Raw genomic sequence first — 112,176 nt, forward strand, 5'->3', positions numbered from 1 at the left:
GAACCCGGGGTCTTCCCGGAGGGGACGGCCCGCGAGTGACATCGCTCACTTCCCCGGACGCCGACTCCGCGGCCAGGTGCGCGGGCCCGGTCCGGCGGTCCCGGGAGGCGCCCCCCGGGGTGTCCGGCCGCGTCCGCGTCCGCACGTCAAGTGGGTTTCCCGGCACGGAGGTTGGGACCCGCCCCTGTTACCGCCGGTTCCCCGGCGTCCCCCTCAGCACTGACAATCGATCCCGGTGCGAGGGCGCGGCCTATGAGCGCGTACGGGCGCCACTACGTAAGCTGTGCCACGTCGAACGGACGAGGGGACGGACATGGCGATGATGCGGCTCCGGCGCGAGGATCCGCGGATCGTCGGGTCGTTCCGGCTCCACCGCAGGCTGGGGGCCGGCGGGATGGGCGTCGTGTACCTGGGATCCGACCGGCGCGGCCAGCGGGTGGCGCTGAAGGTGATCCGGCCCGACCTGGCCGAGGACCAGGAGTTCCGCTCGCGGTTCGCCCGCGAGGTGTCGGCGGCCCGGCGGATCCGCGGCGGCTGCACGGCCCGGCTCGTCGCCGCCGATCTGGAGGCCGACCGTCCCTGGTTCGCCACCCAGTACGTGCCCGGTCCCTCGCTGCACGACCGGGTCGCCGAGGAGGGTCCGCTGCGGGCCGCCGACGTGGCCTCGATCGGGGCGGCGCTCTCGGAGGGCCTCGTCGCCGTCCACGAGGCCGGGGTCGTCCACCGTGACCTGAAGCCCTCGAACATCCTGCTCTCCCCCAAGGGCCCCCGCATCATCGACTTCGGCATCGCCTGGGCCACCGGGGCCAGCACCCTGACCCACGTGGGCACGGCCGTCGGCTCCCCCGGGTTCCTCGCCCCCGAGCAGGTGCGCGGCGCGGCCGTCACCCCGGCCACCGACGTCTTCTCGCTCGGCGCCACCCTGGCGTACGCGGCGATGGCCGACTCCCCCTTCGGGCACGGCAGTTCCGAGGTCATGCTCTACCGCGTCGTGCACGAGGAGCCCCAGCTGCAAGGGGTGCCGGACGCGCTGGCGCCGCTCATCAGGGCCTGTCTGGCGAAGGACCCGGAGGACCGGCCCAGCACCCTGCAGCTGTCGATGCGGCTCAAGGAGATCGCGGCGCGCGAGGCCCAGGGGCTGCCCGTCCCCCGGCCGCCGGCGCAGCGGGAGCGCACCGAGGAGCGGAGCCCCGTCCGGCCCACCGAGCGGTACACGGACCGGGACGTGCCCGGCCGTGGCCCCGAGCGTGAGCGGGGTGCCGAGCGGGGGCGTGGAGCCGGTCCCTCCTCCCGTCCCTCGGCGGGGCCCCGGACCGGTGGCTCGCGGGGGCCGCAGTCCCGTCCCGGGACCCGGCCCGGCGCGCGCTCCACGTCGACGGGGCGCCGGCCCGCCAACCCCCGGCTGCTGCGGCAGCGGCTCTTCGTCTTCGTGGTCGTGACGCTCGTCGTGGCCCTCGGGATCGCCGCCGCGCAGGCCCTGCAGGGGTAGGGGTCAGGATTCCGGGCGGCCCGTCGCCACCGCGTAGAACGCGACGGCCGCCGCCGCGCCCACGTTGAGCGAGTCGACGCCGTGGGCCATCGGGATGCGGACCCACTCGTCGGCGGCGCGCAGGGCCTGCGTGGACAGGCCGTCGCCCTCCGCCCCGAGCATCAGCGCCACCCGGTCCAGGCGGTGCGGGGCGGCCTCGTCGATCGAGGTCGCCTTCTCCGCCGGGGTGAGGGCGAGGAGCTTGAAGCCCGCCTCCCGTACGGCCTCCAGGCCTCGGGGCCAGGCGTCCAGGCGGGCGTACGGGACCGAGAAGACCGCGCCCATGGAGACCTTCACCGAGCGTCGGTACAGCGGGTCCGCGCAGTCCGGGGACAGCAGGACCGCGTCCATGCCGAGGGCGGCGGCGCTGCGGAAGATGGCGCCGATGTTGGTGTGGTCGTTGACCGACTCCATGATCACCACGCGGCGGGCGCCGGCGAGCAGCTCGCCGGCCTCCGGGAGCGGCTTGCGCTGCATCGAGGCCAGCGCGCCCCGGTGCACGTGGTAGCCGGTGACGCGCTCGGCGAGGTCCGGCTGGATCGCGTACACCGGCGCCGGGACCTCGTCGATGACGTCCCGCATGACGTCCACCCACTTGGCGGAGAGCAGCATCGACCGCATCTCGTACCCGGCCTGCCTGGCCCGGCGGATGACCTTCTCGCCCTCCGCGATGAACAGGCCCTCGGCCGGCTCGCGCCGGCGGCGGAGCTCGACGTCGGTCAGGCCGGTGTAGTCGCGCAGGCGCGGGTCGTCGGGGTCGTCGATCGTGATGAGTTCGGCCACGAGGTGATACTGCCTTGTCCGGGGTGCGGTGCCAATGTGTGCGGGGGCGACCTGTCGTCCGGTCGCCCCCGGTCGCGCGGTTGCCGTCGTGCGCGGGTGCGTGGTGTGGGTGTGCGTGGGTGCGTGGTGCGGGTGTGCGCGGGGGTTACTTCGTCAGTTTGTCGGGGCCCTCGGTGACAACCTCGCCGATGACGATGACCGCCGGCGGGCGGACCTCCTCCGCCCTGACCGTCTCCGCGACCGTCGCCAGCGTCGCGTCCACCCGGCGCTGGGTCGCCGTCGTGCCCTCCTGGATCAGGGCCAGGGGGGTGTCCGGGGACTTGCCGTGGGCGATCAGCGCCTCGGCGATCTTCCCGATCTTGTCGACGCCCATGAGGATGACGAGGGTGCCGGTGAGCTTCGCGAGCGACGCCCAGTCGACGAGCGAGCGCGGGTCGTCGGGGGCCACGTGGCCGCTGACCACCGTGAACTCGTGGGCCACTCCGCGGTGCGTCACCGGGATGCCGGCCGCGCCGGGGACCGAGATCGAGCTGGAGATGCCGGGGACCACCGTGCAGGCGATGCCCTCGGCGAGCAGCGCCTGGGCCTCCTCCATGCCCCGGCCGAAGACGAACGGGTCCCCGCCCTTCAGACGGACCACGGACTTGCCCTGCTTGGCGTGCTCGATGAGCGCGTTGTTGATGGCCTCCTGGGCCATGAAGCGGCCGTACGGGATCTTCGCCGCGTCGATCACCTCGACGTGCGGCGGGAGCTCGTCCAGGAGGTCGCGGGGGCCGAGCCGGTCCGCGATGACCACGTCCGCCTCCGCGAGCAGCCTGCGGCCCCGGACGGTGATGAGGTCCGGGTCGCCGGGGCCGCCGCCCACCAGGGCGACGAAGGGGGTGCGGGAGCGGTGCGCGGGCGCGGCGATCGAGCCGTCGCGGAGGCCCTCGACGATCGCGTCGCGCACGGCGGCGGAGCGGCGGGGGTCGTGGCCGGTGAGCACCGCCACCGTGACGCCCGCGTCCCTGCCGGTCGCCGGGGTCCAGGCCGTCGCCGCCTCGGCGTCGTCCGCGCGCACGCACCAGGTCCTGGTCCGCTCGGCCTCGGCCGAGGCGGCGGCGTTCGCGGCCGGGTCCGTGGTCGCCACCAGGGCGTACCAGGCGTCGGCCAGGTCCCCGTCCTCGTACCGGCGCTTGATCCAGGTGATCTCGCCCGTCTCCGCCATCGCGTCCACGGACGGGGTCGCGGACGGGGAGATCAGGGTGATGTCGGCACCCGCGGCGATGAGGGCCGGAAGTCGGCGCTGGGCCACCTGGCCGCCGCCGAGGACGACGACGCGGCGGCCGGCGAGGCGGAGCCCCACGGGGTAGGCGGGGTGCTCGGTGTTCTCTGCCATGGGTGAGCGGCTCCTCGGAGAGCGTGCGGTGCGGGCGAGGGTGCCGCTGCGGCGGTGGAGCGGCTCTGCACGGTCACGATAGCGGTGACCTGGGGATTGCTGGGTGTGACGGATGTCCCCCGGCCGGTGGGCGGGTGCGTGGGGGCGCTCCGGAACCGGGTCCGGGACCGCGTGGTTCACGGCGACTTCGGGGCGTCGGCGCTCGTGGCGCGTACGCGCCGCACCTCACGCTTCACGTCCCGGACCCGGTTCCCGCGCGTCCCCCGCTCCCGTGTGCGGGCGGGGGACGCGCGGTGGTGCTACTTCTCGGTGACTCCCGCCGAGTCGAACGTGGCCACCTCGTGCATCGCGCGGGCCGCGCTCTGGACCAGGGGCAGGGCCAGCAGGGCGCCCGTGCCCTCGCCGAGGCGGAGGTCCAGGTCGACCAGCGGGCGCAGGCCCAGCTTGTTCAGGGCCGCCACGTGGCCCGGCTCGGCGCTGCGGTGGCCCGCGATGCACGCCGCGAGGGACTCGGGGGCGATGGCGCGGGCCACGAGGGCCGCCGCGCCCGTGGAGACGCCGTCCAGGATGACCGGGGTGCGGAGCGAGGCCGCGCCCAGGATCAGACCCACGAGGGCCGCGTGCTCCAGGCCGCCGACCGCCGACAGGACGCCGATCGGGTCCGCCGGGTCGGGCTTGTGCAGGTCGAGGGCGCGCCGGACCACGTCCACCTTGCGGGCGTGCGTCTCGTCGTTGATGCCGGTGCCCCGGCCCGTGACCTCGGCCGCGTCCACGCCCGTGTAGACCGAGATCAGCGCGGCGGACGCGGTGGTGTTCGCGATGCCCATCTCGCCCGTGAGCAGTGCCTTGTTGCCCGCCGCCACCAGGTCGCGGGCCGTTTCGATGCCCACTTCGATCGCGGCCAGTACTTCTTCGCGGGTCATGGCGAGGCCCGTGGTGAAGTCGCCGGTGCCCGGGCGGACCTTGCGGGGCAGGAGGCCGGGGGTGGCGGGGAGTTCCGACTTCACGCCCACGTCGATGACGCAGACCTCGGCGCCCACCTGGTTCGCGAAGGCGTTGCAGACCGCTCCCCCGCCGAGGAAGTTGGCCACCATCTGGCCGGTGACCTCCTGCGGCCACGGGGTGACGCCCTGGGCGTGGACACCGTGGTCGCCGGCGAAGATCGCCACGGCGGCCGGCTCCGGGATCGGGGGCGGGCAGACGCGGGAGAGGCCCGAGAGCTGTGCGGAGATGATCTCCAGCATGCCCAGGGCGCCCGCCGGCTTGGTCATGCGCTTCTGCCGCTCCCACGCCTCGCCGAGCGCCTTGGCGTCCAGCGGGCGGATGTTCGCGACGGTCTCCTGGAGCAGGTCGTGCGGCTCCTCGCCGGGCAGCGCACGGCGGCCGTACGTCTCCTCGTGGACGACCCAGGCCAGCGGGCGGCGCTTGGACCAGCCCGCCTGCATCAGCTCGGGCTCCTCGGGGAACTCGTCGACGTAGCCCACGCAGAGGTACGCGACCACTTCGAGGTGCTCGGGAAGGCCGAGCGCACGGACCATCTCGCGCTCGTCGAAGAAGCTGACCCAGCCGACGCCGAGGCCCTCGGCACGGGCCGCGAGCCAGAGGTTCTCGACGGCGAGCGCCGAGGAGTACGGGGCCATCTGCGGCTGCGTGTAGCGGCCCAGCGTGTGGCGGCCGCCCCGGGTGGGGTCGGCGGTCACGACGATGTTCACCGGGGTGTCGAGGATGGCCTCGATCTTCAGTTCCTTGAACTGCTTCGCCCGGGCCTTCGGCAGCGACTTGGCGTAGGCCTCGCGCTGGCGCTGGGCCAGCTCGTGCATCGTCTGCCGGGTCTCGGCGGAGCGGATGACGACGAAGTCCCAGGGCTGGGAGTGGCCCACGCTGGGCGCGGTGTGGGCCGCTTCGAGGACGCGCAGGAGCACCTCGTGCGGGATGGGGTCGCTGCGGAAGCCGTTGCGGATGTCGCGGCGCTCGCGCATCACGCGGAGGACCGCCTCGCGCTCGGCGTCGTCGTAGCCCGGGGCCGGGGAGGCGGGGCGCGTCTCCGCCTGCTCCCCGGCCTCGGCCGGGGATTCGGGCGTCGAGGAGTCGGGGCGGGTCTCCGCCTGCTCCTCGGCCGGGGATGCGGACGCCGGCGCCTCGGACGCCGGGGAGTCGGGCGTCGGCGCGTCGGCCTGGGCCCGGGGCTCCGGCTGTCCGTCCGCCGGGGCCTCGGCCTCGGGGACCGCCATGGCCTCGGGGGTCGGCTCGGGCTGCCGGACCGGCTCCTCCGCGAGGACGGGGGTCTCCTCGGCCACCGCCTCCGTCCGGACCTCGGCGGGCGCGTCGACCGGGGCCTCCGCCACGGCCTCGACGGCGGCGGGCTGCTCGACGGACTGCTCCGCGACGGGCTGCTCCACGACGGCCTCCGCGACCGGCTCGACGGCCTCGGGGGCGGTCTCGGGCGCGGCTTCGACGACCTGGGGCTCGGTCGGCTGGGCCAGGGCGGGCTCCTCCGCGGGCTGCACGGCCTCGGGCGCGGGCTCGGCCGGGGCCTCCGCCACGGGTTCGACCACCTGCTGCTCGACGACCTGCGCCGGTTCGGCGGCGGGCTCGCCCTCGCGGGGAGCGGGCACGGTCCCCCGGGCGTCCACGGGCTCCGCGACGGGCTGCTCCACGACGGCCTCGATGGCCGCCGCGGGCTCGACGGCCTCGGCCGGGGCCTCCGCCACGGGCTCCACGGGCGTCTCCGCCACGGGCTCGGCCGGCAGCGACGGCTCCTCGGCCGGCGCCTGGTCCGCTACCGGAGCCTGCTCCGCGACCGGTGTCGGCTCGGCGGCCTGGGGCGCCTCGGCGGCCGGGCTGGGGGCCAGGTGCGGGGTCGTCGGGACGGAGCCCTCGACCTGGACGAACTGGGCCGCCGGCGGGACGACCGTTTCTGCGGGGGCCTGCGGCGCGGCCGCCTCCTGCGGCTGAGCGACCCACGGCTCGGCGCCCTGCGGGGCGAGCTGCTGGTCCTGCGCGATCTCGAAGTACTCGGGGCCGGTGGTCGGCGGGCCCGGGTTCCGCGCCGGCATCGGGGCGGGGGCCGTGGCCACGACCGGCTCGGGGGCCGGCGCGGGCTGCGGGGCCGGCGCGGGCGCGGCCGCCGGGCCGCGGTCGGCGAGGGAGAGCACGACGCCGCCGGAGGTGTCGGGCACCGGCGGGCCCATGTGCAGGGGGCGGCGGGCCGGCGGCGGGGTCGGGGCCGTGGCCGGCGGGGGCGTGCGGACGCCGCCGAGGTCGACGGAGCCGGTGTCGCGGCCGGCCGCCTCGTGGGCGCCGGTGTCGAGGATGCCGGGCTCGTAGCCGTGCTCGGTGGCCACGGGGACGCCGTGCGCCGGGGTGCCGAGCGGCACGCCCTGCGGCGGGGTCTGGCCCTGCGGGGCGGTCAGCACGTCGGCGAGGGCCACCCCGTCGGGGAGCGGACCCGTGAGCGGGTCCGGCAGCGGGTCGGTGAGCGGGTCGCCCATCGGGACCTGCGCCTCCGGGACGGCCGCGTGCGGCACGCCCTGGTTCGGGACGACCGGGGGCGCCGGCGGGGCCGGTACGGCGACCGGCGGCGCGGGCACGACGCCCGGCGGGTGCTCGCTCCAGGCGCCCTGGGCGCCCGGCATCAGGAGCAGGTCGTCGTCCTCGGTGGTGTGGCCGGAGGGGTCCAGGAAGGTGTACGCGTCCGGAGCGGGGATGCCCGGCTGCTCGACCATGCCTGCGTTCTCCGGCAGCCCCTCGCCCGGGACCTGGCCGGTGTCCGTCATGCGTACCCCTCGCCCATCGCTTGTGCTCCTTCAGACCTGCGCCCGTCGACAAGAACGAGCGCGCGCGCCGCGCGGCACGAAACACGCGCGGACACCCACACATTGTCGCGGCCTTCGGCCATCGTGGCAGGGAGATCTGCCACGGTGCGCTGTGGACTGCGCCACGTCGCGCGGTCCCCCCTTGTCGAGTACCACATCAGTGGCACAAAACGGCCACCAATTCGGGACATTGGCGAACAGAGCGCCGAACGTCCCGGTGCGGTACAACAATCGGCCAGCCTACCCTGCCCCGGCAGGGCGGCCTGGTCACGGGTGGGGGCCTCGACAGGACCTAGGAGGAGTTCGCCCTGCGTCCGGACAGCAGGAACACGACCGAACGCTCGCGTTCCGACCAGTCGTCCGGATCGAGTCCGACGGTCTGGAGGAGGACGCTCTCGACGGCGTAGCCGCCGTCGGCGAGGGCGGCGCCGATCGCCTCGGCCTCGTCGCGGGTGGAGGCGTGGACCACGATGCGCTCCGGGCGCCGGTCGGTGCAGGCGGTGACGACGGGGACGCCGCCGGCCGCGATCCGTACGACGTCGGGTTCGGGCAGGCTCTCCAGGACGTGCGGGGCTCGGCCGGGGACGGTCTGGAGGAGGACCCCGTGGCGGCGGGCGGCCCGTTCGGTGCGGGCGCAGGCGTCCGGGTCGGCGTCCACGGCGATGACGGCGGCGCCGAAGCGGGCGGCCTCGACGGAGAAGGCGCCGCCCGCGCAGCCGATGTCCCAGACGAGGTCGCCGGTGCGGGGCCCGAGGCGGGCCAGTTGGGCGGCTCGGAGGGCGGGGTCCGTGCCCGCGCCGGTGCGTGCCGGTCCGGTTCCGGGGCCTTCGCCCTCGGAGTCGTACTCCTCCGTGGGCAGTCCCCAGCCGCGTACCGTGCGCGCGGCCGGGTCCCGGCCCATCAGCCAGGGGGCGGTGGGGGCGCCGCCGAGCGCTCCGCCGATGACGAGGACGACGTTCGGGTCGCGCCAGGTGTGGTCGGCGGCCTTGTCGGAGGTGAGGACGGAGACCTGTTCGCGGTCGGTGCCGAGTTCCTCGCAGACGACGAAGGTGCGGTGGACGCCTTCGAGGAGGAGGGCGAGTTCGGCCGGTCCCGCGCCCGGTGAGGTGAGGACGGCGACCTTGGGGTGGGCGCGGCAGACGTTGACGGCGCGGCGCAGGGTGCGCTGGTGGGCGACGACGATCCGGGCGTCCTCCCAGGGCATGCCGGCCCGCGCGAAGGCGGCGGCGACGGAGGAGACGGCGGGGACGACCTCGACCTCCAGGCCGTACTGGGGGGCGCGCAGGGTGCGGACGACGCCGAAGAAGCCGGGGTCTCCGTCGGCGAGGACGACGGCGGTGCCGCGGTGGCCGGCGATGCGGCGGGCGGCGAGGTCGACACTGCCGAGGCGGATGCGTTCGGCGCCCGGGGGCACCTCGGGCAGCGTCAGGTGGTGGCCGGCGCCGGCCACCAGGGTGGCGGCGGAGAGCGCGGACCGGGCCGCCGCGGTGAGGGGCGAGCCGTCCCAGCCGATCACCGTGACGCGGTCGGCCATCGTCGTCTGTCTCCCTGTGTCGTCGCAGGTCGGGGGCGTGCCGAGCGTACCCCGGGATCGTTCCCGGGGCTCAGCTCCAGTCGGTGTACGAGGAGTAGCCGGCCTCGGCCATCTGGTCGGCTACGCCGTCGAGGTCCTCGGGGAGGAGGCCCCAGACGATGAAGTCGGTGCGCAGTTCGGTCCAGCTGCCGTCCTCGGTGCGGGTGCGGGCTATGCAGGCGTTGCGCAGGACGCCTTCGCTGATGCAGCCGATCTTCTGGGCGACCTGCTGGGAGGCCGTGTTGTCCGCGGCGGTGCGCAGCTCCAGGCGTTCGAACTTCTGGTCGCCGAAGAGCCACTGGGCGGTGGCGAGCGCGGCTTCGGAGGCGTAGCCCTCGCCGCGGGCCCAGGGGGCGATGATGTACGACATCTCGGTGGAGCGCACCCGCCAGTCGGTGTTGCCCAGCTGGACGATGCCGACCAGACGCTGGGTCAGGAACTCGGTGACGGCGAGGTCGAGGCCCCGGCCGGCGGTGCGTTCGGTGGGGGCGTACTCGGTGATCCAGCGGTGTGCGGCGGCTTCGGTGTAGGGCTGGGGCACGGCGGTCCAGGCGGCGACCATCTCGTCGTTCATCATCTCGGCGAGGGCGGGGGCGTCCGTCTCCTCGAGCGCGCGCAGCACCAGCCGGTCCGTGTTGATGGAGATGTCCGGGAAGGTGGTAGTCATGCGCAGCTCCATGCCGTGGACCGTCCGAATCGACCGTGAACGCACAGCATGCAGCATGCGGCCGCCGGTGCGCATGGCCGGGTCGGGTGTGCCGGGGATGTGTGGGGTGGGTGCGGCGAAGGCCCCGCGCACCGGACGGGATGCGGGGGCCTTCTGCTCAAGGACTGTACGGGGGAGCCGGTCTGACGGCCCCTCGGACGTCTTTCCGTCGTGCTGCCTTACCCGGCGGCGCCGAAGGCCGGGACGACCGAGCCCTTGTAGGTGTCCTCGATGTACTTCTTCACCTCGGGCGAGTTGAGGAGCTCGGCGAGCTTCTGCACGCGGGCGTCCTTCTCGTCGCCCTCCTTGACGGCGAGGAAGTTGGCGTACGGGTTGCCCTCCGCCTTCTCCAGGACGAGGGCGTCCTTCGCCGGGGAGAGCTCGGCCTCGATGGCGTAGTTGCCGTTGATGACGGCGGCGTCCACGTCGTTCAGGGCGCGGGGCACGGTGGCGGCCTCCAGCTCCTTGAACTCCAGGCCCTTCTTGTCGGTGATGTCGGAGAGCTTGGCGTCGGTGCCGACACCGGACTTGAGGGTGATGAGGCCGTTGTCGGCGAGGAGGTGGAGCGCACGGCCCTCGTTGGTGGTGTCGTTGGGGACGGCGACGGTCTGGCCGGCCTTGATGTCCTTCACCGACTTGACCTTCTTGGAGTAGAGGCCGAGCGGCTCCAGGTGGACGTTCACCACCGGGACGATGTGGGTGTTGTTCTTCTTGTTGAAGTCGTCGAGGTACGGCTTGTGCTGGAAGAAGTTGGCGTCGACCTGGCCGGACTCGGTGGCGGTGTTCGGCAGGACGTAGTCCGTGAACTCCTTCACCTCCAGCTTCAGGCCGGCCTTCTCGGCCAGGTTGTCCTTGACGAAGTTCAGGATGTCGGCGTGCGGCGTCGGGGACGCGGCGACGACGAGGGGCTTGTCGGCGGCGCCGGCCGAGTCCTTGGCGGAGGACGGGTCCGAGGAGGTGCCGCAGGCGGTGAGGCCGAGGGCGAGGGCGGCGGTGGCGGCGATACCGGCGGTGAGCTTGATGTTCTTACGCACGAAGAGTGCCTCTTTCCGGTGGAGCGGTGAATGCCTGGACAACAAGTCCGGGCTGTTCTTCGAAAATCGAAGCCTGGGGTGGCGGGGGCCGTTACGCGGTGCGGCCCCGGCGGGCGAGGAGTCGGACGACCCCGTCGCCGATGAGCTGGACGACGGTCACGATGAGGACCAGGACGACGACGGTGACCAGCATGAAGGTGGTGTCGAAGCGCTGGTATCCGTAGGTGACGGCCTTGGAGCCGAGGCCCTCGCCGCCGACCGCGCCGGCCATCGCGGAGTACCCGATGAGCACGATCACGGTGGTGGTGACGGCCGAGACCAGCGAGGGCAGGGCCTGCGGGAGCAGCACCTTGCGGACGATGGTGGGGATGCCGCCGCCCATGGCCTGGACGGCCTCGACGAGTCCGTGGTCGACCTCGCGGATCGCCGTCTCGACGAGGCGCGCGAAGAAGGGGATGGCGCCGATCGCGAGCGGCACGATCATCGCGGTCGGGCCGATGAAGGTGCCGACGACGAAGGTCGTGAAGGGGATCAGGGCGATCAGCAGGATGATGAACGGCAGCGAACGCCCGACGTTCACGATCGCACCGACGACCTTGTTGACCGGCCGGTTCTGCAGCAGTCCGCCCTTGTCCGTGAGGACCAGGAGGATGCCGAGCGGCAGACCGCCGACGATGGTGACGACGGTGGCCCACAGGACCATGTAGAGCGTGTCGACGGTGCCCTGCTCCAGGAGGGGCTGCATCTCCGACCAGGTCACTTGGCACCTTCCTTCACCAGCACGGGCGCGGCGGCCGGCTGTGCGTCGTCTTCCACGAGTTCGACCTGGAGGCCCTGCTCGCGCAGGAAGCCGACCGGGACGACGTTGTCCTCGTACCGTCCGGGGAGCTCGATCCGCATCCGGCCGACCTGCTTCCCGCCGACGCTGTCCATCGCCGCCCCGAGGATCGAGATGTCGATGTTGTACGTGCGGGAGAGCTGCGAGATGACCGGCTGGGTGGCGGCCTCGCCGTGGAAGGTGACGTCGACGACGGTGCGGTCGGGGCCCGTGGGGGCGCCGCTGACCGGGAACAGTTCGGCCGCCAGCTGGGAGCCGGGGGTGGCGAGCAGTTCGCCGACGGTGCCGGACTCGACGACGCGGCCGCGCTGCATCAGGGCGGCGGAGTCGCAGATCGTCTTGACGACGTCCATCTCGTGCGTGATGAGCAGGACGGTGAGGCCGAGCTGCCGGTTGAGGTCGCGCAGGAGCTGGAGGATGGAGCGGGTGGTCTCCGGGTCGAGGGCGCTGGTGGCCTCGTCGGAGAGGAGGACCTTGGGGTTGCCGGCGAGGGCGCGGGCGATGCCGACGCGCTGCTTCTGGCCGCCGGAGAGCTGGCCGGGGTAGGACTTCGCCTTGTCGGCGAGGCCGACCAGGTCGAGGAGTTCCAGGGCCCGGCGGGAGCGCTCCGCGCCGGAGACGCCGAGGATCTCCAGGGGGAGCTCGATGTTGTCCTTGACCGTGCGGGAGGACAGCAGGTTGAAGTGCTGGAAGACCATGCCGATGCTGCTGCGCGCCCGGCGCAGGTCCTTGCCGGCGCGGCGGCTCTTTCCGGCCAGCGCGGTGAGGTCGACGCCGTCGACGGTCACGGTGCCGGAGGTGGGGCGCTCCAGGAGGTTGACGCAGCGGATGAGCGAGGACTTGCCGGCGCCGCTCTGGCCGATGACGCCGAAGACCTCGCCCTCGCGGACGTGGAGGTCGACGCCGTCCAGAGCGGTGACCTGCCGGCCGCGCGACTCGTAGACCTTGGTCAGGCCCGAAGTGGTGATCACAGGGGTTTCCGTCACTGTCGAGTGCGCGACGCGGGGTCCGTCGTGCACGGGGCATTCGTCTTCGGACAGTCAGGCGCACGGGAGGCTGTTCCGGGCGGCTGGTGGCCGGTGGACAGCGGTGCGCGGGGCGGGCACGGTCCGGCGCCGGGTGGCGGGCGGATCGGCTCGGCCGTCGGGGTCTCGCTTCGGGGCGCGAGGCTCAGGCGGGGGCCCTCAGATGGCGCACATTCGACACGTACAACGAGCACCGGGCGTCGTGTTCGCCTCGGTCGCAAGGGTGCGGCTGCTCGTCGTGGTCATGGCTGCAAGTAAAACATGCGCAGCTGCGAAGGGAAGCGAGCTGTCCGAATAGCGGACATCACTGAGACGCCAGGCGGACGCGCCCGGCGCGGCCGGCGGTGCGCCTTCCCGGGCGTGGCCTGGCGGGAACCGCCCCCGGCCCGAGCGCGGCGGGGACCGCTGCGGGTACGGGATGTGGCCAAGGCCACGTGGCGGGCGGCCCCGCCGGGCCCCGGGGCGGGCGCACCGGGACCCCGGGGGCGGGCGCACCGGGGCGTTCGGGCCGTAATACCCTCGGGCGCATGCTTGACGCCCTGACGGTCGCGGTCTCCGTGGCCGCGCTCGCCCTCGCCGCCTGGTGCGGCTTCGCCGCCTCCCGGGATCAGCCGACCAAGGACTGGCACTTCATCGGCATGGCCGTGGTGACCTTCCTGGTCCTGGTCCAGCTGATCGTCGGCATCGTGCAGCTGGCGCGCGGCGAGAAGGCCGAGGAGGGCACGACGATCTTCGTCGCCTATCTGCTCGGCGCGCTGTGCGCGGTGCCTGTCGCCGGCTTCATGTCGCTCGCGGAGCGCAGCCGGTGGGGCTCGGCGACGGTGGCGGCCGGCGCGGTCGTCCTGGCCGTGCTCGAAGTGCGTCTCTACGACATCTGGACGGTGGGCTGACCATGACCGAGACGCAGGAGGGGACGGCGGGCGCGAAGACCCGTCTCGTCACCGGCCCGGGCATGCTGCTCGTCTGGCTGTACGGCGTGATGTCGGTCGGCGCGGTCTCCCGCTCGATCTACCAGATCGCCACCGAGTTCGACCGCGCGCCGCTGGCGTACGGCCTGTCGGCGGTGGCGGCGGTCGTCTACGTCTTCATCACGTACACGCTGGTACGCGGCGGGGAGAAGGCCCGCAGGGCGGCGCTGGTGTGCTGCGCCGCCGAGCTCGCGGGCGTGCTGATCGTGGGGACCTGGACGCTGGTGGAGCCGTCCGCCTTCCCGGACGCCACGGTCTGGTCCGACTTCGGCTACGGCTACGTCTTCATTCCGGTGCTGCTGCCGCTGACCGGCATCTGGTGGCTGCGGAGGTCGAAGGCCGCCTAGGCGGCCTTCTCCAGGGTCACCAGCGTGAGCTTCGGGCCGAGCTCGCGGGTGGCGACCTGCTCGTACCCCTTGCTGCGGTAGAGACGCAGATTGCCCTCGCTGCGGTGGCCGGTGAAGAGCCGGAAGCGCTTGGCGGACGCCGGCGCCCCGGCGGTGGCGTCCGCGAAGTGGCGCTCGATGCCGTCGAGGAGGCGGCTGCCGAGGCCGTGCCGCTGCATGCGCGGGTGGACGATCAGCTTGGCGATCCGCACCGTGCCGTCCTCGTCGAGACGGGCCCGCACGGAGGCGACGACCTCGTCGCCGAGCCGGGCCACGAGCCCGTGGCCCTCGGCCAGTTCGGCGCGCAGGGCGTCGAGCGACTGGGTGAGCGGCTCGATGGACCAGTCCCCGTAGAGCTCCGCCTCGCTCTGGTAGCAGAGGTACTGCAGCTTCAGGATGTGCTCCGCGTCCTGCGCGTCCGCTGCTGAGATGGTCACACTCAGGCCCATGTGTGCACGCCTCCCGCTCATCTGTCGATCATCGGTTTACCGCACCCTTCCCCGCCGAGCGGGGGCGGGAACCTCTGCAGCCAGCATTCTGCGCAGGCATCCCAGGCAGCGGGAACGCATCGGCCCCAGACTGCCCTGTGAGATACCCAACTCTCCTGCGATTTCGCGGTAGGTGGGGTCTTCCGGGTCGAGCATCGCGGTGAGCACCTTCGGGCAGCGGCCGGGCGTCCTGGTGACGGCGGCGCGCAGGGTGCGGCGGCCCTCGGCGACCAGCAGGGAGTGCTCCGGGGAGCCGTGGGGCTCGGCGCCGCCCGGCTCGTGGACGGGTTCGTCCCGGTAGGGGCGTTCCCGGTCGTGGGTCCTGCGGGCGCGGCGCGCCTCCGCGCGGACGGCGCGGCGCAGCCATTCGGCGGGCCGTTCGGGGGCGGCGCCGGTCTGCCGGAGCCGTTCCAGGAGACGGAGCCAGACGGCCTGTTCGAGGTCGCCCGGATCGACGCCGGCGGCCGGTGCCTCGGCGTCGGACTCGGCGGAGAGGAGGGGGGCGAGGGCGGCGAGGAGGCCGGGGGCGGGAACGGCGGCCCGGTCCTGGCCGTCCAGGGCCTCGGGCGCGGGGACGGTATCGGGGCCCTGGACGTCCAGGGTCCCGGGCGCGGCGGTGGGCTCGGGGGTCGTCATGTCCGGCACGATGCCGGGGTGCGCGGCCGTGGTTGCGGCGCGGGGCGTAAACCACCCGGGAGGGGGGCGCACGGCCCGGCGGTCCTGCCGTGCGCCCCTCGTCGGGTCAGTCGCGGCCGGTGAGGTCCGCGGCAGCGAGCAGGGCGGTGTCCGGGTTGTCGGAGAAGATGCCGTCGATGCCCGTCTCCAGGTACCGCTTGAGCGCCCCGAAGGCGTCGCCGTACGCCGTCGGGTCGGTGCCCCTGCGGAAGTCCGCGGGCAGGAAGGCGTTCTCGTTGCGGTGCGTGTACGGGTGGAGGATCAGCCCCTCGGCGTGCGCGTCGCGGACCAGGGTGGTCGGGGTGCCGAGCCGGCCGCTCGCGTCCTTCGGGATGACCAGGTCGAGCGTGGGGCCGATGCCCCGCGCGTACGAGGCGATCCAGGCGAGGCCCTCGGGCGTGACCAGGTCGGCGACCGTGCGCGGGTCCCCGGCCTCCACGAAGTCCCAGGGGCGGCTGCCCGCGCCGGAGAGCAGGACGACGCCCGGCGCGTCCACCAGCTTCGCCAGGCGCTGGATGCTGCTGGGCTCGAAGGACTGGAGGAAGACCGGGGAGTTCGCGCGGTGGCGTCCGTACCGGCGCAGGAGCTTGGCGAGCGGCTCCTCCAGGCCGAGGCCGAGGGAGCGGAAGTAGCTGGGGTGCTTGGTCTCGACGTGGAGCCAGATCTCGCGGCCCCGGCGGCGGCCCTCCTCCTCGGCCCAGCGCAGCACCTCCTCGAAGGTGGGGACCGTCCAGCGGCCGTCGTAGAGGGTGTTCTCCTGGCGGGTGCCGGGGATGCGCTCCTTGGCCCGCAGCGTCTTGAGCTCGGCGAGCGTGAAGTCCTCGGTGAACCAGCCGGTGAGCGCGGTGCCGTCGACTGTCTTGGTGGTCTTCCGGGAGGCGAACTCGGGGTGGTCGGCGACGTCCGTGGTGCCGGTGATGTCGTTCTCGTGGCGGCAGACCAGGTGCCCGTCCCGGGTGGGGACGAGGTCCTGCTCGACGACGTGGGCGCCGAGGTCGAGGGCGTGCCGGTAGGAGCCGAGGGTGTGCTCGGGCCGGTAGCCGCTGGCGCCGCGGTGGCCGATGACGGTGGGGACGGGGAGGGAGCGGAAGCCGAGGCCGCGGCCGGGCGTGCGGTCCGGGCCGGCGGCCCGCGCGGTGCCGGCGCCGGCCGCGAGGGCCGTGGAGGCGCCGAGCACGGTGGCGCCCGCCGCTCCGAGAACCGTCCGCCGCGCCGGGGTCCGGCGTTCGCCCTGGGTCATGAGGGATCCTCCTGTGTGAGCCGCGGTGTGATGTCCCGCACCTGCCAACTGTTGCCCCCGACGCTAGGCAGCGGGGCCCTACGGGCGGCAGACCTCGGCGGAACATGGCGGAAACACGCGTCAACACTGTGTATCCACTCGATGAACCCGATGTGCGCGTGAGGGTGACCCGCGAGTATCGTCGCCAGCTGCAACCGTCGTATCGACAACTCGACCGACCCGCTTCCCACCGGAGGAACCGTTGTCCCGTCTCGCGATCATCAAGGCAGTGCTCGGGCCGGTCATGCGCCTGATGTTCCGCCCCCGCGTGGAGGGCGCCGAGAACATCCCCGGGACCGGTCCCGTGATCCTCGCGGGCAACCACCTGACCTTCATCGACTCGATGATCATGCCGATCTGCCTGGACCGCCCGGTCCACTTCATCGGCAAGGACGAGTACGTCACGGGCAAGGGCCTCAAGGGCCGGGCGATGGCCTGGTTCTTCACCAGCGTCGGCATGATCCCGGTGGACCGGGACGGCGGCCGCGGCGGTGTGGCGGCGCTGATGACGGGCCGTCGGGTGCTGGAGGAGGGCAGGATCTTCTCGATCTACCCGGAGGGCACCCGCTCCCCCGACGGCCGGCTGTACCGGGGCCGTACGGGCATCGCGCGGCTGACCCTGATGACGGGGGCGCCGGTGGTGCCGTTCGCGATGATCGGCACCGACAAGATCCAGCCGGGCGGGGCGGGCTTCCCGCGCCCGGGCCGGGTGACGGTCCGCTTCGGCGAGGCGATGGAGTTCTCGCGGTACGACGGGATGGACCGCGACCGGTACGTCCTGCGGGCGGTGACGGACTCGGTGATGGCCGAGGTGATGCGGCTGTCCGGGCAGGAGTACGTGGACATGTACGCCACGAAGGCGAAGGAAGCGGCCTGATCCTCCGTACGGCGTTGCGGCAAGGGCCGGATCCCCGCGTGGGGTCCGGCCCTTCCGTCTGCCCGGCGGCCGCTACTGGCGGCTGAGGGCGCGGGTGATGCCCGCCGCGATGGTGGTCGCCAGGGTCCAGCCGGTGACGATCAGCAGGTACGAGAGCCACTGCCGGGCCCCGCTCGGCGCGAAGGCCGCCTCCTGGCCGAAGTCGATGATCGGCAGCAGCAGGTCGAGGGTGTAGAAGACCGGGTTGAAGTCCGGCGCCTCGCCCGGCTTGAGGGGTCGGGGGTGGTGGAACGCGAAGGCGAGGGAGCCGGTCAGCAGCAGCGCCAGGAGCCAGCCGGCCGCGCGCATGGGCCGGAAGCCGTAGCCGACGGTCCCGTCCTGGAGCAGGCCCCAGGCGCGCGCGTACCGGGGCAGGGTGCGCCGGTGGCGGCGGAGTTTGGCCAGCTGGACGGTGCGTACGGCCGCCTCGTCGCCGGCCGTGCGGTAGGCCGCGGCGAGCTGTTCGTACGCGAAGGGCGCGTAGCCGCGCGCGTCGCGCTCCAGGGCGGGTAGGCGCTCCTGCGCCGGGAGGTGGGGGCCGAGGGCGCGGTACGTCAGGCCGTCGACGCGGACCTGGTCGGGCCAGACCTCGGGGGCCACGAAGAGCAGGTCGCACTGGGTGCGGCGGAGGTTGACCGAGCCCTCGACCGGGGGGCAGTCCCGCAGCCATATCTCGCCCACGGTGCAGCTGCTGGCGCGCAGGGCGGTGCCGCCGGGGTTGGCGAGCCGGGCGTGGGCGAGGTTGAGCTGGCCGGGGATGCGCGCGCCGGTGAGGTTGACCCGGCCGGTGGCGCGCAGCCGCACGGCGCGCAGGTCGGTGCCGACGGACACGGTCTCGGCGTGCAGGGCTGTGCCGTCGGGGCAGCGCAGCTCGGCGTCGTCGAGGATCACCTGTCCGCCGACGGTGGTGGCGTTCAGCAGGACGCGGCCGTGGGCGACCAGCCGCTTGGCCCGGACGTCGGTGCCGACGGTGGCGTGGTTGAGCAGCAGGACCGGCACGTCCGGGTCGTCGGGGTCGAGGGGTTCGGGGGTGCCGAGGACGGCGTCGTTGAGGAAGACCCCGTTCGCGACCTGGGCACCGGACAGCTGGAGCGGGCCGGTGATCCGGCAGCAGGACAGCCGCAGCGACACGTCGACGCGGAGGTTCGACGCCTCCACGCCGGGGAGGACGGAGTCGGTCAGGACGAGCGTCCGCAGCCGGGCCGCGTAGAAGTCGGGGCGCTCGTCGAAGTGGCAGGCGCGCAGGCGCACCGGGTGGTCGACGTCCCCGTACTTGAGCCGGAGCACGCCGGTGACGCGGGCGCCGGTGACCTTCAGGCCGGGGGTCGCGCCGTTCCGGGCCGGTCCGTCGAGGAGCAGGGCGCGCAGGACCTCGGCGCGCACGGTGCGCTCGGGACCCCAGGACGTTCCGGTCCCGGGGTCCTCGTCGGGGTGTTCGCGGAAGTCGACGCCCTCGTCGCGCGGGAACGCCTCCCAGATGCGGCGTTCGGCCGGTGTCAGGTCGTTGATCTCCATCGCGGGGATGGTGTCGCGCGCCTGTTCACCCTGTCAATCCCGGTGTGCCCGGCCCTCCCTGAGGGAGGGTCAGTGCTCGACGCCGTCCTCCAGCTTCTGGCCCTTGAGCAGGAACCAGGCCGCGACCGCCGTCGCCAGGAGGACCGCCGCGCCGACGCCGGCCGCGATCCGCAGGCCGTCGACGAAGGCCTCCTGGGCGGAGGAGACCAGGGCGGCCGCCGTCTCGGGGGCGAGGCCGCCGGAGGCCTCGACCGCGCCGCCGAGCGACTCGTGGGCGGCCGACGCGGCGGCCGAGGGGACGCCGGCCGGGGTCGCGAAGCCCCGGTAGACGCCGGTCACGATCGAGCCGAGGATGGCGATGCCGAGCGCGGCGCCCAGTTCGTACGCGGTCTCGGAGACCGCGGAGGCGGAACCGGCCCGTTCCTTCGGGACGCTGGAGAGGATCACGTCCGCGGTCACGGTGAAGGAGAAGCCCGCGCCCACGCCGACGACGAGGAGGCTCGCGCCGAGCAGCGGGTAGCCGGTGTGCTGGTCGAGGGTGGTCAGGACGGCGAGGGAGAGGCCGACCGCCGCGAGACCGCCGGCCACCACGGACCGTACGGAGAAGCGGCGGGCCACGACGCCGGCGACCAGACCGGCGGTCACGGCGCCGATCGCGGCCGGCAGTTCGGCGAGTCCGGCCTCCAGGGGCCGGCGGTCCTGGACCAGCTGGAAGAACTGGGACAGGAAGAACACCAGGCCGGAGAGGCCGAGGATGGTCAGCAGGTCGGCGAGGACGGCGCCCGAGAAGCCTCGGTGACGGAAGAGCCGCATGTCCAGGAGCGGCGCGGGCAGGGTCAGCTGCCTGCGGACGAACCAGGTCAGGGCGGCGGCGCCGGTGAGGGCGGCGATGCCGGCGTCGAGGGAGAGGCCGTGGGAGGCCAGTTCCTTGACGGCGTAGACGACTCCGATGACGCCGACGAGGGAGAGGCCGACGCTGGGGAGGTCCCAGGGGCCGTGGTCCGGGTTCTTCGACTCGGGGATCAGCTTGATGCCGACGAGGACGAGGACGGCCATGACGGGCAGGTTGATGAGGAAGACCGAGCCCCACCAGAAGTGCCCCAGGAGGAACCCGCCGACGACCGGCCCGACGGCGGCGCCGGCCGAGGCCATGGCACCCCAGATGCCGATGGCGAGGCTGCGCTCGCGCGGGTCGTGGAAGAGGTTGCGGATGAGCGCGAGGGTCGACGGCATGAGGGTCGCGCCGGCGATGCCGAGGAGGGCACGGGCGACGATCATCGTCTCGGGGCTGGTCGCGTAGGCGTTCAGGACCGAGAGGGCGCCGAAGGCGGTGGCGCCGGCCAGCAGCAGCTTCTTGCGGCCGATGCGGTCGCCGAGGCTGCCCATGGAGACCAGGAGTCCGGCGATGACGAAGGAGTAGACGTCGCCGATCCAGAGCAGCTGGGTGCCGGAGGGCTTGAGGTCCTCGGAGAGGAAGGGGGTGGCGAGGCCGAGCACCGTGGCGTCGACCGCCACGAGGAGGACGGCCAGGACGAGCACGGAGAGGGCGAGCCACCGGCCGGGGCGGTGCACGCCCTCGGTATGGCTCTCGGTCCTGACGGTGCCGGTGATCACTTCTCCACGCTCCTGCGCGCTCCGCCGAGCAGCAGCTCGACGATCATGTACTGGAAGTCCTTGGCGGCGACCCGGCCGTCCTGCACGGCCCAGGCGCCGGAACCGATGAGCCCGTAGAAGGCCTCGGTGAGCCAGGCGGGGGTCAGGTCGATGCGGAAGACGCCCTGCTCCTGTCCGCGCCGGAAGAGCGCGGAGACGCGGGCGTCGAGGCGTGCCCAGCCCTCGTTCTGCTGGTCGCCCTCGAAGAGCTGGTTCTCGGTGACGAGGAACGACAGCAGGGGTGCGACGGGCTCGACCTCGGCGACGAGCCGCCGTACGGCCTCGTCGGCGGGCCCTTCGCCGGTGCGGGCCCGGTCGTGGGCCGCCTCCAGCTCCTGGAGTCCGAGCTCCTCGAGCGCCCGCACCAGGGCGTCCCGCCCGGCGAAGTGCCGGTGCAGCGTGGCCCGCCCGATTCCGGCGGCCCGCGCGACCTCGTCCATGGTGGCGGTCGCCTTGCGGGTGAGCAGGGCGGCGGCGGCACGGAGCACCTGGGTGCGATCGACTGACATGAGACAACCATACACCGCGTGAGACACCAACGTCTCATTCGATATTTCGAAGCCTCGCCGAGGCGGGAACGGAATGCTGTGATCGTGACGAAGCCGCTGCTGCTGATCGATGTCGACGGGCCGCTGAATCCCTATGCGGCGAAGCCCGAGCGGCGCCCGGCGGGGTACGGGACCCATCGGATGAGCCCCACGGGCTGGACTGGGGCGAAACCGCTGCGGGTGTGGCTCAACCCGGATCACGGGGACGAGCTGCTCGCGCTGGCGGAGGCGTACGAGCTGGTGTGGGCCACGACCTGGAAAGGCGAGGCGAACGACTGGATCGGGCCCCGGCTCGGGCTGCCGGAGCTGCCGTTCGTCGACTGGCCCCGGATGCACGGAAAGGCCCCTCGCGGGACCTTCTGGAAGACGCAGTACATCCTGGAGTACGCGGCGGGGCGGCCCTTCGCCTGGATCGACGACGACATCACCTCGTACGACCACGAGTACGTGGAGCGGAACCACCTCGCCGCCGCCCTGTTGCTGCGCGTCGACGAACGGATCGGGCTGACCCGGCCGGACTTCGACGCGCTCGCGGAGTGGGCGGCGGCGCTGTGACGTGCCGAGGGCTACTTCTTGGCCTCGGCCCAGGCGTGCTGGATGACCAGGTCCGCCTTGACCTCGACCAGCTGGGTGGCGACGGCCGAGGGGGCGGTGCCGCCGCGGCCGTCGCGGGAGGCGAGGGCGCCGGGGACGTTGAGGACGGTGCGGACCTCGGGGGTGAGGTGCTCGGAGATCTTGGCGAACTGCTCGTCCGTGAGCTCGTCCAGCTCCTTGCCCTCGGACTCGGCGACCTTGACGCACTCGCCGGCCACCTCGTGCGCCACCCGGAACGGCACGCCCTGCTTGACCAGCCACTCGGCGATGTCGGTGGCGAGGGAGAAGCCGGCCGGGGCCAGTTCCTCCATGCGGTCGCGGTTGACCGTGAGCGTCGCCATCATGCCGGTGAAGGCCGGGAGCAGGACCTCCAGCTGGTCGCAGGAGTCGAAGACCGGCTCCTTGTCCTCCTGGAGGTCCCGGTTGTAGGCGAGCGGGAGGGCCTTGAGGGTGGCCATCAGGCCGGAGAGGTTGCCGATGAGGCGGCCGGACTTGCCGCGCGCCAGCTCGGCGATGTCCGGGTTCTTCTTCTGCGGCATGATCGACGAGCCGGTGGAGAAGGCGTCGTGCAGGGTCACGAAGGAGAACTCCTTCGTGTTCCAGATGATGACCTCTTCGGCGATCCGCGAGAGGTTGACGCCGATCATCGCCGTGATGAAGGCGAACTCGGCGACGAAGTCGCGGGAGGCCGTGCCGTCGATCGAGTTGCCGACCGAGCCCCGCTCGAAGCCGAGGTCCTTCGCGACCGCCTCCGGGTCGAGCCCGAGGGAGGAGCCGGCGAGGGCGCCGGAGCCGTAAGGGGAGACCGCCGTCCGGGTGTCCCACTGCCGCAGCCGCTCGGCGTCCCGGGAGAGGGACTGGGCGTGGGCGAGGACGTGGTGGGCGAAGAGCACCGGCTGGGCGTGCTGGAGGTGCGTGCGGCCGGGCATGGCGACGTCCGGGTGCGCCTCGGCGAGGCCGACGAGGGCGTCCTGGAGGTCGGCGACGAGGCCGCCGATGATCCGGGCGTGGTCGCGCAGGTACATGCGGAAGAGGGTGGCGACCTGGTCGTTCCGGGACCGGCCGGCGCGCAGTTTGCCGCCGAGCTCGGCGCCGAGGCGCTCCAGGAGGCCCCGCTCCAGGGCGGTGTGGACGTCCTCGTCGGCGATGGTGCCGACGAAGGAGCCGTCGGCGACGTCCGCCTCCAGCTGGTCGAGTCCGGCGAGCATGCGGGTCAGCTCGTCCTCGGTGAGCAGGCCGGCCTTGTGCAGCACGCGCGCGTGGGCCCGGGAACCGGCGATGTCGTACGGCGCGAGCCGCCAGTCGAAGTGGACCGAAGCGGAGAGCTTCGCCAGGGCCTCGGCGGGGCCGTCGGCGAACCGTCCGCCCCAGAGCCGGACGTCACCGTTGTTGCTGCTCACTGCTGCTCCTCGATCGAACGTGGGCGGATGGCGCGGGGTCGATACTGATAGGCATAACTATGCGGAGAGCCGTATGTTTTGTCAATCACGATCCGTGGGGGTCCGCCGGGCGGCGAAATCCGGAGGCATCCCGGGACACCCTCCTCCTACGCTCCGCCCATGGACGACACCCACACCGCAGGAGCCATCCGACTGGCCCGGGGAGTGCCCCTCGCCTCGGCGATCGACACCTCGGACGCCGCCGCCTGGACGGGCCTCGACCTGGCCGTCCGAGAGCTCGCCCGCACCCGTCCCTCCGCGCTGCCGGACCACGCGTGGGCGACCGGCCGCCGCTTCCACCGGTCGTGGGACGGCCCGCTGCCCACCCTGAACCTCGTGCGCCGCGAACCGGACGAGACCGAACTCGCCCTCGCGCTCTGTCACCCCGACGGCCGGATACGCGAGGCGGCCCTGCGACGGGCGGCCCTCCTTCCCGGGCCGGCCCTGCGACCGTTGCTGCCCCTCGTGGCGATCCGTTGCGCGGACTGGGCGGAGGCGGTGCGCGACGTGGCCCGGGAGGTGCTGCGGACCGCGCTTCCCGCCGCCGGCCCCGACGCGGTCGCCGTCCTGTCGCCGGTCGTCCTGCGGGTCGCCGCGCGCCGGTACGGCGAGGCCGCCCTGACCCTCCTCGAAGCCGGACTCCGGCAGGTCCCGGCGCCCGTCCTCGACGCCGTCCTCGTCCGCGACGACCGTGCGACCCGGCGCCTGGCGCACCGGATCGCCGTCGAGCGACGGCACCTCTCCCCCGAGCGGTTCGCGAACGCCGCCGCCACCGACCCGGACGTGGTGATCCAGGACATCTGCGCGGACGGCGCGGTCGCCGGGACGGGCCCGGAGGCGGGGGACGAGGTGCTTCTCCCCCTGCTCCGCTCCCGGCACTCCCGGGTGCGCGCGGCGGGCGTGACGGCGCTGCGCCGGGCCGGACGCCCCGAGGAGGCCGAGGCGTTCCTGACGGACCGTTCGTCCTTGGTGCGGGCCTGCGCGCGGTACGTGCTGCGGCAGTACGGCGTCGAGGCCGCCCCGCTCTATCGGGCCCTGTGCGCGGGCGAGTCGGTGCCCCCGGCCGCGCCCCTCGGGCTCGCCGAGTGCGGCGATCGCGACGACGCCACCGCGCTGTGGGGCCTCACCGGCCACCCCCACCCCGGTGTGCGCGCCCACACCGTGGCCGGGCTGCGCGTGCTGGAGGCGTCGGAGGTCGCACGCCTGGTGCCCCTGCTCGACGACCCCTCGCCCAGGGTCGTACGGGAGGCGGTCGCCGCCCTCGCGCCGTGGGCGGACCGGCTGCCCGTGGCCGAACTGCGGACACGGCTCGGGACGGAGCACCCCAGGCACGTGCGCGTGGGGGCGTACCGGTTGCTGACCGCACACGGCGGCCCGGATCTCCGGGAGATCGCCTGGTCGCTGATCGACGACACCGAGCCGAAACTGCGCGCCGACTCCCGTGCGCTGCTGAGGAACTGACCGGGCGTCGGCCCGCCTCCTCCCGGTCGGCGGGACACCCGCGCCTCGGCCGCTCGCGAGAGGGAGAATCGGGCCATGGGAAAAACGTATGAACACATCGACGGGCGGCTTCGGGCCTTCATCGAGGAGCAGCCGGTGTTCTTCACCGCCACCGCTCCCCTCACCGGCGACGGTCACGTCAACCTCTCCCCCAAGGGCCGCAAGGGCACGCTCGTCGTGCTCGACGAGCTGACCCTCGCCTACGTCGACTTCGGCGGCAGCGGCGCCGAGACGATCGCACATCTGCGGGAGCCGGGGAACGGCCGGATCACGCTGATGTGGACCGCGTTCTCCGGGCCGCCGACCGTCGTGCGGGTGCACGGCACCGGGGAGGTCGTGCTGCGGGACGATCCGCGCTGGGGTGAGCTGTTCGCACGGTTCCCGGCCGAGGCCGTCGAGGGACAGGGCAGCGCGCGGGCGATCATCCTCGTGCACGCCCGACGGGTCAGCGACGCCTGCGGGTTCGCCGTCCCGCTGATGGAGTACCGGGAGGACCGGTCGCTGCACGCCGAGTACTTCAACCGGAAGACGGACGAGGAGTTCAACGCGTACTGCGAGCGGAAGGACCACATCGGCAGCAGCCTCGACGGGCTGCCCGGGCTGCCGCTCCCGCTGCCGCCGATGCCGCTGCCCGCCGAATAGCCCCCCACGACGGGCGGGGACCCCCGAGCGGCCCTAGCGTCGCGGCATGCGCACCCTTCTCGTCCTCGGCGCCGTCCTGCTCTCCTCCCTGGGCAGCGCGCCCGTGCCCGTACCGCTGCCCGAGCGGATGGCCGACACCGGCGGGGGCTCCCAGCTGATCACCGCCGAGGCCCCGGGCACGGGCGCCACGACGGGGACGCTGACCTGGTGGGACCGGCGCGGAGGGCGATGGGTGGCGGCGGGGTCCGCGCCCGCCCGGTTCGGGGCGAGGGGACTCGCCGAGGGCGCCTCGCGCCGACAGGGCACGAACACCACGCCCACCGGGCTCTACCGGCTGCCGTACGCCTTCGGGGTGCGGGCGCGGCCCGCCGGGACCCGTTTCCCGTACGCCCGGGTCACCGGACGCTCCTGGTGGTGCCAGGACAACGCCTCCCGCGCGTACAACCGCTGGGTCGAGGGGCTGCCCCGCGACTGCCGGGCCGACGAGGCCGAGCACCTCGTCGCGTACGGCACGCAGTACGCGTACGCGCTCGTCATCGGCTTCAACTACGAACGCCCGGTGCGGGGGCGCGGGGCCGGGATCTTCCTGCACGTCAACGGGCGCGGGGCGACGGCCGGTTGCGTCTCCGTGCCGGCCGACGCGATGCGCGCGGTCCTCGCCTGGGCGGATCCCGCGCGCCGGCCGCACATCGCCGTCGGAACGCGGGGCGGTCCGACGGCGATCACGCGCTACTGAGCCGGGTCCCCTACTTCTGCGCCAGCTTCAGCAGGTGGTCGGCGAGCGCCTGGCCGCCGACCGGGTCGCGGCTGATGAGCAGCAGGGTGTCGTCACCCGCGATGGTGCCGAGGATGGCGTGGAGTTCGGCCTGGTCGATGGCCGACGCGAGGAACTGTGCGGCGCCCGGCGGGGTCCGCAGCACCACCAGGTTGGCGGAGGCCTCGGCGGAGATCAGCAGTTCGCCGGAGAGGCGGCGCATGCGCTCCTCCTTGGCGGACTCGCCGAGCGGCGCCTGCGGGGTGCGGAAGCCGCCCTCGCTGGGCACCGCGTAGATCAGCTCGCCGCCCGTGTTGCGGATCTTCACCGCGCCGAGCTCGTCGAGGTCGCGGCTGAGCGTCGCCTGGGTGACGCTCAGTCCGTCGTCCGCGAGGAGCTTGGCGAGCTGGCTCTGCGAGCGCACCGGTTGCCGGTTGAGGATGTCGACGATCCTGCGGTGGCGTGCGGTGCGGGTCTGCGGAACGGACGGCCCGCCGTGCTCGTTCTCCTGCGCGTCGGTCATCGTCGTCTCATTCTCCGGTTCGTCCTTGCCCGTTCGCCTCGTCCAGGACCCCGGGCAGGGCCTGGAGGAAGGCGTCCGCCTCGGCGTCGGTGAGGACCAGCGGAGGCATGATCCGTACGACGTCGGGAGCGGGCGCGTTCACCAGGAGGCCGGCGTCCTGGGCCGCCTGCTGCACCTGGGGTGCGAGGGGCCCGGTGAGCACGATACCCAGCAGGAGGCCCGCACCACGGACGTGGGAGACCAGCGGATGGCCCAGACCCTCGATTCCCTGGCGCAGCCGCTCCCCCACCGACTTCACGTGGTCGAGGGCCGCGTCGGCGCCGAGGGTGTCCAGGACGGCGAGTCCGGCGGCGCAGGCGACCGGGTTGCCGCCGAAGGTGGTGCCGTGGTGGCCGGGCGCGAAGAGCTCCGCGGCCTCGCCGAAGGCGACCGTCGCGCCGAGGGGCAGGCCGCCGCCGAGGCCCTTGGCGAGCGTCACGACGTCGGGCTCGACGCCCTCGTGGGCCTGGTGCTCGAACCAGTGGCCGCACCGGCCGATGCCGGTCTGCACCTCGTCGAGGACGAGGAGGGTGCCGGTGGCGCGGGTGATCTCCCGGGCGGCCTCGAGGTAGCCCGCCGGCGGGACGACGACGCCGTTCTCGCCCTGGACGGGCTCGATGATGACGAAGGCGGTCTCCTCGGTGACCGCGGCCCGCAGCGCCTCCACGTCCCCGTACGGGACATGGGTGACGTCGCCGGGGAGCGGCAGGAACGGGGTCTGCTTGCCGGGCTGGCCGGTGAGCGCCAGGGAGCCCATGGTCCGGCCGTGGAAGCCGCCGTCGGTGGCGACCATGTGGGAGCGGCCGGTGAGCCGGCCGATCTTGAAGGCGGCCTCGTTGGCCTCGGCGCCCGAGTTGCAGAAGAAGACCTTGCCGGGCCGGCCGAAGAGGCCCAGGAGCCGCTCGGCGAGGGCGACGGGCGGCTCGGCGACGAAGAGGTTGGAGACGTGGCCGAGGGACGCGATCTGCTTCGACACGGCCTCGACGACCGCCGGGTGGGCGTGGCCGAGGGCGTTGACGGCGATGCCGCCGACGAAGTCCAGGTACTCCTTGCCGTCGGCGTCCCAGACCCTGGCGCCCTCACCGCGGACGAGCGGCAGCCGGGGGGTGCCGTAGTTGTTCATGAGCGAGCCCTGCCACCGCTGGGTCAGCTCGGTGTTGCCGGTCATTTCTCCCCCTGATCGTTCTGAGCGCCCCTGCCGTCGGGGACGACCATCGTGCCGATGCCCTCGTCGGTGAAGATCTCCAGCAGGATCGAGTGCTGGACCCGGCCGTCGATGACGCGGGCCGTGGTGACCCCGTTCCGTACGGCGTGCAGGCAGCCCTCCATCTTGGGGACCATGCCGCTGGAGAGGTCGGGCAGGAGCTTCTCCAGCTGGCTCGCGGTCAGCCTGCTGATGACCTCGTCGCTGTTCGGCCAGTCCTCGTAGAGGCCTTCGACGTCGGTCAGGACCATCAGGGTCTCGGCACCCAGCGCCGCAGCGAGTGCCGCAGCCGCCGTATCAGCATTGACGTTGTAGACATGTCCGTCGTCCTGGGAGCGGGCGATGGAGGAGATGACCGGGATCCGGCCGTCCTCCAGGAGCGCCTCGATGGCTCCGGTCTCGATGGCGGTGATCTCGCCGACCCGGCCGATGTCGACGCGCTCGCCCTCGATGACCGGCTCGTGCTTGGTGGCGGTGATGGTGTGGGCGTCCTCGCCGGTCATGCCGACGGCGAAGGGGCCGTGCTGGTTGAGCAGCCCGACGAGCTCGCGCTGGACCTGGCCGGCGAGGACCATCCGTACGACGTCCATGGCCTCGGGCGTGGTGACCCGGAGGCCGGCCTTGAACTCGCTGACCAGGCCCGCCTGGTCGAGGGCGCGGTTGATCTGGGGGCCGCCGCCGTGCACGACGACCGGCTTGAGGCCGGCGTGCCTCAGGAAGACGACGTCCTGGGCGAACGCGGCCTTGAGGTCGTCGTCGATCATGGCGTTGCCGCCGAACTTGATGACGACGGTCTTGCCGTGGTGGCGGGTGAGCCAGGGCAGGGCCTCGATCAAGGTCTGGGCCTTCGGGAGGGCGGTGTGCTTCCGCGCGGTGTTGCTCATGACGAGTACGCGCTGTTCTCGTGGACGTAGTCGGCGGTGAGGTCGTTCGCCCAGATGACGGCGGACTCCGTGCCGGCGGCGAGGTCGGCGGTGATGGTGACCTCCCGGTAGCGCATGTCGACCAGGTCGCGGTCCTCGCCGACGGAGCCGTTCTTGCAGACCCAGACGCCGTTGATGGCGACGTTGAGCCGGTCGGGCTCGAAGGCGGCCCGCGTGGTGCCGATGGCGGAGAGCACCCGGCCCCAGTTGGGGTCCTCGCCGTGGATGGCGCACTTGAGGAGGTTGTTGCGGGCGATGGAGCGGCCCACCTCGACGGCGTCGTCCTCGGTCGCGGCGTTGATCACCTCGATGCGGATGTCCTTGCTGGCGCCCTCGGCGTCGCCGATGAGCTGGCGGGCGAGGTCGTCGCAGACGGTCCGTACGGCTTCGGCGAACTCGTCCTGCGCGGGGGTGACGCCGGCGGCGCCGGAGGCGAGGAGGAGGACGGTGTCGTTGGTGGACATGCAGCCGTCGGAGTCGACCCGGTCGAAGGTGAGCCGGGTGGCGGTCCGCAGGGCGGCGTCGAGGCCCTTGGCGTCGACGTCGGCGTCGGTGGTGAGGACGACGAGCATGGTGGCGAGGCCCGGCGCGAGCATGCCCGCGCCCTTGGCCATGCCGCCGACCGTCCAGCCGTCCTTCGTCACCACGGAGGTCTTGTGGACGGTGTCGGTGGTCTTGATGGCGATGGCGGCCTTCTCGCCGCCGTACTCGGAGAGTTCGGCCGCGGCCGTCTCGACGCCGGGGAGCAGCTTGTCCATGGGGAGCAGGACGCCGATGAGGCCGGTGGAGGCGACGGCGACCTCGCCGGCGCCCACCTCCGCACCCCGCGCGCTCAGGACCTCGGCGACCTTCTCGGCGGTGGCGTGGGTGTCCTGGAAGCCCTTGGGGCCGGTGCAGGCGTTGGCGCCGCCGGAGTTGAGGACGACGGCGGTCAGCTCGCCGTCGGCGAGGACCTGCTGGGACCAGACGACGGGGGCGGCCTTGACGCGGTTGGAGGTGAAGACTCCCGCGGCGGCGCGGCGGGGCCCGGTGTTGACCACGAGGGCCAGGTCCGGGTTGCCGTTCTGCTTGATCCCGGCGGCGATGCCCGCCGCCGTGAATCCCTTCGCTGCGGTGACGCTCATGGAGCGACTCCAATCGTGGAAAGTCCGGTGTCCTCGGGAAGACCGAGGGCGATGTTCATGCTCTGCACCGCGCCGCCGGCGGTGCCCTTGGTGAGGTTGTCGATGGCGCTGATCGCGATGATCCGGTTCGCGTTCGCGTCGTACGCGACCTGCACCTGAACGGCGTTGGAACCGTAGACGGACGACGTCGCCGGCCACTGCCCCTCGGGGAGCAGGTGGACGAAGGGCTCGTCCGCGTAGGCCTTCTCGTAGGCGGCCCGGACGGACTCGGCGGTGACGCCGGGCTTCGCGGTGGCCGTGCAGGTGGCGAGGATGCCGCGGGGCATCGGCGCCAGGGTGGGCGTGAAGGAGACGGTGACCCGCTCCCCCGCCGGCCCGCTGAGGTTCTGGATCATCTCGGGCGTGTGGCGGTGGCCGCCTCCGACGCCGTACGGGGACATGTTGCCCATGACCTCGCTGCCGAGCAGGTGCGGCTTGAGGGCCTTGCCGGCGCCGGAGGTGCCGGAGGCGGCGACGATCACCGCCTCGGGCTCGGCGAGACCGGCCGCGTACGCCGGGAAGAGCGCGAGCGAGACGGCCGTCGGGTAGCAGCCGGGGACCGCGACGCGCTTGGACCCCTCCAGCGCGGCGCGGGCGCCCGGCAGTTCGGGGAGGCCGTAGGGCCAGGTGCCGGCGTGCGGGGAGCCGTAGTAGGTCTCCCAGTCGGCCGGCTCCTTGAGGCGGAAGTCGGCACCCATGTCGACGACGAGCACGTCGGGCCCGAGCTGCTCGGCGACGGCGGCGGACTGGCCGTGCGGCAGCGCGAGGAAGACCACGTCGTGTCCGGCGAGCTCCTCGGCGGTGGTGGGCGCGAGGACGCGGTCGGCGAGCGGGAGCAGGTGGGGCTGGAGGGCCCCGAGTCGCTGGCCGGCGTTGGAGTGGCCGGTCAGTGTCCCGATCTCCACGTGGGGGTGGGCGAGGAGGAGACGCAGGAGCTCTCCGCCCGCGTATCCGCTCGCACCCGCCACTGCTACTCGTACCGTCATCGAAACCCTCCTCATGGATGGCATGACTATACGTACCGACGAACTTTTATGCAACGATCACCGGGCAGGCGGGGCCGGCGTCGCACCCCCGGCCCTTATACGGTGGCCCGTCCCCGCACGGCCTGCCAGGGTGTTCCCATGAGCACCGAGCCCGCGCGCCCCGGACCGGTCCGCCACCACGACCACGGCACCTGGCTCGCCCACTTCACCCGGCGGGTGCTCGTCGTCTGCCCCGGGTGCGGGGGCCGCGCGCTCGTCACGCTCCGGCCCGGCCTCCCGGAGCCGCGACACCTGCTCTTCGAACCCCGCCGGCTCACCTGCGGAAGCTGCGGGGCGGTCGCCGAGTGGACGGCCGAGCGGCGGGGCACCGCCCTGATCGGCGTGACGCCCGGCGGCACGGAGGACCCCTTCTTCCGGCGGCCGCTCTGGCTGCAGACCCGCTGCGCGGGACGCGTCCTCTGGGCCTACGACGAGGAGCACGTCGACGCGCTCGCCGCGTACGTGGGCGCACGGCTGCGCCACCGCCACGCCTCCCCGACACTGGCGATGTTCGCGCGGCTCCCGGCCTGGATGAAGTCCGCGGCCCGCCGCGACGAGGTCCTGGCCGGCCTGGCGACCCTCCGCGCCCTCGCCCGGCGCTCGGCCCCCGCCGACCGCTCCGACGTGGCCCACGAGCGCGCAGACCGGTCGCGCCATTCCGGCAGCGCGCTGTTCCGGGGCGGTCCGCACTAGGTCCGCGCCAGGTCAGCGCCGGGTCCGCGCCGGAGGATGCGCGGGTCTCGCCGCAGGGCGGGCCTTCCGCCGACGGGCGCGCGGGCCTTCCGCCGACGGGCGCGCGGGCTTTCCACCGGCAGGCGCTCAGGCCCCTGCGAGCCGCCCCTTTGCATGACCATGCGCGATGATGCATACTCTTCCCATGTCCAAGGTCCTCACCTCCCTGCCCGCCGGCGAGCGCGTCGGCATCGCCTTCTCCGGCGGCCTCGACACGTCCGTCGCCGTCGCATGGATGCGCGACAAGGGCGCCATCCCGTGCACCTACACCGCCGACATCGGCCAGTACGACGAGCCCGACATCGCCTCGGTGCCCGGCCGCGCGAAGACCTACGGTGCCGAGATCGCGCGCCTGGTCGACTGCCGCGCCGCGCTGGTCGAGGAAGGCCTTGCCGCACTCACCTGCGGCGCGTTCCACATCCGCTCGGGCGGCCGCGCCTACTTCAACACCACCCCGCTCGGCCGCGCCGTCACCGGCACCCTGCTGGTCCGGGCGATGCTCGAGGACGACGTCCAGATCTGGGGCGACGGCTCGACCTTCAAGGGCAACGACATCGAGCGGTTCTACCGCTACGGCCTGCTCGCCAACCCTCACCTGCGGATCTACAAGCCCTGGCTGGACGCGGACTTCGTGACCGAGCTCGGCGGCCGCAAGGAGATGTCGGAGTGGCTGCTCGCCCACGACCTCCCCTACCGGGACAGCACCGAGAAGGCGTACTCCACCGACGCCAACATCTGGGGCGCCACCCACGAGGCCAAGACCCTGGAGCACCTGGACACGGGCGTCGAGACCGTCGACCCGATCATGGGCGTGAAGTTCTGGGACCCCTCGGTCGAGATCGCCACCGAGGACGTCACGATCGGCTTCGAGCAGGGCCGCCCGGTGAGCATCAACGGCAAGGAGTTCCCCTCCGCCGTCGACCTGGTGATGGAGGCGAACGCCATCGGCGGCCGCCACGGCATGGGCATGTCCGACCAGATCGAGAACCGGATCATCGAGGCCAAGAGCCGCGGCATCTACGAGGCCCCCGGCATGGCCCTGCTGCACGCCGCGTACGAGCGCCTGGTCAACGCGATCCACAACGAGGACACCCTCGCCCAGTACCACAACGAGGGCCGCCGCCTCGGCCGGCTCATGTACGAGGGCCGGTGGCTGGACCCGCAGGCCCTCATGGTCCGCGAGTCCCTCCAGCGCTGGGTCGGCGCCGCCGTCACCGGCGAGGTGACGCTGCGGCTGCGGCGCGGCGAGGACTACTCGATCCTCGACACCACGGGCCCGGCGTTCAGCTACCACCCGGACAAGCTGTCCATGGAGCGCACCGAGGACTCGGCCTTCGGCCCGGTGGACCGGATCGGCCAGCTCACCATGCGCAACCTCGACATCGCCGACTCCCGCGCCAAGCTGGAGCAGTACGCCGGTCTCGGCCTGATCGGCACCGGCAGCCCCGCCATCGGTGCCGCCCAGGCGGCCGCGACCGGGCTGATCGGCACCATGCCGCAGATGCCCGAGGGCGGCGCCGAGGCCATCGCCTCCCGCGGCGAGGTCTCCGGCGAGGAGGAGATGCTGGACCGGGCCGCGATGGAGTTCGGCACGGACTGACGCGCGGCACCACCGCCACGGAAGGCCGGTTCGACACCTTTGTGTCGGACCGGCCTTTCCGCTGGTCGAAGCGGTTCGCGGGGGGGGTCGCCGGGGCCCGCTACTGTCTGCGCGGAACGGAACAGGGCGTACCGCGTGCGGCACGCCGGGGTGGGGAGTGCGGGATGACGGAGACGGCGGACGCGGTCCGGACGGCGGGAAGAGACTGCCCCGAGTGCGGGGAGCCCGTGGCCGCGGGGGGACGGTACGTCACCTGGTGCGCCGGGTGCGAGTGGAACGTGGACCCCGAGGTGCGGGACGAGGAGACGCCGGGACGGATCGAGCGCCTTCGGCAGCGCCTCGCGCAGCAGTACGGGGAGCAGCTCCTCGCCGAGCTGTCGGAGTCGGCCGCCGGGACCGCGCCCGGCGGGGCGGCGGACCGCGCGGAGGCCCGGCCCCGGCCCGGGACGGCCGGCCTGCTCGCCACGGCCCTCGCGGTGACGATCCACGGCGTGACCCTGGCCCTGCTCGCCGGCGGCCTCTGGCTGGTCGTCGCGGGCAGGGGCGCCCTGCCCCTGGTCGGGGCCCTCCTGCTCGGCCTCGCCGTCGTGCTCCGGCCCCGGTTCGGCCGCCTCCCGAAGGACGGGAGCCACCGGGTGCTCCTGCGCCGGGCGGACGCGCCCCGGCTCTTCGCCCTGCTCGACGAGGTCGCCGGAACCGCCGGCACCACGGGCGTACGGGCCGTGGTGGTCGACGCCGACGTGAACGCGTCGGTCACCACGTACGGCATCCGGCAGCAGCGCGTGCTCCACATCGGCCTCGGCCTGTGGGAGATCCTGTCCCCGCAGGAGCGGATCGCGCTCCTGGGCCATGAGTTCGGGCACTACGCCCACGGGGACACCCGCCGCTCCCTGCTCGTCGGCGGCGCGTTCCAGTCGCTCGGCACCTGGCGCTACACGCTGGCCCCGGTGTCCGCCCAGGGCCTGGCCGACGACCTCGTGAACCTGGCGACCGCCCTGCCCCGGCTGCTCGTCGACGGCGTCCTCGCCCTCCTGGAGCACCTGACCCTGCGCCAGTCGCAGCGCGCCGAGTACCTCGCCGACTCGACCGCCGCGCGCGCCGGGGGCACGGAGGCGGCGGCCGGGCTGATGGACCGGCTCCTCATCGGCGGGAGCGTCGGCGGCGAGCTGCGCCGCGAGTCCGTGGCGGCACGGACCCGGATCGGTGGCGCGGCCCGCCGGGAGGATCCGTCCGAGGGCCTGTGGGAGCGTCTGGCCGCGCACGCCGCGTCGGTTCCGGAGCGCGAGTGCGAGCGGCTGCGCCGGGTCGCGGAGCGGCGAGGCCACCAGGTGGACTCGACGCACCCGCCCACCCATCTGCGGCGCCTGCGGCTGACGCGGGGCGTCCCGGTCCCCGCCGTCCTCGTCCTGGACGCGGCGCGGGCCGCGGAGGTCGACGCGGAACTGGCCCCGGCAAGGCGGAGCGTGGCCCGGGAGCTCGTACGGCGCTGATCCCGCGCTCCTGGGGCGGTCGCTGTCACATCCCGGCGGGTCCTCGCGTCAACGCGGTGACGGAACCGACGAGGAGTGAGGCGCCATGCACGACGACACGTTTCTGACCGCCCTGGCCGGGCGGTTCGACGCCCACGAGGAGCAGCTGCGGGCCGTCGCGCTGCGGATCACGGGCTCCCCGGCTCAGGCCGAGGCCGCGCTCGCGGCGGCGCGGGCGGAGCTCGGGCGGGACGACGGTGCGACGGTACGCGCCTGGCTGACGGCGGCCGTGGGCCAGGCGTGCGTGCGGGGGCTCCAGGCGCGGGGAGCGGAGGGACGGCGGCGCGGAGGGCCCGACGAGGGCGGGCCGGCGCCGCGGGCCGGGGAGGCGCCGCGGGCCGGGGAGACGCCACGGGCCGGGGAGGCGCCGCGGGCCGGGGAGACGCCACGGGCCGGGGAGGCAGGCACCGGGAGCGGTGCGGACCCGCGCCGCGACGTCGACTCCCTGTGGCTGGCGTTGCTCGTGATGCTGGAGAGGCTCGGGGGTGACGAGCGGCTCGCCTATGTCCTGCACGACGCGTTCGGGCTGCCCTCGTGCGAGACCGCGCGGATCATCGGCGGCTCCCCGGACGCGGCGGTGCGGCTGGCCCGGCGGGCGCGGGAGCGGCTCCGGGGCGGCGGGGCGGCCCGCACCGAGGGCGAGCGGGGACGGCAGCGCGCGGTGGTGGACCGCTTCCTGGCGGCCGCACGCGCGCGTGACGCCCGCGCGCTGGCGGCCGTCCTCGACCCGGACGTCGTGGCGTACTCCGAGGGCGGCCCGGTGCACGGGTTCGCCGCGGTCGCCAAGACGGCCGCGGACTTCGCGCGGGGCGCGGACGCGTCCCGGCCCGCGCTGGTCGACGGGGCCGTCGGCGCGGTCGGGTTCGCCGCCGGCCGGCCGGTCTCGGCGGTCGGCGCCACCCTCCGCCGGGACCGCATCGTCGTCCTCTCCCTGACCAGCGGGGAGCACCGGGTGCGCGCGCTCGACCTGGTCTTTCCCGACAGCTGAGTGAGGCATGGGGTGCGCCCGGAGGGACGGCCGGGAGGAGATCCGGTGCGCCCGGCGGCACGGCTCGTCAGCCTCGACGGCATCTCCACGCCCCGAATCTCCTGGCTGAGGACCCGCACTCACGCCACCCGCGCGCCCTCACTTTCTTCGGAGCGTTACCCCATGATCACCATTCGTGGTGCCGACGTGCGCCTCGGCGCCCGGTTCCTGCTGTCCGGCGTCTCCTTCCACGTCGCCCCCGGCGACCGGATCGGTCTCGTCGGCCGCAACGGCGCCGGCAAGACGACCCTGCTCCGGCGCCGACGTGCGCTCCTGGACGAGCCCGCCAACGACCTGGCCCCGGCGTCGCGCGACGAGGTCCTGGCGGAGGTGGGCACCTGTCCGGGCGCGATCGTGATGGTCACGCACGACGAGGGCGCGATCGACGCGCTGCGCCCGGAGCGGGTCCTGCTGCTCCCGGACGCGGACGAGGACCTGTGGAGCGCGGAGCAGCGGGAGCTGGTCGCCCTGGCGTAGGACCGGGGCGGGCAGGGCGGCGGGACCGTGAACCCTGACCCGCGCGTCAGGGTCAAGTCCGTGACGGGAGAGGGGAATCCCCGAGTGCCACCGCGGCCGGGGCGCCCTAGCCTGGAGGCATGATCATCGATGCGCAGACCCGGGTTCGGGTCGCCCGCCCTTCGCGGGATCTCGCCGCCGCCGAGCGGTTCTACGTCGACGGGCTCGGCCTCGAGGTGCAGTGGCGGAGCACCGAGCGGGTGTCCGGGCAGCACGACCTGCTCATGGTCGGACCTCCGGACGGGAGCTGGCACTTCGAGCTGACCCGTGATCCCGAGCACCCGGTGGACCCCGCCCCGACCGTCGAGGACCTGTTCGTCGTCTACCTCGGCGCGCCCGTCGAGGAGGAGCAGGTGGAGCGGCTGCTCGCCGTCGGCGGGACGCGGGTGCCCGCGCACAACCCGTACTGGGACGAGCACGGCGTCACCGTCGCGGACCCCGACGGATACCGGCTCGTCCTGTGCTCACGGAACTGGACCAGATGAACTAGGAGGTGCGCACCGCGCGCAGGACCACGAACTTCCGGTCACCGGCGACGAGTTCGCTGTTGCCGAAGATCCGGCGGAGCGTGACGTGGTAGCCGAGGTGCCGGTTGCCGATGACCCACAGTTCGCCGCCGGGCCGCAGCGCGCGCCGCGCGTCCGCGAACATCCGGCGGGCGGTGCGGTCGGTGGTGGCCTGGTGGCTGTGGAAGGGCGGGTTGTTGAGGACGAGGTCCACCGAGCCGGGGGGCAGGTCGGTGAGCCCGTCGCCGACGAGGAACTCGGCCTTTCGGTCCGGGCCCACGTGGGTGCGGAAGTTCTCCTCGGCCGAGGCGACGGCCTGGTACGACTCGTCGGTGAAGACCAGTTCCGCCTCGGGTTCGTGGAGGGCGACGGCGAGGCCGACCACGCCGTTGCCGCAGCCGAGGTCGGCGACCCGGGCCCGGCCGAGCCCGCCCGGCAGGTTCGCGAGGAAGAAGCGGGTGCCGATGTCGAGGCGGTCGGCGCAGAAGACCCCGGCATGGTTGGTGACGGTCAGTCCGGGGAGGCCGGGCGCGGGGGTGTCGGCCGGGAGGTCGTAGCGGTACGGCCAGGGGTTCGGCCCCGGCGTGGCGGCCGGGTCGGGGGTGGTGTGGATCAGCCGGGCCTTCTTCACCGCGAGGGAGGTGCGGGTGGGACCGAGGATCCGCTCGAAGAGCCTGAGCGTGGAGGTGTGGATGTCCTTGACCATGCCGGTGCCGACGATCACGGTGTCCTCGTGCACGGCGGGTGCGAGCCGGTGCAGCTGGTCCTCCAGGAGCGCGAGGCTCTTGGGGACCCGGACGAGGAGCACGTCGATCCGCTCGGGCGGCGGGTCCTGGGTGGTGAGCAGCCGGACGGCGTCCGGGGCGGCTCCGGCGCGCGCGAGGTTGGCCCGGGTCGCCTGTCCGCCGAGGTAGGAGTCGGTGATCTGGACGAGTTCGCGGGGTCCCGCGGCCTGCAGTGCGGTGACGAGGGCTCCCCAGCGGTCGCCGAGGACGGCGACGGTGCCGGAGAGGTCGGTCCCGGCCTCGGCGAGGTGCCCGAGGAGGTATTCGTCGGACGCGTCCCAGGCGCGCAGCTGGTCGCGCGGGTCCTCGGGGAAGCGGGTCAGCGTGAAGGCGCCCCATGACGTGCTCAAACGGTTCATCGTGCTCTCAGGCTAGCCGGTCGGGGCCGCCGGTTCTCGCGGTCAGGGCCTGTCGTTCGGATCAGGCCCTAACACGGGGCGGTGGCGAGGTGGAGGTGCCAGAGGCCGGGGCGGCCGGTGAGGGTGACGGTGGAGAGGGGACGGACGTCCACGTTCCAGTACGTGGCGGGCGGGGCCTTGAGGGCGTACACGAGGGCGGCCCGGACGACGGAGGGTTCGGCGACGGCGACGATGGAGCCGTCCTCGGCGGGGCGGGTGTCGAGCCAGTTCCCTATGCGGGTGATGAAGGCGAGGAGGGGTTCGCCGCCGTGCGGGGCCGTGCGGGCGTCGGTGAGCCAGGCGTCGACGGCGGCCGGTTCGAGGGCGGCGACCTCGGCGAGGGTCAGACCGCGCCAGCGGCCCATGTCGCAGTCCCGGAGCGCGGGCTGGGCGAGGGGCGCGTAGCCGAGGGCGGTGCCGGTGGCACGGCTGCGCGGGGTCGGGGAGCAGTAGCGCAGTTCGGCCGCGCCGAGCGGGATGAGCGCGGGCGCGGCCTGCTGCACCTCGTACCAGCCGGCCTCGTCGAGCGGCCGGTCGTCGTCGAAGCGTTCGGCGAGCAGGGAGGAGCTGCGTGCCGCCGTGACGAGCGTCACCCGAAGACTCATGGCCGCGATCGTGAGGCCGGTGGTCCCGCTGGTCAAGGGGTCGTTCGCGGGGACGGGAGGGGGCCGGGCTCACTGCTGCCCGAGAGCCATCCACTTGTCCGGATTCCGCAGTGGCGTGAAACCCACCTTCTCGTACACGCCGTGGGCGTCGGCGGTGGCGAGCAGGATGCGGCGCAGTCCGTACGGGGCGAGGTGGTCGCGGACGGCGGTGACGAGTGCGGTGCCGAGGCCGGTGCCACGGGCCGGGTGGTCGACGTAGACGTCGCAGAGCCAGGCGAAGGTGGCGTAGTCGGTGACGACGCGGGCGTAGGCGCTCATCTCGCCGGTCTCCCGGTGGTAGGCGCCGAAGTTCAGCGAGCCCGCGATGGCGCTGTCCTGCTTCTCCCGAGGTCGGCCGAGCGCCCAGTAGGCGTCGTTGGAGAGCCAGTGGTGGACGCGGGCCGCGTCGATCCGGGCGGGGTCGGCTGAGATCTCGTACGACCCGTGCATGACGGGGCTGACGGGGGTGTCGGGGATGGTGCTGTCGCTCATGGGCGAAGGCTTCCAGGGGGTGCGGGAGATTGTCAGGCGAATTTGCCCCGGGCCGAGGACGGCGGCGGGCCGCGCCGGCGTCCGGCGCGGCCCGCCCCCGGGGTCAGCCGGTGAGCTCGTCCACCGCCGTCCGCAGGCGGCGCACGCCCTCGACGATCTCCGTGGGGCCCGCGACACCCGCGAAACTCAGCCGGATGTGGCCGGCGGGGGGTTCGGCGCAGAAGTAGGGGCGACCGGGGGCCGCGGTGACCCCGGCGCGCAGGCCGGCGGCGAGGAGGGAGGCCTCGGGGAGGCTGTCGGGGAGGCGGAGCCAGAGCTGGTAGCCGCCGGAGGGGACGTACGGGAGGGCGAGTTCGGGGAGGTGGAGGGCGAGGGCGCCGGTCATGACCTCGCGGCGGCTCCTGAGTTCCTGGGCGACGGCGCGGAGGTGGCGGGGCCAGGCCGGGGAGCCGACGAGTTCGAGCGCGGCCTCCTGGAGGGGCCGGGGGACGAAGAAGCTGTCGACGACCTGGATGGCGCGCAGCCGTTCCAGGACGGGCCCGCGGGCGGCGAGGGCGCCGACGCGGAGGCTCGCCGAGGTGATCTTGGTGAGCGAGCGGACGTGGACGACGACGCCGTCGGGGTCCTCCGCGGCGAGCGGCGCGGGGAGCGGTGCCGCGTCCTCGTGGACGAGGCGGCGGGCGAAGTCGTCCTCGACGACGAAGGCCCCGGCGGCACGGGCGATGCGGACGACCTCCCGGCGGCGTTCGGGTCGCAGCGTGGTCCCGGTCGGGTTCTGGAAGAGCGGCTGGCAGACGAAGACGCGGGCGCCGGTGGCGCGGAAGGCCGCTTCGAGGAGTTCGGGACGCACCCCGTCGGTGTCGGTGGGCACGGGGACGGGGCGGAGCCCGGCCGCGCGGGCGACGGCGAGCATGCCCGGGTAGGTGGGCGACTCGACGAGGACGGGGGTGCCGGGCGGGGCGAGGGCGCGCAGGGCGGTGCTGATCGCGGACTGGCCGCCGGCGGTGACGAGGACCTCGGCCGCGGTGACGCTGCCGCCGATCTCGCGGGCGAACCATTCGCGCAGTTCGGGCAGGCCGTCGGTGGGCGGCCTGCCCCAGGCGCCGGGACGGCGGCCGGCCCGGGCGAGGGCGGCGGCGAGGGCGCTCTCGGGCTGGAGGGAGGGGTGGAGGTAGCCGCCGTTGAACTCGATCACGCCGGGCGGGGGCGCGGAGAGGGTGACGAGGACGCCGGAGGCGTCGACGGCCCGGGGGACGAGTTCGGTGGCGCTGTCGGCGCTGAGGGCGACCTCCTGCCAGGAGGTGTCGCCGACGACGGGGGTGGGGGTGCGCGGTTCGGCGCGGAAGGCGCCGGCGCCGGGGCGGGTGACGACGAGCCCCTCTGCGGCGAGCTGGGCGAGGGCCCGTGTGACGGTGACCGGGGAGACGCGGTAACGCTCGACCAGCGCTCGACTCGATGGCAGTTTCCCACCGGGAGAGTAGCGGTCCAGTTCCATCCTCAGGGATTTCGCCAGTTCGGCCACACTGCTACGCTCATGCATGAGAACACAGGATAGCGCTACCGCCCCGACCACGATAGCGGTCACCGCCACCGGATCCCTCCGGAGCGAGTCCGCCGGCACCGCCTCCGGGACCGGGCCCACCGGCGCCGACGCCACCCGCACCGGGTCCGCCCGCTCCGCCGGCGCCCGCACCGGGTCCGCCGCCGAGGCCCGCGCCGCCGCCGACCCCCGGTCCCGTGGCACGCTGCTCGCCGGGCTCGGCGTGATCTCCTTCTCCCTCACCTTCCCGTCGACCGTCTGGGGCCTGGAGAGCTTCGGCCCCTGGTCGCTGGTGGCCGTGCGCTCCACCCTCGCCGCGCTCGTCGCCGGGGCCTTCCTCCTCGCGGGCCGGGTGCCGCTGCCCGCGCGGCGCCACTGGGCGGGCCTCGCGGTGGTCGCCTGCGGTGTCGTCATCGGCTTCCCGCTCCTGACCACGCTGGCCCTGCAGACCTCCACCACCTCGCACGCCGCCGTGGTCGTGGGCCTCCTGCCGCTCACCACCGCGACCCTCGCCGCCGTGCGGACCGGGCGCCGGCCGTCCCGCACCTTCTGGATCGCGGCCGTCTCGGGCGCCGTGGTGGTGCTGGGCTTCACGCTCCAGCAGAGCGGCGGCTCGTTCTCCACGGGGGACCTGTACCTCTTCGGGGCGCTGCTCGTGTGCGCGGCCGGCTACACCGAAGGCGGCCGGCTCGCCGCGCTCATGCCGGGCTGGCAGGTCATCGGCTGGGCCCTGGTCCTCTGCCTGCCGCTGATGGCCGTCGCCTCGGCCGTCACGCTGTCGATCGAGCCGGTCCACCTGAACGCGCACGGCGTCATCGGCCTCGTCTGGGTCGCCGCCGGCTCCACCTTCTTCGGCCTGTACGTCTGGTACCGCGGCATGGCCGCGATCGGCATCCCCAAGGCCAGCCAGCTCCAGCTGGCCCAGCCGCTCCTCACCCTGTTCTGGTCGGTCTTCCTGCTCGGCGAGAGCCTGCCGCTGGCCGCCCCGGTCGCCGCGGTGGCGGTCCTGGTCTGCATCGCGGTCACCCAGCGGGCGAAGAGCTGACGCGACGAATCCGGGCGGAGCGGGTCACAATGGCAGACAGAGGCCCTGCGCAGTACGGGGCAGGACCGGCCCGGTCGCGAGGAGGTCAGCCCGATGCAGGCGAGCGTGGGCGACAAGCTGCTGGTACACGGCCGGACCGTGGGTCACCACGACCGCACGGCCCAGGTCCTGCAGGTACTGGGGGAGAACGGCACCCCCCCGTACCGCGTGAGGTTCGACGACGACGGTCACGAGGCGCTGATGTCGCCGGGGCCCGACACCGTCGTACGCCACCGTCCGGAGGCGGGGACCGGCTGAGTCCCTATTTCGGCGGGCGGACCCTGGTCGGGTAATGATCGGCCACCACGGTGGTCATCGCCCCGATGGGGTCCGCCGAGACCTCCTTCGCGGAGAAGTAGCAGTGGCCGCCGACCGAGGGGTACGTGCCGGCCAGCTCCAGGTGGCGTGAGAGCTCCCCCGGGTCCTGCCAGGCCGCGGGCTGGGCCGGATCGCCCGCCTTGTAGAGCGCCTCGCCGATGTAGAGGCCGACTCCCGTGCCCCGGACCACCGCGTCCCACCAGGGCAGCAGCTTGGCGTAGTCGGCGGCGGGCAGCCCTATGTTCCAGTAGAGCTGCGGCAGCACGTAGTCGATCCAGCCCTCGCGGATCCACTTCCGGGTGTCGGCGTACAGGTCGTCGTACGTCTGGACGCCGGCGCGGGTGTCCGAGCCCTCCGGGTCGGTGGCGATGTTCCGCCAGACCCCGAAGGGGCTGATGCCGAAGGCCGTGTGCCTGTCGATCTCCTTGATCCGGGCGGACATCTCCGAGACCAGCAGGTCGGTGTTGTTTCGCCGCCAGGACGCCTTGTCGGGGAAGTCCCCGCCGTACCGCGCGTACGCCTCGTCGTCGGCGAAGACCTGTCCGGCCACCGGGTACGGATAGAAGTAGTCGTCCCAGTGCACGGCGTCGATGTCGTAGCGGCGCAGCGCGTCGAGCATCGCGTCCTGGACGAAGCCCCGGACCTCGGGCAGCCCCGGGTTGTAGTAGAGCTTCCCGCCGTAGGGCAGCACCCACTCCGGGTGGAGCCGGGCCGGATGGCCGGCGACGAGCCGGCTCGGGTCCGTGTGGTTCGCCACGCGGTACGGGTTGAACCAGGCGTGCAGTTCGAGCCCCCGGGCGTGGGCCTCGTCGACGGCCGTGCCCAGCGGGTCCCAGCCGGGGTCCCGGCCCTGCGTGCCGGTCAGGTACTGCGCCCACGGCTCGTACGGCGAGGGCCACAGCGCGTCGGCGGTCGGCCGGACCTGCAGGACCACCGTGTTGAGCCGGCGCTCGGCCGCCGTGTCCAGGTGGCGGAGGAGTTCGGCGCGCTGCTGTCCGGCGGTCAGCCCGGCGCGGGAGGGCCAGTCGCGGTTGGCGACCGTCGCCAGCCACATGCCGCGGAACTCCCGCCCGCGGTGCGGCTTCCCGCGCGCCGCGGGAGCGACGTCGGCCGCCGTCGTCGCCTCCGAGTCCGTCACGGGAAGCGCGGAACCCCCCGTGCCCGTCGTCGGGAGGACCGCTCCTGTCGTTCCGGTCACGGCGAGCACCGCTCCGGTGGCACCGGTCACGAACCCTCTTCTGCCGAAAGGCCGCACTTGTCCCCCTCCTCTGTCGGATACGTCACACCCTCCGGGACAGCATGCCCACTGCGGACGATCGATCATCGGTTAATGAGCGGTAACGTCGTGGGGGTAGAGGCGGACGCACCCGGAATCACACGGGCCCCCGCCGCCGGAGAAGAGCGAAAGGCACGAGGTGACGGACTCCATGGCCGACATTGAGCGCGTCGGAGTGGTGGGCTGCGGCCAGATGGGCGCGGGCATCGCAGAGGTGTGTGCCCGGAGCGGGCTCGAGGTGAAGGTCGCCGAGACCACCGGCGAGGCGCTGGAGATCGGCCGCACACGGCTCTACAACTCGCTGGCGAAGGCCGCCGAACGCGGCAAGATCAGCGAGGAGGAGCGGGACGCGACGCTCGCCCGCCTCAGCTTCACCACCGACCTGGGCGAGTTCGCCGACCGCGACCTCGTCATCGAGGCGGTCGTGGAGAACGAGCAGGTCAAGACCGAGATCTTCCAGGTCCTCGACCAGGTGATCACCCGGCCGGACGCCATCCTGGCCTCGAACACCTCCTCCATCCCGCTGGTGAAGCTGGCCGTGGCGACCTCCCGCCCCGACCAGGTCATCGGCATCCACTTCTTCAACCCGGCCCCCGTGCAGAAGCTCGTCGAGCTGATCCCGGCCCTCACCACCTCCGAGGGCACGATCAGCCGGGCCCAGGCCTTCGCGGAGAAGGTGCTCGGCAAGCACGCGATCCGCGCCCAGGACCGCTCCGGCTTCGTGGTGAACGCGCTGCTCGTGCCGTACCTGCTCTCGGCGATCCGGATGTTCGAGTCGGGCATCGCGAGCCGCGAGGACATCGACAACGGCATGGAGTTCGGCTGCGCCCACCCGATGGGCCCGCTGAAGCTCTCCGACCTGATCGGCCTGGACACGATCGCGTCGATCGCCGACTCGATGTACTCCGAGTTCAAGGAGCCGCTGTACGCCGCTCCCCCGCTGCTCCAGCGCATGGTGGACGCCGGCCGGCTGGGCCGGAAGACGGGCTCGGGCTTCTACCCGTACTCCTGAGGCCCCGTGCTCCTGGAAAAGGAGCGCCCCCAGACCCGGAGTCCGGCGTCCGACCCCTGACGCCGTCGCTCCGGCCGGACGGCCCGTACACCCGCACAGGTACGGGCCGTCCGGCACATCGTGCTCCGCGTCTCAGCCGAGGCGCAGATGGTGGAGCATCAGCAGTCCGGCGGCCATGTTGGCGGCCGGGACCTCGCCCCGGGCGATCATCTCGGGGATCTCCTTCAGCGGTATCCAGGCCCTCCGCGAGGACTCGAAGGCGTCCTCGGGCGGTCCGGTGTAGGTGGCCCGTTCCGCCCAGTAGAGGTGGTGGCGGGCGTCGGTGAGGCCGTTCGAGGGTTCGACGGTGAGGAGATGGCGCAGCGGCCCCGGCCGCCAGCCGGTCTCCTCCTCCATCTCGCGTGCGGCGGCGGACTCCGGGTCCTCGCCGTCCTCGACGACGCCGGCGGCCAGTTCCCAGCCCCAGCTGTCGGTGATGAAGCGGTGGCGCCAGAGCATCAGGACTTCGTCGGCCTCGTTGACGGCCGTCGCGACGGCGACCGGGCGGAGCCGGATCAGATAGTGGTCGAGGTGGCGGCCGTCGGGGAGTTCGACGTCCGCGAGGTTCACTCGGAACCAGCGATTCTCATAGACCGAGCGTTCGCTGAGTTTCGTCCACTGCACGTTCTTGCCACCTTCCGATCGGTCGGTGCTTGTTTGGTGGCAATATCGCAGCAGTTGGCGGCTCAGAGGGGAACGCGCAGCGCCCCTTCGATGAGGGCGGCGGCCTCCCGGGCCTCCCCGCAGTCGCTCGTGAGGAGATGCTCCCGCACCTGCGTCAGCCGGTCCCGCAGCCGCCGCGACTCCATCCCCCGCGCCCGCTCCGTCATCTCCACCGCCGTGCGCGCCGCCTCCTCGGCCTCCCCCTGCCGGAGCTCGATCTGGCACAACATGGCGAGCCGGTGCACCCGGCCCCGGTCGTGCGAGGGCACGCCGACCGCCGCCGACGCGTGCCCGTGGGCGGCCTCGAGCTCGCCCAGACCGAGCAGGGCCTCCGCCACCTGGACGTTGACGAACCCCGGCTGGACGTAGCCGGTCTCGACCGGCTCCTCCCCCGGGCTGATCCGCTCCGCCGCCGCCTCGGCCCGCCGGATGCAGGCCAGCGCCGCGGCCCGGTCGCCCAGATGCGCGTACGCCTTCGCCTGCATCGCCGTCAGGTCGGCGGCGAGCGCCGGGGTGATCTGCCGCCCCGCCGCCCGCAGCGCCGCCTCCGCGAACGCCACGGCCTGCCGGTACTCCCCGGTGAACAGCGACTGATTGACGAGGAGGGCGATCACGTACGCGCCGAGGCCCCGGTCCCCGCTCGCCTTCGCGAGCCGCAGCGCCTGGTGGAAGTAGCGCTGGGCGAGGCCGTGCGCGTCCGCGTCGTACGCACAGATTCCGGCCACCGCGACGAGCCCGCCGGCGGCCCGGTGCAACTGGCGCCCCAGCGCGTCGCTGTACGCCCCCCGGAGCAGCGGCGCGGCCTCGGCGTTGAGGAAGCCGACGATCCGCGCCCGGGTCGCGATGCCGCCCGCCCTTCGGTACATCTGCTCGTAGTGCGACCGGGCGGCGCTCAGGACGGCGATGTCGGCCGCCGAGACCGCCGTCCGGCCCGTACGCGAGACGTCCACGTCCTCCGGCGGGTTCTCCCACTCCCACACCGGCATCACCGCCTGCGTGCCGGTGACGGCCGGGGCGGCCACGATGTGCGGCCGCTGCTGCTCGTCGGAGCGCCACAGCGCGGCCGCCCGCTCCACGAAGCCGGACAACGGCGAACCGCCGGCCGGCGGCGGGCCGCCCGGCACCCCGAGGCCGATGTCGTCCAGGGTGACCTGCCGGTGCAGCCGGGCGGCGAGCACCTCGCAGATCAGGTCCGGCACCTGGCCGCGCGGCCGCTGCCCCTTCAACCAGCGGGCCACGGCGGTGTGTTCGTACCGCAGGGCGAGGCCCCGGGCCCGCCCCGCCCGGTTCACGTGCGCGGCCAGGCCGGCGTTCGAGACGCCCGCTTCGTCGAGCAGGGCGTCGAGCAAGGTGTTGGGCTGCATGGCCGCTCCGGTCGCTCGCATGGCCGCTCCGCTCGGTGAACTCAGCGTAGCGGTGGCCGAATTCATGCGGGGCGAACCGAACGGAAGCCCCCCGTACCGGTGATTTCACACGGGGTGTGAACGAAGTACCCGTTCTCCCGGTCCGCGTACTCTGCCACGCCCGTCCCGGTCCCGGTTGACTGTGCTTCTCGCCGCAAGGCGACGACCGGGCCGCCGGCTCCCCCTCGTACAGTGCGGCCGCCCGGTCCGCGCCGCCCGCCCCGCTGATCTGCCCGACACTCCGTGGCGGGGCGGGCGGCGCCGACCCCGACCTCCTCCGCTCAGCGGTGGGAGGAGGAGGCGGGCCGGGGTCGGCGCAGCCCGGGTTCGGCGGGCTGCGCCGGCACCCGGACACGGTCGTTGCGCACGACGAGCAGCGCGATGTCGTCGGCGAGCCGGCCACCCGTGTGGTGCAGCAGCTCCGCGTGGACCCGCCGGACCAGGGCGGCGGGCGCCTCGCCGGGCACCCCGGCCAGCGCGGCGTCGAGCGCGAAGAACCGGCCCCGCTGGTCACGGGCCTCCTCCGCGCCGTCGGTGTGCAGGACCAGCGTCTCGCCGGGCCGCAGCCCGGCCGCCGTGTACGGCACGAGCACGGCGGGCAGCGGCAGCACCCCGAGCGGGGGCAGCGGGTCCCCGACCGCGAGCCGCTCCACCCGCTGCCCGAGGCGGTACGGGCCGGGGTGACCGCAGTTGAGGACGGCGAGCCGTCCGTCGGGACGGACCTCCACGAGCAGCAGGGTGACGAACTCCTCCGCCACCGGATGCTCGGGATCCGCCCCGGCCCTCGCCGGATGCTCCTCCCGCGCCCGCTCCCGCAGATGGCGCTCCAGGGTCCGCTCCAGACGCCGCAGCACCCCGGCGATTTCGGGCTCGTCGTGCGCCGCCTCGCGGAAGCTGCCGAGCACCGCGACCACCGCGCCGAGCGCGGGGAGCCCGTGGCCCCGGACGTCCCCGATGACGATCCGCACGCCGTAGGGGGTGGCCACCGCCTCGTACAGGTCCCCGCCGACGGACGCGCCCCGGCAGGAGGAGAGCTGCCCGGCGGCCAGTGCGAGGCCGTCGAGACGGGCCGGCAGGGGGCGCAGCAGGACCCGCTGGGTGGCGGCCGCCACGGCCCGGACGCGGGCGAGTTCCCGCGCGAGCCCGTGCCGGACGCCCAGCACCATGCCGAGACCGACGGTGAGGAAGACGACGCTGGTGGCGATCCGCATGGGCAGCCCGGGCTGCCGGGCCAGCGGACAGCCGTACTTCCACGCCACCGCCACGGCGCCCCACGCGGTGGGAAGAGCGAGCGGGGCCAGCCGGCGGAGCCGGGAGCCATCGGCGAGCAACGACCTGGTACGGATCATGCACGGCCCTTCCCGAGCCCCGACAGCGCCCGGAAGCGCTGCGGCACACAGGTCCGCCCCTGCGGCCGCGTCGATTCTGCCGATGCCGCGGTCCGCCACGGAACGCCCCCGGGGGATCTCACCCGAAGGAGTGAGCGCCAGGACCGCGCCGGACCGCGCCACCGTCGCGCCACCCGCACAGACACGGGAATCCCGTACGGGCGCGCGGGCACGTCGGGCCGTCGGGCGGGGGCGTCCGCCGTGCGGAGCGGGCCGCCGCGCGGGTCGTGATGCCCACCACCCGCGCGTAGAGCCGTTCCGCTCCGGCGAGGTCGCCGCGCCGCTGCCGGACGGCGCCCAGGGCGTTCAACGACGGAGCCAGCCGGGAATCATCGGGGCCGTGGACCCGCTCGTGGAGACGCACCGCGAAGAGCAGGATCTCCTCCGCCTCGGCGGGCCGGCCCAGTGCTTCGAGCAGGATGCCCAGGGCCGACGCCGCCTCGGCCGCCTCGGCGGAGACGGAGCCGGAGCCGGGCGCGGCGCGGGCCTGCCGGAGGGCCGCGCGCAGGTCGCCCTCGGCCTGCGCGTACCGGCCCTCGGTCTCGTTCCGCCGGGCGCGGGCGAGGTGCCGGCGCACCCGCCGTGCCGTCGCGTCCACGATGGCCGCCCTCGGCGTGCTAGGCGGGGACCTTCGCCCGGGCCCGGCGACGGCCGGCGGTGTCTCCGGCGAGGTTCTTCACGAGGTGGTCCACCACGTGCTCCGCGTCCCGGCCCGCGCCGCCGATGAGCATCGACGCGAAGGCGTACTGGAAGGCCAGGCCGACGAAGTACAGCCCCGGCGACGAGGCCACCACGCCGCGCCGTTCCAGCGGCCAGCCGTCCTCGCCGGTGACCGGGAGGTCGATCCAGGAGAAGTCCTGCCGGAAGCCGGTGCACCAGACGACGTTCGCGACGTCGAGGACGCGTCCGCCGTCGAGGACCGGCAGGCCGTCGCTGACGCCGATGGTCCGCTCGGGCGCCGGCTCGACGCCGACACGGGTGAGGTCCGCCCGCTTGACGCGGATCAGCGGCCCGCCGTGGGCGCGGACGCCTGGACGCATCCTGCGGCCGACGGGCGTGCGCAGGGTCAGCACGTGCTGCGCCAGGAACCACAGCACCGGGAAGATCGCGTGCGCCGGCCCGCCCTCGATGTCGAACGGGATCTCCCCGTGGATCGTGCCGCTGAGCACGGTCGGATGGCCGGCCGAGCCCGCCTCGTACGCGATGTCCCCGCCGGAGTGCGAGGCGCCGACCACCAGCACGCCGCCGGGCCGCAGCTGTGCCGGGTTCTTGTAGGCGCTGGAGTGCAGCTGCATGATGCGCGGGTCGAGCCCGCCCGCGAAGCCGGGGACGTACGGAGTCCGGCCGAACGTGCCCGAGGCGACGACGACGTGGTCGCACAGATAGGTCGTCGTACGCGTCGTCACGGCGTACCCGCCGTCCTCCCGGCCCACCCGGGTGACGCGCTCGCCCGCGCGTACGGGCAGGTGGAAGGTCTCGGCGTACGCCTCCAGGTAGTCGGCCATCTCGTCCTTGGTGGGGAAGGACATCGGCGGCGCGGGAAAACGCATCCCGGGCAGCGAGGCGACCCGCGCCGGGCTGAAGAGCCGCAGGGAGTCCCAGTGGCACCGCCAGTTGTCGCCGACGCGGGCGTTGCCGTCGAGGACCACGAACGGCCGACCGTACCGGGCGAGGTGGTATCCGGTGGCGAGGCCCGCCTGCCCGGCTCCGATGACGACCGTCTCGATGTGTTCCGTCCTGTCGGTGGGGTTCATCGCCGGCCTCCTCGTTCGTTCCGTGTCATCGACACTAGGGAGGTGGGAGCCGTGACCTCTTCGGGAGAACACCCCAATCCCGCGGCGCGCCGGCGATGGGTGTTTCTGTCCAACGTGCCGGTGCCCGAGGCGCATCTGCTGGGCCTCGCCGTCGGCGCGGCGCTCCAGCGCACCCGCCCGTGGCCGCTGCCGGGACCGGGGTACGCGCACGGCCTCGTGGGCCTGCCGCTGTGCGCCGCGGGCGCGTGGCGCATCGCGCGTGCGGTGCGGGCCGCCCGTACCACCGCCCTCGCCGATCCGGGCCTGCTCGTGGTGACGGGGCCGTACGCCGCCGCGCGGAACCCCATGTACGCCGGTTGGGCGCTGCTGCACCTCGGCGCGGCGGTGGCCGGCGGCTGGGGCTGGGTGCTCGCCTCGTACCTCCCGGTCGCCGCGTGGATGCACCGGGAGGTGCTGCGCGAGGAGCGCGCGCTCGACGAGGCGTTCGGCGCCGAGTACCGGCGCTACCGGAGGGCCCTGCCGCGCTACCTGCCCCGGCCCACCAGGTCGTGCTCGTAGGCGTAGGCCGTGGCCCCGGATCTGGAGGTGAGGCCGAGTTTGGCGAAGATGTTGCTCAGGTGGCGGGCCACCGTCTTCTCGCTGAGGACCAGTTCCTCGGCGATGGCGTGATTCGTCCGGCCGGTGGCGACGAGGCGCAGGACCTCGGTCTCCCGAGGACTGAGGCCGCCGCCGGCCCGTGGCCGGTCGTGGGCCGGCGCGTCGAGCCGGGCGAGGTCGGGGGCGGCGCCGAGCCGCCGGAACACCTGACGCGCCACGTCCAGTTCCAGCCGGGCCGTGCCCACGTCGCCCAGCCGCCGCCGTACGAGGGCGAGCAGCACGACGGAACGGGCGCGGTCGTACGGGGCCTCCAGCTCGCCCCAGGTGCGGCAGGCCTCCAGCAGGACGTCGAGCGCGGCCGCGGCGTCGTCCTCGGCCAGGAGCACCGCCCCGCGCGCGTGGGCGGAGACGGCGCGCAGCAGCGGGGCGCCGACCTCGTCGGCGATCCGCGACAGCTCCTCCGAGGCGGCCCGCGCCCCGGGCACGTCGCCGACGGCCAGCACGATCTCCACGTACGCGGTCAGCACCCTCGCCCGGCCCAGCCGGTCCCGCTTCTCGTCCGCCGCGCCCCGGATCGCCGCGACGGCCTCGTCGACCCGGCCCTGGGCCATCCACAGCTGGGCGAGTCCGGGCTGTGTCCGGTGACCGCACTCGCCGGCCTGCCGGTAGCCCTCCTCCGCGCGGGCGAACGCGCCGCGCATCCGGTCCAGCTCTGCCTGCTGGTAGAGGGCCATGCCGAGCGCCGGCCGGTTCGGCGGCTCGGAGAGCCGTTCGCAGGCCCGCCGCGCCTCCTCCAGCGCGTCCGGCCACGCCCCGCGCGTCTGGAGGACCTGGGAGCGGTGGACCAGGCACTGACCGCGGTAGGGCACGAGGTCCGGCTGGGTCGCGCACCAGTCGGACAACGCCGCCGTCCACTCCTGCGCGCGGCGCAGGTCGAAGATCTCCTGGCAGGCCTCGATCGTGCTGCAGTAGATCATCCCGGTCACCAGGGGCGACAGCTCGCCGGACGTGACCGCGACCATGGTCTCGTCGAGCAGCACCACCCCGGCCGAGGGGTCGCCGCCGGCGATCAGGGCGCGGCCCTGGCCGTGCCGGGCCAGGGCCACCAGGTCCGGGTCACCGAAGCGTTCCCCCGTCGCGGCTGCCTCGCCGAACGTGGCGAGCGCCGTGGCGGGGTCCTTGTGGACGAGCCGCATCCCTTCCGGGAACAGCAGATAGCCCTGTTCCACGCAATCGATCCCGCCGTCGTCGAGGAGCCGTCGCGCCCGGGCGAGCCAGCCGCCGCCCCGGGCCGTCTCACCGCGCAGGAGCAGCGGCACGGCCAGCCAGAAGGCGCACCGCACCGCCGGCGCCGTCCGGCCGACGCTCAGGTACGCCTGATGCGCCCGCTCGGTCGCCGCGGCGCACTCCGCGTCGTGTCCGACCAGATGGGCGACGGTGGCGAGCCGCACGAGGTCGTCGGGCCCCAGCGGCTGTTCGTCGTCGGCGTCCGAGAACCCGGCATAGGCCTCCGACCACGCCTGGCGGGCGAAGGCGTCCCGGGCGCGTTCGAGTTCCGCGGCCACGTCCATGGCGCCTCCCACGACCATTGCACCTCACGGCCGCGGTCTTGTCAGGCGGGACCACGGGACGCCCGGCCGGGGCGGAGGCCGGAGTCCGGCACGGCCCCACGCACGAGGGGGCCGGCCCGGTGTGGTCCGGACCGGCCCCCTCCTGGGGTGTGCGTGATCAGGCGCCGCGCAGGACGGCGCCCGTGCGCTCGGCGGCCAGGGCCACCGCGGCGTCGCGGGCCGCGCTGGCCTCGTCGACCGTCAGGGTGCGGTCCGAGGCGCGGAACTTCAGCGCGTACGCCAGGGACTTGCTGCCCGCGCCGAGCTGGTCGCCGGTGTAGACGTCGAACAGCCGGATGGACTCCAGGAGTTCACCCGCGCCCTCGGTGAGGGCGGCCTCGACCTCGGCGGCCGGGACGTCCGCGGCGACGACCAGGGCGACGTCCTGGGTGGCGACCGGGAAGGAGGAGATCCGGGGGGCCTTCGCGGGGCCCCGGTTCGCCTGCTCCAGGAGGTCCAGGTCGATCTCCATCGCGCAGGCGCGGGCCGGGAGGCCGAACGCCTTCACCACGCGCGGGTGGAGCTCGCCGGCGTGGCCGACGAGGACCTTCTCGCCGTCCACCTCGACGTGGAACGCGGCGCAGCGGCCAGGGTGCCAGGGCGCGTGCTGGTCGGCACTGATGATCAGCTCGACACCCGCCTCGGCGGCCACGGTCCGGCCGGCCTCGATCGCGTCCGCCCAGTCGGACGGACGGCCCTTGCCCCACCAGCCGGCCTGCTCGCGCGCACCGGCGAGGACGACGGCGGCGCGGCGCGGCTGCTCGGGCAGCGCGGCGTTGACCGAGGCGATCTGCTCGTCGGAGGGGCGGCGGTCGACGGGCAGCCGGACGGCGACGCCCGGCTGGCCCTCGGTGGGACGGAAGACCAGACCGGTCTCGAAGAGCGCCAGGTCGTGGCTGCCGCGGCTGTCGTTGCGGCGGAGCGCGCCGAGCAGACCCGGGAGCAGCGTCGTCCGGAGCGCGGGCTCCTCGTCCGAGAGCGGGTTGACCAGCTTCACGAGGCGGCGACGGGCGTCGTCCGCGTCGAGACCGAGCTGGTCGAGGGCCTGCTCGCCGATGAACGGGTAGTTCAGCGCCTCGACGTAGCCGGCGCCGGCCAGGGCGCGGCCCACCCGGCGGTGGGTGCGCTGGCGCTCGGTGAGCCCGCGGCCGGCCGGGGGCTTCGGCAGCGTGGAGGGCAGGTTCTCGTAGCCCTCCAGGCGGATGACCTCTTCGGCCAGGTCGTTCGGCACGTAGAGGTCGGGACGCCACGACGGGACGGTGACGACGAGCTCGTCCTGGCCGTAGACGTCGCAGCCGACCTCCTGGAGGCGGCGGACGACGATCTCGCGGCCGTAGTCGACGCCCGCGACCTTGTCCGGGTGGTTCGCCGGCATGGTGATGGTGTGCGGCGCGGAGGGAGCGGCGATCTCGGTGACGCCGGCCTCGGCGGTGCCGCCCGCGAGGAGCACGAGCAGGTCGACCGTGCGCTGCGCCGCCGCGGCGGCGGCCTGCGGGTCGACGCCCCGCTCGAAGCGCTTGGACGCCTCGGAGGCCAGCTTGTGGCGGCGGGCCGTGCGCGCGATCGAGATCGCGTCGAAGTGCGCGGCCTCGATGACGACCTCGGTGGTGCCGGTGACGATGCCGGTCTCCGGGTCGGTGACCGGGTCGGCGATCTCGGTGTTGGCACCGCCCATGACACCGGCGAGGCCGATCGGCCCGCGGTCGTCGGTGATGACCAGGTCCCCGGAGTCGAGGACGCGCGCGGTGCCGTCGAGGGTGGTGAACTTCTCGCCGGCGGCGGCGCGGCGGACCCCGATGGGGCCTTCGATCCGGCTGCGGTCGTAGGCGTGCAGCGGCTGGCCGAGTTCCATCATCACGTAGTTGGTGATGTCGACGGCGAGCGAGATCGGGCGCATGCCGACCTTCTGCAGGCGGCGCTGCAGCCAGATCGGGCTGCGGGCCTCGGGGTCGAGACCGACGACCGTGCGGGCCGTGAAGCGGTCGCAGCCGATCGGGTCGGCGATCTGGACCGGGTAGCCGTACGAGTTGGGCGCGGGCACGTCGAGGAGCGCCGGGTCGCGCAGCGGCAGGCCGTAGGCGGTGGCCGTCTCGCGGGCGACGCCGCGGATCGAGAGGCAGTAGCCGCGGTCCGGGGTGACGGCGATGTCGAGGACCTCGTCGAACAGCTCCAGGAGGACCGTGGCGTCGGTGCCGACCTCGTGCTCCGGCGGCAGCACGATGATGCCGTGCGTGCCGTCGTCGCCCATGCCGAGCTCGTCGCCGGAGCAGATCATGCCCCGGGAGACGCGGCCGTACGTCTTGCGCTCGGCGATCCGGAAGTCACCGGGGAGCACGGCGCCGGGCAGCGCCACGACGACCTTGTCGCCCTCGGCGAAGTTCCGGGCGCCGCAGATGATCTCCTGGGGCTCGCCGGTGCCGTTGGCCTGGCCGACGTCGACGGTGCAGAAGCGGATGGGCTTCTTGAACTCCGTCAGCTCCTCGATGGTGAGGACCTTGCCGACCACCAGCGGGCCGGTCAGGCCGGCGCCGAGCTGCTCGACGGTCTCGACCTCGAGGCCTGCCGAAATGAGCTTGGCCTGGACGTCGCGGCCGGTCACCGTCGCCGGCAGGTCGACGTACTCCCGCAGCCAAGAAAGCGGGACCCGCATCAGATCTCCATCCCGAACGGCCGGGTGAACCGGACGTCACCCTCGACCATGTCTCGCATGTCTTCCACGTTGTGGCGGAACATCAGCATCCGCTCGATGCCGAACCCGAAGGCGAATCCGCTGTACTTCTCGGGGTCCACACCGGCGGCGACGAGCACCTTCGGGTTGACCATGCCGCAGCCGCCGAGCTCGATCCAGCCCTCGCTGCCGCAGGTGCGGCAGGGACGGTCCGGGTTGCCGACGGACTCGCCGCGGCAGACGTAGCAGAGCATGTCCATCTCGGCGGACGGCTCGGTGAAGGGGAAGAAGTTCGGCCGCAGCCGGGTCTTCATGTCCGGGCCGAAGAGCGCCTGGACCATGTGGTCGAGGGTGCCCTTGAGGTCGGCCATGGTCAGGCCCTCGTCGACGGCGAGCAGCTCGATCTGGTGGAAGACCGGGGTGTGCGTGGCGTCGAGCTCGTCGGTGCGGTAGACGCGGCCGGGGCACACCACGTAGACCGGGGGCTCCCGGTCGATGAGGGTGCGGGCCTGGACCGGCGAGGTGTGCGTACGGAGCACGACGCCGGACTCGTCGCCCGTGGTGCCCTCGGGGCCCTGGACGAAGAAGGTGTCCTGCATCTGCCGGGCCGGGTGGTCCGGGACGAAGTTGAGGGCGTCGAAGTTGAACCACTCCGCCTCGACCTCGGGGCCCTCGGCGACCTCGTACCCCATGGAGACGAACACGTCGGAGACGCGCTCCATGAGCGTGGTCAGCGGGTGCCGGGCGCCGGCCGGGACGCGGTCGTACGGCAGGGTGACGTCGACGGCCTCCTCCACGAGGACGCGGGCGTCGCGCTCGGCCTCCAGCTCGGCCTGGCGGGCGGCGAGCGCCTTGGAGACGACGCCACGGGCCTGGCCCACGAGCTTTCCGGCGGCGGCCTTGGCCTGCGGCGGCAGGGCGCCGATCTCCCGGTTGGCGAGCGCCAGCGGCGAGGTGCCGCCGGTGTGCGCGGTCTTCGCGTGCGCGAGCGCGTCGAGGTCGCCCGCGGCGGCGAAGGCGGCGAGCGCCTCGTCCCGCATGCGCTCGATCTCTTCCGGTTTCAGCGCCTCGACCTCAACCGGGTCGTACGACTTATTGGGTGCGGACATCTCTTCCCGTGCTTCCGTTGGCTGGCTGGGCGGCCCCGCTCGACGTCAAGGGCGCAAACGTGCCAAAGGACGAGTCTAACGGGGCGCGGGGACGCGGATGAGCCCGTGGGCAGGCCGGACGGCTCCTGATCTCGTACGGTCTCGACTGCTGAGACGTCAGAGGAGGTGGGCCGGGGTGCCGACGGGCAGGATAAATCGGAACTCGGCCCCGCCACGGGGGCCCCGTCCGACGGTGATGGTGCCGCCGTGGGCCTCGACGAGGCCCTTGACGATGTAGAGGCCGAGGCCGGTGCCGCCGCGCTTGCTGCCCCGCCAGAAGCGGGTGAAGACGCGGCTCATCGACGCTTCGGGGATGCCGGGTCCCTCGTCGTTCACGGTGACCTCCGTCCCCTCTTCTCCGTCGTCGCCCAGCGTGGTGGGTGCCACCTCGATGGTGACGGTTCCCTCGCCGTGGCGCACCGCATTTTCGAGGAGGTTGCCGAGGATCTGGTCGATCTTGTCGGGGTCGGCCCAGAGCGCGGGCAGCTCCGGCCTGATCCGTACGAAGAAACGGTCGGGGGGCTGGCCCGCGGTGGTGTGCACCTGGATGTGCCGGCCGACGGCGGCGGCGATGTCGACGGGCTGGCGGCGGACTTCGAGGCGGCCGGAGTCGATCCGGGAGATGTCGAGGAGTTCGGCGATGAGCCGCTTGATGCGGCCCGCGTCGGCGTCGACCGTCTCCAGCATGAGCCGCTTCTGCTCGTCGTTGAACCGTTCCCACTTGTCGAGGAGGGTGGCGGTGAAGCCCTTCACGGAGGTCAGCGGCGAGCGCAGTTCGTGGGCGACGGTGGCGATGAGTTCGGCGTGGCTGCGCTCGGTGCGGCGGCGCGCCTCGGTGCCGCGCAGACAGACCACGACGCGGCGGACGGGGCCGGTGGGGTGCTCGCGGACGTAGCGGGCGGAGACGAGGACCTCGCGGCCGCCGGGGAGCAGCAGGTTGCGCTCGGGCTGGCCGCGGCGGATGGAGAGTCCGCCGTACGGATCGGTCAGCGCCCACCAGCGGCGCCCCTTGAGGTCCTCCAGGGGCAGCGCCTCGTCGAGGGGGAGACCGAGGGCCCGGTCGCCGGGGACGGCGGTGATGCGGCCGGCGGCGGCGTTGAAGCAGACGACGCGGCCGGTCTCGTCGGCGATGACGAGACCGTCGGGCAGGTCGTCGGGGTCGATCCCGGCGAAACCGGCCGCCGCCACGGCGCCCGGCGGCTCGGCGCGGGGCGGCTCCGGGGCGCGGGGCGCGGTTCCGGACGACCCGTGGGCGTCCGGTGCGGGCCCCGGTTCGGGCGGTTCCGGGGCGTGCGGCACGGTGCTCCGTGCCTGTGCGGAACTGTCCGTGCCGACCGTCATCCCCGTACCCCACCCCTCCGTGTAGCGCAGTGGGCCCCCGAGAGCGTCACTCTACTGGGCGGGAAGGGCGGAATGGACCCCTCAGGCGGAGGTTCGGGGGCGCTGGGCACGGGCGGAGGCGTACAGGCAGACCGCGGCGGCGGTGGCGAGGTTGAGGCTCTCGGCCTTGCCGTGGATCGGGACGCGGACGACGGCGTCGGCGAGCGCCCGGGTCTCCTCGGGCAGCCCCCAGGCCTCGTTGCCGAAGATCCAGGCGGTGGGCCCGCCCATGGTGCCGGCGTCCAGCTCGTCGTCGAGGTCGTCCTGTCCGGCGCCGTCCGCGGCGAGGATCCGCACGCCCGCGCTCTTGAGGCCTGCGACGGCCTGCTCGACGGGGACGCCGACGGCCACCGGCAGGTGGAAGAGGGAACCGACGGAGGCGCGGACGGACTTGGGGTTGTAGAGGTCGACGGAGGCGTCGGTGAGGACGACGGCGTCGGCGCCGGCCGCGTCGGCGCAGCGCAGCACGGTGCCGGCGTTCCCGGGGTCGCGGACGTGCGCGAGGACGGCGACCAGCTTGGGCCGGGCCGCGACGATCTCCTCGAAGGGCGAGTCGAGGAACCGGCAGACGCCGACGAGGCCCTGCGGGGTGACGGTCTGGGAGACCTCGGCGAGGACGGCGTCGGAGGCGAAGTGGACGCGGGCGCCGGCGGCGCGGGCGGCGTCGACGATGGCGTCGTAGCGCTCGGCGGCCTCGACGGTGGTGAACAGCTCGACGAGGGTGGGCTCTCCGCCGGGTCCGCGGTGCTCCACGGCCTCGCGGACGGCCTGCGGGCCCTCGGCGATGAAGAGGCGGTCCTTGCCCCGGAAGTTGCGCTTGGCGAGCCGCCGGGCGGCGACGACGCGCGGGGAACGCGGGGAGATCAGCTCGGGGGTGACCATGGGGTGCGGCGGTTCTCTCTTCGGGGCCGGGGTGCGGCCGGGGCCGATGGCCCTGGCGCCGGGACTACGGGTTCTCGGGGGCCGACGCACCCGGACCCGCAGGCGCGAGCGCACCTGCGGGTCCGGGCGGAAGTACTGCGGCCTGGAAGATCAGGCGGCGGCCTTCGGGGCGTTGACGTCGGCCGGGAGGGCCTTCTGCGCGACCTCGACCAGCGCGGCGAACGCGTTGGAGTCGTTGACGGCCAGCTCGGCGAGGATCTTGCGGTCCACCTCGATGTTGGCGGCCTTCAGACCCTGGATGAGGCGGTTGTACGTCATGCCGTTCAGGCGGGCAGCGGCGTTGATGCGCTGGATCCACAGCTGACGGAAGTCGCCCTTGCGCTTCTTGCGGTCGTTGTAGTTGTAGACCAGCGAGTGGGTGACCTGCTCCTTGGCCTTGCGGTACAGGCGCGAACGCTGACCGCGGTAGCCGGAGGCCTGCTCGAGGATCGCCCGGCGCTTCTTGTGGGCGTTGACTGCCCGCTTGACGCGTGCCACTTCTTAACTCCTTGTAGCGGGGTCGTGGTGGTCCTCACACGACCCGAAAAACGGATGGGTCCCGGTCTGTGCCGGATGCCCTCGTCGCCGAGGGCGGGAGATCAGATCAGATGCCCAGCATCTTCTTGATCTTGGCGGAGTCACCCGGGGCCATCTCGGCGTTGCCGGTGAGGCGACGCGTCAGCTTGGACGACTTGTGCTCGAGCAGGTGGCGCTTGCCGGCGCGCTCCCGCAGGATCTTGCCGGAGCCGGTGACCTTGAAGCGCTTCTTGGCACCGGAGTGCGTCTTGTTCTTCGGCATAGCGCCGTTCTCTCCTCGTCAGTGGCGCTCCCCCCGGTGCGGGCACCGGTCGGCGGGGAGCGTCATTCTTCGATTGGGTGGGACCGGACGGAATCCGGGGGCTGCCGGGAGGCAGCCCCCATGGATCACGCCTCGGCGTTCTCGGCCGGGGTCTCCGTCGAGGTCTCCTCGGCAGCGGCGGCGGGGGCCTCGGACGAACCGCCCTGACGCTCCGCCTTGCGCGCGGCCTGGGCCTCGCGGGCCTCGGCCATGGCCTCGGTCTTCTTCTTGTGCGGACCGAGAACCATGATCATGTTCCGGCCGTCCTGCTTCGGGTTGGACTCGATGAACCCAAGCTCCTGGACGTCCTCGGCGAGGCGCTGCAGAAGTCGGTAACCGAGCTCCGGGCGGGACTGCTCACGACCACGGAACATGATCGTGATCTTGACCTTGTCGCCCTGCTTGAGGAACCGGACGACGTGACCCTTCTTGGTGTCATAGTCGTGCGGGTCGATCTTCGGCCGGAGCTTCATCTCCTTGATGACCGTGTGCGCCTGGTTCTTGCGCGCCTCACGGGCCTTCATGGCCGACTCGTACTTGAACTTCCCGTAGTCCATGAGCTTGCACACGGGCGGGCGGGCGTTCGCCGCGACCTCGACCAGGTCGAGGTCGTACTCCTGAGCGAGCTCCAGGGCCTTGGCAAGGGGGACGATGCCCACCTGCTCGCCGCTGGGGCCGACAAGACGCACCTCGGGAACGCGAATCCGCTCGTTGATGCGGGGCTCGGCGCTGATGGATCCTCCTCGGTAGCACCACGCGACCGCCTTGGCGGACGGACACGTCACGTGAAACAGTTGAGACCAACCGGGCCGGCACATGAAAAATGCCCCGGACGGTACACAGGCGGGGCTCCACGGAAAACCGGAGCACCACCACGGTGAACCGCGGGGCGCACATCGGGCGGCTCCATCGTCCGTACGGAACGATGGGCGCCACCTGACCGGTGACCCGCCACCCGCGAGGGTGGTCAGGTGGGAGTACGGAGCCTCCACTTGTGGGCCGGACACAGAGATGTCCAGCCGGTCGTTACACAAGGTTAGCAGGACCCGGCGGTCGGCGCGAACCGTACGTCCGCTTATCGTGTGGGCATGAGCGAGACGCCCCAGAACGAGTCCACCGACTCCCCCGACTTCGAATCCATGACCCGCGACATCGCGGAGGTCCCGGCGGTCGAGGTGATCGTGACGGTCGCCGTCAACCTGATGAGCGCCGCCGCGGTGAAGCTCGGGCTCACCGAGGAGGGCGAGGAGCACAAGGACCTCGACGAGGCGCGCAAGCTGATCCACGCGCTCGCGGGCCTCCTGGACGCCGGCGCGACGGAGGTCTCCTCCTTCCACGCGGCTCCCCTGCGGGACGGCCTGAAGTCCCTCCAGCTCGCCTTCCGCGAGGCCTCCCTGATCCCCGACGAGCCGGGCCAGGGACCGGGCGAGAAGTACACGGGGCCGGTGTACGGCTAGGACCTGACCGTCTCCGGGGGTACGGGGGTCGCCCCCGGGAGACAGCGGTCACGGGGCCGGTGTACGGCTAGGACCTGATCGTCTCCGGGGGTACGGGGGTCGCCCCCCGGAGGACAGCGGTCACCGGGCCGGTGTACGGCTAGGACCTGATCGTCTCCGGGGATACGGGGGTCGCCCCCCGGAGGACAGCGGTCACCGGGCCGGTGCACGGCTGGAAGATCGTTTACCGCTTCACGTAGAAGGGCTCGCCGGGAGGCGTGGCCGAGGCCGGCAGGAGTGCCAGGTCGAGGCCCCGCACCAGGCGGGCCCTCAGTGTTTCGTCGGCGGCCAGGGCGCGGGCCACGCGCTGGGCCGCCTCCGCCGGGGAGGCGTCCGCGGCGAGGACCAGGGCGACCGTGCCGTCGGCGGTGCCGGGACCCAGGTGGGCGCGGAGCACCGCCGGCTCGGCGGCCACGACGGCCCGCACGGCTTCCCGTACGGCCGGGTCGTCGAGCGGGTCGGCGCTGGAGCGGCCCTCGGCGAGGGCGAGCAGCGCGGAGCCGGTCACCTGGTACGGCACGGGGCCGGCCAGGTCCAGGACCAGGGTGTCGGCCTTCTCGTGGACGAGGGCCGCGATCGCCTGGTGGACGGGGACGGCGACGGGCCGGGCCTGCGGGTCCCAGAGGGCGAGCGAGGCGATCGAGGTGAAGGCCGGCAGGGCCCGCCGGTCGCCGGCCGTCAGGGTGGGGACGGCCATGTCGCTCGTCTTCTCCTGCTTCAGTCCCGTCTCGGGGTCGACCTCGACCTCGCCGAGGACGGCGACCACGGGGACGAGCAGCCGGGCCCCCTTCAGGGCTTCGAGGACCGGGCCGTGGGCGGTTCTGTCCTCCGCCCAGGCCGCGAGGGCCGCGGCGAGCCGCGGGTCGGCGGTGCCGTCGTCTTCGGAGAAACCGGGGTCCGGGATGTTCTTGAGCGCCACGCCCCGAGCCTAACCGCCGGGTCCGGACCCCCTGCTAGGAGGTCCGGTGGGCGCGCCGGAGCATCACGGCGGTGAGGAGGAGCAGGGCGCCGAGTCCGCCGGCGACGGGGGCGAGCAGACCGAGGGGGCGGCTCTCCTCGGCGGCGGGGAGGGGGCCGGGTCCGAAGTGGCGGCCCTGGTAGCCGGTGGCGGTGTTCTTGGGGTCGCCGGCCTCGATCCGGCGGCCGGCGGCGATCGCGGCGGCCGGGTCGACCGTCCCGTACCCCTTGGCGTCGCTGCGTCCGCCCTTCGGCCGGTTGCGTGCGGTGTCGATGAGCAGCCGCTTGATCTGGGCGGGGGTGAGGTCGGGGTGCGCGGAGCGGACGAGGGCGACGGCCCCGGAGACGAACGCGGCGGCGGCGCTGGTGCCCCAGCCCTCGTAGTAGCGGCGGTCGGGGTCGGCGATGACGATGTCGTCGCCGGGGGCGCTGACGGTGGCGTACCAGCGGCGGGTGGAGAAGGAGGCGTGGGTGCCGTAGCGGTCCACGGCGGCGACGGCGATGACGCCGGGGTAGGCCGCGGGGTACGAGATGTGGTCGCCCTTCTCGCCGCCGTTGCCTGCGGAGGCGACGACGGAGACGCCCTTGGCGAGGGCGTACTGGACGGCGGCGTCCTCGCCCGCGTCGGGGTGGGCGGACTTGGAGTCGTCGCCGAGGGAGAGGTTGATGACGTCGGCACCGTGGTCGGCTGCCCAGCGGATGCCTTCGGCGAGGGCCGTGCCCCGGGTCTTGCGGGCCTTGTCGCGGGCCTTGTCGGTGGACTCCAGGATGACCCGCACGGGCAGGATCCGGACGTCGGGGGCGACGCCGAGGACGCCGTCCTGGGCGCCGGGGCCGTGGCCGTGTCCGGCGATGATCCCGGCCATGGCGGTGCCGTGCCGGGCCCAGGCGCGGTCTCCCTTCGACGCCCCGAAGCCGATGAGGTCGCGTCCGGCGAGGACCGAACCCGCGAGGTCCGGGTGGCCGGCGTCGACGCCGGTGTCGAGGACGGCGACGGTGACGCCGTGGCCCTTGGTGGTGCGCCAGGCCTCCGTGGTGTGGAGGGCTTCGAGGCCCCACTGGCGGGCCCGGATGGTGTCGGCGTGCGCGGGGGCGGTGGTGGCGGGCAGGACGGTGAACGCGGCGGCGAGCAGGGCGACCGCGCCGCCGCGGGTCCGGTGGCGGGTGGGTCGGGTCACCGGGCGTTCTCCTTGGCGGCCGTGGTGGCGGCCGTGCGCAGCAGTCGTACGAGGCGTTCGGTGATGCCCTTGGCCTCGTGGCCGAGACCGGACTGGGCGGTGGCGTCGGTGCGGTTCGCGGTCATGGCCCGGTCGGCGGGGACGGGGCCGCCGTCGACGGCCCGGCCGTCGGCGAAGCCGGAGACGGCGGTGACGACGACGGGGAGGTCTGCGGGGGCGTTCAGCCACCAGGCGGCGCGCTGCGGGGCGCCGAAGCGGGCGGCGACGGTGCCGGGTCCGGCGAGGGCCGGAGGGACGTCCGCGCCGAGCCGGGCGGTGAGGTCCTGGCCGAGGGTGCGCTGGGTGGCGGCGTCGGCACGGGTGAAGACGAGGCCGACGGTGATCACGCTGCTGGCGGTGGCGTCGGTGTACGTGGCGCGCAGGACGCGCTCGCAGCCGAGCGGTTCGACGGTGGCGCGGAGGGCCCTGGCGAGGACGGCGGGGGTGCAGGGGACGTCGGGGGCGACGACGATCCGGGTCCAGGTGCGGTCGGCGCCGCCGGGACCGGCGCCGGGGCCCGCGAGGGTGCGGGGGAAGAGGGTGTCGACGGGGGCGTTGTGCCAGAGGTCCTTCGCCTCGGTGTACCCGACGGGCTCGGCGGGTTTCCCGGGCTCGGCCGCGGCCAGCCACACGCCGGCGAGGGCCCCGCCGATGAGCCCGAACCCGAGCACGGCGCAGACGGCGACCGCGAGGGTCCGCCCGGGGCGCCGCTCCCGCACGGGCCGCAGCCGCGTGGTGATCTCGACGGGCACCTCGGGCGGGAGCGGGCCGGGACCGCGGTACGGGGCGGCGGACGTGGGCAGCGCCGCGCCGCCCACGGGCGGCCCTGCGGGTCGGGGCGGGACGGCGGCCGGTGCGGACGTTGCCGGGGCGTGCACCGGCCGGTGGGCCGGGGCGGGCGGAGCGACCGTCGGTGCCGGTGCCGCCGGGTGGGAGGAAGCGGTCGCCTGCGCCGGTGCCCCCGGACGGGACGGAACGGCCGTCGATGCCGATGTCCCCGGACGGGACGGAGCAGCCGCCTGCGCCGGTGCCGCCGGACGGGACGGAACGGTCGTCGGTGCCGGCGGGCCGGAGGGTCGGTCCGTCGTGGGGATCGGGCGGAGGCGGGTCGTGGTCTCGACCGCCGGGAGGTCCGTGGCGTCCGGCGCCGGGAGCAGGGCGTCCGTGATGCGGGAGGTCGTGGGGCGGTGCTCGCCGGTCATCCCCGTCCCCCTGCTCGTGTCGACAATGCCCGTCACTCTACGGGCTGTTCCCCCGCGCACGGGAACTCAGGGGCTACCCACCCGTAAACCTGTCTGGCAAGCTCGGGCCATGACTCCCCGTGCCGCCGACCGGGCCCGTTACGACCGGGCCACCGCCCACCTCGACGCGCCCGTGGCGATCGTCGACCTGGAGGCCTTCGACGCCAACGCGGCGGACCTGGTGCGCCGGGCCGGGGGCAAGCCGATCCGGGTGGCGAGCAAGTCGGTGCGGTGCCGGGCGCTGCTGGAGCGGGTGCTGTCGCGCGACGGGTTCGCCGGGATCATGTCGTTCACGCTCGACGAGTCGTTGTGGCTGGCGCGCGCCGGGTTCGAGGACGTCCTGCTGGCGTACCCCTCGGCCGACCGCTCGGGGTTCGGGGAGCTCGCGCGGGATCCGAAGCTCGCCGCCGCCGTGACCGTGATGGTGGACGACGTGGCGCAGCTCGATCTGATCGACGCGGCTCGCGGGGGCGGGACGGAGGAGGTGCGGGTCTGTCTGGAGCTCGACACGGCGCTGCACCTGCTCGGCGGGCGGATACGGGTCGGGGCCCGGCGCTCGCCGCTGCGGGAGCCCGCCCAGCTCGCCGAGCTGGCCCGTTCCGTGGTGCGGCGGCCGGGCTTCCGGCTGGTCGGGATCATGGCGTACGAGGGGCACGTCGCCGGTGTCGGGGACGCGGTCGCGGGCCGGCCGCTGCGCTCGCGGGCGATCCGGCTGATGCAGTCCGCCGCCCGCAAGGAGCTGGCGGAGCGCAGGGCGGCCGTGGTGCGGGCCGTGCGGGCGGTGGCGCCGGACCTGGAGTTCGTGAACGGCGGCGGCACCGGGAGCGTGCAGCACACGGCGGCCGAGGACGCGGTGACGGAGATCGCGGCGGGTTCGGGGCTGTTCGTGCCGCGTCTCTTCGACAACTACACGTCCTTCAGCGGGCGTCCGGCCGCGCTCTTCGCGCAGCCGGTGGTCCGCCGCCCGGGCGTGGGCGTGGTGACGGTGCTCGGCGGCGGCTACCCGGCGTCGGGTGCCGCGGGCCCGGACCGGCTGCCCGTCCCGTACCTGCCCGAGGGGCTCCGGTACGACCCGCAGGAGGGTCCCGGCGAGGTGCAGACCCCGCTGCTCGGCTCCCCCGCCGACGATCTGCGGATCGGCGACAAGGTCTGGTTCCGGCACGCGAAGGCCGGGGAGCTGTGCGAGCGGTTCGAGAGCCTGCACCTGGTGGAGGGCGATCGCGTCACGTCGACCGTGCCCACGTACCGGGGCGAGGGGATGACCTTCCTCTAGCGGCTAGTGCACGGAGTCGGTCTGGTCCGGGATGACGGTGCCGTCCGGGCGGCGGACGGGCTGGAGGGTGCCGTCGGCGGCGGTGTAGCCGGTGGTGGCGCACGGGTACGGCGCCGGCTTCCGCTTCTTCGGTTCGATGAACATGGGGTTGACGAGCCAGCGGCCGTCGCCGTTCTCGTACGCCCGGCACATGAGCTCGTTCTTGTTGCGGTTGAGGACCAGGCGCAGCCCGGTGGCGTCCCGCAGGAAGGAGACGTCGGTGTCGGAGTCGCCGGCGGCGAAGGCCTGGCGGCGGTCGGCGGGCTGGACGCGCTCGGCGGCGGGGCCGCGGACGCCGAAGACCTCCTGGTTGATCCAGCAGCGCTTGCCGTCGATGTAGGTGATCATCGTGTCCTCGCCGTCCCGGACGGTGCCGCAGCCCTTGAGGTGGGTGGTGAGGCGGCCGTGGTCGGTGGTGTTGCGGATGCCTAGGACGTGGGCGGGGTCGACGCCGACGTCCTTCGCCCAGACGTCGACGACGGGTTCGGGTGAGGCGGAGACGATCCGGACGTCGAAGCCGGCGTCCTGGAGGGCGCGGATCAGGTCCCGCTGCTGGTCGTAGTACCGGACCCAGGCGGTGACCTGTGCGGTGCCGACCCGCTGGGTGGCGCCCTGCGGGGCGGCGAGGTTCTCGGCGCGGGCGGCGGCCGCGAAGGAGGCGGCCTGGCGGGTGGTCCAGCCGTGCAGGAGCTGGGCGAGCCAGGCGTACTGGGGCTCCGTGCGGCGGTGGTCGTAGCCGGCGAAGGCGGTCTTCCCGCCGGTGGTGGTGCCCGAGCCGTAGACGGAGAGGAGCTCGTCGGCGCAGCGGGTGTCGGTGGCCGTGGGGAGGGTGCGCACGCCGGTGGGGCAGGCCCGGCCGAGGGCGGTCGCGGCCTCGGGGGTGAGGTGGCGGCTGGTGGTGGACCAGTCGCCGCCCTCGGGGGGCCGGACGCGGTCGTTGCGCAGGAGCCAGTAGAAGGTGGCGTCGCCGACGTCGTTCTTGACGACGGTGTTGTCCCAGTCGAGGACCGCGACCGGCTTCCGGCCGTCCCTGTCCTCGCAGTGCTCGGCGATGAAGGCGTCGATGCGGGCCTTGTTGTCGCCGTACCAGCCGTCGGAGATCTTCAGGGTGGGGCATCCGGCGGGCCTGGCGCCGGCGTTCGCCGCGGGGAGGAGGCCGGCGGCGGCGAGGGCGAGGGCGGCCGCCGTGGCGGAGGTGCGGAGCTTGCCGTTCATGAACGCTCTCCTGGGTGTACGCGGACAGCCGGGCGCCTTGCGACGCCCGGCTGTCGGGTGGGGGTGGGGAGGGGATGGCGGCGGCGAGGGCCTGGGGCTAGAGCGGGGTCACGTAGGCGCCCGAGATGCCTCCGTCGACGAGGAAGTCGCTGGCGTTGACGAAGGAGGAGTCGTCGCTCGCGAGGAAGGCGACGGCGGCGGCGATCTCCTCGGCCTCGGCGAAGCGGCCGACGGGGATGTGCACGAGGCGGCGCGCGGCCCGCTCGGGGTCCTTGGCGAAGAGCTCCTGGAGGAGCGGGGTGTTGACCGGCCCCGGGCAGAGGGCGTTGACGCGGATGCCCTCGCGGGCGAACTGGACGCCCAGCTCGCGGGACATGGCGAGGACGCCGCCCTTGGAGGCGGTGTACGAGATCTGGCTGGTGGCGGCGCCCATGACGGCGACGAAGGAGGCGGTGTTGATGATGGAGCCCTTGCCCTGGCGGCGCATGTAGGGCAGGGCGGCCTTGCAGCAGAGGTAGACGGAGGTGAGGTTGACGTCCTGGACGCGCTTCCAGGCCTCCAGGCCGGTCTCCAGGATGGAGTCGTCGTCGGGGGGCGAGATGCCGGCGTTGTTGAAGGCGATGTCGACGGAGCCGTAGGTGTCGAAGGCGACCTTGAAGAGGTTCTCGACCTCTTCCGGGTCGGTGACGTCGACCTGCACGAAGGTGCCGCCGACCTCCTCCGCGGCGGCCTTGCCGGCGGTCTCGTCGATGTCGCCGCAGACGACGTTGGCGCCTTCGGAGGCGAGGCGGCGGGCGGTGGCGAGGCCGATGCCGCTGCCGGCTCCGGTGATGACGGCGGTACGGCCGACCAGGCGGCGGCAGATGTTCTCTTCGGTGCTGCTCATGGGTGCTCAGGCCTCCGTGCTGATGAAGACGTTCTTGGTTTCGGTGAAGGCGGTCAGGGCGTCGGGGCCGAGTTCGCGGCCGAGGCCGGACTGCTGGTAGCCGCCGAACGGGGTCCAGTAGCGGACGCTGGAGTGGGAGTTGACGGAGAGGTTGCCGGCCCGCACGGCGCGGGAGGCGCGCAGGGCGCGGCCGACGTCCCGGGTCCAGATCGAGCCGGAGAGGCCGTACTCGGTGGCGTTGGCGAGGCGGATCGCGTCGGCCTCGTCCTCGAAGGGGAGGACGACGGCGACGGGTCCGAAGATCTCCTCGACGGCGCAGGGGGCGTTCTCGGCGACGCCGGTGAGGACGGTCGGCGGGAACCAGAAGCCGGGTCCCTCGGGTGCCTTCCCCCGGATGCCTTCGAGGTCGTCGCCCACGTAGGAGCGGACGCGGTCGAGCTGGGCGCGGGAGATGAGCGGGCCCATCTGGGTGCGCTCGTCGGCGGGGTCGCCGACGACGATCTCCTCGATGGCGGGGGCGAGGAGCCCCAGGAAGCGGTCGTACGCGCTCCGCTGGACGAGGATGCGGGTGCGGGCGCAGCAGTCCTGGCCGCTGTTGTCGAGGAAGGACATCGGAGCCGCCGCGGCCGCGGCCTCCAGGTCCGCGTCGGCGAAGACGATGTTGGGGCTCTTGCCGCCGAGTTCAAGGGTGACGCGCTTCACCTGGTCGGCGCACTTCGCCATGATCGACTTTCCGACCCGGGTGGAGCCGGTGAAGACGATCTTGGCGATGCCGGGGTGCTCGACGAGGGCGTTCCCGGCGACGGGGCCGGTGCCGGGCAGGACCTGGAAGAGGCCTTCGGGGAGGCCCGCTTCGAGGGCGAGTTCGGCGAGGCGGAGGGCGGTGAGCGGGGTGGTCTCGGCCGGCTTGAGGAGGACGGCGTTGCCGGCGGCGAGGGCGGGTGCGGTGGCCCAGGCGGCGATCGGCATGGGGAAGTTCCAGGGGGCGATGACGCCGACGATCCCGAGCGGTTCGAGGATCGTGACGTCGAGGCCGCCGGCCACCGGGATCTGGCGGCCGTTGAGGCGCTCCACTCCCCCGGCGGCGAAGTCGAGCAGGTCGCGGACGTTGCCGGCCTCCCAGCGGGCGTTGCCGATGGTGTGGCCCGCCTCGGTGACCTCCAGGCGGGCCAGTTCCTCGGCGTGGTCGTCGACGACGGCGGCGAAGCGGCGGAGCAGCCGGGCCCGGTCGGCGGGCGCGGCGGCGGCCCAGCCGCGCTGGGCGGCGGCGGCGCGGGCGACGGCGGCGTCGACGTCGGCGGGGGTGGCGGCGGGGACGGTGGCGACGAGTTCCTCGGTCGCCGGGTTCAGTACCTGGAGCAACTCATTCCTCTCAGAGGTGACGCAGAGGCGTTTCAGTGGCGTTCGAAGGAGCGGCGCAGCTCCCAGTCGGTCACCGCGGCGTCGAAGGCGTCGAGTTCGACGCGGGCCATGTTGCGGTAGTGGGCGACGACCTCGGGGCCGAAGGCGGCCTTGGCGATCTCGCTGGTCTCCCAGAGTTCGGCGGCCTCGCGCAGGGTGGTGGGGACGTGCGCGTACTCGGCGGCGTACGCGTTCCCGGTGCAGGGCGGGGGCAGTTCGAGGCGCTGCTCGATGCCGTACAGACCGGCGGCGACCAGGCCGGCGACGGCGAGGTAGGGGTTGACGTCGCCGCCGGGGAGGCGGTTCTCGAAGCGGGTGGAGCGGCCGTGGCCGACGACCCGGAGCGAACAGGTGCGGTTGTCGTGGCCCCAGGCGACGGCGGTGGGGGCGAAGGAGCCGGGCTGGAACCGCTTGTAGGAGTTGATGTTCGGGGCGTAGAGGAGGGAGAAGTCGCGGAGGGCGGCGAGCTGTCCGGCGAGGAAGTGGCGCATGGTCTCGGACATGTGGTGCTCGTCGTCGCCGGCCATCACGTTCTCTCCGTCGGCGTTCTGGAGGGAGAGGTGGATGTGGCAGGAGTTGCCCTCGCGCTCGTTGTACTTCGCCATGAAGGTGAGCGAGTAGCCCTCCTGGGCGGCGATCTCCTTGGCGCCCGTCTTGTAGACGGCGTGCTGGTCGCAGGTGACGAGGGCCTCGTCGTACTTGAAGGCGATCTCGTGCTGGCCGGGGTTGCACTCGCCCTTGGCGGACTCGACGGTGAGACCGGCGCCGGCCATCTCGTTGCGGATGCGGCGCAGGAGCGGTTCGATGCGTCCGGTGCCGAGGACGGAGTAGTCGATGTTGTACTGGTTGGCGGGGGTGAGGCCGCGGTAGTTCGCGTCCCAGGCCTGCTCGTAGCTGTCCTTGAAGACGATGAACTCGAGCTCGGTGCCGACGTGGGCGGTGAGGCCGAGCTCCGCGAGGCGCTCCAGCTGGCGGCGGAGGATCTGGCGGGGCGCGGCGACGACGGGGGTGCCGTCGGCCCAGGCGAGGTCGGCCGTCACCATGGCGGTGGCGTCGTTCCAGGGGAGGCGGCGGAGGGTGGTGAGGTCGGGGTGCATGGCGAAGTCGCCGTAGCCGCGGTCCCAGGAGGACATCTCGTAGCCGTCGACGGTGTTCATCTCGGTGTCGACGGCGAGGAGGTAGTTGCAGCCCTCGGTGCCGTGGCCGAGGACCTCGTCCAGGAAGAACCGTGCGGCGAACCGCTTGCCCTGGAGTCTTCCCTGCATGTCGGGGAAGGCCAGGACGACGGTGTCGATCTCGCCGCTCTCGACGAGGGCGCGCAGCTCCTCGACGGTGAGCGGGGGTGTGCGGTCTGCCACGGGATTGCTCCTCCTTCGGCCTGCCGGGAGCCATAAGGTATTGCGGAAGACCATTGCTTGGGAAGTGCTGGAGAGAGGAAAACGAGAACGTGGCCAGTACGAGTGAATCGGCGGACCGGCTGACGCCCGTGCTGCGGCCGGTGCGGGCGGGCAACGGGTTCGAGGAGGCCCTGGAGCAGATCCTCCAGGTGGTACGGCTCGGCCTGGTGCCCGGCGGGGAGCGGCTGCCCGCCGAGCGGGAGCTCGCCGACCGGATGGGGATCAGCCGGGTCACCCTGCGCGAGGTCCTGAAGGTCCTCCAGGAGCAGGGGCTCGTGGAGAGCCGGCGCGGCCGGTACGGCGGGACGTTCGTGCTGCCCCGGGTCCAGACGGCCGACGAGGACGAGCTGCGCCGCCGGATCGCCACGGTCGACATGGAGGACACCCTGCGCTTCCGCGAGGTCCTGGAGGTGGGGGCCGCCGGCCTCTGCGCGGCCCACGGCCTCGACGCGGCGGGCGCCGAGCGGCTGCGGACGGCCCTCGCGGCGACCCATGACGCCCCGCTGGCCGACTACCGCCGCCAGGACACCCTGCTCCACCTCACGCTCGCGGAGCTCTCCGGCTCGCCGACGCTGACGGCCCAGTACGCCGCCGTCCGGGCGACGGTGAACGACCTCCTGGACTGCATCCCCCTGCTCGTACGCAATCTGGAGCACTCCCAGCACCAGCACACCGCCCTGGTGGAGGCCGTGCTCGACGGGGACGCGGACGCGGCGCGCGAGGTGATGCGGGAGCACTGCTCGGGCACGGCGGCCCTGCTGCGGGGCTTCCTGACGTGAGCGGGCGCGCCGGCCGGCGCCGGAGCGGGCCCCCGAGCGCGTAACCCGAAAGTAACGCACGGGGCTTGCGCTCCCCCGTCGGCCACCGCAAAGGTATGGCACCAATCCATTGGGCCCGTTGCGGGGAGCTGACGCTGCCATGACGCTGGAAGACACCACGCCGACGAAGGACGACTATCTCGAACGCCGAGCCCTGCGCCGCGGCAGCGCCGGCTGGCTGCTGCTGACCGGCCTCGGCGTGGCGTACGTCGTGTCCGGGGACTTCTCCGGCTGGAACATCGGCCTGTCGAAGGGCGGCTTCGGCGGGCTCGCCGTCGCCACCGTCCTGATGGGCGCGATGTACGCCTGTCTGGTCTTCGCGCTCGCCGAGCTCTCCGCCATCCTGCCCACCGCCGGGGGCGGCTACGGCTTCGCCCGCCGGGCGCTCGGCACCTGGGGCGGCTTCCTCACCGGCACCGCGATCCTCATCGAGTACATCCTCGCCCCCGCCGCGATCTCCATCTTCATCGGCGACTACGTCGAGTCCCTCGGGCTCTTCGGCCTGGAGTCCGGCTGGCCGGTCTACCTGGTCTGCTTCGCGCTCTTCATCGGCATCCACCTGTGGGGCGTGGGCGAGGCGCTGCGCTTCAGCCTGATCGTGACGGCGATCGCGGTCGCCGCCCTGGTCGTCTTCGCGCTCGGCGCGTTCACCGACTTCCACGTGGACGGCCTGGACGACATCCCGGTCGACGGCGCGGCCTTCGGGTCGAACTCCTGGCTGCCCTTCGGACTGCTCGGGATCTGGGCCGCGTTCCCCTTCGGCATGTGGTTCTTCCTCGGCGTCGAGGGCGTGCCGCTCGCCGCCGAGGAGGCCAAGGACCCGGTGCGGTCGATGCCGAGGGCGCTCGCGATCTCGATGGGGATCCTGGTGCTGCTCGCCGTCATGACCTTCTTCGCCACCACCGGGGCGCGCGGCGCGGCCGCCGTCCAGGAGGCCGGCAACCCCCTGGTCGTGGCGCTCCAGGGCGACGGGGAGCCGACGGCGCTCAGCCGCTTCGTGAACTACGCGGGCCTCGCGGGCCTGGTCGCCTCCTTCTTCTCCCTCATCTACGCCGGTTCGCGCCAGCTGTTCGCCCTCTCCCGGGCCGGCTACCTGCCCCGGTTCCTCTCCCTGACCAGCCGCCGCAAGTCGCCCTACCTGGGCCTGCTCATCCCGGGCGCCATCGGCTTCGCCCTCGCCGCCGGCACCGGGAACGGGGCGCGGATGCTGAACATCGCGGTCTTCGGCGCCACCATCTCGTACGCCCTGATGGCGCTCTCCCACATCGTGCTGCGCCGCCGCGAGCCGGGACTGCACCGGCCGTACCGCACGCCCGGCGGGATCGTGACCTCGTCGGTGGCCTTCGTCCTGGCCCTCTCGGCGCTGGTCGCGACCTTCCTGGTGGACCGGACGGCGGCGTTCATGGCGCTCGGGGTGTACGTGATCGCCCTCGCCTACTTCGCGTTCTACAGTCGGCACCATCTGGTGGCCAGTGCGCCCGAGGAGGAGTTCGCGGCGCTCGCCGCGGCCGAGGCCGAACTCGAACGCGACTGATCCGCCGATGCTCCGCACCTCTGGAGGAAGTTCCGTGACCAAGCCGCTCATCGGCGTGACCACCTACCTGGACCAGGCGCGCTGGGGCGTGTGGGACATGACCGCCGCGCTGCTCCCGGCGCAGTACCCGCGTCTCGTACGGGAGAGCGGCGGGCTCGCGGCCATGCTGCCGCCGGGCGGCCCCGAGGACGCGGCGGCGGTCGTGGCCCGGCTCGACGGGCTCGTCGTCGCGGGCGGGGCGGACGTCGAACCCGTGCGGTACGGGGCCGAGCCCGACCCCCGCACCGGTCCGCCGGCCCGCGCCCGGGACACCTGGGAACTGGCCCTGATCGACGCGGCCCTGGCCTCCGGCACCCCGCTGCTCGGCATCTGCCGGGGCATGCAGCTCCTGAACGTGGCGCTCGGCGGCACGCTGGTCCAGCACCTGGACGGGCACGTGGAGGCGGTCGGCGTGATCGGCCGGCACGCGGTGAAGCCGGTGCCGGGCACGCGGTACGCCTCGCTGGTGCCCGGACTCACCGAGGTCCCGACCTACCACCACCAGGCCGTCGACCGCCTCGGCACGGGGCTCGCGGCCTCGGCGCACGCGGAGGACGGCACGGTGGAGGCCGTGGAACTGGCCGCGCCGGCCTGGGCGCTCGGGGTGCAGTGGCACCCGGAGATGGGCGAGGACCTGCGCGTCATGCGCGGCCTGGTGGAGGCGGCGGCGGGCCGGTAGCCCCGCCGGAAGGGGTGCGGAGCGGCCGGGGTGGGCTCCGGCCGCCCCGCGGCTCGGGGGCGAGGGGGCGACGGGTGACCGCCGCCCCGCGGCTCAGTCGCTCGTCGCCGTGACCGCGCGGCGGCCGAGGAGCACGTACAGGCCCGCGGCGACGGTCATGCCGACCGGCATGGAGAGGTCGACCCCGCCGAGCGCCGTGGCGACCGGCCCGGTGTAGAGCGTGTTGACGCAGAGGGCGGCCGAGGCCACGCCCACGATCAGGGAGAGGGCGCCCGCCCAGTTGACGCCGCCGGTGAACCAGAAGGGGCTGCCGGGGGTCTCGTCCGAGAGCGCGCGGCCGTCGTAGCGGTTGCGGCGCAGCAGGATGTCGGTGGCGTACACGGCCATGAGGGGGCCGATCAGGACGACGATCACCTGGAGGGCGTTGCTGACGGTGTCCAGGAAGTTGGAGACCAGCAGGCCGTAGAGGGTGAGGGCGACCGCGACGGCTCCGTCGAAGAGGACGCTGACGGTACGCCGGATGCGCAGGCCGACGGCCTGGAGGGCGAGTCCGGCACTGTACGCGGTCAGGGCGTTGATGGAGATCGTGCCGAGGATCAGGGCGAGCAGGAAGACGGGCACGAACCAGCCCGGCAGGATCTCCTGCAGCGCGTTCTGGGGGTCGGTCATGTCGACGGCCGTGGCGGCGAACGCGCCCAGCGAACTGACCACGACGCTGGGGACGAAGGCGCCGAGGGCGGTCCACCCGGCGATCGCCGCCGGCGAGGACGTACGCGGCAGGTAGCGCGAGAAGTCGGCGCTCGTCGTGTACGAGAGCGGGCCCGAGGCGATCATCGTGACGCCCGCGACGAGCAGGGCCCAGAGGCCGGCGCCGGCCGCCGGCTCGGCGGGCGCGTACGAGAAGTCGGCGTGGCGGAGGACCGCGAGGGCGACGACGGTGAAGGCACCCGCCAGGGCCAGGGTGATGGGCAGGTACAGCTTGATGATCAGGGCGTGGCCGTAGACGCTGATCGCGAGGGTGAGCGCGGCGATGACGACGATCACCGCCACCTTGACGGGGACGTTCGCGGTGACGCCGGTCTTCTCGACGAGCGCGAAGGCGGCGGTCGCGGCGGCCGCGAGGTTGAGCGCGAAGTAGCAGACGGAGACGAGCCAGCCGCCGACGGCGTTGTTCACCCGGTTGCCGATGACTCCGTACAGGGCGCGGGTGATCACCTCGCTCGGCGCGCCCGCGGCCGGTCCCGAGGTGGCCAGGAGCCCGGTCAGCACCCAGAAGAGGTTGCCCACGACGATCACGCCGACGGCCTGCCAGAGGCTCAGGCCCATCAGGACGAGGGCGCCTCCGATGACGAGGCTGAGGTAGTTGACGTTCGCCGCGGCCCACACGGAGAAGAGCTCGCGCGGGTGTCCGTGGCGCTCGCCGTCGGGGATGTGATCGATGCCGTGGGCTTCGATGCGGCCGGGCCGGTCGGCGGCCGGCGGGGTGACCTCGGCGCGGGCGGCGCCGGGGTCGGGAATCGTGGAAGCCATGCGGCCCTCCGGATGCGTGTAGCCCACCTGGTTGCTTATTGGTCGCACACTCAATAGCATCGCCGGTATGCCGTCAAGCGTCCAGCGCAAGAGAATTCGGAAAACTCCCGAGGCCCGTAGGGCGGAGATCGTGGAGACCGCGGCCCGCGTCGCCCTCACCGAGGGCCTGGAGTGCGTCACGCTCCGGCGCGTCGCCGACGAGCTCGCCGTGCGACCCGGGCTGATCAGCCACTACTTCCCCTCGGCGGAGGACCTGGTGGCCGAGGCGTTCAGCGTCGCCTCCACCGGCGAGCTCGACGCCCTGCTGCCCGCCGACCGCCCCGACGGGACGCCCACGCAGTACCTCGTGCGCTACTTCGCCCTCTCGGCCGGAGAGGCGTACGACGACATCAGCCGTCTCTGGATCAACGCCCGCCACCTCAGCCGCTACCGGCCCGTGCTCCGCGACCGGGTCGCCGAGCAGGAGCTCGCCTCCGACGACCGCCTCGAAGGACTCATCCGGGAGGGCGTCGAGCGCGGCGAGTTCCGGACGGACGACCCGCGCGCGGCGGCCATCCAGATCCTGGTGGTCCTCGACGGCCTCGGCGCCCACGCCAACACCGACCGCAGCAACCGCCCGGAGGCGGTGACGCGGATGGCGGTGACGACGGCGGAACGGGAACTGGGCCTGCCGTACGGCGCCTTGACCGACGTACCGCCACCGGGCGAGGAGGGGGCCGAGCGCGCGGAGGCAGCCGAGGCCACCGAGTCGGCCGAGCCGACCGAGCCACGCTGACGCGCGGGAGCTCACTGCCGGGCGAGGGGAGCGGGGCGCCCGCGGGCCCACCGGGAGGCGACACCTGCGGCCGTTCGCCGACCGCGCCGCGGTCGGCGAACGGCACCGGGCCGTCTCCATGGGCAAGCGGTACCGGGCCGTCCCCACGGGCGAGCGGCACCGACGGCCAACGCCGGGGTGCCCCCGCCTACGAGCGGTACCGGGCCGCCCGCGCCGACGAGCACCATCGACGACCAACGCCGACCGCCCCGCGAGCGGGCGGTACCGGGTCGCGCCGGCGACCGTCGCTCCGCCCACGGTCCCGACGCCACCGCCCCACGCCACCACCGGCCTCACCCCCCGCCCTCCGACCCCCCGCCCCCCACCCACCCCGACCGCCTCCCGCACCCTTCCTGGAGCCATCGTGCGCACCCGACTCGTCCTGCATTCCGCCCGTCTGCTCGACCCCGGCACGGGGGCGTTCCTGCCGGAGACCGCGCTCGCCGTCTCCGACGACGGCCGGATCTCCGCCCTGGGCGACGACCGCGAGATCCGGGCCTCGGCCGGTCCGGCGACGACCGTCGTCGACCTCAAGGGGGCCGTCGTCACCCCCGGCTTCGTCGACGGCCACCTGCACCCCGTCTCCGGCGCCGAACTCACCCACGGCCTCGACCTGTCGTACTGCGCCGACCTCGACGACGTACGGGAGGCGCTGGCGCGCGAGGTGCGGTCCCTCGACCGCGGGCGGTGGCTCTTCGGCTGGGGTCTGGACCCGAACGTCTTCGGCGACCGGCCCGTCGGCACCGCCCCCTTCGACGCGGTGCTCGACGGGGTGCCGGCCTTCCTGCTGCTCTTCGACGCGCACTCGGCCCTGGCCAGCCGCCGGGCCCTCGAACTCGCCGGAGTCGACGGCCCCCGCACCTTCGACCAGGCCTCCGCCGAGGTCGTCTGCGACGCCGATGGACGCCCGACCGGACTGCTGCAGGAGGACGCCGCCTGCGAACTGGTCGAGCGGGTCGCCCCCCGGCCGACGCGCGAGGAGAGCCGGCAGCGGCTCGCGGCGGCGCTGCGGTCCATGGCGGCGGCGGGCCTCACCGGCGGTCACGCCATGGACGCCAACGGCGACAGCCTCGCGCTGTACGGGGAGCTCGACGCGGCCGGCGAGCTGCCGCTGCGGCTCCGGGTCGCGCCCTGGTGCCAGCCGGGTACCGACGCCGACGGCGTACGCGCGCTGATCGAGCAGCAGGGCACGGGCGGGGAGCTGTGGCGGGTCGCCGGCGTGAAGCTCTTCATGGACGGCACGATCGACAACGGCACGGCGTGGCTGGAACGGCCGGACTGCCACGGCGAGTCCACGCACGCGTTCTGGCCGGACCCCGAGGCGTACACCCGGATCATCGGGGAGCTGCACCGGGCGGGCGTGGCCACCGCGACGCACGCCATCGGCGACGCGGCCGTACGGCACGTCCTGGACTCCGTCGAGAAGGCGCGGGCGGACGGGGACGGCGGGATACGGCACCGGGTCGAGCACATCGAGACGGTGCCGGACGACACGCTGCGCCGCTTCGCGGAGCTGGGCGTCCTGGCGTCGATGCAGCCCACGCACTGCTGCGACTTCACCCGCGCCGACCACACCGACAACTGGTCGCGGCGGCTCGGCGAGGAGCGCGCCGCGCGCGCGTGGCGCTGCCGCGACCTGTCGGACTCGGGGGCGACCGTGGTCCTCGGCTCGGACTGGCCGATCGCGCCGTTCCCGCCGCTTGGCGTGATGGCCGGGGCCCGGCACCGGCGCCCGAGCCGCGACCTCGGCCAGGCGCCGCACGGACCGGAGCAGGCGCTCACGCCGCTGGAGGCGCTGCGGGGCATGACGACGGCGCCGGCGTACGCGGCGGGCGAGGAGCACGAGGCGGGGCGCCTGGCCGTCGGCCACCGCGCCGACCTGACGGCCCTGGCGGCGGACCCCCTGACGACCCCGTCGACGGAACTCGCGGACGTCCCGGTCCGCCTGACGGCGGTGTCGGGCCGGGTGACGTTCCGCGCGACGGACCTCTGACGGGTCCGAGTCACGCCCCGCGCTTCCGCCCGTGCGGCCCGCGTCCGGTGGGGCGGTGCCCCTCGCCCACCCGCCGTGTGGCCGCGCCCGCCGGGCCGGTGCCCCGCCCGTGCGGGCTCGCGCCTGGCGGGGCGGTGCCCCCGCCCGTGTGGGCAGTCGTCCCGCGGGGCGGGACGGGTGGGCACACGGGACGGCGCCCTTCAGCGGCGCCTCCGCGTTCCGCGCCTGGACCCGCACCACGAGTGCGGCGCACGGCCCGGTGCGGGTTCAGGCGCGTGAGCCTCGGGCGCCGGCAAGGGCGCCGTTCCGTTGCGCCCGCCCTCCCCCGAGCTCTCGGCTCCGCTCGAGCAGGGGGGGACCCCCTTGCCCCAGCGGAACGCATGCCCACAACGGAGGCGGGAGCGGAGGTGGGCACCGCCCAGCCGAACGACTGCCCACAACGGACGGCGGGAGCGGAGGTGGCGTCAGGCCGGCTCGGGGGACGCGACCTTCACCGGCTCGGTGACCCTCACGGGTTCCGTACCGGCCGCACTGTGCCGTTCGGCCCACGTTTCCAGGGCCGTGCGGCAGGCATGGTCGAGGTGGTGCAGACCGGAGACGTCGACCACGATCGGTCGGTCCTGGGGCAGCGCCTCCAGGCTGTCGAGTATCTTCGGCAGCCGCAGGAAGGTGGCGTTGCCCGACAGATGCGCCTGGAGCGGACCCGCGCCCTTGTCGATGACCTCCAGTCTGACGTGCGAGGTCTCCCAGGCGGTCTTGGCCACGGACAGGGCCAGCCCGATCAGCACGCCTTCGAACATGTTCACGGTGACGATCGCGACGGCCGTCGCCACCAGGATCAGCGCCTCGCCCCGGTGCCCCCGCCACAGCGTCGCGACCCCGCGGAACGGGATCAGCTTCCAGCCCGCGTGGATCAGTATGCCGGCGAGCGCCGGCAGCGGGATCAGCGCCAGTGTCCCCGGCAGCAGCGCCGCGAACAGCAGCAGCCAGACGCCGTGCAGGACGCGGGACGCCCTGGTCTTCGCGCCCGCCGCCACGTTGGCGGAACTGCGGACGATGACCGCGGTCATCGGCAGGGCCCCGAGCACACCGCAGACCGTGTTGCCCGCGCCCTGCGCCATGAGCTCCTTGTCGTACTGGGTGCGTGGACCGTCGTGCAGCCGGTCCACCGCGGCGGCGCTGAACAGGCTTTCGGCGGAGGCGATCAGGGTGAAGGCGAGGACCGTGCCCAGGACGGCCGGATCGGCCAGCTCGCCGAAGGCGTCGGCGCCCGGCAGCTGGACGGAACCGATCAGGCCGTTCACCTCGACGGTGGCCACCGGCAGGCCGAACGCCAGGGTGACCGCCGTCGCCAGGATCACCGCGGCGAGCGCGCCCGGCACGGTCCGCGCCTTCTCCGGCAGGTGCTTCCACCCCACCATCACGGCTATGGTGCCCGCGCCGACCGCGAGCGAGGCCGGCGCCGTGCTGCTGCCGAAGGCGCCGAAGACGGCCTCGGGCAGCCCCAGGATCTTGTCGACGCCGGAGGCGGGAGCCTTCAGGCCGGCCGCCGCGTACAGCTGACCGGCGATGATCACCAGACCGATGCCGGCCAGCATGCCCTCGACGACGGCGACGGAGATCGCCCGGAACCAGCGCCCCAGCCTCAGGGCGCCCATGGCCAGCTGGAGGACCCCGGCGGCGAGGACGATCACACCGAGCGTGGCGAGCCCGAACTCGGTGACGGCCTCGAAGACCAGCACGGTCAGCCCCGCCGCCGGTCCGGACACCTGCAGGCTGCTGCCCCGCATGAGACCGGTGACGATGCCGCCCACGATGCCGGTGACGAGTCCGAGCTCGGCCGGGACGCCCGAGGCGACGGCGACGCCGACGCACAGGGGAAGGGCGACGAGGAACACGACGAGCGAGGCGGCGAAGTCCTGGCGTAAGTAAGGGAAGTTCGTCATCTCGGCCTTCCTCACAGCGCTTCGAAGGCGTCGGTGTCCGCGCGGTGCTCGCGTACGGCCCCGGTGTGGACCTCGTAGTACCAGCCGTGCAGGCTGAGCCGCCCGGACGCGAGGCCCTTGTCGACACAGGGGTAGGAACGCAGCCGCAGCAGCTGCGTCAGGACGTGGTGCTGCACGGCTTCGGCGACCGTCGGGTCGGCCGGGTCGGCGCACCGGGGCTCCTCCGCGGCGTGCGCGAGCCAGTCGCGCACCGCGGGGACGGTGTCCAGGTCGTCGCCGCGCACCACGGCACCCACGGCGCCGCAGTGCGAGTGGCCGCAGACCACGATGTGCTGGATGCCGAGGACCTCCACGGCGTACTCGATGGTGGCGGCCTCGCCGGTCGGGGTGCCGGAGCCGTACGGCGGGACGATGTTGCCCGCCGTGCGCAGCTCGAAGAGCTGGCCGGGCCGGGCTCCGGTGATCAGGGCGGGGACGACCCGGGAGTCGGCGCAGGTGATGAACAGGACCTCGGGGGACTGGCCTTCGGCCAGTCGGGCGAACTCCTCAGGGCGCTGTCCGAAGGTACGCGCGTTGTCGATGAGGGGTTGCATGGTGTGGTGGCTCCTCCTGGCGCGTCGTGGTGACGCGTCGGGTGTGCAGGGGCAGGTGTGCGGGGTGGTGAGGGCCGCTCCGACGATCAGCAGCGGAACACCTGGAGTGCAGCCGTGGAGTGGAGGCCGGGCGGTTTCGCCGAGGAGGGATCCGCGGCACCGCGCGTGGTCGGCCGGGGTGTGGCCGGGGCGGGGCGCAGCGGCGAAGGACGTTCGGACGCGGCCGGCTTGCCGGCGGTGCGGTGGCGGTCGCGGGTGCGCGGGGGGCCGATCGGGTCTCCCGGCGGCTCGGCGTCGTGACAGGTGACGGCCTCGTCGTAGGAGGCCGCCCCGGAGGACTTCGTTCCGAGCGGCGCCTCGGCCACGGCGTGCCGGCTCGTGTGTGCGACTGCGAAGGAGGTGGTGGTGATGAGCTGGAGGGCGACGAGGACGAGGGCGAGGGTCGAAAGCCCCGTCCAGACCGTCATTGCTCGGTGCATATGCCTCCCCCGGGGCGATTCGCCAGGTCTAGGGATCACCAACGATTGGTCAACGACCAGTCAAGGAGACGATAACTCAGCAAAGTCGCTTGCAGGGTTAAGCGAACGTTACGCGCGGGAGCGAGCCCGAAAACCCGAAGATATTTGACGCGGACCGACTCTTGAGCGCCGGCCGCCGACCGTGTAATGGCGAAGCTCCCCGGAGCGCCGGTCGCCGGCGAGACGTTTCTACCCGCGCGTCAGCGACAGCAGGTCCCGCGCCGGGCCCGTGGGGCGGTGGCCCGTCGGCCACACCGCCCGCAGGTCGCGGCGGAGCAGCACCCCCTCCACCGGGATGGCGACGAGGCGCCGCGACGCCAGCTCCTCCGTGATCGCGAGTTCGCTGAGCACCGCGGGCCCCGCCCCGCTCACCGCCGCGGCCTTCACCGCGGTCGTGGAGGCGAGTTCGAGGAGCGGCTGCGCGAGCCCGCCGTGCGCGGAGAGCGCCGCGTCGAGGACCTGCCGGGTGCCCGAGCCGCGTTCCCTCAGGACCAGTGGGGTCGTGGCCAGCTCCGCCGGGTCGAGGGGGCTGCGGCGCCTGGCCCACGGGTGGGAGGGCGCGGCGACGAGCGCGAGCCGGTCGTGGGAGACGACGACGCCGTCGAGGCCGTCCGGCACGGCGAGCCCCTCGACGAAGCCGACGTCCGCCTCGCCCGCGAGGAGGCGTTCCGCGACGGCAGCCGAGTTCCCGGCCTGGAGCGACACGGCGGTGTCGGGGCGTTCGGCGCGCAGCGCGATCAGCCAGCCCGGCAGCAGGTATTCGGCGATCGTCATGGACGCGGCCACCCGCAGCCGCGAGTCCCGCCGGCCGCGCAGCGCCTGTGCGCCCGCGTCGAAGGCCTCGGCGGCCTCCACGATGCGCCGCGCCCAGTCGGTGACGAGGGCGCCGGCGTCGGTGAGCCGGGAACCGCGGGGCGAGCGGTCGAGCAGGGCCACGCCGAGCTGCCGCTCCATCGAGCGGACGCGGCTGCTGGCGGCGGGCTGGGTGATCCCGACCTCGCGGGCGGCGGCGCCGAGGCTCCCGTGCCGGGCGACGGCGAGGAGGAGTTCGAGCGCGCCGAGGTCCGGGACCCGGTGGGAGAGGCCCCGGTGGAGGAAGGGGGTCGGTGTCCGGCCCGGCTCACTGCTCATAAAGTCAGCTTATGGCCTCATAGTCACAACGTCCCTGGTGGGGGCCGTTTCGGCGCGAAACGATCGGGACATGGCAAGCCTCGCACCTCCCCTTCCCGCCCTTAGCGCCACCACCCCCGGCGCCCGGGCGACCCGTTCCGTCCGTCACCTCGGACCCAACTGGTACGCCTCCGTGATGGGCACGGCCATCGTCGCCAACGCGGGCGCCGCCCTCCCGCTGGACGTCCCCGGTCTCCGCACGGCCTGCGCCGCGGTCTGGGCCCTGTCGCTCGCGATGCTGCTCGTCCTGGTCACCGCCCGCGCCGCGCACTGGGCCCGCCACCGGGACCGGGCCCGCGCCCATCTGATGGACCCGGCGATGGCGCCGTTCTACGGCTGTCTGTCGATGGCGCTGCTCGCGGTCGGGGGCGGGGCGGTGATCGTGGGCCGGGACTGGATCGGGCTTCCGGCGGCCGTCGCCGTCGACGCCGTCCTGTTCACCGCCGGCACCTCGATCGGCCTGGTGGCCGCGGTGGGCGTCCCGTACCTCATGGTGGTGCACCACCGGATCGAGAGCGCGTCGCCGGTGTGGCTGCTGCCGGTGGTCGCCCCCATGGTGTCCGCCGCGCTCGGCCCGCTGCTCTTGCCCCATCTGCCCGCCGGGGAGGGTCGGCAGACCCTGCTGATCGGGTGTCACGCACTGTTCGGCGTCAGCCTGTTGGCCACCCTGGTCATGCTGCCGCTGGTCTTCGGACGGCTCGTCACCGGCGGCCCGCTGCCGCTCGCGCTCACTCCCACCCTCTTCCTGGTCCTCGGTCCGCTGGGCCAGTCGACGACCGCCGCGAACAAGTTCGCCGACACGGCCGCGGGCGTGCTGCCCGCCCCGTACGCCCACGGCTTCGCCGTCTTCGCCGTCCTCTACGGGGTCCCCGTGACGGGCTTCGCGCTGCTGTGGCTGGCGCTCGCCGGGGCGATGGTGCTGCGGGCACGGCGGCGGGGCATGGGCTTCGCGATGACCTTCTGGGCGTTCACCTTCCCGGTCGGGACCTGCGTGACCGGTGCCGAGGGCCTGGCCCGGCACACCGGTCTGGCCGCGTTCCGGTGGCTGGCGATCGGGCTGTACGCGTTCCTCGTGGCGGCCTGGCTGCTGGCCGGTTTCCACACCCTGCGCGGGTTGTTCAGCGGCGCGCTGCTCGCAGGGCCCGGGCCAGTGCCCGCGGAGCCTCGGCCAGTGACGGCCCGTACCAGGTGAGCATGCGCCCGTCGACGAGGGCGGCGGGGGTCCCGGGGAAGGCCTCGGGGCCGTCGTCGCGCGTGAAGCGGTAGGGCTCGTCGGGCAGGACGACGAGATCGGGGGCGGAGGCGCGGAGTTCGTCGAGCGGGACGCGTGGATAGCGCTCGGGGTGATCGGCGTACAGGTTCCGGACGCCGAGGCGGGCGAGCAGGTCGCCCGCGAAGGTGTCGCGGCCGACCACCATCCAGGGTCGCCGCCAGATCGGCACGACGGCGGTGACCGGCCCGAGCGGTGCGCCGGACTTCCCGGCGGCCTCCTGTCCGGGCGGTGCGACGGACTCCCCCGCGGCCCTCTGCCCGAGTCGCGCGACGGACTCCCAGGCGGCTTCCGCCTCGTCGAGCCAGCGCGGCCGGGGCGCGCCGCAGGCGGCCAGGACCCGTTCCAGTTCCCGCAGCGCCTGGTCGAGGGTGCGGATCTCGGTGACCAGGACGTCGAGTCCGGCGGCCCGCAGGGCGGCGAGGTCGGGGGCGCGGTTCTCCTCCTCGTTGGCGATGACGAGGTCGGGCCGGAGCGCGGTGATCGCCGCGACGTCGGGGTTCTTCGTGCCGCCGATGCGGACGACGTCGAGGTCGGCGGGGTGGCTGCACCAGTCGGTCGCGCCGACGAGGACGCCGGGGGCGGTGACGGCGACGGCCTCGGTGAGGGACGGCACCAGGGAGACGACTCTCATCAGGACGGGATCCTCACTCCACCTCGGCCTCGACGTGGTCGCCGACGGCGACGACGAGGAGGCGGGTGCCGGGCTCGGTGGCGCGCCAGCGGTGCCGCACGCCGCCGGAGAGGTAGAGGGTGTCGCCGCGGCCGAGCCGGTGGGCCCGGCCCTCGGCCTCGACCTCGGCGGCGCCGTCGGCCACGTAGAGGAGTTCGTCGTTCCGGTGCTGGAACTCGCGGCCCGCGTCCTGCTCGCCGGTGAACTCCAGGGCGTGCAGCTGGTGGCGGCCGCGGACCAGCGCACGGACGCCCGGAGGCAGCCCGGGCGAGTGGTCCCCGGACCGTACGACGTCGACGGTGCGGGAGGCCTCGGCGGCGGCGAGGAGCTCGCCGGCCGTGGTCTCCAGGGCCTCGGCGACGAGTTCGAGGGACCGGCGGCTGGGGCGGGCGCGGTCGTTCTCGACCTGGCTGAGGAAGGGCACGGACAGGCCGCTGCGGGAGGCGACGACGGCCAGGGTCAGCTGGAGCGCTCTGCGGCGCCTCTTGACGGCCGCGCCCACGCGGGGTGCTTCCTTCTCGTCCACGTCGGCTCCCTCCCTCTGCTCGTACCGGTCGGTTACCTGAACCTTACGCAGCTTTGGGGCGGGGTTTCGCGTCGTGCCGAAAAAGGGGCGGCCGCCGAACACGCTCGGCGACCACCCCTTTTCGGCCAGTGAACGAAGGCCCCCTACTGCGGGGCGAGCTTCTCCGCGAGGCCGGGGTTCCGGTCCAGCCAGGTGCGGACGGCCTGCTGCTCCTTGCCCTTGCCGGTCTCCTGGATGACGGCCTCGAGATCCGTCAGCTGCTTCTCGGTCAGCGAGAAGTTCTTCAGCCAGGCGCCGACCTCGGGGTTCTCCGCGGCGAACCCCTTGCGGGCGAGGGTGTGGACGCCGTCGCCCTTGCCCCAGGAGCCCTTGGGGTCGTCGAGCTTCTTCAGGTCGTGGGCGGAGTAGGCCCAGTGCGGCGACCAGAGGGTGACGACGACGGGTTCCTTGCGGTCGTACGCGCGCTTCAGCTCGGCGAGCATGCCGGGCGTGGAGCCGTCGACGACCTCGTACTCGCCCTCCAGGCCGTAGTCCTTCAGGACCTTGTCCTTGAGGATGCCCATCATTCCGGCGCTGGGCTCGATGCCGACGATCCGGCCCTTGAACCGCCCGGCCTTGCCCTTGAGGTCGGCGAGGGAGTCGACGCCCTTCACGTACGAGGGGACGGAGAGCTCCAGGGAGGTGGGGCCGTACCAGGAGCCGAGGTCCTCCAGCTTGTTCCGGTACTTCTCCCAGTACTGGGCGTGGGTGACGGGGAGCCAGGCGTCGGTCTGGAAGTCGAGCTGCCCGCCCGCGAGGCCGGTGTAGAGGGCGCCGGCCTCCAGCTGCTTGGTCTCGACCTCGTAGCCGCGGCGCTCCAGGAGCTCCTTCCAGAGGTACGTGGAGGCGATGCCCTCGTCCCAGGGGATGTAGCCGATGCTGACCTTCTTGCCGTGGCCGCCGTCCGGACCCGAGGCGGCGGCGGAGGTCGCGCCGCCGGAGCCGCCGAGGAAGCCCATGCCGCCGGCGGCGAGGGCGAGGACGACGACGCCGACGAGGGCGGTGACGGGCTGCGGGCGGTGGGCCCAGAGCTTGGCTCCGGACCGCTTGGCGCCCAGCGCGGCGCGGGCCTTGGCGGCGGCGCGGCGGCCCAGCGGGGAGACCTGGCGGCCGAGCGCGCCGGTCATCCGGTCCAGGTACATGGCGAGGACGACGATGGAGACGCCGGCCTCGAAGCCGAGGCCGATGTCGACGTTGCCGATGGCGCGGTAGACGGCGCCGCCGAGTCCGCCGCCGCCGACCATGCCGGCGATGACGACCATGGAGAGGCCGAGCATGATGACCTGGTTGACGCCGGCCATGATGGTCGGCAGGGCGAGCGGCAGCTGCACGCGCAGCAGCGTGTTGCGCGGGGTGGTGCCGAACGCCTCGGCGGCCTCGACGAGTTCGCCGTCGACCTGGCGGATGCCGAGCTCGGTCATGCGCACGCCCGGGGGCAGCGCGAAGACGATGGTGGCGATGATGCCCGGGACCACGCCGACGCCGAAGAAGATGATGCCGGGGATGAGGTAGACCATCGCCGGCATGGTCTGCATGAAGTCGAGGACGGGCCGCAGGACGGCGCTGACGGTCTTCGAGCGGGCCGCCCGGATGCCGAGCGGGACGGCGATCACCAGGGTGACGAGGGTGGCGACGAGGACGAGGGAGAGCGTCGCCATGGCCTCGTCCCACAACTGGACCGAGTCGACGAGCGCGAAGCCGGCGAAGGCGAGCGCTCCGGCGGCGAGGCCGCGCAGCCACCAGGCGGCGACGGCGAGGATGCCGGCGAAGAGCAGTGGCTGGGGCGCGGACAGGACGGCGTCGATGCCGTCGTAGAGGCCGGTGACGCCGGCGCTGACGGCGTCGAAGAGCCAGGAGAACTGGGCCTGGAGCCAGTCGACGGAGCTGTCGACCCACCGGCCGAGGGGAAGCCTAGGCACCGGCGGTCACCTCCTGGGCCTCGGCGGACGGGACGTTCGTCGCGGCGACACCGCCCATGACGGCGAGGAGACGTTCGGTCGGTACGACTCCGAGGACGGAGCCGTCGGTGTCCTCGACGGCCACCGGGTGCGGGGCCAGGGCGGCGACGGCGCACAGGTCGGCGACGAGGGTGTCGGGTCCGACGGGCCGGCAGGTGCAGTCGTCGGGGCAGTCGGCCGGAGCGGCGGCGTCCGTCATGACGGACGCGGCGGTGAGCACCCGGGAGCGGTCGACGTCCTGGATGAAGGAGGCCACGTAGTCGTCGGCGGGGCGGACGAGGATGTCCTCGGCCGTGCCGAGCTGGACGATCCTGCCGTTGCGCATGACGGCGATCCGGTCGCCGAGGCGCATGGCCTCGTTGAGGTCGTGGGTGATGAAGACGATGGTCTTCTTCAGGCGCTGCTGGAGCACGAGGAGCTGGTCCTGCATGTCGCGGCGGATCAGCGGGTCGAGCGCGCTGAAGGACTCGTCCATCAGGAGCAGGTCGGCGTCGGTGGCGAGGGCACGGGCCAGGCCGACGCGCTGCTGCATGCCGCCGGAGAGCTCGTCGGGCCAGGACTTCTCCCAGCCGGCGAGGCCGCACAGTTCGAGGGCCTCGGCGGCGCGGGTCTCGCGCTCGGCGCGGGGCACGCCCTGGACCTCCAAGCCGTAGGCGGCGTTCTCCAGGACGTTTCGGTGCGGGAACAGTGCGAAGTGCTGGAAGACCATGCTGATCTTGCTGGAGCGGACCTCGCGCAGCTCGCGGGGGGAGAGCGCGGTGAGGTCGTGACCGTCGTAGAGGACCCGGCCCGCGGTGGGTTCGAGCAGGCCGTTGAGCATGCGGAGGAGGGTCGACTTCCCGGAGCCGGACAGGCCCATCACGACGAAGATCTGACCGGGTTCGACGGTGAAGCCGGCGTCGACGACGGCGGCGGTCGTCCCCTCGGCGCGCAGCTCCTCGCGGTCGGCGCCGTCGGCGAGCCTGCGGACGGCTTCGTCGGGTCGTCTGCCGAACACCTTGTACAGATGATCGGCCTGGAGCCTGGACACATACACCTCACGGGTAGGAACGAAGAACGGCCCCACCACCCCCGCGCGGCTGGGCCGTGGAGCGGGCGGGATCGGCCCGCGGGCCCGTCGCGTACGGGGATCCTTTTCGTTGAATTCCGTACCGGGTTCCGCTCCGGGCTCGCGCATGCCCTGCTTCACAGGGTGCAAACGCAAAGGTGACGGGGGTCACGCGAGCGTTCCGGGGGTGGACGGGCGGGGCGGCGCCCTGCCCGTCCGGAGGGGCCGCGGGCGGGAGCGGACCCCGGCGGGAGGGGCCTGTCGGTGGGGTGCGGCATGATCGGGGGTGTGACGCGACGCCTGATGCTCCTCGACACCGCCAGCCTCTACTTCCGCGCGTACTTCGGCGTGCCGGACTCCGTCCGGGCGCCGGACGGCACCCCGGTGAACGCCGTGCGCGGGCTGCTCGACTTCATCACCCGGCTCGTCCAGGACCACCGCCCCGACGATCTGGTCGCCTGCTGGGACGAGGACTGGCGGCCGCAGTGGCGGGTGGACCTGATCCCCTCGTACAAGGCGCACCGGGTGGCCGAGGAGACGGCGACGGGCCCGGACGTGGAGGAGGTCCCGGACACGCTGTCCCCGCAGGTGCCGGTGATCGAGGAGGTCCTGGCGGCGCTCGGCATCGCGCGGGTCGGGGCGGCCGGGTACGAGGCGGACGACGTGATCGGGACGCTGGCGGGCCGCGCCGACGGACCGGTGGACATCGTCACCGGCGACCGCGACCTCTTCCAGCTGGTGGACGACACCCGGGGCGTCCGCGTGCTGTACCCCCGCAAGGGCGTCGGCGACTGCGACCTGGTGGACGCGGAGCTGATCCGCGCGAAGTACGGGGTGCGGCCCGATCAGTACGCGGACTTCGCGGCGCTGCGCGGGGACACGAGCGACGGACTGCCCGGGGTGAAGGGCATCGGCGAGAAGACGGCGGCGCAGCTGATCACGGAGTACGGGGACCTGGCCGGCGTCCGGGCGGCGGCGGAGGACCGGACGTCGAAGCTGACGCCGGCGAAGCGGCGCGGGATCGTGGAGGCGGCCGCGTACCTGGACGTGGCGCCGACGGTGGTGCGGGTCGCCGCCGACGTGCCGCTCCCGGAGTTCGACCCGGCCCTGCCGACCGCTCCCCGCGACCCGGCCGCCCTGGAGGCACTGGTGAAGCGGTGGAACCTGGGCGGCGCGGTGGGGCGCCTGCTGCCGGTCCTGGAGCGCTGAAGAGGGAAGGCCACGGAGTGCACGGAATCCAGGGCGGTCCGTAGCCGCCCGGGCCTTTCCCGCCGCGGGATGCTAGCTTAGGCATACCTAAGTTCGCAGAGTCAGGAGAGCCCCTCGTGGCAGAGCAGCAGACCCGCAAGGCACCGAAGGCCACCGAAGCGCGTGTGGTGCACACCGAGCGGATCACCCCGCACATGGTGCGGGTCGTGCTGGGCGGACCCGGGCTCGAGGACTTCACGGCGGACACCTACACCGACCACTACGTGAAGCTGCTGTTCGCTCCGGAGGGGGTCGCCTACCCGGAGCCGTTCGACATGGAGCGGATCCGGGCGGAGTTCCCCCGGGAGCAGTGGCCGACGACGCGGACGTACACGGTGCGGGCGTGGGACCCGGTCCACCGCGAGCTGACCATCGACTTCGTGGTCCACGGCGACGAGGGCCTGGCGGGTCCCTGGGCGGCGCGCGCCCAGGCGGGCGAGACGGTGCGCTTCCTCGGCCCCGGCGGCGGCTACGCGCCGGACCCTGCGGCGGACTGGCACCTGCTCGCGGGCGACGAGAGCGCGCTCCCGGCGATCGCGGCGGCCCTGGAGCAGCTGCCCGAGGGCGCGCGGGCGCACGTCCTGATCGAGGTCGCGGACGCGGCCGAGGAGCAGAAGCTGGCCTCGGGTACGGGCATCGACGTCACGTGGCTGCACCGGGGCGACCGCCCGGTGGGCGAGGCGCTGGTCGGGGCGGTCACGTCGCTGGACTTCCCGGCGGGCGACGTGCACGCCTTCGTCCACGGCGAGGCGGGCTTCGTGAAGGAGCTGCGCCGACACCTGCGGCTCGACCGGGGCGTGGCGCGGGAGCGCCTGTCGATCTCGGGCTACTGGCGCCTGGGCAAGTCGGACGAGGCGTGGCGCGCGATCAAGCGCGAGTGGAACGAGCAGGTGGAACGCGAGCAGGAGAGCTGACACGAGCAGAAAACCGCCGCGCGCAGAAAGCTTCCGCGGGCAGGGCTGACGCGAGCAGGGCTGACGCGGACAGAACTGACGCGGGCAGAAAACCGACGCGCGCAGAGAGCCGAGGCGAGCAGCGCCGAGGCCGGCAGGAGAGCCGGGAAGGGGGCCCGGGGCTACGGAAGCCCCGGGCCCCCTTCGCCGTCCCGCTCCCCCGCCTGCGCGGCCCGCCCGAAAGTGCGCTCCGAGGCGTCCATGTGGGCCAGGCGGCGCAGGGCGGAGAAGATCGCGTCGCCGAGGACCGTGCCGACGACCGCGCTCTCGACCAGCTCTTCCCGCGCCACGTGGTGCGCCACGTAGTCCAGGTCGGCCCGCGCCACCCGCTCCGCCGCGTCCGCGTAGGCGTCCAGGACTTCGGCGAACCGCCCGTGCCCGACTTCGTCGAGCGCCGCGAGGGCCACCGCGAGGGCCTCCGCCGCCGGGCTGGAGGTGTTGGTGTGCCAGCCCCGCGCCGCGATCAGCTCCGTGACCGTCTTCCGCGCCTCCTCGACACCCTCGCCGGGCTCACGGTCGTAGCGCGGCACCATCGGGCCGGTCGCCGCGCCCAGCACCCGGTGCACCGACCTCTCCGGGTCGTCGACCGCCACGACCACCCCGCGGATCGCCGCCACCGACAGGCCGCCCACGTCGAGGAGCGCCCGGATCAGGCGTAGCCGCCGCACGTGCGCCTCTCCGTACGAGGCCTGGTTCGGGCTCGTCAGCTCTCCGGCCGGCAGCAGCCCCTCCCGTACGTAGAACTTGATCGTCGGCACGGACACTCCGGTCCTTCGACTCAACTCTCCGATGCGCACCGCGTGTTCACCTTTCCGGTCTCTCTCCGGCCTTGCCGACCGACACCTCCATCATAGATAGTGGCGCTATCAGATAGCGGCGAGTGCCACTATCCATACATTCCCACGGGGGGATCCGTATGTCTTCGTCGAGCCCACACGCCCACGTCACCCCGCCTCTCCGGCTGCACCGCCCCCTGCTCTGGTTCGTCGCCGCGATGGGCGTCCTCGCCCTCGTCTCCGCCGTCGGCATCGTCGTCGACGACCGGATACTGGTCGGCGTCCCCATCTGGACCAAGCCCTTCAAGTTCTCGGTCTCGTTCATCGCCTACGGCCTCTCCCTGGCCTGGATGCTCTCGCTGCTCCCCCGTGGCCGGCGGGTCGGCTGGTGGGCCGGGACGGTGCTCAGCGTCACCAGCGCCATCGAGATGGTGCTCATCACCCTCCAGGTGATCCGCGGCACCCGGAGCCACTTCAACCACGCCACCCCCTTCGACAGCGCCGTCTTCTCGCTCATGGGCGCCACCGTCGCCGTGCTGTGGCTGGCCGCCCTGGTCATCGCGGTACTCCTGCTGCGCGCCCGGATCCTCGACCGGGCCATGGCCTGGGCCGTGCGGCTCTCTTCCCTGATCGCCCTGGCGGGCGCCGCCGTCGGTTTCCTGATGGTCCGGCCCACTCCGGAGCAGCTCGCGGTCGACGACGTACCGATCTCCGGCGCCCACAGCGTCGGGGTCCCCGACGGCGGGCCGTCGATGCCGCTGACCGGCTGGGCGACCACCGGCGGCGACCTGCGGGTGCCCCACTTCTTCGGGATGCACGCGCTCCAGCTGCTCCCCCTGCTGCTGATCGTCCTGGCCGCCCTCGCCGCGCGCTCCGACCGTTTCCCCGGCCTCGCGCGACTGGCCGACGAGGAGGTGCGGCTGCGCCTCACGCTCACGGCCTCGGCGGCGTACGCGGCGACCTTCGTCCTGCTGACCTGGCAGGCGCTGCGCGGTCAGGCGCTGTTGGCACCGGACGGCGCGACGCTCGCCGGCGCGGGGGCCATCGTGCTGCTCGGCGGAGCGGCCGCGGCGCTGTCCCTCCGCACCACCGCCACCTCCCCCGCCCGCGCCGAGGAGGTCATGGCATGACCGGCTTCCTCTTCGAGCTGACGTTCTTCCTCGCGGCGCCGGTCTGGCTGCTCATGATCTTCGCGCCGCGCTGGCGGGGTACCGAACGGCTCGCGGCCTCGCCGCTGACCGTCCTGCCCCTCCTGGTCCTCTGGGCGGTGTTCGCCGCCCCCGTCCTGCCCGAACTGTGGGCCGCGGTCAGCAGCCCCGACATCGACACCTTCCGCGACCTCACCGCCCTCGCGAACGGCGCCGGAGCCCTCTGGGCCCAAGTCATCGCCTGGGACCTCCTCCTCGGCCAGTGGATGTACCGCGAGGCCCGCCGCCTCTCGGTCCCCCCGCTCGTGATGGCTCCCCTGCTCCTCCTGACCGTCCTCCTCTCCCCCGTCGGCCTCCCCCTGTTCCTGATCGTCCGCGCGCTCCGGACGGCCGGGAGGAAGCGAGAGCCGGTGCTCGCACCGGCGTGACGGCCGGGGTCCACCCCCGGGTGGACCGCGCGGCCACCACGCGCCCTGCCCTGACCGGATGCCGGACATCGACCGCGCCGTGGGCGCCGTGCCGGGTTCCGCCGTCGGCGATGCGCTGGGCGGCGGCCGACCCCAAGGACATCGGCCTCCAGACCGAGCAGGTCCTGGCGGGCGGCGACACCTGGGACGTCGCCGCCGCACGGCACTTCCAGGTCAACGGACGCGCCGCCGGGAACGGTTCGCTGATGCGGACCCGCGCCCCCGCCCGTGTGGGCGCCGCGCCCTGCTGGTCGGTGCCCCGGCCCACCCGCCGTGTGGGCAATCGTCCCGCAGGGGCGAGGGGGTCCCCCTGCTCGAGCGGAACGACTGCCCACAACGGGGCGCGGGTGGGCGCCGCCCCGGCGGAACGACCGCCCACAACGGGGGTGGCCGCCCTGACGGGCACCCTCGCGGGCTCGGTGTACGGCCCGGGTGCCGTCCCCGCCCGCTGGACCTCCCTCCTCCACGTCCCCCTCCCCGGTTCCGCCGGCCGGGTCCTGCGCGCCGAGGACCTGCGGGACCTGGCCAGGGCCCTCGCCTCCGGGCCCTGACGCGCCGGAGGCGGCGCCCCGTCAGGAGGCGGTCCGTCAGGGAACGGACCGTCAGGAAGCTCGTCCCTTCCGGGCCGTGAGCTGGAAGAGGCGGGCCGTGTGCGTGTACGGGGCTCGTGCCGTCGTGGCGAGTTCCAGGCGTTCGAGGTCGGCGTAGTACGCCGGGTCGTACTTGCGCGCGTCGTCGGTGAGGTAGTCGCAGAAGCTGCGGATGCCGTAGTGCCGCACCTCTCGGCAGCCGAGGTCCCCCAGGACCGGGATGATCTCCTCCGCCGTGTGGAGCGTCAGCTCGGAGTCGAACATCTCGTTCCGGAGCCGGTCGCCGTCGAGTGCGGCCAGGGCGGCGGCGGGGTCCAGCTCCCGGACGGCGATGTTCAGCGGCGCCGAGTGCCGGTTGATCGCCATCACCGAGAACAGTCCTCCCTCCTTCAGCGGGCCGAGCGCCGTGGCGAGGGTGGCGGGCACGTCGTCCACGTACTGCAGGAGGTTGTGGCACAGCACCACGTCGAAGCCGCCCGCGGCGAGGTCCGCCGGAAGTGCGCGCACATCGGCCCGGACACAGGTCGCCCGCTCCGACAGTCCCCTCTCCGCGGCGCGCGCCCCGGCGGCGGCCAGCATGGCGGGCGAGAGGTCGACGACGGTGACGTGGTGCCCCCGTGCCGCGAGCCGCATCGCGTCACCGCCGTCGCCGCCCGCCAGATCGAGGATCCGCAGCGGCTCGCCCCCGGCCCCGTCGTCGAGGTGACGCATGAGGTTCGCCTCGGCGAGGGTGTAGCGGAGGCGGCCCCAGGGGGCCTCCTGCCATTCCTGCCAGGTGGCCATGGCGGTGTCGAACTTCTCGTGGTCTTGAGCCATTCCGCGACCATAGCCGCACGTCGCCGAGGCCTACGGCCCGAGGGCGTGCCCGGAAAGGCCCACCGGGGACCGGCCCGCCCGGGGACCGGCCCGCCGGGCTCAGTTCCGGGCGTGGACCGTGGCCAGGACGTCGCGGTCCGGCTGGAGGGTGAGGCTCGGGACCGGGAGGATCTCGTCCGCGCTGACGTCCAGGTGGTAGCGGCGTGCCAGGACCGCGAGGACGAGGACCGCTTCGACAAGGGCGAAGCGGGTGCCGAGGCAGACGCGGGGACCGCCGCCGAAGGGGAACCAGGCGTACTCGGGTATCTCCTCGGCGGCCTCACCGTCCCCTCCGGTCCACCGCTCGGGGCGGAAGGCCTCGGCGTCGCCGTACCAGCGGGGGTCGCGGTGGGTCGCCCACTGGCTGGACCAGACGCGGGTCCCGACGGGCACGGGCATGCCGCCGAGGGTGGCGCCCTCCTTGGCCAGGCCGGTGATCAGCCAGATCGTGGGGTACAGCCGGAGGGTCTCCTTGATGACCGCCTGGGTGTACGTCAGGGAGGCGTAGTCCTCGTAGCCCGGTTCGCGGTCGGCGAGGACCCGGTCGAGTTCCTCCGTGAGGGCCTCGCGGACCCGGGGGTTGCGGGAGAGCAGGTACCAGGCCCAGACGAGGGTGGAACTCGTGGTCTCGTGACCGCCGATGTAGAGGGTGACGGTCTCGTCCCGGATCTCCTGGTCGGAGAGGGACGCGCCGGTCTCGTCCCGGGCGGCGAGCAGACGGCTGAGCAGATCGGGGCGCTCGGTCCCGCCGTCGCGGTGCTGGGACACGACGCGGGAGACCTCCGCGTCGATGACGGCGGTGGCTCGCTTGATCCGGGCGCGTCCAGGGGTGGGGACCCAGTCGGGCAGTATCGCTCCGATGCCGCTGAACTCGGCCCCGATCTCCTTCTGCGCGATGTCCATGGCCCGGCCGATGGCCTCGGCGTCGGCTGCCGTGTCGACGCCGAAGATGGTGCGGACGGCGACGAGCTGGGTGAGGGCGGCCATCTCCTTCTTGACGTCGACCCGCTGTCCGTCGCTCCACCGGTCGGCGAGGGCGACGGCGCATTCGGCCATGGTCGCCGCGTAGGAGCGGACCTGCTTCGGGCGGACGGAGGGCTGGACCAGGGACCGCTTGCGCCGCCAGTCCGCGCCCTTGGAGACGATGACGCCGTTTCCGAGGAGCGTACGGAAGGCGATGCCGAGGTCGGGCTGGTCGAAGGTGCGCTCGACCTCGGTGAGGAGTTCGCCGACCGCGTCGGGGTGCGCGACGAAGAGCGAGGGCTTGCCGCCGAAGCGCCAGCGGACGAAGTCGCCGCGCCTCCGGAGCTCCTCGAAGAAGGCAAGGGGGTTCTTGCCGAAGGCGGGCAGGTTCCCCAGGAAGGGCACGCCTCGCGGCCCCTCGGCGACAACCGGAGCCGCTACCGGGCCCGCCGGTGCCGCGTCCCCCGCCTCTGCCCCTTCCCCCATCGGCCGCCCTTCGTCCCGTGTCCCGGCATGCGGATGACCGGCTTGCGTGGCCATGTGCGTCCCCTCCCCGACTGACCTTCCCTGCCTGCGAGTCCATGCAAGCGGAAGGGCCCCGCATGCGCCACCCCTGTGGACGGCCACCTGTGGACAACCCGGGCCGGACGTCCGGAGACGGGCGAGTGCCCGTGGCGTGATCGCCGCGGGCACTCGCCTTGAAGGGAGGAAGGAAGAACCGTCAGCCCACCGAGCTGTAGGCGACGACCCCGCGCAGCAGCGCGTCCACGGCCTTGCGGGCGTTCTTGGCGACCGTGCTGTTCTCCTTGGGCGCCGCCGCGGCGATCTGTCCGAGGACGTCGATCACCTGCTTGCACCAGCGGACGAAGTCGCCCGCGGGCATCTCCGCCTCGCGGAGCACCTCGTCGAGGCTCTTCTCGGAGGCCCACTGGTAGGCGGCCCAGGCGAAGCCGAGGTCGGGCTCGCGCTGGCCGACCCCCTCCGCCTGGTTGATCTTGAACTCCTCTTCGAGGGCGTCCAGCCGGCCCCAGATCCGGACCATCTCGCCGAGCGCCGCCTTCGCGTTGCCCGTGGGCAGCTTGGGTGCGACGGCGTCGTCGGCCTGCCGCGCCTCGAAGACCAGCGCCGAGACGCAGGCGGCGAGTTCGGCCGGTTTGAGGCCCTCCCAGACGCGCTCGCGGAGGCACTCGCTCGCCAGCAGGTCGAGCTCGCCGTAGAGCCGGGCGAGCCGCTTGCCGTTGTCCGTGACCTCGTCGCCGCGCAGGTAGTCGAGCTCGGTGAGGAGCGCGACGATCCGGTCGAAGGTGCGGGCGATGGTGTTGGTGCGCCCCTCGATGCGCCGCTCCAGCTGCCGGGTGTCGCGCTGGAGACGGTGGTAGCGCTCGGCCCAGCGGGCGTGGTCCTCGCGCTCGTCGCAGCCGTGGCAGGGGTGCGCGCGGATGGCGGTGCGCAGCCGGGTGATCTCGCGGTCGTCGGCGGCCGCGGACCGCTGCCGGTGGTGGCGCTCGGGGTTGATGTGCCCGGCCTTGGTCCGCAGGGCGGAGGCGAGGTCGCGGCGGGACTGCGGGGAGCGCGGGTTGAAGGACTTGGGGATCCTCATGCGCTCCAGCGCCTCGACCGGCACCGGGAAGTCGATGGAGGCGAGCCTCTTGACCTGCCGCTCGGCGGTGAGGACGAGGGGCCGCGGCCCGTCGTGGTGCTCGAAGCCCCGGTGACCGTTGGTGCGGCCGGCCGGGATGCCGGGGTCGAGGACGAGCGCGAGGCCCGCGAACTTGCCGGTGGGGACGTGGATGACGTCTCCGGGCTTGAGCTTCTCCAGGGAGCTGGCGGCCTGGGCCCGGCGCTGGGCGGCGCCCTGCCGGGCCAGCTCGGTCTCGCGGTCCTTGAGGTCGCGGCGGAGCCGCGCGTACTCCTCGAAGTCCCCCAGGTGGCAGGTCATGCCCTCGCGGTAGCCCTGGAGCCCCTCCTCGTTCTTCTGGACCTGGCGCGAGATGCCCACGACGGAGCGGTCGGCCTGGAACTGGGCGAAGGACGTCTCCAGGAGCTCGCGCGAGCGGTGCCGGCCGAACTGGTCGACGAGGTTGACCGCCATGTTGTACGAGGGCTTGAAGCTGGAGCGCAGGGGGTACGTGCGCGTGCCGGCGAGTCCGGCGAGGTGGTCGGGGTCGAGTCCGCGCTGCCAGAGCACGACGGCGTGGCCCTCGACGTCGATGCCGCGGCGGCCTGCGCGGCCGGTGAGCTGGGTGTACTCGCCGGGGGTGATGTCCGCGTGCTGCTCGCCGTTCCACTTGACGAGCTTCTCGAGGATGACGGTGCGCGCGGGCATGTTGATGCCGAGGGCGAGGGTCTCGGTGGCGAAGACGGCCTTGACGAGGCCGCGGACGAAGAGCTCCTCGACGACCTCCTTGAAGGTCGGGAGCATGCCGGCGTGGTGGGCGGCGATGCCCCGCTCCAGGGCTTCGAGCCACTCGTAGTAGCCGAGGACGTGCAGGTCCTCGCTGGGGATGGCGGCCGTGCGCGCCTCGACGATCTCGCGGACGCGCAGCCGCGCCTCGTCGTCGTTCAGCCGGAGCCCGGCGTAGAGGCACTGCTGGACGGCGGCCTCGCAGCCGGCGCGGCTGAAGATGAAGGTGATCGCGGGCAGGAGGCCTTCGGCGTCGAGGCGCTCGATGACCTCGGGGCGGCCGGGGGTCCAGATCCGGGAGCGCTGGCGGCGCTCGCGCTCGCGGTCGGCCTCGCGGACCATCTTGCCGCGCCGCCGGTCGCGCGGGTTGTACGTGCGCGTGTTCTCGGTGCGGGCGAGGCGGAGGAGGTCGGGGTTGACCTCCCGCCGGGAGGCGCCGCGGCCGCCGTGGTCGGTCTCCTCCTCGAAGAGGTCGTACATCCGGCGTCCGGCGAGGACGTGCTGCCACAGGGGCACGGGACGGCTCTCCGAGACGATGACCTCGGTGTCGCCGCGGACGGTGTCGAGCCAGTCGCCGAACTCCTCGGCGTTGGACACGGTCGCGGAGAGCGAGACGAGGGTGACGGACTCGGGGAGGTGGATGATCACTTCCTCCCAGACGGCGCCGCGGAAGCGGTCGGAGAGGTAGTGGACCTCGTCCATCACGACGTACCCGAGGCCGGAGAGGGCCTGGGAGCCCGCGTAGAGCATGTTGCGGAGGACTTCGGTGGTCATGACGACGATCGGGGCGTCGCCGTTCACGCTGTTGTCGCCGGTGAGCAGGCCGACCTTCTCGGGGCCGTACCGCTTGACGAGGTCGGCGTACTTCTGGTTCGACAGCGCCTTGATGGGGGTCGTGTAGAAGCACTTGCGGCCCTGGGCGAGGGCGAGGTGGACGGCGAACTCGCCCACGATGGTCTTGCCGGAGCCCGTGGGCGCGGCGACGAGCACGCCCTTCCCCGCCTCGAGGGCCTGGCACGCTTCGATCTGGAAGGGGTCCAGACCGAAGTCGTACAGCTCGCGGAAGGGTGCCAGTGCGGTGCGCTGCTCGGCGTTGCGGGCGAGGGCGGCCGCGTACGCCTCGGCTGGTGTGAGGTCCTCTGTCATCTTGTTGTCGAGCCTACCCGCCACCTGTGACAGTGACGCGATCTTTATCGAGGGGATGCGGAGGGCTCGGCTCCGGGGTGCCGGAGCGGCTCCGATGACGGTGCGGACGGGGGGGTCCGGCCTCCCCGAGGACCTGCGCGGCGGGCCGGGCGGCCGGGCGCCGTGGCCGCGGCCTGCGGTGGGAGCGGCGAAAAGGGCCAGGTGGCCCGTCCTCGGGGTCCCCCGGACGGACTCGGGGGGACCCCGAGGGATCAGGTGATGTCGTCGTAGCCGTTGAGCCGGTGCACGCCCGCGCCGCCGTGCTCCCCGGTGGCCTGCTCGGGCAGGGCGCGGGCCGCGCTCACGGGCTCGACGGCCCCGACGGCCTCGGGGGTGAGGTCGAGCGAGGAGGCCTCGTCGTCGTCGAGCTCGGCGTCCGGGTCGGTGCGCCGCCGCCGCCGGTCGTTGAGGAGGGAGAAGCCGACGGCCCCGAAGTACAGGACGGTGATGGGCCCGGCGAGGGCGAGCATGCCGACGGGGTCGGTGGTCGGGGTGATCACGGCGCCGAAGACGAAGACGCCCATGATCACGCCGCGCCACCAGCCGGCCATGCGGCGGCCCGTGAGGACTCCGGTCAGGTTGAGCATCACCAGGACGAGCGGGAGCTCGAAGGCCAGGCCGAAGACGAGCACCATGCGCAGGGTGAAGTCGAGGACGTCGTTCAGCGCCAGGAGGTTCGCGGAGCCGCTGGGCGTGAGGCTGATGAGGACCTTCACGCTGACGGGGAGGATGAGGTACGCCAGGTAGGCGCCGGCGCCGAAGAGCGGCACGGCCGCGCCGACGAAGGCGTACGTGTACTTCTTCTCGTTCTTGTGCAGCCCGGGCGCGACGAAGGCCCACAGCTGGTAGAGCCAGACGGGGCTGGCGAGGACGAGGCCCGCCGTCAGGGACACCTGGATCGTCGTGCTGAAGGGGGCGATCAGCGTGTTGAAGGTGACGACCGCGCAGTTGCCGCCGTCACTGGTGACGCCCTCTGGGCATTTGGGCACCGACCTCGACAGGAACTGCAGCAGCTCCTCGCTGTACACGAGGGCGACGATCGTCACCGCCGTGATGGCGATGAGTCCCTTCGCCAGTCGGTTGCGGAGTTCGCGCAGGTGCTCCACGAGGGGCATCCGGCCCTCGGGATCCTTCTCCTGCTTGCGGGCAGACTTGGGCAACCCACGTCCTCATCTCGTGCGGCAGGCCGCCGCCCGGTGCGGCGGCCGCGGCGGACCGGGTCAGCGCTTGGTGGTGTCCGAGGGCTCGGTCACGGGACGCGCGCTGGTCACGTCACCGGGAGCGGCCTGGATGGTGCGCGGGGCGGGCTCCTGCGTGCCGGCGTGCGGCGGGTCGGCGGGGGCGCTCTGCTGGTCGTCCGACTTCATCGCCTTGGCCTCGCTCTTGAGGATGCGGGCCGACTTGCCCAGCGAGCGCGCCATGTCGGGGAGCTTCTTGGCGCCGAACAGGAGAATGATGACGACGAGAATGAGGATGATCTCGGTGGGGCCGAGCCTACCCATAGCTTTTACCTTCTTCACCGAGGCGACATGGAGTGCGTGCCCGGCCGGTCGGACATGCGTCCGGCCACCGCGCTGCCTGCGATCGTAACCCGCAGGAGTAAACGCGGGGCAATGCCCATGCGTACTCCCGATTGCGTCGCACCGGCTCCGACCGGCGCCGCATCACGCAGCGTACGGCACCGGCTCAGCGGAGTGTCTCGCCGGTTCGGGCGAGGCCGACGGCGGCCGTCTCGAGCTCTTCGGCGGCCTGCTGGATCCGCTGTGTGGTGTGGGCCACTTGACGGCCGAGGCGCTGGACCTCCAGGAACACCTTGACGGCGAGGACGCCGAGGACGGCGATGCCGAGGAAGCCGAGGGCGATGGCGAGCATGGGCCAGAACATGTGCTGAGCCTAGACCTTGGGCGGGCGCGGGTCGTTCAGACGGTGGTGTGGAGGCGCAGGGTGCGGACGCCGCCGCCGGTGAGGAGCTCGACGATGCGCTCGCCCGCGGGCTTGCGGACGGAGCTGCCGCACTCGGGGCAGGTGAAGGAGTAGAAGGTGGTGCGGCGGCTCGCACCGATGGCGAGGCGCAGGGCGCTCGCGGAGAGTTCGAAGCGCGAGCGGCAGTCGGGGCAGGCGGCCTTGAAGAGGACCGGGGCCATGGACGCCGCAAAACCGTGCATCACGGACATCTCCCTCATCTCTCTCGACTCTGGCATCACGTCAGTATCAGCGTCCTGGGGACGGGGAACGTCACACGCCCTCGCGGGCGCCCCCGCGGCCGGCGAGCTCGCACGCCCTCTCCCACGGCGGCCTCGCACCCTCCCCGTACGCGGCGGGCCCCCACCCTTCCCGTACGCGGCGGGCCCGCACTCTCCCCGTACGCAGCGGGCTCACACGCCTTCGTACGCGGCGAGCGCGGCGGCCGCCGCCGTCCTCGCGCTGTCGGCCAGCTCCGCCGGTGCGACGATCCGCCCGTCGCTGCCGAGCCGCAGTGCCAGCCTGCGCAGCGAGGCCGGGTCCGGCGTCCGCAGCGTGATCCGCAGCCCGCCGTCCGGCAGCTCCTCGGCCCGGTCGTGGGGGTAGTACTCGGCGACCCAGCGCCCACCGGGACCCACCTCGACCACGACCTCCGGGTCGTCGGCGGACGGGTGCACCAGGCCCTCGGAGAGGTCGCGCAGCTCCAGCTCCGGCGGCGCCGCGTGCTCGTCGAGGATCCGGATCTCCACGACCCGGTCGAGCCGGAAGGTGCGGCGCGCCTCGGAGAGCCGGCACCACGCCTCCATGTAGGTGTGGCCGACGGCGAAGAGCCGGATCGGGTCGACCTCGCGCTCGGTGAGCTCGTCGCGCGCGGGCGAGTAGTAGCGCACCCACAGCCGCCTGCGCTCCGAGATGGCCCGGTCGACCTCGGCGAAGACCCCGCCCTCGGACTCGAAGGTCACCGAGAGCCGGGCGCTGGCCCCGGCGGCCTCGCCGGCCGCCGCCTCCAGCTTGGCGGTGGCGCGCAGGAGGGCGTCCCGGTCCCCCTCGCGGAGCCCCGGCAGGGTGGCGACGGCCCGGGCGGCGACGAGCAGCGCGGTGGCCTCGTCGGCGGCGAGCCGCAGCGGCGCCGCGACGTCGTCGGGGTTGTGCCACCAGATCCGGTCGCCGTCGGTGTCGATGTCCAGGAGGTCGCCGCCCCGGAAGCTGGTGCCGCACATGGGCAGCACGTCCAGGTCGGAGATCAGCTCGTCCTCGGTGATCCCGAAGGCGCGCGCCACGTCGGCGACGTGGGCGCCGGGGCGCTCGCGGAGGTAGGTGACGAGGGAGAGCATCCGCCTCGTCTGGTCGATCGCGTTGGCAGCCATGCGGTACGTCTTCCCCTCAGCCCTTGGCCACGGCGCGCAGCCGCTCCACCACATCGGCCCGCAGATCGGCGGGCTCCAGTACGACGACGTCGGGGCCGAACTCGACGAGCCAGGCGTCGAGCCCGTGCCCGTACGGGATCTCCAGCTCGTCCCAGCCGTCGTCGCCCTCGGTCACGGCCTGGGCGCGGGCCCGCAGCGGGTAGCCGCAGCCGGCCCGGAGCCGGATCCGGGCGGAGCGGGTGGCGGTCTCGCCGGCCCAGCTCTCGACGGTCTCCCGGACGGTCACGACGTCGGGGACGGGCGCGGTGAAGGCGCCGGCGCGGGAGCGGACCTTGCCGGTGATGCGGGACAGCCGGAAGACGCGCTCGGCGCCGCGGTCGCGGTCCCAGCCGGCCAGGTACCAGTGGCCGCGCCAGCACTCCAGGGTCCAGGGCTCGACGTGGCGGGTCTCGGGACGGGCGGCGTTGGCCTTGCGGTAGTCGAAGACGACGGGCCGGCGGTCGCGGCAGGCCAGCATGAGCGGCTCGAAGGCGGCCTCGTGGACCGGGATGCGCGGCTCCAGGGCGCTGGGCTGGGTCTCGTACGAGTCCTCGGCCTCGGGCATGCCGGCGGCGCGGAGCTTCTGGAGGGCGCCGCTGGCGGCTCCGGCGAGGCGGGCCTGCTGCCACACCTTGGCGGCGAGACCGAGCGCGGCGGCCTCCTCGGCGTCCAGGGTGATCGGCGGCAGCCGGTTGGAGTCGCGGCGGGCGAGGTAGCCGGTCTCGCCCTCCAGGTTCTCGACGGTCTCGATGACCAGGCCGAGCTCACGGAGGTCGTCCTTGTCCCGCTCGAACATGCGGTTGAAGGCCTCGTCGCCGCTCGCTTCGAGGTAGGCCTCGATGGAGCCGCGGAGCTCCCGCTTGCTCAGCGGGCGGCGCGTCCCGAGCAGACACAGCGCGAGATTCATCAACCGCTCGGACTTGGCAATCGCCATCGACGCCCTGCACCCTCTTCCGCCGGTTCCACTTCTCGGACGTCCGACCGTACCGCCCCGGGGTGTCGGGACAAAAGCCGAGGGCCCCCGCCGCGGACGGCGGGGGCCCCTGGACGACCTGAAGCGGGTCGGCGCTACTTCACGGCCACGAGGTCGCAGACGAAGATCAGCGTCTCGCCCGGGGCGATCGCGCTGCCGGCGCCGCGGTCGCCGTAGGCGAGGTGGGCGGGGATGGTCAGCTGGCGGCGGCCGCCGACCTTCATGCCCTGGATGCCCGTGTCCCAGCCCTGGATGACCTGGCCGGCGCCGAGCTTGAACTCGAGCGGGGTGCCGCGGTTCCAGGAGGCGTCGAACTCCTCGCCGGTGGAGAAGGCCACACCCACGTAGTGGACCTTCGCGAAGTGGCCGGCCTTGGCGACCTCGCCGTCACCCTCCCAGATGTCCTTGATCTCCAGGTCCTTCGGCGGCTCGCCACCCGGGAAGTCGATCTCGGGCTTCTCGATGCTCACTGAACTGCTCCTCAAACCGATGAACTGCGCGAAGACGATCCGCGCGAACGGGACAGTCTTACATCTTCGTCAGGATGTCCACGGCGAAGACCAGCGTGGAGTTCTTCGGGATGCCCTGCTTCTCCTCGTTGCCGAACGCCTCCGACGGCGGGGCGACGATCAGGACGCGGCTGCCGATCTTCTTGCCGACGAGACCGTCCTTGAGGCCCTTCAGCGTCAGGTTCGCGAGCGGGAAGTTCGCGGGCTTGCCGGTGGTGTAGGTCGAGTCGAAGACCTTGCCGTCCTTCCACAGGGCGGCGACGTAGTTCACGACGACCGTGTCGGTGGCCTTGACGGCCTCGCCCTTGGACTCGAGCACGTAGTTCGAGACGAGCTTGGTCGGCGGGTCGGTCTTCGGGACGGTCAGCGAGGGCTGCTTGCCGTCGGTGTTCGTACCGACCTTCGGCAGGTCCTTGTTGTCCTGGGCGACCTCGGTGCCCGTGGCGGACTTCGGGATCGTCACGGCCTTCAGGATGTCCACGACGAAGACGAGGGTGGCGTTGGGCTTGATGTCGCCCTGGCCCTGCGCGCCGTAACCGAGCTCCGGCGGGATGCCGATCTCGATGCGGCTGCCGACCTTCTGGCCCTCCAGGCCCTGGTCCCAGCCCTTGATGACCTGGCCGGCGCCCAGCGTGAGGTCGAAGGGCTGACCGCGGTCGAAACTGTTGTCGAAGGGCTTGTCGGAGTCCCAGGCCTGGCCCAGGTAGTTCACCTGGAGCGCGTCGCCCTTCTTCGTCACCGCGCCCTTGCCCTCGCTGATGACGTTGACCTTCAGTTCCTTGGGCGGGTCGCCCTCGCCCTTGGCGAGGGTCGGCTTCTCCCCGAACTTCTCACCCGCGGTGATGGCGGGCAGTCCGTTCTTCATCGAGGCGGAATCGGAGCCCTTGTCGTCGCTGCCGCAGGCCGCTGTGGAGAGCAGCAGCAGCGGGACGACGAGAAGGCCGGCAAGTCGGCGCACGTGTTCCTCAGATCTCAGACGGCACAGTAGTGGTGCCGACACTCTAGGCGTTCCTCCTGTCACGTCGAGGGCCCCGCACGCCGAACGTGCGGGGCCCGACCGGTCATACGACCTGCCTACATTCCGGCGATCAGCTTTTCCACCCGGTCGTCGACGGAGCGGAACGGGTCCTTGCACAACACCGTGCGCTGTGCCTGGTCGTTGAGCTTGAGGTGGACCCAGTCGACGGTGAAGTCCCGCCGCTGCTCCTGCGCGCGGCGGATGAAGTCGCCGCGCAGCCGGGCCCGAGTGGTCTGCGGGGGCACCGACTTGCCCTCGAAGATCTTCAGGTCGTTGCAGATGCGGGCCGCCTGCCCGTTCTTCTGCAGCAGGTAGTACAGCCCGCGACGACGGTGGATGTCGTGGTAGGCGAGGTCTATCTGCGCGACCCTCGGGTTCGACATGGTCATGTTGTGCTTGGCCCGGTACCGCTCGATGAGCTTGTACTTCATGACCCAGTCGATCTCGGTCTCGATCCGGTCGAGCTGCTCGCTCTCGATCGCGTCGAGCGTACGGCCCCACAGCTCCAGGACCTGGGCGACCGTGCCGGTGCGGATGCCCCGGCGGTCGACGAAGTCCACGGCCTTCTCGTAGTACTCGCGCTGGACCTCCAGGGCGGAGGCCTCGCGGCCGCTGGCGAGGCGGACCTTGCGCTGGCCGGTGATGTCGTGGCTGACCTCGCGGATGGCCCGGATGGGGTTCTCCAGGGTCAGGTCGCGCATCACCGTGCCCGCCTCGATCATGCGGAGCACCAGGTCGGTGGCGCCGACCTTGAGCAGCATGGTCGTCTCGGACATGTTGGAGTCGCCCACGATGACGTGCAGCCGGCGGTAGCGCTCGGCGTCGGCGTGCGGCTCGTCCCGGGTGTTGATGATGGGGCGCGAGCGGGTGGTGGCGGAACTGACGCCCTCCCAGATGTGCTCGGCGCGCTGGGAGACGCAGTAGACCGCGCCGCGCGGGGTCTGGAGGACCTTTCCCGCGCCGCAGATGAGCTGCCGCGTCACGAGGAAGGGAATGAGGATGTCCGCGAGCCGGGAGAACTCTCCGTGCCGGGCGACGAGATAGTTCTCGTGGCAGCCGTAGGAGTTTCCGGCCGAGTCGGTGTTGTTCTTGAAGAGGTAGACGTCGCCCGCGATTCCCTCCTCGTGCAGGCGGCGTTCGGCGTCGACGAGCAGGCCTTCGAGAATGCGCTCGCCCGCCTTGTCGTGGGTGACCAGTTCGGTCACGTTGTCGCATTCCGGTGTGGCGTATTCCGGATGCGAACCCACGTCCAGGTACAGGCGGGCGCCGTTCCGCAGGAAGACATTGCTGCTGCGGCCCCATGACACGACACGGCGGAAGAGGTAGCGCGCCACTTCGTCAGGAGACAGTCGGCGCTGTCCCCTGAACGTGCACGTGACGCCGTACTCGTTCTCCAGCCCGAAAATGCGGCGGTCCATGTCTGAACATTACGCCTGACGGCGTGCGCTGAAACCGGGTTGGACGTCCCCGTTTCGATCATTTTCCGATCAGTGCGTGTTCTTTTCGGGGTGTACGGCGGTGGGGACCGCCCCTCCGTCGGCGTGTCGCGCGCCGGCACCGGCGCCGCCGGGCGTGTCGGGGGCGGCCAGGACACGGCCGGTGGCCAGCAGGACGAGCAGCGCGACGAGGCCGCCCGCGCCGGCCACGGCGAACCCTGCCGCCGTTCCGGCCAGTTCGACCGCCGGTCCCGCGACGGCGGAGCCCAGGGCCGCGCCGACGCCGAAGGTGGTGACGAGCCAGGAGAAGGCCTCGGTGACGGTGCCGCTCGGGGCGTGCCGGTCGACCACGATGAAGGCGCAGGCGAGGACGGGGGCGAGGAAGACCCCGGAGAGCACCGAGAGACCGGTCATGGCGACGGGACCCGGGGTGAGCACGAGCGGCAGGTAGCAGACCGCGAGGAGGGCCACGAGGACCCGCAGCCGCCGCTCGGGCGCGCCGGACCACCGCCGGGCGCCGTAGAGGACGCCGCCGGTCAGCGCGCCGAGGCCCAGGGCGGCCATCAGCCAGCCGTACACGGACGGCGTGCCCCGGTCGTCGGCGTAGGCCACGGCGGCGACCGTGATGGAGCCGAGGGCGAGGCCGACGAAGAAGAACGAGCCGAGGAGGGCGAGGAGCCCGGGCGAGCGCAGGGCGCCCAGCCAGTGGGCCTCGCGGGGGGCGGAGCGCCAGGCGCGGGAGGGTTCGGAGAGGACGACGGCGAGGGCGCCGAGAACGCCCAGGACGTTGATGACGAGGAGGGCCGCGGCGGGCGACCGCAGGGCGACCAGGAGCGTCACCAGGAGCGGGCCCACGGTGAACATGACCTCCTGGGCGACGGCGTCCAGGGCGTACGCCCGGTGGACCCGGTCCTCGCGGCCGAGGACGCTCGGCCAGAGGGCGCGCAGGCCGCCTTCGAGGGGCGGGGTGAAGAGCCCGGCGACCACGACGGCGGCGTAGGCGAGGGCGAGGTGGCCGATGCCGGTGAGGGCGAACAGGGCCATGCCGAGCGCCGAGAGGACGGCGGCGGGCAGCTGGACGCGGGGCTGGCCCTTGAGGTCGACGGCGCGGCCGAGGAGCGGCTGTCCGACGGCGTTGGAGACGCCGTACGCCGCGATCAGTCCGCCCGCCAGGGTGTAGCTGCCGCCCTGGTCCCGGACGAACAGGGTCATGGCGATGGGGCCGGTTCCGTTGGGCAGGCGCCCGACGAGGGTTCCGGCGAGGAGCCGGGCGGCGTGCGGCGCCCGGAGTATGTCGAGATAGCCGCCGTGCGCGGGGGCCTCGGTGGCCATGTCACTCTCCCGTCACCTCGGGATCCTGCCGAGGTTTTACGTATAACGTCCTGCGTCATACGTACCATGTCGGCGTGACGCGGGTCCACCCCGCGCTCCGGAACCGTCCGACGCGGAGGCTTGTGTGCAGACCCCGGAACCGATCGGCGGCCCCCGCCCCACCAGCCGGGACGTGGCGCGGGTCGCGGGGGTCTCCCAGGCCACCGTCTCCCTGGTCCTCGGCGACAAGTGGCGCGGACGGGTCTCCGAGCGCACCGCCGGGGCCGTGCGGGAGGCCGCGGCCGGGCTCGGCTACCGTCCCAACCTGGCCGCCCGCAACCTCCGGCTCGGGCGCACCCGCACGGCCCTGCTGGTCGTGCCGGCCCTCACCAACGAGTTCTTCGCCCACGTCTACACGGGCGCGGCCGCAGCCGCCGCGGAGCACGGTTTCGGCGTCGTGCTCTACCCCTCCCCCGACGGCCTGGGACCCGCCCGCGACCCCTTCGCCTCGGCGCAGTCCGCCCTCGACGGCGTCATCGCCTCCTCGATGGCGACCGACGCGCTGGAGGCGTTCCGGGGCACCGACCTCCCGCTCGTCATGCTCGACAGCGACCCGGCCGGCTCGGGCGCCGCCGCCCATGTGAACCTCGACGTCGCCGACGGCATGCGCCGGGTGACCGACCACCTGCTCGCCCTCGGCCACCGCCGCTTCCTCCACCTCGCGTCCGCGGCCCCGTCCTGGACCTTCGACGTGCGGGCCGAGGCGCTCTCCCACGCCCTGCGCGGCGCGGACGTGCGCACCGTGCGATCGCCGCTGAACACCGCGGACGCCCGGGAGGCCGCCGGTACGGCCCTCGCCGCTCCCGGCGCCCGGCCCACGGCGGTGATCTGTGACGACGACATCCTCGCGGCCGGCGTCTGCAAGGCCGCGCGCCGGCTCGGCCTGCGGGTCCCCGAGGACCTCTCGGTCACCGGCTTCGACGACATGGCCCTGGCGACCGTGCTGGAGCCCGAGCTCACCACGGTCCGGCTGCCCGCCGAGGAGTTCGGCCGGCGGGGCATGGAGGCGCTCCTCGCCGTCCTCGCGGGCGAACCGGCGCCCCCGGTCACCTTGCCCGTGGTCCTCGTCCGGCGCGGCTCCACCGGCCCCGCACCGGCCCTCTGAGCCCGAAAACGCCGGAGGGGCCCCGGTCCGCACGGACCGGGGCCCCTCCTCCGGGCGGAGCCGACTACTCCTCGGGCGCCTCGTCCGAGGGCTCGTCCGTCCTCGCCGCCGCCGCGTTGTCCGCCTCCAGGAGGCGCGACAGCTGACGGCCGACGATCCGCTTGAACTTGCGCTGCTGCGGACGCGTGCGGTCGAGCACCGCCACCTCCAGGCGCTCCGCGGGGATCTCCCGCTCGGTGCCGTTGGTGTCCCGCGACAGGGCCTGCACGGCCAGCTTCAGCGCCTCGGCCAGCGTCATGCCGTCCCGGTGCCGCTGGTCCAGGAAGGAGCTGATCTGTTCCGCGTTCCCGCCGACCGCGACCGAGCCGTGCTCGTCCACGATCGAGCCGTCGTGCGGCAGCCGGTAGATCTGGTCGCCCTCCGGCTCCGAGCCGACCTCGGCGACGACCAGCTCCACCTCGTACGGCTTCTCCCCCGCGCTGGAGAAGATCGTGCCCAGGGTCTGGGCGTAGACGTTGGCCAGGCCCCGCGCGGTGACGTCGTCCCGGTCGTAGGTGTAGCCCCGCAGGTCGGCGTAGCGCACACCGCCGATGCGGAGGTTCTCGTACTCGTTGTACTTGCCGGCGGCCGCGAAGCCGATCCGGTCGTAGATCTCGCTGAACTTGTGCAGGGCACGGGACGGGTTCTCACCGACGAAGACGATGCCGTCGGTGTACTGGAGGACGACCAGGCTGCGGCCGCGGGCGATGCCCTTGCGGGCGTACTCGGCCCGGTCGGCCATGGCCTGCTGGGGTGAGACATAGAACGGCGTGGACACCGGCTACCGTCCCTTTCTTCCGGTCTGAAGGGCTTCTACGGGCGAGGAACGGTCAGAGCAGGGCGGCGCGCGGCCCGTCGGGCTGCTCCAGACGCCGCTCGGTGATCGACCGGGCCAGCTCGGAGGACTCCGCCTCGCTGAGCCTGCGGAAGCCCTCGTCGGTGATGACGGTGACGATCGGGAAGATCCGGCGGGCCATGTCGGGACCGCCGGTCGCCGAGTCGTCGTCCGCCGCGTCGTACAGCGCCTGCACCACCAGCGTGGTGGCCTGTTCCTCGGTCAGGTCGGCGCGGTACAGCTTCTTCATCGAACCGCGCGCGAAGATCGAGCCGGAGCCCGTGGCGGCGAAGCCGTGCTCCTCGGAGCGGCCGCCGGTCACGTCGTACGAGAAGATCCGGCCCTTCTCCTTGCCCTCGTCCCAGCCCGCGAAGAGCGGCACGACGGCGAGCCCCTGCATGGCCATGCCCAGGTTCCCCCGGATCATGGTGGAGAGACGGTTCGCCTTGCCCTCCAGGGAGAGCGTCGCGCCCTCCACCTTCTCGAAGTGCTCCAGCTCCAGCTGGAACAGCTTGACCATCTCCACGGCGAGGCCGGCGGTGCCGGCGATGCCGACGGCCGAGTACTCGTCGGCCGGGAACACCTTCTCGATGTCCCGCTGCGCGATCATGTTCCCCATGGTGGCCCGGCGGTCACCGGCGAGCACGACGCCCCCCGGGAACGTCGCGGCCACGATGGTGGTGCCGTGCGGCGCCTCGACGATCCCCTCGGGCAGCTTCCGGTTCCCCGGGAGCAGCTCCGGCGAGTGATCGGCCAGGAAGTCCATGAACGAGGACGAGCCCGGCGTCAGGAAGGCCGCCGGCAGACGCCCGGTGCTTCGAGGGTTGGCTTCCACGCGATTCCTTCCGGTGGGACAGTCGGCCGGCCGTGGGAAGCGCCGGCTGATCTTGGATGCTGTGCACGGACCTTACCCGTGCCACCGCTTGTCATCCGTCCCCGGACCCGCGGCTTTCACCGGGGCTCCGGGGACGGAGGACGACAGGCGCGTGGGGCGGCTACTCGCCGCCCTTCTGCACGAAGGAACGCACGAAGTCCTCCGCGTTCTCCTCCAGGACGTCGTCGATCTCGTCCAGGACGGAGTCCACGTCGTCGCTCAGCTTCTCCTGGCGTTCCTTGAGGTCGGAGCTCGCCTCGGTGGTGGTCTCCTCGACCTCCTCCGTGGATCGCGTCGCCTTCTGCTGTCCGCCGCCGGTGTCCTTGGTCGCCATATCCCTCACCCCGCTCGAATCGGCCCGCTCGGTTGAGTCCGTACAAGATCAGACCCTATAGGTCGGGTCTGATTTCGGCCCTGCAGTTTCCACAACGCCCGGGCACTGATTCCATGATTCCCAGTGCCGGGGCATTTCAGGCCCGTACCGGGCCCCCGGTTCAGCCGCCGGACAGCACGCGGACGAGTTCCTCCGCGGTCCGGCAGCGGTCCAGCAGTGACTTCACGTGGGCCTTGGTGCCGCGCAGCGGCTCCAGGGTCGGGACGCGCTGGAGGGAGTCCCGGCCCGGCAGATCGAAGATCACCGAGTCCCAGGAGGCCGCGGCGACGTCGTCGGCGTACTGCTCCAGGCAGCGGCCCCGGAAATAGGCCCTGGTGTCCTCCGGAGGCGCCGTCTCGGCCCGCTCCACCTCGCCCTCGTCGAGCAGCCGCTTCATGCGCCCGCGGGCCACCAGACGGTTGTAGAGGCCCTTGTCGGGGCGTACGTCCGCGTACTGGAGGTCCACCAGGTGCAGCCGGGCCGCGTCCCAGTCCAGGCCGTCACGGCGCCGGTAGCCCTCCATGACCTCCCGCTTGGCGACCCAGTCCAGCTCGCCGGCGAGGCTCATCGGATCGGTCTCCAGGCGCCCCAGGGTGTCCTCCCAGCGCGCGAGGACGTCCATGGTCTGCTCGTCCGCGTCGGAGCCGTACCGCTCCTCCACGTACTTCCTGGCCAGCTCGAAGTACTCCATCTGGAGCTGGACCGCGGTCAGTGTCCGGCCGCTGCGGAGCGTGACCAGGTACTGGAGCGACGGGTCGTGCGAGACGTGGTGCAGGGTGCGGACCGGCTGGTCGACGGCGAGGTCTACCGTGATGAAGCCGTCCTCGATCATCGAGAGGACCAGGGAGGTGGTGCCGAGCTTGAGGTAGGTGGAGATCTCCGAGAGGTTCGCGTCGCCGATGATCACGTGCAGGCGGCGGTACTTCTCGGCGTCGGCGTGCGGCTCGTCCCGGGTGTTGATGATGGGCCGCTTGAGGGTGGTCTCCAGGCCCACCTCCACCTCGAAGTAGTCGGCGCGCTGGCTGAGCTGGAAGCCGTTCTCCCGCCCGTCCTGGCCGATGCCGACCCGTCCCGCGCCGGTGATGACCTGGCGGGAGACGAAGAAGGGGGTGAGGTGGCGCACGATGTCCGAGAAGGGGGTCTCCCGCTTCATCAGGTAGTTCTCGTGCGTGCCGTAGGACGCGCCCTTGTTGTCGGTGTTGTTCTTGTAGAGGTGGATGGGCTGGGCGCCGGGGAGCTGGGCGGCGCGCTCGGCCGCCTCGGCCATGATCCGCTCGCCGGCCTTGTCCCAGAGGACGGCGTCGCGCGGGTTGGTGACCTCGGGCGCGCTGTACTCGGGGTGGGCGTGGTCCACGTAGAGGCGGGCCCCGTTGGTGAGGATCACGTTGGCCAGGCCGATGTCCTCGTCGGTGAGCTGGCTGGAGTCGGCGGCCTCGCGGGCGAGGTCGAAGCCGCGGGCGTCCCGCAGCGGGTTCTCCTCCTCGAAGTCCCAGCGGGCGCGGCGCGCCCGGTGCATCGCCGCCGCGTAGGCGTTGACGATCTGGGACGAGGTGAGCATGGCATTGGCGTTCGGGTGTCCCGGGACGGAGATCCCGTACTCCGTCTCGATGCCCATTACTCGCCGTACGGTCATGCGGCCCTCCTTGCCCGGCGGCGCTCACGGTGCGCGACTCGGCGGTACCGATGAGCCTAGAACGGCTCCGCGCTGGTGGGGAGATCGGTTGCGGTATTTCCCTGTGTCGTCGGGAGAAATACCGGATGGAATGCGTCGGCTGCGGATGCCCGGTTTCCGGACATCCGCAGCCGGTGGGCGTTCTACAGGTACTGGCCGGTATTGGCCACCGTGTCGATGGAGCGTCCGGTGTCCGCGCCCTGCTTTCCGGTGACGAGTGTGCGGATGAACACGATCCGCTCGCCCTTCTTTCCGGAGATCCGGGCCCAGTCGTCGGGGTTGGTCGTGTTGGGCAGGTCCTCGTTCTCCTTGAACTCGTCCACGCACGCCTGGAGGAGGTGGGAGACCCGGATGCCCTTCTGGTTGTGGTCGAGGAAGGCCTTGATGGCCATCTTCTTGGCCCGGTCGACGATGTTCTGGATCATCGCGCCGGAGTTGAAGTCCTTGAAGTACAGGACTTCCTTGTCGCCATTGGCGTACGTGACTTCGAGGAAGCGGTTCTCCTCGGATTCCGCGTACATCTGCTCGACGACGGACTGGATCATTCCGTGGGCGGCGGCGGCCTTCGAGCCGCTGTGCTCGGAGATGTCGTCCGCGTGGAGCGGCAGGTTGGCCGTGAGGTACTTCGCGAAGATGTCCTTCGCGGCCTCCGCGTCCGGACGCTCGATCTTGATCTTGACGTCGAGCCGGCCGGGCCGCAGGATCGCGGGGTCGATCATGTCCTCGCGGTTGGAGGCGCCGATGACGATGACGTTCTCCAGGCCCTCCACGCCGTCGATCTCGGCGAGCAGCTGCGGGACGATGGTGTTCTCCACGTCCGAGCTGACACCGGAGCCGCGGGTGCGGAAGAGGGATTCCATCTCGTCGAAGAAGACGATGACGGGGGTGCCCTCGCTCGCCTTCTCCCGGGCACGCTGGAAGACGAGGCGGATGTGCCGCTCGGTCTCTCCGACGTACTTGTT

The 112,176-nt window shown here is 73.1% G+C and carries 104 protein-coding genes and 1 pseudogene (1 of these 105 only partly in view); 32 read left to right on the forward strand and 73 right to left on the reverse strand.

Features of this window, described 5'->3' with window-relative positions; all coding sequences use genetic code 11:
- Positions 1–313 precede the first annotated feature (313 nt).
- Positions 314–1,489, forward strand: coding sequence for a serine/threonine-protein kinase (locus K7G60_RS04840; RefSeq protein ID WP_225799529.1), 1,176 nt, complete (start codon positions 314–316; stop codon positions 1,487–1,489).
- Between the two features lie 3 nt (positions 1,490–1,492).
- On the opposite strand, the gene K7G60_RS04845 is transcribed toward K7G60_RS04840, so the two are convergent.
- The 8 genes from K7G60_RS04845 to K7G60_RS04880 all read right to left on the reverse strand — a co-directional run bounded on the left by K7G60_RS04845 (position 1,493) and on the right by K7G60_RS04880 (position 12,626).
- Entirely contained in the window at positions 1,493–2,311 is an 819-nt protein-coding gene (locus K7G60_RS04845) for an RNA methyltransferase (RefSeq protein ID WP_225799530.1), read from the reverse strand.
- Positions 2,312–2,456: 145 nt separating this feature from the next.
- Entirely contained in the window at positions 2,457–3,689 is a 1,233-nt protein-coding gene (gene cobA, locus K7G60_RS04850) for a uroporphyrinogen-III C-methyltransferase (RefSeq protein WP_225799531.1), read from the reverse strand.
- 299 nt (positions 3,690–3,988) lie between these two features.
- Positions 3,989–7,465 (reverse strand): nicotinate-nucleotide--dimethylbenzimidazole phosphoribosyltransferase, encoded by a 3,477-nt coding sequence (cobT, locus tag K7G60_RS04855; protein WP_225799532.1) that lies wholly within the window; start codon positions 7,463–7,465, stop codon positions 3,989–3,991.
- A 331-nt stretch (positions 7,466–7,796) separates the two neighbouring features.
- Positions 7,797–9,038 carry a precorrin-6y C5,15-methyltransferase (decarboxylating) subunit CbiE gene (gene cbiE / locus K7G60_RS04860; RefSeq protein WP_225799533.1) on the reverse strand — a complete coding sequence of 414 codons (1,242 nt, stop codon included), beginning with the start codon at positions 9,036–9,038 and terminating at the stop codon, positions 7,797–7,799.
- Positions 9,039–9,108: 70 nt separating this feature from the next.
- On the reverse strand, positions 9,109–9,744 hold the full coding sequence (locus K7G60_RS04865; RefSeq protein ID WP_225799534.1) for a GNAT family N-acetyltransferase: 636 nt from the start codon (positions 9,742–9,744) through the stop codon (positions 9,109–9,111).
- 218 nt (positions 9,745–9,962) lie between these two features.
- A complete protein-coding gene (locus tag K7G60_RS04870) occupies positions 9,963–10,817 on the reverse strand; it encodes a MetQ/NlpA family ABC transporter substrate-binding protein (protein WP_225799535.1) in 855 nt (284 codons plus the stop codon).
- A gap of 91 nt (positions 10,818–10,908) precedes the next feature.
- Entirely contained in the window at positions 10,909–11,577 is a 669-nt protein-coding gene (locus tag K7G60_RS04875; RefSeq protein WP_225799536.1) for a methionine ABC transporter permease, read from the reverse strand.
- Complete coding sequence (locus K7G60_RS04880; protein ID WP_225799537.1) at positions 11,574–12,626, reverse strand: methionine ABC transporter ATP-binding protein; 1,053 nt, start codon at positions 12,624–12,626, stop codon at positions 11,574–11,576. Before K7G60_RS04880 ends, K7G60_RS04875 begins: the two co-directional genes overlap by 4 nt.
- A gap of 581 nt (positions 12,627–13,207) precedes the next feature.
- Here K7G60_RS04880 and K7G60_RS04885 point away from each other — a divergent pair.
- On the forward strand, positions 13,208–13,570 hold the full coding sequence (locus K7G60_RS04885) for a hypothetical protein (protein ID WP_225799538.1): 363 nt from the start codon (positions 13,208–13,210) through the stop codon (positions 13,568–13,570).
- A 2-nt stretch (positions 13,571–13,572) separates the two neighbouring features.
- Positions 13,573–13,995, forward strand: coding sequence for a hypothetical protein (locus tag K7G60_RS04890; protein WP_225799539.1), 423 nt, complete (start codon positions 13,573–13,575; stop codon positions 13,993–13,995).
- On the opposite strand, the gene K7G60_RS04895 is transcribed toward K7G60_RS04890, so the two are convergent.
- The 3 genes from K7G60_RS04895 to K7G60_RS04905 form a co-directional block, all read right to left on the reverse strand.
- Positions 13,992–14,483 (reverse strand): GNAT family N-acetyltransferase, encoded by a 492-nt coding sequence (locus K7G60_RS04895; protein ID WP_225799540.1) that lies wholly within the window; start codon positions 14,481–14,483, stop codon positions 13,992–13,994. The genes K7G60_RS04890 and K7G60_RS04895 overlap by 4 nt on opposite strands.
- Before the next feature lie 36 nt (positions 14,484–14,519).
- On the reverse strand, positions 14,520–15,158 hold the full coding sequence (locus tag K7G60_RS04900) for a sigma-70 family RNA polymerase sigma factor (RefSeq protein WP_225799541.1): 639 nt from the start codon (positions 15,156–15,158) through the stop codon (positions 14,520–14,522).
- 106 nt (positions 15,159–15,264) lie between these two features.
- Complete coding sequence (locus tag K7G60_RS04905; protein WP_225799542.1) at positions 15,265–16,437, reverse strand: glycerophosphodiester phosphodiesterase; 1,173 nt, start codon at positions 16,435–16,437, stop codon at positions 15,265–15,267.
- A 241-nt stretch (positions 16,438–16,678) separates the two neighbouring features.
- Here K7G60_RS04905 and K7G60_RS04910 point away from each other — a divergent pair, with 241 nt between their 5' ends.
- Positions 16,679–17,353 carry a 1-acyl-sn-glycerol-3-phosphate acyltransferase gene (locus K7G60_RS04910; RefSeq protein ID WP_225799543.1) on the forward strand — a complete coding sequence of 225 codons (675 nt, stop codon included), beginning with the start codon at positions 16,679–16,681 and terminating at the stop codon, positions 17,351–17,353.
- Between the two features lie 72 nt (positions 17,354–17,425).
- Here the strand turns inward: K7G60_RS04910 and K7G60_RS04915 are convergent, their stop codons facing one another.
- The 3 genes from K7G60_RS04915 to K7G60_RS04925 form a co-directional block, all read right to left on the reverse strand.
- Positions 17,426–18,907, reverse strand: coding sequence for a membrane-associated oxidoreductase (locus K7G60_RS04915; RefSeq protein ID WP_225799544.1), 1,482 nt, complete (start codon positions 18,905–18,907; stop codon positions 17,426–17,428).
- Positions 18,908–18,976: 69 nt separating this feature from the next.
- Positions 18,977–20,521: an MFS transporter gene (locus K7G60_RS04920; protein WP_225799545.1), complete on the reverse strand. Its 1,545-nt coding sequence runs from the start codon at positions 20,519–20,521 to the stop codon at positions 18,977–18,979.
- The gene (locus tag K7G60_RS04925; RefSeq protein ID WP_225799546.1) at positions 20,518–21,069 is read right to left on the reverse strand and encodes a TetR/AcrR family transcriptional regulator; all 552 of its coding nucleotides are present in this window, start codon (positions 21,067–21,069) and stop codon (positions 20,518–20,520) included. The genes K7G60_RS04920 and K7G60_RS04925 overlap by 4 nt, the downstream gene beginning before the upstream one ends.
- An 84-nt stretch (positions 21,070–21,153) precedes the next feature.
- On the opposite strand from K7G60_RS04925, the gene K7G60_RS04930 reads away from it, so the two are divergent.
- Positions 21,154–21,663, forward strand: coding sequence for an HAD domain-containing protein (locus K7G60_RS04930; RefSeq protein WP_225799547.1), 510 nt, complete (start codon positions 21,154–21,156; stop codon positions 21,661–21,663).
- Between the two features lie 11 nt (positions 21,664–21,674).
- Here K7G60_RS04930 and argH read toward each other — a convergent pair whose 3' ends face one another.
- Positions 21,675–23,102: an argininosuccinate lyase gene (gene argH, locus K7G60_RS04935; protein WP_225799548.1), complete on the reverse strand. Its 1,428-nt coding sequence runs from the start codon at positions 23,100–23,102 to the stop codon at positions 21,675–21,677.
- A 159-nt stretch (positions 23,103–23,261) separates the two neighbouring features.
- Between argH and K7G60_RS04940 the strand changes: the two genes are divergently transcribed.
- The 3 genes from K7G60_RS04940 to K7G60_RS04950 all read left to right on the forward strand — a co-directional run bounded on the left by K7G60_RS04940 (position 23,262) and on the right by K7G60_RS04950 (position 26,019).
- Entirely contained in the window at positions 23,262–24,602 is a 1,341-nt protein-coding gene (locus K7G60_RS04940) for a HEAT repeat domain-containing protein (RefSeq protein WP_225799549.1), read from the forward strand.
- A 75-nt stretch (positions 24,603–24,677) separates the two neighbouring features.
- Positions 24,678–25,283 carry a pyridoxamine 5'-phosphate oxidase family protein gene (locus K7G60_RS04945; RefSeq protein WP_225799550.1) on the forward strand — a complete coding sequence of 202 codons (606 nt, stop codon included), beginning with the start codon at positions 24,678–24,680 and terminating at the stop codon, positions 25,281–25,283.
- A gap of 46 nt (positions 25,284–25,329) precedes the next feature.
- Complete coding sequence (locus K7G60_RS04950) at positions 25,330–26,019, forward strand: L,D-transpeptidase (protein WP_225799551.1); 690 nt, start codon at positions 25,330–25,332, stop codon at positions 26,017–26,019.
- Between the two features lie 10 nt (positions 26,020–26,029).
- On the opposite strand, the gene K7G60_RS04955 is transcribed toward K7G60_RS04950, so the two are convergent.
- The 5 genes from K7G60_RS04955 to argC are packed head-to-tail and all read right to left on the reverse strand — an operon-like array spanning position 26,030 to position 30,875.
- Positions 26,030–26,560, reverse strand: a complete 531-nt coding sequence (locus tag K7G60_RS04955; RefSeq protein ID WP_030214728.1) for an arginine repressor — start codon at positions 26,558–26,560, stop codon at positions 26,030–26,032.
- A 7-nt stretch (positions 26,561–26,567) separates the two neighbouring features.
- Complete coding sequence (locus K7G60_RS04960; RefSeq protein WP_225799552.1) at positions 26,568–27,767, reverse strand: acetylornithine transaminase; 1,200 nt, start codon at positions 27,765–27,767, stop codon at positions 26,568–26,570.
- Positions 27,764–28,687 (reverse strand): acetylglutamate kinase, encoded by a 924-nt coding sequence (gene argB / locus K7G60_RS04965; protein ID WP_225799553.1) that lies wholly within the window; start codon positions 28,685–28,687, stop codon positions 27,764–27,766. The genes K7G60_RS04960 and argB overlap by 4 nt, the downstream gene beginning before the upstream one ends.
- Positions 28,684–29,850 (reverse strand): bifunctional glutamate N-acetyltransferase/amino-acid acetyltransferase ArgJ, encoded by a 1,167-nt coding sequence (gene argJ, locus K7G60_RS04970; RefSeq protein WP_225799554.1) that lies wholly within the window; start codon positions 29,848–29,850, stop codon positions 28,684–28,686. The genes argB and argJ overlap by 4 nt, the downstream gene beginning before the upstream one ends.
- Positions 29,847–30,875, reverse strand: a complete 1,029-nt coding sequence (argC, locus tag K7G60_RS04975; protein ID WP_225799555.1) for an N-acetyl-gamma-glutamyl-phosphate reductase — start codon at positions 30,873–30,875, stop codon at positions 29,847–29,849. The genes argJ and argC overlap by 4 nt, the downstream gene beginning before the upstream one ends.
- Positions 30,876–31,013: 138 nt before the next feature.
- Between argC and K7G60_RS04980 the strand changes: the two genes are divergently transcribed.
- The 6 genes and pseudogenes from K7G60_RS04980 to K7G60_RS05005 all read left to right on the forward strand — a co-directional run bounded on the left by K7G60_RS04980 (position 31,014) and on the right by K7G60_RS05005 (position 36,803).
- Positions 31,014–31,607, forward strand: a complete 594-nt coding sequence (locus tag K7G60_RS04980; RefSeq protein WP_225799556.1) for a hypothetical protein — start codon at positions 31,014–31,016, stop codon at positions 31,605–31,607.
- 184 nt (positions 31,608–31,791) lie between these two features.
- Positions 31,792–33,246, forward strand: a complete 1,455-nt coding sequence (gene argG / locus K7G60_RS04985) for an argininosuccinate synthase (RefSeq protein WP_225799557.1) — start codon at positions 31,792–31,794, stop codon at positions 33,244–33,246.
- Between the two features lie 164 nt (positions 33,247–33,410).
- On the forward strand, positions 33,411–34,736 hold the full coding sequence (locus K7G60_RS04990) for a M48 family metalloprotease (protein ID WP_225799558.1): 1,326 nt from the start codon (positions 33,411–33,413) through the stop codon (positions 34,734–34,736).
- 85 nt (positions 34,737–34,821) lie between these two features.
- The gene (locus K7G60_RS04995; protein ID WP_225799559.1) at positions 34,822–35,763 is read left to right on the forward strand and encodes a nuclear transport factor 2 family protein; all 942 of its coding nucleotides are present in this window, start codon (positions 34,822–34,824) and stop codon (positions 35,761–35,763) included.
- Positions 35,764–35,943: 180 nt separating this feature from the next.
- Positions 35,944–36,279, forward strand: a pseudogene (locus K7G60_RS05000) (ATP-binding cassette domain-containing protein); the annotation flags it as partial.
- Positions 36,280–36,398: 119 nt separating this feature from the next.
- Entirely contained in the window at positions 36,399–36,803 is a 405-nt protein-coding gene (locus tag K7G60_RS05005; protein ID WP_225799560.1) for a VOC family protein, read from the forward strand.
- 1 nt (position 36,804) lies between these two features.
- On the opposite strand, the gene K7G60_RS05010 is transcribed toward K7G60_RS05005, so the two are convergent.
- From K7G60_RS05010 to K7G60_RS05025, 4 genes are all read right to left on the reverse strand, one after another.
- Entirely contained in the window at positions 36,805–37,968 is a 1,164-nt protein-coding gene (locus tag K7G60_RS05010) for a methyltransferase (protein WP_225799561.1), read from the reverse strand.
- 68 nt (positions 37,969–38,036) lie between these two features.
- Positions 38,037–38,612, reverse strand: coding sequence for a histidine phosphatase family protein (locus K7G60_RS05015; RefSeq protein ID WP_030691956.1), 576 nt, complete (start codon positions 38,610–38,612; stop codon positions 38,037–38,039).
- Between the two features lie 69 nt (positions 38,613–38,681).
- On the reverse strand, positions 38,682–39,143 hold the full coding sequence (locus K7G60_RS05020) for a GNAT family N-acetyltransferase (RefSeq protein WP_225799562.1): 462 nt from the start codon (positions 39,141–39,143) through the stop codon (positions 38,682–38,684).
- 103 nt (positions 39,144–39,246) lie between these two features.
- Entirely contained in the window at positions 39,247–40,683 is a 1,437-nt protein-coding gene (locus K7G60_RS05025) for a PLP-dependent aminotransferase family protein (RefSeq protein WP_225799563.1), read from the reverse strand.
- Here K7G60_RS05025 and K7G60_RS05030 point away from each other — a divergent pair.
- Entirely contained in the window at positions 40,682–41,728 is a 1,047-nt protein-coding gene (locus K7G60_RS05030; RefSeq protein ID WP_225799564.1) for a DMT family transporter, read from the forward strand. The genes K7G60_RS05025 and K7G60_RS05030 overlap by 2 nt on opposite strands.
- A gap of 93 nt (positions 41,729–41,821) precedes the next feature.
- Positions 41,822–42,025, forward strand: a complete 204-nt coding sequence (locus K7G60_RS05035) for a DUF1918 domain-containing protein (protein ID WP_225799565.1) — start codon at positions 41,822–41,824, stop codon at positions 42,023–42,025.
- Positions 42,026–42,029: 4 nt separating this feature from the next.
- On the opposite strand, the gene K7G60_RS05040 is transcribed toward K7G60_RS05035, so the two are convergent.
- Positions 42,030–43,283, reverse strand: coding sequence for a glycoside hydrolase family 10 protein (locus K7G60_RS05040; RefSeq protein ID WP_374115587.1), 1,254 nt, complete (start codon positions 43,281–43,283; stop codon positions 42,030–42,032).
- A 229-nt stretch (positions 43,284–43,512) separates the two neighbouring features.
- Between K7G60_RS05040 and K7G60_RS05045 the strand changes: the two genes are divergently transcribed.
- Positions 43,513–44,373: a 3-hydroxybutyryl-CoA dehydrogenase gene (locus tag K7G60_RS05045; RefSeq protein WP_225799567.1), complete on the forward strand. Its 861-nt coding sequence runs from the start codon at positions 43,513–43,515 to the stop codon at positions 44,371–44,373.
- A 132-nt stretch (positions 44,374–44,505) separates the two neighbouring features.
- Here K7G60_RS05045 and K7G60_RS05050 read toward each other — a convergent pair whose 3' ends face one another.
- From K7G60_RS05050 to K7G60_RS05070, 5 genes are all read right to left on the reverse strand, one after another.
- Positions 44,506–45,036, reverse strand: coding sequence for an NUDIX hydrolase (locus K7G60_RS05050; RefSeq protein WP_225799568.1), 531 nt, complete (start codon positions 45,034–45,036; stop codon positions 44,506–44,508).
- A gap of 62 nt (positions 45,037–45,098) precedes the next feature.
- Positions 45,099–46,439: a transcriptional regulator gene (locus tag K7G60_RS05055; protein WP_225799628.1), complete on the reverse strand. Its 1,341-nt coding sequence runs from the start codon at positions 46,437–46,439 to the stop codon at positions 45,099–45,101.
- A 320-nt stretch (positions 46,440–46,759) separates the two neighbouring features.
- Positions 46,760–47,827 (reverse strand): PP2C family protein-serine/threonine phosphatase, encoded by a 1,068-nt coding sequence (locus K7G60_RS05060; protein ID WP_225799569.1) that lies wholly within the window; start codon positions 47,825–47,827, stop codon positions 46,760–46,762.
- Between the two features lie 118 nt (positions 47,828–47,945).
- A complete protein-coding gene (locus K7G60_RS05065) occupies positions 47,946–48,464 on the reverse strand; it encodes a tetratricopeptide repeat protein (RefSeq protein ID WP_225799570.1) in 519 nt (172 codons plus the stop codon).
- Between the two features lie 19 nt (positions 48,465–48,483).
- The gene (locus K7G60_RS05070; RefSeq protein ID WP_225799571.1) at positions 48,484–49,620 is read right to left on the reverse strand and encodes an NAD(P)/FAD-dependent oxidoreductase; all 1,137 of its coding nucleotides are present in this window, start codon (positions 49,618–49,620) and stop codon (positions 48,484–48,486) included.
- A gap of 51 nt (positions 49,621–49,671) precedes the next feature.
- Between K7G60_RS05070 and K7G60_RS05075 the strand changes: the two genes are divergently transcribed.
- The gene (locus tag K7G60_RS05075) at positions 49,672–50,178 is read left to right on the forward strand and encodes an isoprenylcysteine carboxylmethyltransferase family protein (RefSeq protein WP_225799572.1); all 507 of its coding nucleotides are present in this window, start codon (positions 49,672–49,674) and stop codon (positions 50,176–50,178) included.
- Here K7G60_RS05075 and K7G60_RS05080 read toward each other — a convergent pair.
- From K7G60_RS05080 to infC, 8 genes are all read right to left on the reverse strand, one after another.
- Positions 50,145–51,788 carry a helix-turn-helix transcriptional regulator gene (locus K7G60_RS05080; RefSeq protein WP_225799573.1) on the reverse strand — a complete coding sequence of 548 codons (1,644 nt, stop codon included), beginning with the start codon at positions 51,786–51,788 and terminating at the stop codon, positions 50,145–50,147. The genes K7G60_RS05075 and K7G60_RS05080 overlap by 34 nt on opposite strands.
- A gap of 157 nt (positions 51,789–51,945) precedes the next feature.
- Positions 51,946–54,477, reverse strand: coding sequence for a phenylalanine--tRNA ligase subunit beta (gene pheT, locus K7G60_RS05085; RefSeq protein ID WP_225799574.1), 2,532 nt, complete (start codon positions 54,475–54,477; stop codon positions 51,946–51,948).
- A complete protein-coding gene (gene pheS, locus K7G60_RS05090) occupies positions 54,477–55,604 on the reverse strand; it encodes a phenylalanine--tRNA ligase subunit alpha (RefSeq protein ID WP_225799575.1) in 1,128 nt (375 codons plus the stop codon). Before pheS ends, pheT begins: the two co-directional genes overlap by 1 nt.
- A 156-nt stretch (positions 55,605–55,760) precedes the next feature.
- Entirely contained in the window at positions 55,761–56,984 is a 1,224-nt protein-coding gene (locus K7G60_RS05095) for an ATP-binding protein (protein WP_225799576.1), read from the reverse strand.
- Between the two features lie 81 nt (positions 56,985–57,065).
- Positions 57,066–57,905: an RNA methyltransferase gene (locus K7G60_RS05100; protein ID WP_225799577.1), complete on the reverse strand. Its 840-nt coding sequence runs from the start codon at positions 57,903–57,905 to the stop codon at positions 57,066–57,068.
- Positions 57,906–58,055: 150 nt separating this feature from the next.
- Positions 58,056–58,442, reverse strand: a complete 387-nt coding sequence (rplT, locus tag K7G60_RS05105; RefSeq protein ID WP_225799578.1) for a 50S ribosomal protein L20 — start codon at positions 58,440–58,442, stop codon at positions 58,056–58,058.
- Between the two features lie 106 nt (positions 58,443–58,548).
- Positions 58,549–58,743, reverse strand: a complete 195-nt coding sequence (gene rpmI / locus K7G60_RS05110) for a 50S ribosomal protein L35 (RefSeq protein WP_041128339.1) — start codon at positions 58,741–58,743, stop codon at positions 58,549–58,551.
- 125 nt (positions 58,744–58,868) lie between these two features.
- Entirely contained in the window at positions 58,869–59,600 is a 732-nt protein-coding gene (gene infC, locus K7G60_RS05115; RefSeq protein ID WP_374115586.1) for a translation initiation factor IF-3, read from the reverse strand.
- Between the two features lie 270 nt (positions 59,601–59,870).
- Between infC and K7G60_RS05120 the strand changes: the two genes are divergently transcribed.
- Positions 59,871–60,239 carry a DUF1844 domain-containing protein gene (locus tag K7G60_RS05120; RefSeq protein ID WP_225799579.1) on the forward strand — a complete coding sequence of 123 codons (369 nt, stop codon included), beginning with the start codon at positions 59,871–59,873 and terminating at the stop codon, positions 60,237–60,239.
- A 223-nt stretch (positions 60,240–60,462) separates the two neighbouring features.
- Here K7G60_RS05120 and K7G60_RS05125 read toward each other — a convergent pair whose 3' ends face one another.
- Genes K7G60_RS05125 through K7G60_RS05135 form a run of 3 tightly spaced genes read right to left on the reverse strand, consistent with a single transcriptional unit; the run spans position 60,463 to position 63,270 of the window.
- A complete protein-coding gene (locus tag K7G60_RS05125) occupies positions 60,463–61,197 on the reverse strand; it encodes an SseB family protein (protein WP_225799580.1) in 735 nt (244 codons plus the stop codon).
- Positions 61,198–61,231: 34 nt separating this feature from the next.
- Complete coding sequence (mycP, locus tag K7G60_RS05130; RefSeq protein WP_225799581.1) at positions 61,232–62,413, reverse strand: type VII secretion-associated serine protease mycosin; 1,182 nt, start codon at positions 62,411–62,413, stop codon at positions 61,232–61,234.
- On the reverse strand, positions 62,410–63,270 hold the full coding sequence (locus K7G60_RS05135; protein WP_225799582.1) for a hypothetical protein: 861 nt from the start codon (positions 63,268–63,270) through the stop codon (positions 62,410–62,412). The genes mycP and K7G60_RS05135 overlap by 4 nt, the downstream gene beginning before the upstream one ends.
- A 493-nt stretch (positions 63,271–63,763) precedes the next feature.
- Between K7G60_RS05135 and K7G60_RS05140 the strand changes: the two genes are divergently transcribed.
- Positions 63,764–64,966: an amino acid deaminase/aldolase gene (locus K7G60_RS05140; protein WP_225799583.1), complete on the forward strand. Its 1,203-nt coding sequence runs from the start codon at positions 63,764–63,766 to the stop codon at positions 64,964–64,966.
- 3 nt (positions 64,967–64,969) lie between these two features.
- On the opposite strand, the gene K7G60_RS05145 is transcribed toward K7G60_RS05140, so the two are convergent.
- The 4 genes from K7G60_RS05145 to K7G60_RS05160 form a co-directional block, all read right to left on the reverse strand.
- Positions 64,970–66,220, reverse strand: coding sequence for a haloacid dehalogenase-like hydrolase (locus K7G60_RS05145; protein ID WP_225799584.1), 1,251 nt, complete (start codon positions 66,218–66,220; stop codon positions 64,970–64,972).
- Positions 66,221–66,317: 97 nt separating this feature from the next.
- Positions 66,318–67,106, reverse strand: a complete 789-nt coding sequence (locus K7G60_RS05150) for a 3-oxoacyl-ACP reductase (RefSeq protein ID WP_225799585.1) — start codon at positions 67,104–67,106, stop codon at positions 66,318–66,320.
- Between the two features lie 6 nt (positions 67,107–67,112).
- On the reverse strand, positions 67,113–68,504 hold the full coding sequence (locus tag K7G60_RS05155) for an aldehyde dehydrogenase (protein ID WP_263985545.1): 1,392 nt from the start codon (positions 68,502–68,504) through the stop codon (positions 67,113–67,115).
- Positions 68,501–69,865 carry a glutamine synthetase family protein gene (locus K7G60_RS05160; protein ID WP_225799587.1) on the reverse strand — a complete coding sequence of 455 codons (1,365 nt, stop codon included), beginning with the start codon at positions 69,863–69,865 and terminating at the stop codon, positions 68,501–68,503. Before K7G60_RS05160 ends, K7G60_RS05155 begins: the two co-directional genes overlap by 4 nt.
- Positions 69,866–69,954: 89 nt before the next feature.
- Between K7G60_RS05160 and K7G60_RS05165 the strand changes: the two genes are divergently transcribed.
- The 3 genes from K7G60_RS05165 to K7G60_RS05175 all read left to right on the forward strand — a co-directional run bounded on the left by K7G60_RS05165 (position 69,955) and on the right by K7G60_RS05175 (position 72,974).
- Entirely contained in the window at positions 69,955–70,683 is a 729-nt protein-coding gene (locus tag K7G60_RS05165; protein WP_093876986.1) for a FadR/GntR family transcriptional regulator, read from the forward strand.
- Between the two features lie 139 nt (positions 70,684–70,822).
- Positions 70,823–72,256 (forward strand): ethanolamine permease, encoded by a 1,434-nt coding sequence (eat, locus tag K7G60_RS05170; protein WP_225799588.1) that lies wholly within the window; start codon positions 70,823–70,825, stop codon positions 72,254–72,256.
- Positions 72,257–72,290: 34 nt separating this feature from the next.
- Positions 72,291–72,974, forward strand: coding sequence for a gamma-glutamyl-gamma-aminobutyrate hydrolase family protein (locus K7G60_RS05175; protein WP_225799589.1), 684 nt, complete (start codon positions 72,291–72,293; stop codon positions 72,972–72,974).
- A 93-nt stretch (positions 72,975–73,067) separates the two neighbouring features.
- Here the strand turns inward: K7G60_RS05175 and K7G60_RS05180 are convergent, their stop codons facing one another.
- Entirely contained in the window at positions 73,068–74,504 is a 1,437-nt protein-coding gene (locus K7G60_RS05180; RefSeq protein ID WP_225799590.1) for a cytosine permease, read from the reverse strand.
- Positions 74,505–74,571: 67 nt separating this feature from the next.
- On the opposite strand from K7G60_RS05180, the gene K7G60_RS05185 reads away from it, so the two are divergent.
- Positions 74,572–75,279 (forward strand): TetR/AcrR family transcriptional regulator, encoded by a 708-nt coding sequence (locus K7G60_RS05185; RefSeq protein WP_225799591.1) that lies wholly within the window; start codon positions 74,572–74,574, stop codon positions 75,277–75,279.
- Between the two features lie 403 nt (positions 75,280–75,682).
- Positions 75,683–77,311, forward strand: a complete 1,629-nt coding sequence (locus tag K7G60_RS05190; protein WP_225799592.1) for an amidohydrolase — start codon at positions 75,683–75,685, stop codon at positions 77,309–77,311.
- A 464-nt stretch (positions 77,312–77,775) separates the two neighbouring features.
- On the opposite strand, the gene K7G60_RS05195 is transcribed toward K7G60_RS05190, so the two are convergent.
- The 4 genes from K7G60_RS05195 to K7G60_RS05210 all read right to left on the reverse strand — a co-directional run bounded on the left by K7G60_RS05195 (position 77,776) and on the right by K7G60_RS05210 (position 81,499).
- Positions 77,776–79,257: a SulP family inorganic anion transporter gene (locus K7G60_RS05195; protein ID WP_225799593.1), complete on the reverse strand. Its 1,482-nt coding sequence runs from the start codon at positions 79,255–79,257 to the stop codon at positions 77,776–77,778.
- An 11-nt stretch (positions 79,258–79,268) separates the two neighbouring features.
- Complete coding sequence (locus K7G60_RS05200) at positions 79,269–79,850, reverse strand: carbonic anhydrase (protein WP_225799594.1); 582 nt, start codon at positions 79,848–79,850, stop codon at positions 79,269–79,271.
- An 86-nt stretch (positions 79,851–79,936) separates the two neighbouring features.
- The gene (locus K7G60_RS05205) at positions 79,937–80,317 is read right to left on the reverse strand and encodes a hypothetical protein (protein ID WP_225799595.1); all 381 of its coding nucleotides are present in this window, start codon (positions 80,315–80,317) and stop codon (positions 79,937–79,939) included.
- 240 nt (positions 80,318–80,557) lie between these two features.
- A complete protein-coding gene (locus tag K7G60_RS05210; protein ID WP_225799596.1) occupies positions 80,558–81,499 on the reverse strand; it encodes a LysR family transcriptional regulator in 942 nt (313 codons plus the stop codon).
- Between the two features lie 70 nt (positions 81,500–81,569).
- Here K7G60_RS05210 and K7G60_RS05215 point away from each other — a divergent pair, with 70 nt between their 5' ends.
- A complete protein-coding gene (locus tag K7G60_RS05215) occupies positions 81,570–82,730 on the forward strand; it encodes a TDT family transporter (protein WP_225799597.1) in 1,161 nt (386 codons plus the stop codon).
- Here the strand turns inward: K7G60_RS05215 and K7G60_RS05220 are convergent.
- The 4 genes from K7G60_RS05220 to K7G60_RS05235 form a co-directional block, all read right to left on the reverse strand.
- Positions 82,657–83,442, reverse strand: coding sequence for a helical backbone metal receptor (locus K7G60_RS05220; protein ID WP_225799598.1), 786 nt, complete (start codon positions 83,440–83,442; stop codon positions 82,657–82,659). The genes K7G60_RS05215 and K7G60_RS05220 overlap by 74 nt on opposite strands.
- 13 nt (positions 83,443–83,455) lie before the next feature.
- Positions 83,456–84,007, reverse strand: a complete 552-nt coding sequence (locus K7G60_RS05225) for a helix-turn-helix domain-containing protein (RefSeq protein ID WP_225799599.1) — start codon at positions 84,005–84,007, stop codon at positions 83,456–83,458.
- Between the two features lie 143 nt (positions 84,008–84,150).
- Positions 84,151–85,965: an ABC transporter permease/substrate binding protein gene (locus K7G60_RS05230; protein WP_225799600.1), complete on the reverse strand. Its 1,815-nt coding sequence runs from the start codon at positions 85,963–85,965 to the stop codon at positions 84,151–84,153.
- Positions 85,958–87,034 carry a glycine betaine/L-proline ABC transporter ATP-binding protein gene (locus K7G60_RS05235; RefSeq protein ID WP_225799601.1) on the reverse strand — a complete coding sequence of 359 codons (1,077 nt, stop codon included), beginning with the start codon at positions 87,032–87,034 and terminating at the stop codon, positions 85,958–85,960. Before K7G60_RS05235 ends, K7G60_RS05230 begins: the two co-directional genes overlap by 8 nt.
- 321 nt (positions 87,035–87,355) lie before the next feature.
- Here K7G60_RS05235 and K7G60_RS05240 point away from each other — a divergent pair, with 321 nt between their 5' ends.
- Positions 87,356–88,261 carry a 5'-3' exonuclease gene (locus K7G60_RS05240; RefSeq protein WP_225799629.1) on the forward strand — a complete coding sequence of 302 codons (906 nt, stop codon included), beginning with the start codon at positions 87,356–87,358 and terminating at the stop codon, positions 88,259–88,261.
- 116 nt (positions 88,262–88,377) lie between these two features.
- On the forward strand, positions 88,378–89,214 hold the full coding sequence (locus K7G60_RS05245) for a siderophore-interacting protein (protein ID WP_225799602.1): 837 nt from the start codon (positions 88,378–88,380) through the stop codon (positions 89,212–89,214).
- Positions 89,215–89,375: 161 nt separating this feature from the next.
- On the opposite strand, the gene K7G60_RS05250 is transcribed toward K7G60_RS05245, so the two are convergent.
- Entirely contained in the window at positions 89,376–90,050 is a 675-nt protein-coding gene (locus K7G60_RS05250; RefSeq protein WP_225799603.1) for a MerR family transcriptional regulator, read from the reverse strand.
- 197 nt (positions 90,051–90,247) lie between these two features.
- Between K7G60_RS05250 and K7G60_RS05255 the strand changes: the two genes are divergently transcribed.
- From K7G60_RS05255 to K7G60_RS05265, 3 genes are all read left to right on the forward strand, one after another.
- A complete protein-coding gene (locus tag K7G60_RS05255; RefSeq protein ID WP_225799630.1) occupies positions 90,248–91,159 on the forward strand; it encodes a hypothetical protein in 912 nt (303 codons plus the stop codon).
- Complete coding sequence (locus tag K7G60_RS05260) at positions 91,156–91,605, forward strand: ABA4-like family protein (RefSeq protein WP_225799604.1); 450 nt, start codon at positions 91,156–91,158, stop codon at positions 91,603–91,605. The genes K7G60_RS05255 and K7G60_RS05260 overlap by 4 nt, the downstream gene beginning before the upstream one ends.
- A 110-nt stretch (positions 91,606–91,715) precedes the next feature.
- Positions 91,716–92,195 carry a hypothetical protein gene (locus K7G60_RS05265; protein WP_225799605.1) on the forward strand — a complete coding sequence of 160 codons (480 nt, stop codon included), beginning with the start codon at positions 91,716–91,718 and terminating at the stop codon, positions 92,193–92,195.
- A 51-nt stretch (positions 92,196–92,246) separates the two neighbouring features.
- On the opposite strand, the gene K7G60_RS05270 is transcribed toward K7G60_RS05265, so the two are convergent.
- The 13 genes from K7G60_RS05270 to K7G60_RS05330 all read right to left on the reverse strand — a co-directional run bounded on the left by K7G60_RS05270 (position 92,247) and on the right by K7G60_RS05330 (position 106,277).
- The gene (locus tag K7G60_RS05270; protein WP_225799606.1) at positions 92,247–93,050 is read right to left on the reverse strand and encodes a bifunctional 2-polyprenyl-6-hydroxyphenol methylase/3-demethylubiquinol 3-O-methyltransferase UbiG; all 804 of its coding nucleotides are present in this window, start codon (positions 93,048–93,050) and stop codon (positions 92,247–92,249) included.
- Positions 93,051–93,149: 99 nt separating this feature from the next.
- Entirely contained in the window at positions 93,150–94,538 is a 1,389-nt protein-coding gene (locus K7G60_RS05275) for a cytochrome P450 (RefSeq protein WP_225799607.1), read from the reverse strand.
- 235 nt (positions 94,539–94,773) lie between these two features.
- Positions 94,774–97,602, reverse strand: a complete 2,829-nt coding sequence (locus tag K7G60_RS05280; protein ID WP_225799608.1) for an RNA helicase — start codon at positions 97,600–97,602, stop codon at positions 94,774–94,776.
- Positions 97,603–97,853: 251 nt separating this feature from the next.
- Positions 97,854–98,756 (reverse strand): twin-arginine translocase subunit TatC, encoded by a 903-nt coding sequence (gene tatC, locus K7G60_RS05285; protein WP_225799631.1) that lies wholly within the window; start codon positions 98,754–98,756, stop codon positions 97,854–97,856.
- Positions 98,757–98,861: 105 nt separating this feature from the next.
- Positions 98,862–99,143, reverse strand: a complete 282-nt coding sequence (tatA, locus tag K7G60_RS05290) for a Sec-independent protein translocase subunit TatA (protein WP_225799609.1) — start codon at positions 99,141–99,143, stop codon at positions 98,862–98,864.
- A gap of 184 nt (positions 99,144–99,327) precedes the next feature.
- The gene (locus K7G60_RS05295; protein ID WP_225799610.1) at positions 99,328–99,525 is read right to left on the reverse strand and encodes a hypothetical protein; all 198 of its coding nucleotides are present in this window, start codon (positions 99,523–99,525) and stop codon (positions 99,328–99,330) included.
- A gap of 35 nt (positions 99,526–99,560) precedes the next feature.
- On the reverse strand, positions 99,561–99,824 hold the full coding sequence (locus K7G60_RS05300; RefSeq protein WP_123450571.1) for a hypothetical protein: 264 nt from the start codon (positions 99,822–99,824) through the stop codon (positions 99,561–99,563).
- Positions 99,825–100,016: 192 nt separating this feature from the next.
- On the reverse strand, positions 100,017–100,970 hold the full coding sequence (locus K7G60_RS05305; protein ID WP_123450573.1) for a YafY family protein: 954 nt from the start codon (positions 100,968–100,970) through the stop codon (positions 100,017–100,019).
- 16 nt (positions 100,971–100,986) lie between these two features.
- On the reverse strand, positions 100,987–101,943 hold the full coding sequence (locus K7G60_RS05310) for a YafY family protein (RefSeq protein ID WP_225799611.1): 957 nt from the start codon (positions 101,941–101,943) through the stop codon (positions 100,987–100,989).
- Positions 101,944–102,077: 134 nt separating this feature from the next.
- A complete protein-coding gene (locus tag K7G60_RS05315; RefSeq protein WP_225799612.1) occupies positions 102,078–102,452 on the reverse strand; it encodes an FKBP-type peptidyl-prolyl cis-trans isomerase in 375 nt (124 codons plus the stop codon).
- Positions 102,453–102,510: 58 nt separating this feature from the next.
- Positions 102,511–103,449: an FKBP-type peptidyl-prolyl cis-trans isomerase gene (locus tag K7G60_RS05320; protein WP_225799613.1), complete on the reverse strand. Its 939-nt coding sequence runs from the start codon at positions 103,447–103,449 to the stop codon at positions 102,511–102,513.
- Between the two features lie 116 nt (positions 103,450–103,565).
- Positions 103,566–104,927, reverse strand: coding sequence for a Pup--protein ligase (gene pafA, locus K7G60_RS05325; RefSeq protein ID WP_225799614.1), 1,362 nt, complete (start codon positions 104,925–104,927; stop codon positions 103,566–103,568).
- A gap of 69 nt (positions 104,928–104,996) precedes the next feature.
- Positions 104,997–106,277, reverse strand: a complete 1,281-nt coding sequence (locus K7G60_RS05330; RefSeq protein WP_225799615.1) for an MFS transporter — start codon at positions 106,275–106,277, stop codon at positions 104,997–104,999.
- Positions 106,278–106,401: 124 nt separating this feature from the next.
- Here K7G60_RS05330 and K7G60_RS05335 point away from each other — a divergent pair, with 124 nt between their 5' ends.
- On the forward strand, positions 106,402–107,421 hold the full coding sequence (locus K7G60_RS05335) for a LacI family DNA-binding transcriptional regulator (protein WP_225799616.1): 1,020 nt from the start codon (positions 106,402–106,404) through the stop codon (positions 107,419–107,421).
- A gap of 64 nt (positions 107,422–107,485) precedes the next feature.
- Here K7G60_RS05335 and prcA read toward each other — a convergent pair whose 3' ends face one another.
- The 5 genes from prcA to arc form a co-directional block, all read right to left on the reverse strand.
- Positions 107,486–108,238 (reverse strand): proteasome subunit alpha, encoded by a 753-nt coding sequence (gene prcA, locus K7G60_RS05340; protein WP_225799617.1) that lies wholly within the window; start codon positions 108,236–108,238, stop codon positions 107,486–107,488.
- Between the two features lie 52 nt (positions 108,239–108,290).
- Positions 108,291–109,130 carry a proteasome subunit beta gene (prcB, locus tag K7G60_RS05345; protein ID WP_225799618.1) on the reverse strand — a complete coding sequence of 280 codons (840 nt, stop codon included), beginning with the start codon at positions 109,128–109,130 and terminating at the stop codon, positions 108,291–108,293.
- Between the two features lie 160 nt (positions 109,131–109,290).
- The gene (locus K7G60_RS05350) at positions 109,291–109,503 is read right to left on the reverse strand and encodes a ubiquitin-like protein Pup (RefSeq protein ID WP_015032443.1); all 213 of its coding nucleotides are present in this window, start codon (positions 109,501–109,503) and stop codon (positions 109,291–109,293) included.
- Between the two features lie 160 nt (positions 109,504–109,663).
- Positions 109,664–111,175 (reverse strand): depupylase/deamidase Dop, encoded by a 1,512-nt coding sequence (gene dop, locus K7G60_RS05355; protein ID WP_225799619.1) that lies wholly within the window; start codon positions 111,173–111,175, stop codon positions 109,664–109,666.
- A gap of 182 nt (positions 111,176–111,357) precedes the next feature.
- A protein-coding gene (gene arc, locus K7G60_RS05360) for a proteasome ATPase (RefSeq protein WP_123450594.1) crosses the window boundary here: on the reverse strand, positions 111,358–112,176 show its 3' end. The gene runs 948 nt beyond the window's last position; the window shows 819 of its 1,767 coding nt (coding positions 949–1,767); its start codon lies beyond the right edge, outside the window; it ends in the stop codon at positions 111,358–111,360.

Source organism: Streptomyces sp. NK15101, assembly GCF_020400725.1.
Lineage (GTDB): Bacteria > Actinomycetota > Actinomycetes > Streptomycetales > Streptomycetaceae > Streptomyces.

Coding starts and splice junctions, on each gene's coding strand:
- K7G60_RS04840 (WP_225799529.1), top strand. CDS start 314: ATGGCGATGATGCGGCTCCGGCGCGAGGATCCGCGGATCGTCGGGTCG.
- cobA (WP_225799531.1), bottom strand. CDS start 3,689: ATGGCAGAGAACACCGAGCACCCCGCCTACCCCGTGGGGCTCCGCCTC.
- cobT (WP_225799532.1), bottom strand. CDS start 7,465: ATGACGGACACCGGCCAGGTCCCGGGCGAGGGGCTGCCGGAGAACGCA.
- cbiE (WP_225799533.1), bottom strand. CDS start 9,038: ATGGCCGACCGCGTCACGGTGATCGGCTGGGACGGCTCGCCCCTCACC.
- K7G60_RS04865 (WP_225799534.1), bottom strand. CDS start 9,744: ATGACTACCACCTTCCCGGACATCTCCATCAACACGGACCGGCTGGTG.
- K7G60_RS04885 (WP_225799538.1), top strand. CDS start 13,208: ATGCTTGACGCCCTGACGGTCGCGGTCTCCGTGGCCGCGCTCGCCCTC.
- K7G60_RS04890 (WP_225799539.1), top strand. CDS start 13,573: ATGACCGAGACGCAGGAGGGGACGGCGGGCGCGAAGACCCGTCTCGTC.
- K7G60_RS04895 (WP_225799540.1), bottom strand. CDS start 14,483: ATGGGCCTGAGTGTGACCATCTCAGCAGCGGACGCGCAGGACGCGGAG.
- K7G60_RS04900 (WP_225799541.1), bottom strand. CDS start 15,158: ATGACGACCCCCGAGCCCACCGCCGCGCCCGGGACCCTGGACGTCCAG.
- K7G60_RS04905 (WP_225799542.1), bottom strand. CDS start 16,437: ATGACCCAGGGCGAACGCCGGACCCCGGCGCGGCGGACGGTTCTCGGA.
- K7G60_RS04915 (WP_225799544.1), bottom strand. CDS start 18,907: ATGGAGATCAACGACCTGACACCGGCCGAACGCCGCATCTGGGAGGCG.
- K7G60_RS04925 (WP_225799546.1), bottom strand. CDS start 21,069: ATGTCAGTCGATCGCACCCAGGTGCTCCGTGCCGCCGCCGCCCTGCTC.
- K7G60_RS04940 (WP_225799549.1), top strand. CDS start 23,262: ATGGACGACACCCACACCGCAGGAGCCATCCGACTGGCCCGGGGAGTG.
- K7G60_RS04945 (WP_225799550.1), top strand. CDS start 24,678: ATGGGAAAAACGTATGAACACATCGACGGGCGGCTTCGGGCCTTCATC.
- K7G60_RS04950 (WP_225799551.1), top strand. CDS start 25,330: ATGCGCACCCTTCTCGTCCTCGGCGCCGTCCTGCTCTCCTCCCTGGGC.
- K7G60_RS04955 (WP_030214728.1), bottom strand. CDS start 26,560: ATGACCGACGCGCAGGAGAACGAGCACGGCGGGCCGTCCGTTCCGCAG.
- K7G60_RS04960 (WP_225799552.1), bottom strand. CDS start 27,767: ATGACCGGCAACACCGAGCTGACCCAGCGGTGGCAGGGCTCGCTCATG.
- argB (WP_225799553.1), bottom strand. CDS start 28,687: ATGAGCAACACCGCGCGGAAGCACACCGCCCTCCCGAAGGCCCAGACC.
- argJ (WP_225799554.1), bottom strand. CDS start 29,850: ATGAGCGTCACCGCAGCGAAGGGATTCACGGCGGCGGGCATCGCCGCC.
- argC (WP_225799555.1), bottom strand. CDS start 30,875: ATGACGGTACGAGTAGCAGTGGCGGGTGCGAGCGGATACGCGGGCGGA.
- K7G60_RS04980 (WP_225799556.1), top strand. CDS start 31,014: ATGAGCACCGAGCCCGCGCGCCCCGGACCGGTCCGCCACCACGACCAC.
- argG (WP_225799557.1), top strand. CDS start 31,792: ATGTCCAAGGTCCTCACCTCCCTGCCCGCCGGCGAGCGCGTCGGCATC.
- K7G60_RS04990 (WP_225799558.1), top strand. CDS start 33,411: ATGACGGAGACGGCGGACGCGGTCCGGACGGCGGGAAGAGACTGCCCC.
- K7G60_RS04995 (WP_225799559.1), top strand. CDS start 34,822: ATGCACGACGACACGTTTCTGACCGCCCTGGCCGGGCGGTTCGACGCC.
- K7G60_RS05005 (WP_225799560.1), top strand. CDS start 36,399: ATGATCATCGATGCGCAGACCCGGGTTCGGGTCGCCCGCCCTTCGCGG.
- K7G60_RS05010 (WP_225799561.1), bottom strand. CDS start 37,968: ATGAACCGTTTGAGCACGTCATGGGGCGCCTTCACGCTGACCCGCTTC.
- K7G60_RS05015 (WP_030691956.1), bottom strand. CDS start 38,612: ATGAGTCTTCGGGTGACGCTCGTCACGGCGGCACGCAGCTCCTCCCTG.
- K7G60_RS05020 (WP_225799562.1), bottom strand. CDS start 39,143: ATGAGCGACAGCACCATCCCCGACACCCCCGTCAGCCCCGTCATGCAC.
- K7G60_RS05030 (WP_225799564.1), top strand. CDS start 40,682: ATGAGAACACAGGATAGCGCTACCGCCCCGACCACGATAGCGGTCACC.
- K7G60_RS05025 (WP_225799563.1), bottom strand. CDS start 40,683: ATGCATGAGCGTAGCAGTGTGGCCGAACTGGCGAAATCCCTGAGGATG.
- K7G60_RS05035 (WP_225799565.1), top strand. CDS start 41,822: ATGCAGGCGAGCGTGGGCGACAAGCTGCTGGTACACGGCCGGACCGTG.
- K7G60_RS05045 (WP_225799567.1), top strand. CDS start 43,513: ATGGCCGACATTGAGCGCGTCGGAGTGGTGGGCTGCGGCCAGATGGGC.
- K7G60_RS05055 (WP_225799628.1), bottom strand. CDS start 46,439: ATGCAGCCCAACACCTTGCTCGACGCCCTGCTCGACGAAGCGGGCGTC.
- K7G60_RS05060 (WP_225799569.1), bottom strand. CDS start 47,827: ATGATCCGTACCAGGTCGTTGCTCGCCGATGGCTCCCGGCTCCGCCGG.
- K7G60_RS05070 (WP_225799571.1), bottom strand. CDS start 49,620: ATGAACCCCACCGACAGGACGGAACACATCGAGACGGTCGTCATCGGA.
- K7G60_RS05080 (WP_225799573.1), bottom strand. CDS start 51,788: ATGGACGTGGCCGCGGAACTCGAACGCGCCCGGGACGCCTTCGCCCGC.
- pheT (WP_225799574.1), bottom strand. CDS start 54,477: ATGCGGGTCCCGCTTTCTTGGCTGCGGGAGTACGTCGACCTGCCGGCG.
- pheS (WP_225799575.1), bottom strand. CDS start 55,604: ATGTCCGCACCCAATAAGTCGTACGACCCGGTTGAGGTCGAGGCGCTG.
- K7G60_RS05095 (WP_225799576.1), bottom strand. CDS start 56,984: ATGACGGTCGGCACGGACAGTTCCGCACAGGCACGGAGCACCGTGCCG.
- K7G60_RS05100 (WP_225799577.1), bottom strand. CDS start 57,905: ATGGTCACCCCCGAGCTGATCTCCCCGCGTTCCCCGCGCGTCGTCGCC.
- rpmI (WP_041128339.1), bottom strand. CDS start 58,743: ATGCCGAAGAACAAGACGCACTCCGGTGCCAAGAAGCGCTTCAAGGTC.
- infC (WP_374115586.1), bottom strand. CDS start 59,600: ATGTGCCGGCCCGGTTGGTCTCAACTGTTTCACGTGACGTGTCCGTCC.
- K7G60_RS05120 (WP_225799579.1), top strand. CDS start 59,871: ATGAGCGAGACGCCCCAGAACGAGTCCACCGACTCCCCCGACTTCGAA.
- K7G60_RS05140 (WP_225799583.1), top strand. CDS start 63,764: ATGACTCCCCGTGCCGCCGACCGGGCCCGTTACGACCGGGCCACCGCC.
- K7G60_RS05145 (WP_225799584.1), bottom strand. CDS start 66,220: ATGAACGGCAAGCTCCGCACCTCCGCCACGGCGGCCGCCCTCGCCCTC.
- K7G60_RS05150 (WP_225799585.1), bottom strand. CDS start 67,106: ATGAGCAGCACCGAAGAGAACATCTGCCGCCGCCTGGTCGGCCGTACC.
- eat (WP_225799588.1), top strand. CDS start 70,823: ATGACGCTGGAAGACACCACGCCGACGAAGGACGACTATCTCGAACGC.
- K7G60_RS05180 (WP_225799590.1), bottom strand. CDS start 74,504: ATGGCTTCCACGATTCCCGACCCCGGCGCCGCCCGCGCCGAGGTCACC.
- K7G60_RS05185 (WP_225799591.1), top strand. CDS start 74,572: ATGCCGTCAAGCGTCCAGCGCAAGAGAATTCGGAAAACTCCCGAGGCC.
- K7G60_RS05195 (WP_225799593.1), bottom strand. CDS start 79,257: ATGACGAACTTCCCTTACTTACGCCAGGACTTCGCCGCCTCGCTCGTC.
- K7G60_RS05200 (WP_225799594.1), bottom strand. CDS start 79,850: ATGCAACCCCTCATCGACAACGCGCGTACCTTCGGACAGCGCCCTGAG.
- K7G60_RS05205 (WP_225799595.1), bottom strand. CDS start 80,317: ATGACGGTCTGGACGGGGCTTTCGACCCTCGCCCTCGTCCTCGTCGCC.
- K7G60_RS05210 (WP_225799596.1), bottom strand. CDS start 81,499: ATGAGCAGTGAGCCGGGCCGGACACCGACCCCCTTCCTCCACCGGGGC.
- K7G60_RS05215 (WP_225799597.1), top strand. CDS start 81,570: ATGGCAAGCCTCGCACCTCCCCTTCCCGCCCTTAGCGCCACCACCCCC.
- K7G60_RS05220 (WP_225799598.1), bottom strand. CDS start 83,442: ATGAGAGTCGTCTCCCTGGTGCCGTCCCTCACCGAGGCCGTCGCCGTC.
- K7G60_RS05240 (WP_225799629.1), top strand. CDS start 87,356: ATGCTCCTCGACACCGCCAGCCTCTACTTCCGCGCGTACTTCGGCGTG.
- K7G60_RS05255 (WP_225799630.1), top strand. CDS start 90,248: ATGGGCGTCCTCGCCCTCGTCTCCGCCGTCGGCATCGTCGTCGACGAC.
- K7G60_RS05260 (WP_225799604.1), top strand. CDS start 91,156: ATGACCGGCTTCCTCTTCGAGCTGACGTTCTTCCTCGCGGCGCCGGTC.
- K7G60_RS05265 (WP_225799605.1), top strand. CDS start 91,716: ATGCGCTGGGCGGCGGCCGACCCCAAGGACATCGGCCTCCAGACCGAG.
- K7G60_RS05270 (WP_225799606.1), bottom strand. CDS start 93,050: ATGGCTCAAGACCACGAGAAGTTCGACACCGCCATGGCCACCTGGCAG.
- K7G60_RS05275 (WP_225799607.1), bottom strand. CDS start 94,538: ATGGGGGAAGGGGCAGAGGCGGGGGACGCGGCACCGGCGGGCCCGGTA.
- K7G60_RS05280 (WP_225799608.1), bottom strand. CDS start 97,602: ATGACAGAGGACCTCACACCAGCCGAGGCGTACGCGGCCGCCCTCGCC.
- tatC (WP_225799631.1), bottom strand. CDS start 98,756: ATGCCCCTCGTGGAGCACCTGCGCGAACTCCGCAACCGACTGGCGAAG.
- tatA (WP_225799609.1), bottom strand. CDS start 99,143: ATGGGTAGGCTCGGCCCCACCGAGATCATCCTCATTCTCGTCGTCATC.
- K7G60_RS05295 (WP_225799610.1), bottom strand. CDS start 99,525: ATGTTCTGGCCCATGCTCGCCATCGCCCTCGGCTTCCTCGGCATCGCC.
- K7G60_RS05300 (WP_123450571.1), bottom strand. CDS start 99,824: ATGAGGGAGATGTCCGTGATGCACGGTTTTGCGGCGTCCATGGCCCCG.
- K7G60_RS05305 (WP_123450573.1), bottom strand. CDS start 100,970: ATGGCTGCCAACGCGATCGACCAGACGAGGCGGATGCTCTCCCTCGTC.
- K7G60_RS05310 (WP_225799611.1), bottom strand. CDS start 101,943: ATGGCGATTGCCAAGTCCGAGCGGTTGATGAATCTCGCGCTGTGTCTG.
- pafA (WP_225799614.1), bottom strand. CDS start 104,927: ATGGACCGCCGCATTTTCGGGCTGGAGAACGAGTACGGCGTCACGTGC.
- K7G60_RS05330 (WP_225799615.1), bottom strand. CDS start 106,277: ATGGCCACCGAGGCCCCCGCGCACGGCGGCTATCTCGACATACTCCGG.
- K7G60_RS05350 (WP_015032443.1), bottom strand. CDS start 109,503: ATGGCGACCAAGGACACCGGCGGCGGACAGCAGAAGGCGACGCGATCC.
- dop (WP_225799619.1), bottom strand. CDS start 111,175: ATGACCGTACGGCGAGTAATGGGCATCGAGACGGAGTACGGGATCTCC.